The organism is Streptococcus mitis, assembly GCF_002860865.1.
GTDB classification, from domain to species: Bacteria; Bacillota; Bacilli; order Lactobacillales; family Streptococcaceae; genus Streptococcus; species Streptococcus mitis_AT.
Map to the genome: position 1 here is coordinate 1 of NZ_PKIE01000002.1, position 115,343 is coordinate 115,343.

The following is a 115,343-nucleotide window of genomic DNA, read 5'->3' on the forward strand; positions in this document are numbered from 1 at the left end:
CTCTGAATACTATTATTCAAGTGGGCTTTTATTTGTTTTATCATGGGAAATCCCTCCTTAACTATAAGTTTATCACATAAAAAAGAAACCCAAATACAGAATTGTATTTGAATTTCTTAACTTAATGACATTGGCCCTGAGGTTGGTTTTTTTCTCCCCTACCATCTCCCAATAACTATTTTGGCTTTATTTCCAGAAGATTTTATGGTAAAATGAAGAGTAATAATATTTATTAAAGAGGTAAAAACATGATTGAAGCAAGCAAATTGAAAGCTGGTATGACATTTGAAACTGCAGACGGAAAATTAATCCGCGTTTTGGAAGCTAGCCACCACAAACCAGGTAAAGGAAACACGATCATGCGTATGAAATTGCGTGATGTCCGTACTGGTTCTACATTTGATACAAGCTACCGTCCAGAAGAAAAATTCGAACAAGCTATTATCGAAACTGTTCCAGCTCAATACTTGTACAAAATGGATGAAACTGCCTACTTCATGAACACTGAAACTTATGACCAATACGAAATCCCAGTCGTAAACGTTGAAAATGAATTGCTTTACATCCTTGAAAACTCAGATGTAAAAATCCAATTCTACGGAACTGAAGTAATCGGTGTAACTGTACCAACTACTGTTGAATTGACAGTTGCTGAAACACAACCATCTATCAAGGGTGCTACTGTTACAGGTTCTGGTAAACCAGCAACTATGGAAACTGGACTTGTTGTCAACGTTCCTGACTTCATCGAAGCTGGACAAAAATTGATCATCAACACTGCAGAAGGAACTTACGTTTCTCGTGCCTAATCTCTAGAAAGAGGTCATTCTATGGGAACTGAAGAACAATTTGGCGAAATCGTTATCGCTCCACGTGTACTTGAAAAAATCATTGCCATCGCAACTGCTAAAGTTGATGGTGTCCATTCATTTTCAAATAAATCCGTATCTGATACCCTATCAAAACTCTCTCTTGGTCGTGGCGTCTACTTAAAAGAAAGCAACGAAGAACTAACTGCTGACATCTACCTCTATCTTGAGTACGGTGTGAAAGTACCAAAAGTTGCTCTTGCTATTCAAAAAGCGGTCAAAGATGCTGTCCATGATATGGCTGATGTGGAACTTGCTGCTGTCAATATCCATGTTACAGGAATTGTTCCAGACAAAACACCTAAACCAGAGTTGAAAGATCTATTTAACGAGGACTTCCTCAATGACTAGTCCATTATTAGAATCTAGACGCGAACTTCGTAAATGTGCTTTTCAAGCTCTTATGAGCCTTGAATTCGGCACAGATATGGAGACAGCTTGTCACTTTGCCTACACACATGACCGTGAAGATGCAGATGTGCAAATCCCTGCCTTTCTTCTGAACTTGGTTTCTGGTGTTCAAGCTCAAAAAGACGAGTTGGATAAACAAATCAACCAGCACCTCAAGTCAGGCTGGACAGTTGAACGCTTGACCTTGGTCGAAAAAAACTTACTACGCTTGGGTATCTTTGAAATTACATCATTTGATACACCTCAGCTGGTAGCAGTCAATGAAGCTATTGAACTTGCCAAGAATTTTTCAGATCAAAAATCAGCCCGCTTTATCAACGGACTGCTTAGTCAATTTGTAACTGAAGAAAATGAATAATCAAAAAGGTGTTTGGTCTTCCAAGCACTTTTTGACTTTCCTCTCTGCACAGATTAAGAAGCACATAAAAACTAGAACTGACTGCCAGTTCTAGTTTTTATGTATTCTGAGGTATTAGTATTTTCTAAATCGTTGGTAACGTTCTTCCAACAACTCTTCTAGCAGTTTTTGTGAAAGTAAAGCTAGTTCAGTTTGGAGTTCTTTTTTAACACTCTTAATCAGTTCTTTACTAGAAAGTCCTGCTTCAGAAATCACCTTGTCCACCACGTTCATTTCTAGCAATTCATGTGAAGTGATTTTCATCAACTCTGCTGCTTCCATGGCACGAGTTCCGTCCTTCCATAGAATGGAAGCAAAGCCTTCTGGGCTGAGAATGGCATAGATAGAATTTTCCAGCATCCAAACACGGTCTGCGACTGCTAGAGCCAGAGCCCCACCTGAACCACCTTCACCTATAATGATGGCGATAATCGGAACTTTCAGGTCACTCATTTCCATGAGATTGCGAGCGATAGCTTCTCCCTGTCCACGTTCTTCCGCGCCGACACCAGGATAGGCACCTGCAGTATTGATAAAGGTCACAACTGGACGACCAAACTTTTCAGCCTGTTTCATCAAACGTAGGGCCTTGCGGTAGCCTTCTGGATGTGGTTGACCAAAATTCCGCTTGAGGTTATCTTGTAAACTCTTGCCTTTTTGGATACCAACCACTGTTACAGCTTGGTCTCCAAGCCATCCGATACCACCAACAACTGCACCATCATCTCGAAAAGAACGGTCACCATGTAATTGGATAAAGTCATCAAAAATGCCTGTCGCAAAGTCTAAGGTTGTCAAGCGACTCTGCTCACGCGCTTCTCTGACTATTTTTGCAATATTCATCTAGGACTCCCTCCGTGCAATCTGACTAGGCTAGCAATCGTATCTGGCAAATCTCTTCTTTTAACGATAGCATCCACAAAGCCATGTTCCAATAGGAATTCTGCCTTTTGGAAATCCTCTGGCAAGCTTTCACGAACCGTGTTTTCAATCACACGACGCCCAGCAAAACCAACCAAACTTTGTGGTTCGGCCAGAATGATATCGCCTTCCATAGCGAAAGAAGCTGTCACACCACCTGTCGTTGGATCTGTCAAAATGGTCAGGTAAAAGAGGCCTGCATTTGAATGGCGTTTAACCGCTGCAGAAATCTTGGCCATCTGCATGAGACTCATGATTCCTTCCTGCATACGGGCTCCACCAGAGGCTGTGAATAGGACAACTGGCAATTTTTCGACAGTCGCATACTCAAACAAACGAGTGATTTTTTCACCTACAACCGTACCCATAGAAGCCATGATAAAGTTAGAATCCATTATCCCAAGAGCCACAGTCTGACCTTTAATAAGAGCAGTTCCTGTCACAACGGCTTCATCCAAACCTGTTTTTTCACGCATAGTTGCTAGTTTCTTTTGATAACCAGGGAAATGTAAGGGATCCTTGCTTTCAATCCCTGTAAACAATTCCTTGAAGGTTCCCATATCAATCGTCAAAGCCAAGCGTTCTTGGGCAGAAATACGAAAGGTATAGCTACAATGTGGACAGATACGCTCACTTCCCAGATCCTTCTGATAAATGGTATGCTTACAGCCTGGACACTGGGAGAATAATTCATCTGGAACCTCTGGCTTGGCTTGAGGTTTTTCCCTAACCGAACGATTGGGATTGATTCGAATATACTTATCTTTTTTACTAAATAGAGCCATTAATTCCCCTTTTCGGTTTAAACTCTTGAAGTCATTTTATTCTTTTTCTTGATATTTGGGTAAGAAGGTTTCCATCAAGAAGGAAGTATCGTAATCTCCAGCAATGACATTGCGATCTGAAATGAGGTCAAGCTGGAAATCTGCATTGGTCTGCACCCCTTCAATCTCTAATTCATAGAGGGCACGTTGCATTTTCATCAAGGCATCAAAACGATTTTCACCATGAACGATGATTTTGGCAATCATACTATCATAATAAGGCGGAATAGTATAGCCTGGATAAACTGCTGAATCCACTCGCAAGCCAACTCCACCACTTGGAAGATAGAGATTGGTAATCTTACCTGGACTTGGAGCAAAGTTAAAGGCTGGATTTTCTGCATTGATGCGACACTCGATGGCATGACCGCGTAGAATAATATCTTCTTGCTTAACAGACAGGGGCTGACCTGCCGCAATGCGAATCTGTTCCTTAACGATATCCACACCTGAAACAAACTCTGTTACTGGATGTTCTACTTGTACACGAGTATTCATTTCCATGAAGTAGAAGTTACTACTTGCTTCATCAAGCAGAAACTCAATTGTCCCTGCATTCTCATAGCCAACAGACTCTGCAGCTCGAACAGCAGCAGAACCAATTTCATTGCGTAGCGTTTTGCCAATTGCAATCGAAGGACTTTCTTCCAAAACCTTTTGGTTATTCCGTTGAAGAGAACAATCCCGTTCCCCCAAGTGAATCACATGTCCATGTTCATCTCCTAGGATTTGAACTTCGATGTGACGAGCTGGATAGATAACCCGTTCAATGTACATGGCACCATTGCCATAATTGGCCTTGGCTTCACTTGAAGCAGTTTCAAAGGCTGAAACGAGGTCTTCTGGTTTTTCAACCTTACGAATCCCTTTACCACCTCCACCTGCTGAAGCCTTGAGCATAACAGGGTAGCCAATTTTTTCAGCAACAATCAAAGCTTCCTCAGAGTTATGCACTTCTCCATCCGAACCTGGAATGACTGGAACACCTGCTTTGATCATCTGAGCACGTGCATTGATTTTATCCCCCATCATATCCATGACATGACCAGATGGACCTATAAACTTGATTCCCACCTCTTCACACATGGTCGCAAATTTGGAATTTTCACTGAGAAATCCAAAACCTGGGTGAATGGCCTCTGCCTCAGTCAAGACTGCAGCTGATAGAACCGCATTAATATTGAGATAAGACTCTGTTGCCTTGCCAGGACCGATACAAACTGCTTCATCTGCCAAAAGCGTATGAAGAGCTTCCTTATCAGCAGTTGAATAAACCGCCACCGTCGCAATGCCCAATTCACGCGCCGCACGGATAATACGAACCGCAATTTCACCACGATTGGCAATTAAAATTTTTCGAAACATGGAGAACCTCCTTAGTTCCCTATTGCAAAGGTAAGAGTACCACTAGCTGCAAGCTTGCCATCCACTTCAGCCTTTGCTTCAACCACGGCAATGCTACCGCGACGTTTTACAAATGTTGCCGTCATAACTAATTGATCACCTGGTACAACTTGCTTCTTGAATTTAACCTTGTCCATACCAGCGTAAAAGACCAGTTTTCCTTTATTTTCAGGTTTTGACAACTCCAAGACACCAGCTGTTTGCGCCAATGCTTCCATGATCAGAACACCTGGCATGACAGGGTATTGAGGAAAATGACCGTTGAAGAAGGGCTCGTTAATGGTCACATTTTTGATAGCAACAATAATGTCCTCGCTCACTTCCAACACACGGTCTACTAGGAGCATAGGATAACGGTGAGGAAGGGCCTCTTTGATTCCTTGAATATCGATCATTTGATACGTACCAATCCTTTACCAAACTCAACCATTTCTTCGTTAGAAACGAGAATTTCCGTTACCACACCATCCTTAGGAGCTGGGATTTCATTCATGACTTTCATGGCTTCAATAATTACCAATGTTTGACCTTTTTTAACACTATCACCAACTGTTACAAAGGCAGGTTTATCTGGACCAGCAGCCAAGTAAGCCACTCCAACAAGTGGACTCTCTACAACATCTCCCTCAGCAGCCACGCTTGCTTCAGCTGGAGCTGGAACTTCTTCCACTACAGTTTCTGCTGGAGCGACTTGAGGTGCAACTTCAGGCACAAGTCTAGCTTCATTCTTGCTAAACTGCAATTCATCCGTTCCATTTTTATAAGAAAATTCTCTCAAACTTGACTGGTCAAATTGGGCCATCAAATCTTTAATATCGTTTAAATTCATACTTATTTATTCTCCCAACGTTTGAAAGCAAGAACTGCATTATGGCCACCAAAACCAAAAGTATTTGAAATAGCGTATGGAATTTCTTGCTCCAAGCCTTGTCCATAAACGACATTGGCTTCAATATAATCTGATACTTCACTTGTTCCGGCTGTCATTGGCACAAAGTTATGACTCATAGCCTCGATTGTTACGATAGCTTCTACTGCACCTGCAGCACCCAGTAAATGTCCTGTGAATGATTTGGTTGATGATACAGGTACTTCCTTACCAAGAACAGCCACGATCGCACCACTTTCTCCTTTTTCATTAGCAGGAGTTGACGTTCCGTGAGCATTGACATAGGCTACTTGCTCTGGAGAAATCTCAGCTTCTTCCAAGGCTAATTTGATGGCCTTGATAGCTCCCTGACCTTCTGGATGAGGAGAAGTCATGTGGTAGGCATCACAGGTGTGTCCATAACCAACCACTTCAGCAAGGATAGTAGCCCCACGTTTTTCAGCGTGTTCAAGGCTTTCAAGAACTAACATCCCTGAACCTTCTCCCATAACAAAACCGTTACGGTCCTTATCAAATGGAATGGAAGCACGAGTAGGATCCTCTGTAGTAGAGAGAGCAGTTAGGGCTTGGAAACCAGCAATAGCAAAAGGTGTGATAGAGGCTTCTGAACCACCTACCAACATAACGTCTTGGAAACCAAATTTAATTGAGCGGAAGGCATCCCCAATCGCGTCATTTGATGAAGCGCAGGCAGTATTGATGGATTTACAAACACCGTTTGCTCCAAAACGCATAGCAACATTTCCTGAAGCCATATTTGGTAAGGCTTTTGGAAGGGTCAATGGTTTCACACGTTTTGGTCCTTTGTCACGGAGTCGAAGCACTTGATCTTCAATTTCCTTGATTCCACCAATACCAGAGGCAACGATAACACCAAAACGATCCTTGTCAAGAGCCTCTACATCCAGATTGGCATGGTTGACAGCCTCTTGGGCTGCATACAAGGCATACAAAGAATAGTTATCAAAACGGTTGGTATCTTTCTTAACAAAGTATTTATCAAAAGGAAAATCTTGGATTTCTGCCGCATTATGCACATCAAAGTTGCTGTGATCAAATTTTGTAATTGGTCCAATTCCGATTTTTCCACTTGTCAAACTATTCCAAAATTCTTCTGGTGTATTTCCGATTGGAGATGTCACTCCATAACCTGTTACTACTACACGATTTAGTTTCATCTTTTTTACCTCTAGCTTCTGCTACATACTGAGGCCGCCATCAATGGCAACCACTTGACCAGTTAGATAATCTTGGCCTGCTAAAAATACTGTTAAATCTGCAACCTGCTCTGCCTGCCCAAATTCTTTCATAGGAATTTGCGCCAGCATGGCATCTTTTACCTTGTCTGATAGAACAGCTGTCATATCGGACTCAATCATTCCAGGAGCAATAGCATTAACCCTGATATTGCGATTAGCCACTTCACGCGCCACAGACTTGGTAAAACCAATCAAACCAGCCTTAGAAGCTGCATAGTTAGCTTGACCGATATTTCCCATCAAACCAACAACACTAGACATATTAATGATAGCACCTTCTCTGGCTTTCATCATCGGTTTCAAGACTGATTGTGTCATGTTAAAGGCACCGGTCAAGTTAACCTTGAGAACTTTTTCAAAATCTGCTTCTGTCATCTTGTGCATAAGGGTATCTTGGGTAATCCCTGCATTGTTGACCAAAACATCTACTGAACCCAACTCTGCAATAGCTTGATCAACCATACGCTTAGCGTCTGCAAAATCCGACACATCCCCTGAAATGGGAACTACCTTGACACCATAGTTTGCAAACTCGGCTAGCAAGTCCTCTGAGATTGCCCCACGGCTGTTTAAAACAATATTGGCTCCTACCTGAGCAAACTTGTGGGCGATGGCAAGACCAATTCCACGACTCGAACCTGTAATAAAGATATTTTTATTTTTTAGTTGCATTCTTTTCTCCTGTTTCCTCTTGTATTTATGGGAGAATGGATTACTAGTTTCCTAGAAGAGCTTCCAGGCTAGCCTGATCTTCAACAGTAGCTAGTTTAGCCGTCTTATCAATCTTTTTAACAAAGCCTGACAAGACTTTCCCCGGCCCAATCTCGATAAAGTTGGTTACGCCTGCTTCTTGCATAACTGCAATACTTTCGTAGAAACGAACTGGTTCCTTGACCTGACGCGTCAAAAGTCGAGCAATGTCTTCTTTTTGCATAACTGCAGCTTCTGTATTACCGACTAGGGGACAAGTGAAATCTGAGAAACTTACCTGAGCTAGAGTTTCAGCTAGTTTTTGGCTAGCAGGCTCAAGGAGAGCGGTATGAAAAGGTCCTGAAACCTTGAGAGGAATCAAGCGTTTGGCACCTGCTTCCTGCAAGAGTTCAACAGCTCGATCAACTGCAACCACTTCTCCACCAATCACGATTTGTGCAGGTGTATTATAGTTGGCTGGGGTAACCACTCCAAGTTCAGAAGCTTTTTGACAGGCTTCTTCAGTAACCTCTACTGGCGTATTGAGAACTGCTACCATCTTGCCAGAGCCAGCAGGAGCCGCTTCTTCCATATAGACGCCACGCTTAGCTACCAAAACAACCGCTTCTTCAAAATCCAAGGCGCCGCTAGCCACCAAGGCAGAGTATTCTCCAAGGGACAAACCAGCAACCATATCAGGCTGATAGCCCTTTTCTTGCAATAATCGGTAAATAGCAACTGAAGTTGCTAAAATAGCTGGTTGCGTATAGCGAGTCTGGTTAAGTTTTGCTTCTTCCGTATCAATGAGATAACGCAAATCATAACCAAGTACCTGACTCGCTTGATCAATCGTTTCTTTGACAATAGGGTAGTGATCGTAGAGATCCCGTCCCATACCTAGATACTGGGCACCTTGACCAGCAAATAAAAAGGCCGTTTTAGTCATTTCTTACAACTCCTGCCCAACGAGAGGCTTCTTCTTGAATTTTCTTAGCTGCTCCGTAATACAAATCTTTTAGGATTTCTTCAACGGTTTCTTCTTTGGAAACAAGCCCTGCAATTTGACCTGCCATAACAGATCCACCATCCACATCTCCGTGAACAACCGCTTTGGCTAGAGCGCCCGCTCCCATTTGTTCAAAGATTTCCAAATCAGGATTTTCTTGTTTAAAGGCATCTTTCTCAGCTTTTTCAAAATCACGAGTCAACTGATTTTTAATCGCACGAACAGCATGGCCAAAGTGTTGTGCTGAAATCGTAGTATCAATATCTCTAGCTTTTAAAATTTTCGCCTTATAATTTGGATGGGCATTAGACTCTTTTGCAACGACAAAGCGAGTTCCAACCTGAACAGCCTCTGCCCCTAGCATAAATCCAGCCGCAGCACCTTCACCATCCGCAATCCCTCCTGCAGCAATAACAGGAATAGATACAGCTGCCACCACTTGACGCACCAAGGTCATTGTTGTTAATTTACCGATATGTCCCCCAGCTTCCATTCCTTCTGCAATGACAGCATCCGCACCGATTTTTTCCATGCGTTTAGCTAGGGCAACACTTGGTACAACAGGAATAACTGTAATACCAGCTTCGTGAAAGCGTTCCATGTATTTACCTGGATTTCCTGCCCCTGTTGTCACTACCTTAACACCTTCCTCTATAACGAGATCTACAATATCTTCCACAAAAGGAGACAAGAGCATGATGTTGACACCAAAGGGTTTATCCGTTAACGATTTGATCTTGTCAATATTTGCCTTGACAACTTCTTTCGGGGCATTTCCCCCACCGATAATGCCTAGTCCTCCAGCCTTGGAAACAGCCCCTGCCAAATCACCATCAGCAACCCAAGCCATTCCTCCTTGAAAAATAGGATAATCAATGTTCAATAATTCTGTAATACGCGTTTTCATAGTGCCTCCATCGTTTCTTGCTTACGTAATAGTTCGATACTGTCATAATTTGAAAATCAAACTATTACCTAAACAAGAGGGAGCGGGTTTCCCTACTCCTTCTATCTTATATTCTGCTTATTTTGTTTGCTCTTCAACGTAGGCAACCAAGTCACCAACTGTTTTCAAGTCATCTTCTGCTTCGATTTGGATATCAAAAGCATCTTCGATTTCTGAGATTACTTGGAACAAGTCCAATGAATCTGCGTCCAAATCATCAAAAGTTGATTCAAGTGTTACTTCTGATGCGTCTTTTCCAAGTTCTTCAACGATAATTTCTTGTACTTTTTCAAATACTGCCATGATAGGACTCCTTTAAAATAAATAGTTTTTTTATAACAATGTGTTCACCACATGATTACCTAAATTGTAAGAATGAGCGTGCCCCAGGTCAATCCTCCACCGAAGCCTGATAGCAAAACAGTCTGGCTACCATCTAAAGGGATGAGACCTTGTTCTACACACTCTGAAAGTAAAATCGGGATACTTGCTGCACTGGTATTGCCATATTCCATCATATTGGCTGGAAGCTTGTCTCGATCGACACCAATTTTTCTAGCCATTTTATCCAAGATACGGTCATTAGCCTGATGAAGTAGCAGATAATCCAAGTCTGTCGCCTCTATAGGAGATTCATCAATAGTCTGCTTGATAGACTTGGCTACGTCCCGAATAGCAAAATCAAAGACTGCGCGTCCATCCATCTTCAAAAATGAATTTACACTTTCTTGATCTGAAAACGGAGAATGCAGGCCTGAATGTCCATAAGTTAGACACTCGCTGCGACTTCCATCGCTATTGAGACTCTCCGCTAGGAAATGTTGCTTATCGCTAGCTTCTAACAAGACGCCACCAGCACCATCTCCAAACAAAACAGCTGTTGATCGGTCCGACCAATCGACTGCTTTAGAGAGGGTTTCACTACCAATCACCAAGCCTTTTTGAAAGCGACCAGAAGCGATAAACTTTTCAGCAGTTGAAAGAGCAAATACAAATCCACTGCAGGCAGCTGTTAGGTCAAAAGCAAATGCCTTATTAGCACCAATATTAGCTTGGACACGAGCAGCCGTAGAGGGCATCATCGAATCTGGAGTAATGGTAGCTAGGATGATAAAATCCAACTCCTCTCCTGCAATTCCAGATTTTGCCATCAGTTTCTTAGCAACCTCTGTAGCCAAATCACTAGTAGATTCTGTTCTTGAAATATGCCTTTGTCGTATTCCCGTCCGACTTGAAATCCACTCATCATTGGTATCCATAATCTGAGCTAAATCATGATTTGTAACCACTTGCTCTGGCACATAATGAGCAACCTGGCTTATTTTTGCAAAAGCCATTATTTCAAATCCTCCAAAAATTGATAAAGATTGGTCAACCCTTTGCTCATAACATCAATTTCTTGCTTACTCATACCATCAATGATTTTTTCAACCATGGCCTTGTGGAAGCGTTTATGTAGCCTATGAACCAAGCGACCCTTCTTTGTCAAATGCAGATGCACCACACGTCGATCCTGCTCTGAGCGAATACGTTCAATGTAACCCTTTCGTTCAAGATTATTCAGACTCGTCGTAACCGTCCCAAGAGTCACCATCAACTCTTTTGACACTTGACTTGGCGTCACATCTGGGAATTTTCCAATTACATCGATTGTATGTACTTCTTTGATGGAGATATCCTTGAAACGACTACCCCTCAAGCTAACTTCCTCGATGACGAGGACATTGTTAAATATAGATGTTAAATATTCATTAATTCGTTGGTAGTCCAATCTCTTTTCCCTCCTTTTCAAAAAACTTTCACAATCAAAACATTTGACAAAAAAATTATATCAAACTTCAAAGAACAGTGCAAGTATTTTCTTATTTTCCAGTAAATTTAGGTCGCCTTCTCTCCGAATGAGCCCGAACTCCCTCTTTGAAATCCTCTGTTTGAGCCAAAGATTCCTGTAGGTTCAATTCTAAAGCAGCATAATCCTGCCAGTCTTTAAATTGACTCTCCCACACCAACTTCTTAATGGCAGCATAGGAATTGCTTGAACCACGTCTTAATTTTTTAAGAAGCTGTTCTCTCGTCTTTTCAAGTTTATCAGCTTCAGAGACCCGATAAACAAGACCCCACTCCAGAGCTTTTTCTGCGGACAAAGCCTCACCTGTCATGGCTAATTGAGCAGCACGCGTCACACCAATACTTCGACTCAAGAGATGAATTCCTCCTGCATCCGGAGCCAAGCCAACTCCAACAAAGGCTTGGATAAATTTAGCCTTATCCGTTGCCAGACAGAAATCTGCAGCAACAGCCATATTTGCTGCGGCACCTGCAACAGCCCCATCAACCTCCATCAAGACAGGTTTGCCTATTTGCTTGATTTTATAGGAAATAGTATTGACCAATTCTGCGATTTTCGTCAATGATGGAATATCATCCTCATCCACTGCTCGCTTCATCTCTACCAAATCTCCCCCAACTGAGAAAACTTTTCCATTGGCATTAATCAAGATAAAATGCACAGCTAGATTCTCTTCCGCCAGAGTCAGCGCTTCTAAAATCTCCTCACACATGGGGATGTGAAAGCCATTCGCAACCTCAGGACGGTTTAAGGTAAGGATTGCCAAATCCTCTTCAAGCTGATAAATAATGTGTTCCATCTGAACTCCTTTTTATTTTATAAGCAGTTTATACTCTTCGAAAATCTCTTCAAACCACGTCAGCTTCGCCTTGCCGTAGGTATGGTTACTGACTTCGTCAGTTCTATCCACAACCTCAAAGCAGTGCTTTGAGCAGTCTACGGCTAGCTTCCTAGTTTGCTCTTTGATTTTCATTGAGTATTAAATTATTTTATTTTCAAAGTATATCTTTTTTAAAACTCGAAAACAAGAAAAAATCGGCTGAAAGTGTCTCGGCCGATTAAGAAGACTCGCTTTATCCTAGAAAGCATCTTATTTTCTTCATTGAAAAAAGGCTTTCTTTCTGCTATAATCGTATAAAATACTTACTTTAGGAGTTCTTATGAAAGTTGTTAAATTTGGAGGTAGCTCTCTTGCCTCTGCTAGTCAATTAGAAAAAGTTTTAAACATCGTTAAAAGCGATAAAGAGCGCCGTTTTGTCGTCGTTTCTGCACCCGGCAAACGCAATGCTGAAGATACTAAGGTAACTGATGCCTTGATTAAATACTATCGCGACTATGTGGCTGGTAATGACATCAGTGCTAGTCAAAGCTGGATCATTGATCGTTATGCCGCTATGGTCAGTGAACTAGGGTTAAAACCTGCTGTTTTAGAAAAAATCTCTAAAAGTATTCGGGCCTTGGCAACTCTTCCTATAGAGGACAATGAATTTCTCTATGATACCTTCCTAGCTGCTGGAGAAAATAACAATGCCAAATTGATTGCAGCCTACTTTAACCAAAACGGCATCGATGCACGCTATGTTCACCCAAGAGAAGCTGGGATTGTTGTCACAAGTGAACCAGGAAATGCACGTATCATTCCATCTAGTTATGACAAGATTGAAGGCTTGGCTGATAGCACCGAAGTTCTTGTCATCCCTGGTTTCTTTGGTGTGACTAAGGAAAATCAAATCTGTACTTTTTCACGTGGTGGTTCAGATATCACAGGTTCTATCATTGCAGCAGGTGTTAAGGCTGATCTCTATGAGAACTTTACAGACGTAGATGGTATCTTTGCTGCCCATCCTGGTATTATCCACCAACCTCACTCCATTCCTGAATTAACCTACCGTGAAATGCGTGAGTTGGCTTACGCTGGATTTTCAGTCCTTCATGACGAGGCCCTTCTTCCTGCTTACCGCGGAAAAATTCCTCTTGTCATCAAGAATACCAACAACCCTGACCACCCAGGAACACGCATTGTTTTAGAACACAGTAGTGATAAATTCCCAGTAGTCGGGATTGCGGGTGACTCAGGATTCGTCAGCATCAACATGTCAAAATACCTCATGAACCGTGAAGTAGGGTTTGGTCGCAAGGTTCTTCAAATCCTTGAGGACCTCAATATCGGTTGGGAACACATGCCTACAGGTATAGACGATCTTTCAATCATCCTCCGCTCCCGTGAATTGACTCCTATCAAAGAAGAAGAAATTCTACGTCAACTCGTTCAAAAGGCTGAAGTGGACCATGCTGAAATCGAACATGACCTTTCCATCATTATGATTGTCGGAGAAAAGATGAAGAGCCATATCGGGGTAACTGCTACTGCAACACGTGCTTTGTCTGAGAATAAAATCAACATCCAGATGATGTCCCAAGGTTCAAGTGAAGTTTCCATCATGTTTGTTGTCAATAAAGAGCAAGAAAAAGCAGCTATCAAGGCTCTCTATCATGCCTTTTTCGGTGAAAGTAAGGAAGATTAATCATGGCCCAATCACTCAATCAAGCCATTGACCTCCAAACCACTGGAACATCTTACCTCTCTATCTCTGGAAAAGTTGGAAAATTTCTAGTTGGGGATCAAGCCTTAGAGTTTTATCCTGATGTCAATGTCGAACAATATATCCAAATCCCCTGGTCCAGCATTCAGCAAATCGGAGCCAACGTAAGTGGACGTAAAATCAGCCGTCACTTTGAAGTCTTTACCGATCAAGGTAAATTCCTCTTTGCCTCAAAAGACTCTGGGGCTATCCTCAAAATCGCTCGGGAAAAATTAGGAAACGACAAGGTCGTGAAACTTCCGACTCTACTCCAGACCATTGGAAAAAAACTTAAAAATCTATTTGCAAAAAAGTAGAAACTTTAGTATAATCATAGCAACGGATAAGTAGGTTATCTCCTTCTTTCAGAAAGTCTGCGGGTGCTGCGAGCAGATAGGAGGGATAGGTGAAATTCTACCGTTGTTCACAATTACATATACAATCAAGTGCACACCTGTGAAGTTGGATGGAACCGTGGCCCTGCCACTCCAACGCTTTGTCAGGTGTGCTTTTTTCATAAAGGAGTTCTTATGTTAGATATTAAACGTATTCGCACAGATTTTGAGGCTGTCGCTGAAAAATTAGCTACACGTGGTGTAGATGCTGCTATCTTAAATGAGATGAAAGAAATCGATGCTAAACGTCGTGACATCTTGGTCAAGGTTGAAACTCTAAAAGCAGAACGTAACACAGTTTCTGCTGAGATTGCCCAAGCTAAGCGCAACAAGGAAAATGCCGATGACAAGATTGCTGCGATGCAAACCCTATCTGCTGAAGTCAAAGCCTTGGATGCTGAATTGGCGGACATCGATGCTAAATTGACAGAATTTACCACTACTCTTCCAAACATCCCTGCTGACAGTGTTCCTATCGGAGCTGATGAAGATGACAATGTGGAAGTTCGCCGTTGGGGTACTCCACGCGAGTTTGACTTCGAGCCAAAAGCTCACTGGGATCTTGGTGAAGACTTGGGTATCCTTGACTGGGAACGCGGTGGTAAGGTAACAGGAGCTCGCTTCCTCTTCTATAAAGGACTCGGTGCTCGTTTGGAACGTGCTATCTACAACTTTATGTTGGATGAGCACGGTAAAGAAGGCTATACGGAAGTTATCACACCATACATTGTTAACCATGACTCTATGTTTGGTACTGGTCAATATCCAAAATTTAAGGAAGATACTTTTGAATTGAAAGACACTAATTATGTCCTCATTCCTACAGCTGAAGTGCCTCTTACAAACTACTACCGTGATGAAATTCTTGACGGTAAAGACCTGCCAATCTACTTTACCGCTATGAGTCCATCATTCCGTTCTGAGGCTGGTTCTGCCGGTCGTGATACACGTGGCTTGATTCGTCTGCACCAATTCCACAAGGTTGAAATGGTCAAATTTGCCAAACCAGAAGAATCTTACGAAGAATTGGAAAAGATGACAGCCAATGCTGAAAATATTCTTCAAAAACTCAACCTTCCATACCGTGTCGTTGCCCTCTCTACAGGAGATATGGGCTTCTCAGCTGCTAAGACTTACGACTTGGAAGTGTGGATTCCGGCGCAAAATACTTACCGTGAAATCTCAAGCTGTTCAAATACAGAAGATTTCCAAGCCCGTCGTGCCCAAATCCGTTACCGTGATGAAGCCGATGGCAAGGTGAAACTCCTTCACACTTTGAACGGTTCTGGACTTGCAGTTGGACGTACAGTTGCTGCTATTCTTGAAAACTACCAAAATGCAGATGGTTCTGTAACTATTCCAGAAGCACTTCGTCCATACATGGGTGGTGCTGAAGTTATCAAACCATAAAAAATAAGGTTTAGCTATTTCTAGCTAGACCTTTTTTCGTAACCAAATCAGATAAGCACCCAATACAAAGAATAAAATAGTTAGGCAAATAACGGTTTCAGCAAACACCAGATAATCCAGAAATGGAAGTTTCAAAATTCCCTGAACCATCTTGAGCGATGTGGCCGTGATAATGGTGGGGAAGGTGAGGGCTGAGAAGGCTGGTTGAAATCCTCGCTTTAAAATATGGGGCAGGCGAGTCAAAACAAAGAAAAAGAAGGACTGAGATGCCAAAATCATGACGATCAAGAGCCAAGTCGGTAGACCTGCTCCTCCAACTCGAACTAGGGAAGCCAAGAGTAGGGAAAAGGGAGCACAGTAGATTCCTTCTTGTCCAAGCAAGGCCACTGGGAGTGGATCTTTCTTTAAATCCCTATAAATAAGCGGATAGAGATAGAAGGTTAAGACAAAACCAAAACTCAAGGTCGCATAGGCAATTTCAATGATTCCAATAAGAGGATAGGTCAAGGCCGCTACTGCTATTCCCACATAGAGCACCGTCCAGCTTGGAGTCGCATTGACCCTCCGACCTGGACAGGCAAATTTGATGGTAAAAGTAGCAATCAAAGCCAAATCCAAGAGAAATGAAAACCACCAGAGCCCTTGTGCTACCAAGGAAAGATTGGGAAACAGGCGTAGGACATAAGTCGATAAAATCATCCCAGCCATGGGAAAGGTCGCCATTCCTGACAAAAGAGGAGGCTTGGTCAATTCTTGCTTAGTTTCCTTCCAATTAAAGAGATGTAGAAGCAGAAAGTATATCCACAAAACTAAGCCAGTAAGACTCAACAGATGGGATAGAACCGGCAACGTATCTAAAATAAGATTTCCAGCTCCTGCTAAACCTAGCAAACAACCAGAAAATACCAAGGGGAGTTTTTTCATCCTAACCTCCAATAATCATGTTAGTTTCAGTATAGCATAAAAGCGCTTAAATGAGGACTTAAAAAAACGAAGTCCGTTGATTTCAGACTTCATTTTACTCAGATATGAATTAAGCATAAGGTTGCAATTCTGGATTAATTGGTGTATTGGCTAGGTTGTTAGCATAGTTACAGAGGCTTGCTAAGCTAACACCAAGAACCACATCCAAGGCATTTTGTTGGGTGTAACCAGCTTCTAGAAACTCAGCCAAGGCTTCATCTCCTACACGACCCTTGGTATTGATAACCGCCAAGGTAAACTTAGCTAGGGTGTCCAATTTAGGATCTGTTTCGATTGGAGTACGATTGCGAAGGGCTTGCAGAAGATCATCATTCATCTGGATTTGTTTGATTGAAAAGGCTGTGTGACCTGCGACGCAGAAGGCACAACCATTGGTCACGGCTGCAGTGATTTGCACCACTTCACGCTCAACGGGTGTCAGGCTGTTGCGACGATTGATAGCTCCGACAGTACGATAAGCCTCTAAAGCAGTCGGTGCATTAGCCAAGAGACCGATTAGATTGGGAATATAGCCATTATTATCTTTTTCTACTGTTTCAAGAACTTCTTTCACTTCTGCTGGCGCTGATTCTACTGTATGAATTGTAAATGTTGTCATCATAAAACCTCTTTTCATGTTGTTGAAATCTAGTCTATCACAGATTCTATACCGTGTATAATATATATTTTAAATTATACCGATAGAAATTTTTTATGAAAGAAAAAATCACACGCGATGTGTGATTTCATTATTTATTAAAATACTTTTTAGTCTCAGCAATAACGACCGGCGACAAGACTAAGAGGGCAATCAAGTTTGGCAGAGCCATCAAGGCATTGACAATATCTGCTATAATCCAAACCATATCCAACTCGATAAATCCTCCCAACAAGACCATGAGCACAAAAACCACACGGTAGAGCCAGATAAAACGAACCCCAAAGAGAAACTCGAAACAGCGTTCTCCATAGTAGTTCCAACCTAGAATCGTTGTAAAGGCAAAGAGCACAAGGAAGATGGTCAAGAGGGCAGGCCCAAAGTGTGAAAAGACCGTTGAAAAGGCTGACTGAGTCAAAGCCACTCCATTCAAGTCACCACTCCAAACACCAGTCACCAAGATGGTCAAACCAGTCAGAGTACAGATAATGAGTGTATCAATAAAGGTTCCTGTCATAGAAATCAAACCTTGCTCTACTGGTTCGTTTGTCTTAGCTGCAGCTGCTGCAATGGGAGCCGAACCCAGACCAGATTCGTTCGAGAACACACCTCGCGCCACACCATTTTGAATAGCCATCCGAATGCTAGCACCGGCAAATCCACCTACCGCAGCAACAGGACTAAAGGCTGAGGTCAAGATTAAAGCGATTGTGGCAGGAATTTTCCCGATATTAAAGAAAATAACTGTAAGAGTTCCCAAAATATAAATAATAGCCATAAAAGGAACAACAGTAGTTGAAACCTTTGAAATGGACTTGAGCCCGCCAAAGACTGCAATTGCTACAAATACAGACAACACAAGAGCTGTGATGGCTGGCGAAATAGTCGTCGTATTTTGGATAGATTCTGTAATCGAGTTGACTTGAGTGAAGGTTCCGATTCCCAACAAAGCTACTAAGACACCTGCGATGGCAAAAAAGATGGCAAGTGGTCGCCACTTTTCTCCCATCCCTAGGAGGATATAGTGCATGGGACCTCCTGCAACAGCACCGTTATCGTCTTTAGTCCTGTATTTAATAGCTAATAAACCTTCCGCATACTTGGTTGCCATTCCAAAGAAAGCCGCCATCCACATCCAAAAGAGAGCTCCTGGTCCACCGACCTTGATAGCTGTCGCCACCCCGATAATATTTCCCGTACCAACTGTCGCTGCCAGGGCTGTACACAAGGCCGCAAAACTGGAGACATCCCCATGCCCCTTATCCTTGATAAAAATAAGCTGAAAGGCCTTAGAGAGACGCAAAACCTGCAAGAGTCCTAGACGAGCAGTTAGGTAAATCCCTGTCCCGACCAATAAAATCAAGAGGGGTGGTCCCCAAGCAAAAGCATCAATTGATTTAAGCAATTCTAACATTTCCTTCTCCTATCTTTTCAACCCCAAAAGAAAGAGCACATGCAAGATACATGTACTCTGGAATGCTTAGATAAATGCTAAAAAGCGGTCTATCCTAGCTCTGTCCTTTTACCTGAGAGTTTGAGCAGTTGCCTGCCTTGCCCCTTCGGTGCCTTTACGGTCTCTCCAGAGTTCCGTCCATTTACAGTCATGAAAAATCAAACGATTCCCCACTTCTATTAAACTTCATTCGGTGTTGGTATTTAATTGATTCTTATTTTACAAAAAATGTTGTCTTTTGTCAATGTGTTTATTAGTAAAAATTAGTTCAACAGTTTTTACTTTATAAAGTCCAGAATACTGCTATCCTTTAAATGTCACAATGGTCGCACCACTGCCTCCAGCATTTTGTGGGGCATAGCCGAAACTCTTGACATGTTTGTTTCTTTGTAGGTATTTGGTGACACCTTCACGGATAACACCTGTTCCGATACCATGGATGATATCAACTTGAGCCATATTGTTAAGTAGGGCTTGGTCGATAAAGGCATCTAGCTCATTCATAGCCTCTTCATAGCGTTTGCCTCGAAGGTCCAGTCTGGCTTGAGGTCCTCGCTCAGAAGTTCGTTTCACGACATTGACTTGTTTCTTCTTAACTGGCTTTTCTTGCTGGGCTTGAACAAGGTCAAATTCTTTCTCTTCCAAGGTCATCTTAATCAAGCCAACTTGGGCTTCCCAACGGCCGTCCTTGAGTTGACTGGTCAAGGTACCACGCTGGCCATAACTGAGCACCACGATATCATCTCCCACCTTTGGAGCTCGTTTTTTCTTGGCCTTTTGAAGAACCTTGTTTTTAGATAGGTCTACTTTTTCAGGAGCCAATTTTTTCAACTTGGCCTTGGCTTCAATGATTTCGTGGGGTTTAAGTTGGGATTTGCTGTGGAGATTTTTGAGAATCTGGTCACTTTCACTTAGGGCCATGTCTACAATCTCACTAGCTTGTTCACGCGCCTTATTAAGCTCAGTTTCCTTTTCACGATTGAGCTCGTTGTAAAGTTTTTTAAGAGCACGGTTCATCTTGAGATTTTCTTGCTCCACCTCACGGATATTGTCCAAGCGTTTACGACTTTCAAGCGTCTGCTCTTCCAGTTGCTCAATGATACGATTGACATCATTGTCCTGATCGACCTGCTGACTGGCATCTCCTACGATAACTTCAGATAGGCCTAGACGTTTGGCAATTTCAAAGGCATTGCTTCGGCCAGGAACACCCTGCATAAAGCGATAGGTCGGGCGAAGAGTCGCAGTATCAAACTCCATGCTGGCATTTTGCACAAAAGCTGTCTCAATACCGTAGGCCTTGAGTTCTGGATAGTGGGTGGTCGCCATGGTTTTGACTTGACGCAGGCGAAGGTCTTCCAGAATAGCCATGGCAAGAGCAGCTCCTTCTTGAGGGTCTGTACCAGCCCCCAACTCATCCAAGAGTAAAAGTGAATGTTGGTTGACCTTGCCAAGAATATCCACAATATTGGTCATGTGGCTAGAGAAGGTAGACAAGCTCTGCTCAATAGACTGCTCATCGCCAATATCGGCAAAGATTTCTTCAAAAATACCAACACGACTTCCCTTGTCTGCCAAAATCGGCAAACCAGACTGGGCCATCACCTGCGTCAAGCCCAGGGTTTTGAGCATGATGGTTTTTCCACCTGTATTAGGACCTGTAATGACAATGGCTGTTAAATCTTGGCCAAAATGAACATCATTTGCGACAGCATTTTTGACCAAAGGATGGCAGACATGGAGCAGTTGAATTTCCTGATTTTCTGACAGCTGAGGCACGACTGCTTGTCTTTCTTGAATAAAGCGGACCTTGGCACGAATCAAGTCCAGATGGCCGATAATCCAAGCATCATTGGCAATCTCAGACGCATGAGGGCGGACACGCTCAGAAATTTCTTGGAGAATGCGAAGCATTTCATAGCGCTCATCTGCTCGCAGACTAGCGATTTCTTCGCTCAGTTTGACCACCTCACGGGGTTCGATATAGACGGTATTTCCACTGGCAGAAATATCATGAACAACACCTGCAATCTTATTGCGGTAGGTGTTTTTGACTGGTAAAACCTGACGGCCATTTCTGCTGGCAACAATCCCTTCTGTCAACATCTGCGCTTTTTGCTTGAGCAAGTCTTGCAAGACATCGCGTACCTGACTCTCGCTATCATGGATTTTTCTACGGATGCGCGCCAATTCTTCACTGGCAAAATTTTCAATGAAACCTGCATCATTAAAGGCTTGGAGATTTCCTTGTAATTGCGGAAAATCGTGTAATTTCTCAAACCAGAGGGCTAATTCTTCCAAGCTGACATTTTCCAGATTGGCGTAAAAACTTTGCAGTTCTCGGCTGGCAAGAAGCACGCGCTTCAAGAGTAGAAACTCCTCGATATTGAGGTCCGCCCCCATCTCCAATCTCTTGCAGACTCCTGCGATTTCCTTGGTTGCGAGAATGGTAAAATGCGGTTGCTCGACGAAAAGAGCCTGCATTTCCTTCATCTCAGCAAAAGCCTGTTTGATTTTATCTGCTTTGGCAGTCGGAACCAGTTGTCTCAATTGCTCCAAGCCCTGCTCAGTCAACAAATGGGGTTCAAACAAGGCCTTGACCTTATTGAACTCTAATGTTTCTAATATTTTCTTATTCATCGTTATTTCCTTGTCTTTGAATGTCTAGGTGTGATGGCTTTTTACATTCTGATAGATTCGAGTCAATCTGTAAACAAAGGGCTAGGAAAACTCCTGCCCTTTTTATCCGATTAAATTTGTCACCCAAATTTGTTTGAGCCAACTGGTTGTTACCGGTATGCTCTGGATGATGTGTTTTGCGACGATACTCTTTTCAAGAGGATTTTGTATAGCTGCCATGGGGATGGTCGCCAAGATGGTCAAAGCCATTTGCAAGACAAATAAGGTCACCATCATGGACAAGATTCCTGCTGAAACTTGGAACAACTTACCACCAAGCTTTTTACTAGGAATCAAGTGTAAGAGGAGACCAAGCAAACGACCGATGCTATAGACAATCCCAAATACAAGCAAGTAGCCGATCCCTGCGTAAAAGACCTTATCCAACTGAAAGAGTTGATCCGATGGAAAAAAGAAAGTTCTCTGACCTTCCTGCGGATTTGCATAAGGGAGTAATAAATGGAATTGTTCTCCAAGCCCCTTGTAAAACTGGCCAGCCACAAAAGCCGATGCCAGGGCTGAAATCAGGTAATAGACCTGTAAGAGCAGGCCTCTTCGATAGCCGATATAAAATCCCCAAGCCAAGATCAATAGAAGAAGGAGTGAAATCATAAGGAATCCTCAATCTTGCTCTGTTCTTGCTTACAAGTCACAAGCTTGTGACGGAGTTCTTCTAGCTCTTGCTCCTTATCGTCAAATTCAATCTCACGGCTGAGCTGAGTTGATAAACAGTTGACTGCCAACAAAAGAGCGATTGTTTCATCATCTGCACTAGGCATTTGTTCTTTAATTGCTTGGTATTTTTCTGTCGCAACCTTAGCGATTTCCTCCATAAAGAGATTATCATGTTCGCTTGTCAAGGTTAATGATTTTTTCCCGAATGTAAATTTGAATCGATTTAGATTTGCCATAAAATTCACCTCACGATATTATACCAAAATTCGCTAATTTTGTCAGTTTTTACAAATTTGCCTGCTTTTGTGGTACAATAGAAACTATGGCAAGTATAACACTCACACCAAGTGAAAAGGAGATTCAGGCTTTTCTTGAACACTATCAAACCAGTCTGGCTCCCAGCAAGAATCCCTATATCCGCTACTTTTTGCGACTACCTCAAGCAACGGTTTCTATCTATACTTCTGGAAAGGTCTTGCTTCAGGGTGAAGGAGCTGAGAAATACGCCAGTTTCTTGGGCTATGAGGTTGTAGAAGAATCCAGCGGACAAAATTTCCCTTTGATTGGAACAGATGAGGTTGGAAATGGTTCCTACTTTGGTGGGCTTGCAGTTGTGGCTTCCTTTGTCACACCTGACCAGCATGATTTCTTACGAAAACTCGGTGTGGGAGATTCTAAGACTCTGACCGACCAAAAGATCCGTCAGATTGCCCCTATCCTCAAAGAAAAAATCCAGCACCAGGCACTGCTTCTCTCACCAAGCAAGTACAACGAGGTCATCGGAGAGCGCTACAATGCTGTTTCGGTTAAGGTAGCCCTCCATAATCAGGCTATCTACCTCCTCCTTCAAAAAGGTGTTCAACCTGAGAAAATTGTGATTGATGCCTTTACCAGTGCTAAAAATTATGACAAGTACTTGGCACAAGAGGCCAATCGTTTCAGCAATCCTATCAGCTTAGAAGAAAAGGCTGAGGGCAAATACTTGGCTGTCGCAGTTTCTTCTGTCATTGCGCGTGATCTCTTTCTGGAAAATCTTGAAAATCTGGGACGAGAACTGGGCTATCAACTTCCAAGTGGAGCTGGAACGGCTTCTGACAAGGTGGCTAGCCAGATTTTACAAGCCTATGGTATGCAGGGACTCAATTTCTGCGCCAAATTGCACTTTAAAAATACTGAAAAAGCGAAAAAACGCTTAGAAAGGTAAGTTATGAATTCATTTAAAAATTTCCTAAAAGAGTGGGGATTGTTCCTCCTGATTCTATCATTACTAGCTTTAAGTCGTATCTTTTTTTGGAGTAATGTCCGCGTAGAAGGGCATTCCATGGATCCTACCCTAGCGGATGGCGAAATCCTCTTTGTTGTCAAACACCTCCCTATTGACCGTTTTGATATCGTGGTTGCCCATGAGGAAGATGGCAATAAGGACATCGTCAAGCGTGTCATCGGAATGCCTGGTGACACCATCCGTTACGAAAACGATAAACTTTACATCAATGATAAAGAGACGGATGAGCCTTACCTAGCTGACTACATCAAACGCTTCAAGGACGACAAACTCCAAAGCACCTACTCAGGCAAGGGATTTGAAGGAAATAAAGGAACTTTCTTTAGAAGTATCGCTGAAAAAGCTCAAGCCTTCACAGTTGATGTCAACTACAATACCAATTTTAGCTTTACTGTTCCAGAAGGAGAATACCTTCTCCTCGGAGATGACCGCTTGGTTTCGAGCGACAGCCGCCACGTAGGTACCTTCAAAGCAAAAGATATCACAGGGGAAGCTAAATTCCGCTTCTGGCCAATCACCCGTATCGGAACATTTTAAGAGACCTAAGAGGCCGAGAATCAAGAATCTCAGCCTCTTCTTCTATCGTGAGAAGTGATCGTTTATTGACTATAGTAAAAATCTCACCTATTCATGCAAAGGAATTTTATGGAAGTTTATTTTTCAGGAACCATTGAACGGATTATTTTTGAAAATCCCAGCAATTTTTATCGCATCCTCCTCCTAGAAATCGAAGATACGGACGCAGAGGATTTTGATGATTTTGAAATCATTGTCACCGGTACCATGGCTGATGTAATTGAGGGAGAAGACTATACTTTTTGGGGGCAAATTGTCCAGCACTCCAAGTATGGGGAGCAACTGCAAATCAGCCGGTATGAACGCTCAAAACCAACTAGCAAGGGCTTGGTCAAGTACTTTTCAAGTAGCCATTTCAAGGGAATTGGTCTCAAAACAGCTCAGAAAATCGTGGATACCTATGGTGACAATACCATTGACGAAATTTTACAACACCCGGAAAAGCTAGAAGGTATCGCAGGACTCTCTGCCAAAAATCGCGAGGCATTCGTCTCCACACTTCGTCTCAACTACGGAACGGAGATGGTTTTGGCCAAACTAGCCAACTACGGCATTCCCAATAAACTAGCCTTTCAAATTCAAGACTTTTACAAGGAAGAAACCCTTGATGTGGTTGAAAATTATCCCTACCAGCTGGTTGAGGATATCAAGGGCTTGGGCTTTACCATTGCTGACCAATTAGCGGAGGAACTAGGCATCGAAAGTCAGGCTCCTGAACGCTTTCGTGCCGGTCTAGTTCACAGTCTTTTTCAGGCCTGTATGGAAACAGGGGATACCTATGTTGAAGCACGGGATTTGCTAGAACAAACCCTTACTCTCCTTGAATCTTCTCGCCCCGTGGAACTGGACCCCAGCCAAGTAGCCCAAGAACTCTCCTACTTGATTGAAGAAGACAAGGTTCAGCAGATTGATACCAAGATTTTTGACAACAGCCTCTTTTTCGCTGAGGAAGGCATCCGCAGTCACTTGGTTCGTATCCTTGAAAAAGGAAAACAGAAGAGCCAGGATTTAGAAACCATTCAAAAACATATCACTACTGTCGAGGAAGAGCTGGGAATTGAGTATGATAGTATTCAAAAACAAGCTATCTGTGATGCTATCCAGAACAAGGTCTTTATTCTGACAGGTGGACCTGGTACTGGTAAGACAACGGTTATCAATGGTATCATCGCTGTTTACGCCCTTTTAGAAGGACTTGACCTCAAGAAAAAAAGCAATCTGCCGATTCTTCTTGCTGCTCCAACTGGACGAGCAGCTCGCCGCATGAATGAATTGACAGGTTTGCCTAGCGCGACCATACACCGTCATTTAGGAATGACAGGTGACGATGATACCAGCCATCTTGAAGATTATCTGGATGCCGACTTTATCATCGTAGATGAATTTTCCATGGTGGATACTTGGCTGGCCAATCAACTCTTCTCCAATATCTCTTCTAACAGTAAAATTCTCATCGTGGGGGATAGCGATCAGCTACCGTCTGTCAGTCCTGGACAGGTTCTAGCGGATCTGCTTCATATTCCCTTGATTCCTCAGACTCGCTTGGAAAAAATTTACAGGCAAAGCGAAGAATCAACCATCGTCACCCTAGCTAGTCAAATTCGACAGGGCATCTTGCCAGCTGATTTCACCCAGAAAAGAGCAGACCGTTCCTACTTTGAAATTGCTAGTGGCCATATTCCTGCTACTATTGAAAAAATCTTAGGTGCTGCCCTCAGAAGTGGTATTCCTGCCCGTGATATCCAAGTTCTGGCTCCCATGTACCGAGGGACGGCAGGGATTGATGCCATCAACCAGCTCATGCAAGACCTCCTGAATCCACCACAAAAAGACCAACTCAGTTTTGAAGCTCCCCAGTGCCACTATCGTAAGGGAGATAAGGTCATTCACTTGGTCAACGATGCTGAAATCAATGTCTTTAATGGAGATTTAGGAGCTATCACAGACCTGATTCCTGGTAAATATACCGAATCGAAACAAGACGAGATTATCATTGATTTTGATGGCAATGAGGTCTCTTACCCACGTAACGAATGGTACAAGATTCGCTTAGCCTATGCCATGAGTATCCATAAATCACAGGGAAGTGAGTTCCCTGTTGTCATCCTACCTATCACTAGTGCTAGTAGGCGTATGCTGGAGCGCAATCTCATCTATACAGCCATTACACGCGCCAAAAGCAAGCTTATCTTACTAGGTGAATTGCAGGCCTTTGATTATGCTACCCAACACATTGGAACTGCCCGAAAAACCTATCTGATTGAACGCTTCAGTGATTTATTGGAGAATGTTGAAGAAAAGCAACCAGCTGTCTCTGAAACAGTCACATCAAGTAACTCTGAACAATCCTACATCCTAACCGAAGAAAACTGGACCAGTATTCCAGCTATGATTGGGATTACAGACGCAGACCTCAGAGAGATTTTTGGAAAATAGTGCATAAGAAAACCCACCTAGGCAGGTGGGTTTTTTGTCTATTAAGATTATTTAACTGTTGCTGTGCTTGTAATCAATTCAACAGCTTTTTTGATTGTGATATCGTGTTTCAACATATCAGCTGAAAGCAAGCTTTGTACTTGAGCAACTTCCATGTTGTAGTCTGTTGCCAATTGCTCAACTTCTTTTTGGATTTCTTCTTCTGAAGCATCAAATCCTTCAGCTTTGGCAACTGCTTCGATAACAAGGTTAGTCTTAGTACGTGACTCAGCTTCTGCTTGGTATTGATTGTGAAGGTCTTCTTGAGTAGTTCCAGTGATTTGGAAGTACATGTCAGGGTTGATACCTTGACGTTGCAAGTTTCCAAGGAATTCGTTTACTGAGCGGTGAACTTCTTCGTGAATCATTTCTTCTGGAAGTTCTACGATTTCAGCGTTTTCTACAGCTTTATCAATTGCTGCACCTTCTACTGCATCTTTGTAAGCTTCTTCTTTAGCAGCAGCCAATTCCTTGCGATATTTTTCTTTCAATTCAGCAAGTGTTTCAACTTCTTCATCGATGTCTTTTGCAAGCTCATCGTCAAGAGCTGGAACTTCTTTAGCTTTTACTTCGTGGATAGTTGTCACGAATTTAGCTTCTTTTCCTGCAAGGTCTTCTGCTTGGTAGTCTTCTGGGAATGTTACAACTACATCAACAGTTTCACCAGCTGAGTGACCTACTAATTGGTCTTCGAAACCAGGGATGAATTGACCTGAACCAAGTCCAAGTGAGAAGTTTTCACCTTTTCCGCCATCAAATTCAACACCATCAATAGAACCAACGAAGTCGATGACAACAGTGTCGCCGTTTTCAGCAGCAGCTTCCTTGATAACCAATTCAGCCAAGTTATTGCGTTCGCGTTCGATACGCTCTTCAACGTCAGCGTCAGTTACTTCTTTTTCTAGATCAACTGATACTTCAAGGTTTTTGTAGTCACCCAATTTTACTTCAGGTTTTGTAACGACCTCAGCAGTGATAACCCAGTCTTGACCTTTTTCCATTGAAGTTACGTCAATTTTTGGTTGAGCAACCACTTCAAGACCAGCTTCTTTTACAGCTGCTTCATAAGCATTTGGCAAAAGAGCGTTCATAACGTCTTGGTAAAGTGACTCTTCACCAAATTTTTTGTCGAAGATAGGGCGTGGAAGGTGACCTTTACGGAAACCTGGAACATTAAGAGATTTCTTCACTGAGTTGAAGACACGGTCCAATTCTGGTTTGATTTGGTCTTGAGAGATAGTGAAAGTCAAGACACCACGGTTTGTTTCTTTGTTTTCAAATGATACAGACATTCTGTCATTTCTCCTTAAAATTTTTTAAATACAGTCTATTATAACATAAATGGGCGACTTTTTTCAAGTAATGAACGCGCTTTTCAATGATGGGAGAGGTACTTGCTCGCTTCTTTGATACTAAGTTCAGTCATTCTTTCCTTGTTTTTCTCAATGAAGCATGCTACCCAAGCTGGATTCGTTTTAGAGTAGTCTCTCAGAGCCCAGCCAATGGCTTTATTGATAAAGAATTCTGTTTGATTCAAATTATGAAGCAGAATCTTTTCCAGTAATTGAACATTGGTCTTCTCTTTTCTTAACAACTGGTGGTCAATAGCGACGCGTCTCAACCAGATATTGTCTGACAGGCTCCATTGGAGGATTATTTTTTCCAGTTCCTGCTTCTCATACACCAAACTCCCTACTACTCGATCTAGGATATCTACCGTATCCCACCAAGATTTTGTGACGACTAACCGCTCAAGCTTAGGTAAATCGTTCTCCGTTAGATAAGACTGCATTGCTTTCAAATAATTAGCAGCTACATATTGGTATTCTCTAGGCTCCTTTCTCCAGCAAGTATCTACAAAATCCCAATCGATAATCTTTGTTTTTTTCGCTTCTGGAAAGTATTTTTTATAGAGTTTATTTCTTTCTGGCGCCGCAACGCCTAGAAAGGAAAATTGATGGCGCATATAGACCTCCATAGGCCCTGCTTTTTAGGATCTTTTGCTGCTTCTAGCTCCTCAAGTAAATCTGTTAGACTCATCTAAAAATCCTCATGCCCCACCAAGTGGTGCTGAAAAGCATAGACCGCAGCTTGTGTACGATCGCTAACCTCAAGTTTGGCAAGAATGTTAGACACGTGCGTCTTGACCGTCTTGAGAGAGATAAAAAGTTCGTCTGCGATGCGCTGATTTTCGTAGCCCTTGGCGATGAGTTGAAGAACATCTCGCTCACGCGCAGTCAGGTCCTCATGTAGTTCTATGTGATTGCGGTGGTATTCGACTTTCTTGCTGACCTCTTGCTCAATGGCCAACTCCCCAGCAGCCACCTTACGGACAGCATGGAGCAGTTCGTCGGCACTAGAAGTCTTGAGCATATAGCCTTTAGCACCAGCATTCAAAACCGGCATTATTTTTTCATTGTCCAAGTAAGAGCTCACAATCAAAATCTTGGCTTCATGCCATTCTTTAAGGATAGCTAAGGTCGCGTCAATCCCATTCATCTCAGGCATGACAATATCCATGACAATGACATCTGGACGCAGTTCCAAGGCCAACTCAATGCCTTGAGACCCGTTGGACGCCTCACCCACAACTTCTACATCGTCTTGGAGGTCAAAGTAGCTTTTCAAGCCCAATCGGACCATTTCGTGGTCATCTACTAGTAAAATTTTCATCTTTACTCCTTTATCATTCCTTATCTAACAAGGGAATACGGATATCAACTGCCAGCCCTTGCTTTGGAGCTGTCAAGAGTTGAACCGTTCCTGCCATATCTTCAACCCGCTCCTTGATATTACGAAGTCCATAACTCAAGTCGTCTAAGCTCCCCAACTGGAAACCAAGCCCATTGTCCACCACTTTCAGCTGCAATTCAACATCTGTCTGATAGAGATAGACATCCAAGCAAGAGGCCTGGGCATGGCGGAGGGTATTGCTGATCAACTCTTGCAGGATACGGAAGATATGCTCCTCAATTTTCTTAGGTAATTTCGTTATATTTTGCTTAAGACTAACTCTGAGATCACTCTTGTCCTCAAGCTCTTTTAAGAGGATTTGAATTCCCTCAACCAGACTCTTTTGCTCCAGTTCAACTGGTCGCAAGTGCAGGAGCAAGACCCGCAAGTCCTTCTGGGCTGTTTCAAGGATGGCTGTGACGCTCTGCAACTGGGTCTGCATCTTTTTTCTATCCAATTTCAAAGACTGCTGGCTGACACCTGACAAAATCATGTGGGCCGCAAACAACTCCTGACTGACTGTATCGTGCAAATCCCGAGCAATCCGCTTCCGTTCTTTCTCGATGATTTCCTCTTCCTGAGCAAGACTCCGATTTTCTGCTTTTTGAAGAGCTTCTGTCAAAAGATTAAGCTTACCTGACAAGGACTTGAAACTGGCATCCAAATCTGGATCTGCAAGCTGAATCACTTCTTTCCCTGCCAACAAACGCTTGAGATTAGCCTGCATTTTTCTTAGAGAAAGCTCTTCAACACCTCGCCAAAACAGGGCTAAGAGAAAGGTCATGGACATACTGAATACCAACAACAAAAAAATAAATTTTTCTGTTTTTTCGACATCGTGCAGAAAGATAGACCAGTCAAAGTCAAGGATTTCCAGCAAGCTGTGGGAGAAAAATAAGACAAATAATAAGGAGGTGAGAGCAATCATTACATAAGCTTGTTTTTTCATCCTCTGACTACCTCAACATCTCCAATCATAGTGGTCAAGAAAATCTTGACACTCTTGTTACTCTTGAGATAGTCTCTTGTTTCTTGATGATAGTGTTCATTGCGGAGGGCTCGCTTGGGCTGGTTGAAAAAATTCAAATCCCCATAGAGACAATTAACACTGAGACTGACTTCTACATCTACAGGCACAATGATTTTGGTCGTGCCTACCATCTTTCTAAGGATAATAACATTGTCATGATTGGTTAGAATGACCCTCTCCAGATGAATAGTGTCCTTCCCCATGAGACGAAAGAGATTGATATCATCAAATTGGCAAGTCTGGTAACTTGAAAAATGATGGAGATTTCCAAACCAACGATTTTTCTCCTTCTTAACCGTCACCACCTCTTCAAAAACCAAATTGGTTTGCTCTTTTTCCTGATTCATCATCGGGTAAAGAAGAAAGAGACTGTATATAACCGCAACAAAAATAGCTAAAATCACAAAAGGATTGAGCATGACGATGAAAAAGAAGAGAATGGTTGCCACCACCAAAAGGAGGTTATTGCCCTCTTTACCAGTGTAATAGCGAATCAAAAGTAAAAAGAGGAATAAAATCAGCAGAAAACGCGAAAAATGCTCTGATACCATCAACATCAGAGCTCCCGTCAACAGACAGGCTTCGATAAATAAAAAGATTTTAAATTTTCTCATAGGTTCATCCTCTCTCTTCTATTTTATCACACTTCAAAAAAGTCACCTCGGTCTGAAGATGGAAAAAAGGCGGTGGTTACGCCTTTTTCATCTGATCTTTTGCTTCTTTTAATTTCCCATAAAGAATATACTCTACGTTTTGCAGGTCTGATATAGTTGCACAGTTAAGGGCACACATAATCAAACGCAGATCGTCTTTCCAGCCTTGGACAATACCAATCACTTCTTCGACTGTGTAGTTTTCAATCAATTCCAGAATTGTTCGAGACAGTCCTACAGCCTTAGCACCAAAGACCAAGCACTTAATCATATCCAGCGGATTGCGAACACCTCCACTAACCAAGAGTTGAACCTTGTCTTTCCATTCTTGGGCATTGAGAAGGGCTTGCATAGTAGACTGGCCCCATTGATTGAGATAATCACGCTGACCACTGCGACGGTTTTCAATATAGGCAAAGCTGGTGCCACCACGGCCTGACAGATCAAAGGCTCGAACGCCCAATTCATAGGCTCTCTCGATGGTCTTGGCATCCATTCCAAAGCCGACTTCCTTGAGGACAATCGGAACGGGGATTTGCTTGCTATAGTCTGCCAGATGCGATTGCCAGCTTCTGAACTTTCTTTCTCCCTCTGGCATGAGTAATTCCTGCATGACATTGACATGCACTTGCAGGAGAAGGGGATCCATCTCTTCTACAGTCCGAAGTCCCAACTCAACAGACTTGTCCAATCCAATATTGGTTCCAAGAAGGAGATTTGGATGGCTAGACTTGACAGAAAAAGAGGCATCTGATGGATCTTTTAGAGCCGCACTATAAGAGCCCGTCACAAACAAAATCTCACAGGCTTCTGCTACCTGAGCTAGTTTTTGATTGATTTCTCTACCCTTATCACTCCCACCCGTCATGGCATTGATATAGAAAGGAAAGTCCCACTTTCGACCAGCAAACTCTGTCGACAGATCGATTTCATCCAGGTCGTAAAGAGGCAAGGAAGAATGAACCAACTCCACCTCATCAAAGCTATTATAGGAACTTTTCTGCTCAAGAGCATAGCGGATGTGCTCATCCTTACGATTTGTCGTCATGTCCTATCCTTTCTTGGTATAAGAGCTCAATCCCCAGATCGGCCCAACGGTTTTTTAGGGTTTCAGTTGATTGCTCATCAAAACTCAAGGCAATACCACAATCACCACCACCAGCGCCGCTACTCTTGGCAACAACCTGCAAATCTTGACTGGCTTCTTTCAGTTGTCTAAGCGAAGGTGTGTAAATATCTGCGCTCAAGCCTTCTAAGAGCTTACTGGCTACTTCTACTTGCTCGATAATTTTTTCTGATTCCCCCTGCTCCAAGGCTTCTACCAAAGAAGCCACCGTTTCTTTTGAGGAACTTAAAAAATTCTGATTGATATTTTGCTTGATTTGCTTGACCATATCACTAGACACAGCCACTTCCTTGGTCCATCCCACTAGGAAATCACATTCTAAAGTTGGTTTCACTTGTGAAATTGAAAAGCCCCAATCACGCTCCAGAACAGTCGCCAAGTTTTCTTCTTTTAGCCAAGCAGCCACCTTCTGGCGATCAAATGACTGGTAGAGAACCAATTCCTCTGCCACAATACAGGCAAGGTCTCCCATAGAACCATTGTCTCCGCGCTTGAGCAAGACCGCGCTAGCCAGCTTGAACAAGAGCTCCTGATCCACTGAAAGATTATACAGAGCCAGTAAAGCCTTGACAACCAAGACAACGACGCTGCCACTAGAACCTAAACCAAACTTTTTCCCTTCTCGTTCCATTTTTCCACGAATTTCTAGAGAAAAAGGTTTTAAAGTTTGACCTCGATAAATCAGGAAATCTTCCACTAAAGCAATCGTTTCTTGAATCAAGCTGTAGTCAGGATTTGATGTCAAGTCCACTGCGAAATCAAACATATCCGAATAGATACGATAACTATCTGAAAAAGCAATCTCCCCCTTCATATAGATGGGGATGGCCTTTATCAAAGATAACTGTCCTGGCTCTAAAATAGCATATTCACCTGCCCAATAGAGTTTTCCGCAAGTTTTAACAGCAATCATCTTGGCTCAAATCCTTTGTTTTTGACACAATCAAGCGATAACGTTGACCGAAGATTTCTGATAAATGCTCCAAGTCTTTCTCTTGACAGAGAACTTTGACATTGGGACCAGCATCCATAGTAAAGTAGCAGGCTTCTCCTTGCTCACGAAGTTGACGAACAAAATCCATGGCTTCATAAGATGCATCGGTCAGATAAGAAAAGGCTGGTGACGCAGTTTTTGTCGTAACGTGCATAGCAAGGGCATTTTTCTCCGTTAACTCCCCAACCTTGGCAAAGTCATTTTCCTTGAGATAAACCAGCATATCCTGATAATCCTTCTCAGACTGACGGACCCAGTCATCAAAGGTCGTCGAGGTTTCCACACAGAGTTTCATCCCGTCACGACTAGAGATTGGTTTTTTCTTGTCCTCCAAGACCAACATAATCATGGCTAGTTTCAAGTCTGTCTCTACAGGGTAAATTTCCCCACTATCCTTATCCCAAGCACCTAGTGGTCCATAAAAACTCCTAGAGGAAGAGCCTGATGCAAACTTAGCCTCCTGTGCCAACTGGCTCCGAGTCAATCCAAGCTGAAAATAAGCATTACAAGCCTTGACCAAGGCAGACAAACCACTAGAACTTGAGGACAGACCCGCTGCCGTAGGCATATTGTTTTGAGTATCGATACGGACAAATCCTTCTCCAACTGGACGGTAGCGGTCAATAATCTTACTCATCTTGGCATGCTCCGCCTCATTTTGTAGCTGACCATTGATATAAAAGGCATCAGCAGTCGCATCCGTCGGTAGAGATGACAAGGTCGTCTCTGTGTACATGTTTTCCAAAGTCAGAGAAATACTGCTAGTAGCAGGTACCATCTCTTTTTCTTTTTTCTTTCCCCAATATTTGATAATAGCAATATTTGCGTAGGAACGTACTGTTACAGGCTCTCTATCCATGTCTGAACAGCTCCTTTCTCTTCTAATCTTTCTGCTAGTTCTTGTGCGTGTGTAAAATTGTCTGCCAAGGCTATGATACAACCTCCTAGCCCACCACCGCTCATCTTGGCACCTAAAGCACCATAGTTCAGAGCCGTTTCAACCAAAGAGTCTGCCTCAGGGCTACTGACACCAATTTCTTTTAAATGTAAATGTGCTTGACTGAGGATTTGTCCCAATCCTTCAGCATCTTTTTGTGAAATCGCATCTTCTGCCTGCTGGGTCAATTCTCCCAAGGCATGCAAAAACGGTAGGGCATCCTTGCCCTTACTTTGAACCACTTGGATGGCTTCACGGGTATGACCATAAACACCCGTATCCGCAATCACCAAATAGGCGGATAAGTTCATCTCAAGCTCTGTAAATCCTACGTTCTTGATAAAGCGAATAGGCTGGTCACTGAGACAGGTCTTAGCATCCAAACCACTAGGATTCATATGAGCAATCATCTCAGCCCGATTGACCAAGATTTCCAATACATCACGAGGTAGATCAGCCTCATAGTAGTCAAATACCGCACGAATAGCCGCTATGCTGATAGCAGCTGACGAACCCATCCCCCGCTTCTCAGGGATAGCCGAGTCAATCTCACAGCGAATGCAGGCTTCTTTGATATCCAAATACTCCAGCGAAGCATAAACTGCCATGGACAAGGTATCCTCTTCATAGAGACGCCAAGGACTCGCTGCAGGAACTACCTTACAAGTCACCTCCACCTCCAAAAGAGGCAGAGAAATGGCAGGATAACCGTAAACGACCGCATGCTCCCCTATTAAAATAATCTTACTATGTGCCTGACCAACACCAACTTTTTTTGTCATATTTTCCTTTTACTAGACGGAAAGACCGTCTCATTTTTCATACAAGTATTGATTCTTTCCTATCTATTTTATTATATTTTCACAAAAAAAGCGATTGTTTCCATTCACAATCGCTTCTTTCATTATTGAACCCATTCGCCATTATAGTTGACGTAGTAGCCATCTACAGTGGTATTCACTGCCAAAGCACCTGAGCTATAAGCATAGTACCATTTGCCATTAACCTGGAACCAACCAGTGATCATAGCTCCTGATGAACGGAGATAGTACCACTTGTTACCGAGGTATTGCCAGCCAGTTTTCATATCACCATTTACTTGGTCTAGATAATACCAAGTTGAGCCTTCCTGATACCAGCCAGTTGCCATGGCTCCTGATGAACGGAGGTAGTACCACTTATTACCAAGGTATTTCCAACCTGTTTGCATTGCAGCACTTGTTGGATCTAGATAGTACCAAGTTGAGTTATCATTTGTCCAACCACGCACTAGCTCCCCAACCGTTAAACTGTCGATACGAGCATCGAAGCTACCATCCTTCTGTAAATAATACCAATGCCCTTCGTCAGAAATCCAGCCGGTTTTTAAGGTGTGATAATCACGTTTATCTTCAAAATAATAGGTTCGTTTCTCTGCTGGGCTATCATATTGTTCCCCATGATGTTTGTTGGTATTTGTAGCAGTTTTTGCCTCTAAAACTTGCTTGCCAACAAATTCTTGAAGAACCCCATCTTGACCAAAGTAATACCATTGTGGCATTGGCATAGATTCTAATCTTAAACCATTTGGGTACGGACCAATTGTACTACCTTTAGATGGAAACGGGATATATTGCCAGCCGACAACCATCTCTCCTGATACATGATCAAAATAATAGTACTTGCCATCAATCACTCGCCAAGCCTTTTCTTTGAGTTCCCCCTTCTTGTAGTAGGTTCTACCATTTTCTTTGACAAATTGCCAACCTTCTGAATCAGCATCATCCGCTAATACTGCACTTGTCGCTAGCAAACCAAAGAAAAAGACTGCTAATGCGATTTGCATCAATTTTTTTACTATTTTCATTAGATGTATCCTCCATAACTGATTTTAGCAAATACAAAATCGCATGTCAATATACAAAAACTCCTCAAAAAAAGCAATTACATAACTGCAACTGCTTTCTATTCTTGCATGGTGTAACCGACACCACGCACGGTTTTAATGTAGCTTTTTTGACCTTTTACATCAAGCTTGCTACGTAGATAACGGATGTAGACATCCACGATATTTGTTTCGGTCGCACTTTCATACTTCCAGACACTTTCCAACAACTGCTCACGAGTCAGAACTTTCTTGCTTCCCATAAGAGTAGCCAAGAGGTCATACTCACGACGGGTCAGAGCAATCATCTCTTCGCCACGATAAACAGTATGATGTTCTACATCCATACGCAGATTGCGGTAAGACGTTGGAACCTTCATCTGACTGCAGTGTTGATCGATAAAGTCCCGACCTCGGAAAATCGCTGAAATACGAGCTACCAGATTCTCAATAATAACTGGCTTATAGATATAAGAAACGGCAAAGTGTTGGATTGTTTCAATCTGATCTTGCAATTCTTCACGATGGTCCAAGACCATAATGACTGAGGCTGGCTTAGTCCGACTCAGCTTGTCTGCAAAATCCTGGGCTGTCATATCCCCCAGACGAGCATTCAATAAAATCAAGTCATAGTCTGTCTGAAGAGCCATGGAGAGGGCTTTTTGCCCCTCCTCAACCTGATCAACTCGGTATTGCTCTTTTTGGAGTTCCAAACTTAAAAAATGAGCTAGATTTCGTTCTTTCTCAAGTAATAAAATCCGTTTCCCCATGGCAGACCTACTTATTTTTCGTCATACCAAGAGTAGTGGAATGTTCCTTCTTTGTCTTTACGTTGGTAAGTGTGGGCACCAAAGTAGTCACGTTGCGCTTGGATCAAGTTAGCTGGAAGGTCAGCTGAACGGTAGCTATCAAAGTAAGTAATAGCTGCTGAGAAGGTTGGTACTGGCACACCAGCTTGAACAGCAAGAGCTACGATATCACGCACTGCTTGTTGATACTTAGCAGTAACATCCAAGAAGTACTCATCCAAAAGAAGGTTAGCAAGGTCTGCATCACGGTTATAAGCATCAGTAATCTTTTGCAAGAAACGAGAACGGATGATACAGCCATCACGCCAGATAGATGCGATGTCTGCAAATGGCAAGTTCCAGTTGTTTTCTTTAGAAGCTACACGCAATTGAGCAAAACCTTGTGCGTATGAAATGATTTTTGAGAAGTAAAGGGCTTGACGAATCTTTTCAATCAACTCAGCCTTGTCTCCTTCAAATTTGAAGGCAGCTGGTTTTGGAAGAACCTTGCTAGCATGTACACGTTCTTCTTTGTAAGTAGAGATGTAACGTGCAAATACTGATTCTGTGATGAGTGACAATGGCACACCAAGGTCAAGTGATGATTGGCTAGTCCATTTACCAGTTCCCTTGTTACCTGCAGCATCAAGGATGTAGTCTACGATTGGTCCATCTTGACCTTCGTCGTCTTTACGGCTCAAGATATCAGCTGTGATTTCAATCAAGTAGCTGTCTAATTCACCCTTGTTCCACTCAGTAAAGATTTCAGCCATATCTTCTGCTGAAAGACCTAGCAAGTGTTGCATCAAGTCATAGCTTTCTGCGATCAATTGCATATCACCATACTCGATACCGTTGTGAACCATTTTCACATAGTGACCAGCTCCATCAGGACCGATGTAAGTCACACATGGTTTGCCATCTTCTGGTGCTTTAGCTGAGATTTCTTCAAGAACATCCGCAACCAATTCGTAGGCCTCTTTTTGTCCACCAGGCATGATAGACGGACCTTCAAGGGCACCTTTTTCACCACCAGAAACCCCAGTACCGATAAAGTTGATACCTGAGTTTGCCAATTCTTCATTACGACGGATTGTATCTTTGTAGAAAGTGTTTCCACCGTCAATCAAGATATCACCCTTGTCAAGGTGTGGAAGAAGGGCTTGAATTGTAGCATCTGTACCAGGTCCAGCTTGAACCATGAGCATAATACGACGAGGTTTTTCGATTGAGTTTACAAAACTTTCAACGTCATAGCTTGGTACAAAGTTCTTTTCAGGATGGCAAGCAATTACATCTTCAGTTTTTTCTTTACTACGGTTGTAGATAGCAACTGTGTAACCACGAGATTCAATATTAAGGGCAAGGTTACGACCCATTACGGCCATACCTACGACACCAAAGTTAGCTTTTGTCATTTGACACTCCTCTTATTTAATTTGTTTTATTTTATCATTTTTACTTTTGAAAAGAAAGAATTTTGTAACGGCTACTTAGAAGTCCAAAGCATCCGCATGTCCAGAACCATTTCCAACAAAGTATCCTGTCTTACAGTTAAGGGTAAAGAGATAGGTTCCATCTGGCTTGTAGAGATTGTAATAACCATTGCCATTAACGATATTAACACGTTCAAGGATATATTGGTTGCCAGTGATATAGCCACGCGAACGTGAAGTCTCTAAAATTTGTTCTAAGACACCATCCGCAAAATCCCAGGCAGAGTTATTACTATCATCAATAGCAGATTGATTGTAGGCAACACGACTAGCACTTCTTTGAACAGCAACTCCTGCACTTGATACACCCATATTGACTTCACTGCGACTACTTCTAGTCTCATTTGAACTACTTGGTTTTGTCTCACTAGTCGCATTTGAACTTGCTTGACTTGAACTGCTAGTTTGACTTGAACTTGAGCTAGAAGTACTTGTTTGCTGACTCTTACCAAGACTGATAGCCTTATCTAGCACTTTATCAATCTCTGTATTTCCAGTTTTAATATCTGTAAATTTAGCATCTGATTTAGCTTTAGCGTTAGTATCCAAGACACCATCCACAATAGCTGGCTTCTCAAATTGAGCATTGACATCTTGAATGGCCTTGATTTGAGTTGCTAGGCTATCATACTTAGATTTTGCAAGCGCATATTCGCGACTACCTTCCAGCTTATCAAGCAAGGTCTTGAGTTGACTCAGTTTATCAAACTGGCTATTTTTCAAAGCCGTTTTATTGCTATCTGTATAAAAGGCATCGTATTGGCTATTGAAATCTTCTAAAATCGGCTGAATATTCTGCTCACTGGACGTTGATTGAGAAGTTTGGATTTCCTGTGTTGAGCGATTCACTTGACGGTAAACATAATAAGCAGTTCCAAGGATAAGAACCACTAGCGCTGCTAGGATCCCGTAAATCAACCATTTCTTCTTACTTTCTCCATCTTCACTATCCGTAACTCGAGAAAGTATTGGAACCTCTTCCCCTTCAAACAATTGTACTTCTTCAGTCTCAAATTCTTCAACAGGGGAAACTTCTGAATCGCGTATGAATTCTAAATCATCGAACTGATTCAAGTCATCTTCTGGTACTGAGGACTCAACTTCTGTCTCCTCACGAATCTCTTGAAGCAAATCATCAAGAGTCGAGGTAACAGATTCTTCTTTTTCGACTAACTCCTCTTTTTTGTATTGACGAGTCGCAAACTTATCTGCTTCGATTTCATCTTTATGTTGTTTAACATACTTGTCCAAAATGGAATCCTCAGGCAAGACCCCTGCTTCCACTTCTTCATTTTTACGAATAGCTTGACCAACTGTTAGCTCTTTTGCTTCATCAAAATCAAATCGCGGTTCTTGGACTTCTTTTTTATGACGATTCCGTCTTTTCTTACTCATGGGTATTCCTTTCTATTTTAACTCTTGGCGTTTAACACGCTGACCAAAATATTGATACAGATCCACTTTCAAGGTTCCGTTGTATAACTTACGCTTCTTGTCTGCTTGGCTACCATACTTGCTTTCAAAGTCTTCATCACTAGTTAGGATAAACTTACTCCAAGTTTTTAGCGGTGCAAATACTTGCCCCATCTCAGCATAAAGCTTGGTAACTCCTGCATCATCTGATAAACGTTCTCCATAAGGCGGATTGGAGATAATCACGCCATTGATTTTATCAGAACGTAAATCCTGCACGCGCATCTGCTTAAAGGTAACATCTCCTGCAACACCAGCTGCCTGAGCATTGGCCTTAGCAATTTCCACCATACGTGCATCAATATCACAGCCCATAATATCCAGTTCAAGCTCACGGTCTACTTTTTGGGCCGCTGCTGTACGCACTTCCTGAATCAAGCGATCGCTGACCCAGTTCCACCCCTCAAATGCAAAGGAGCGACGAAGTCCTGGTGCCATCTTTCGAGCAATCATGACTGCCTCAATACAGAAAGTCCCCGAACCACAGGTCGGATCAATCAAAGGCTTGTCTGGATACCAGTTAGAAAGTTGTAAAATAGCTGCCGCCATGTTTTCCTTGATAGGGGCTCCCCCTTTTTCGGTACGATAACCACGTTTAAAGAGGCTAGACCCGGTCGTATCAATCATGACAGTTGCCACATCTTTGAGAATAGAGACCTCAATCTTAAACTCTGGGCCATTCTCCATCAGAGGAACACCTTCTGGGCGAGCATAGTGCTTCTGCAATTTCTTGACAACAGCTTTCTTAGAAATAGCCTGTACACTTGGCTCATTGTGAAGTTTAGATTTAACACATTTGGCCTTGGAAATCGGGAACCGAGCTCCGAGTGGTAAATAATTTTCCCAATCTAAAGCAAAAACTCCCTGAAACAGCTCTTCAAAAGTCTTAGCTGGGAACGTTCCTACGATGATCTTGATACGGTCTGCTGCCCGAAGCCAGAGGTTGGTTTCGATAATGGCTCTCACGTCTCCTTGAAAACGAACACGTCCATTTTCAACCTGACAATCGTAGCCCAACTCTCTCACTTCTCGTCCCACAACAGCTTCAAGACCAGCTGCAGCAGTAGCGATTAAATTAAATTCTTTTTTCATTTTCAGTCTTATAAGACCTTTCTGTATGTCCACTTTAAAAAATGAGGTTGAGAAAGTTTTCTCAGCCCCAACCTATATGCAATTTTCTATAAGCCATGTTTTGTTCCAGAAGTGACTAGGACCACTTCCTTCGATAATCATCTGTCTACCACTAACAACTTACAGCTGATAGCAGTCAGAGTACTACGTTCGTTTCCGTGTACTCCATGCCCCGACCGAAATTTGGGTTGCTAGCTTGAGGGGTTTACCGCGTTCCACTCTCTCTGTTTCCAGAAAGACTCCGTCACTGTGGCACTTTCAAGCCTACTCTGGCCTATCCAAGGACTTAGCCATTTCGACTGCCGTAACGATCTCTCGTCCCTAGGCTTATGGATTCGCCTAGCACAAACACTACAGGCATCACAGCCTGTGCTAGCATGGACTTTCCTCATGAAAAGAAATTCTCCTCACGCGATTATCCAAAAATTGCACATCTCAAATAACTACTTAGAAATCTGAGTTATCTAAAATTTGTTTACCAAAAACTTCTTTTTCCAATCTATTCAGGCGTTTCAAAATATCAAAATTCGTCATAGAACTTGTAGTTGCCGCTTCCATAGGCTCTGCTTGAACTGGTGAAGGTTTCGGTTTACGAGCCAGTTCTTCCTTCAATTCCGCAATTTCCTGACGAAGTGACTTGACCAAGGCAGCATAGGTTTCATAATCCTTAATGACATCGTCTAAAAATTCGTCAACTTCTACCTTACTATACCCTCGGACTTCACGCCCAAACTCTTGTTCAAAAATATCTTTTGCTGAAAAAATAATACTTGCCATGTCTCTCTCCATTCTCGCTTGCTAGTATTATTATATAAAAAAAGCCAAACAAAAATCAAGGTCAAAGCTTCAATTTTCGGAAAAATTTTCAGCAAGTTCATTTAGCTGATCAAATGTTAATCTCTTTATAAAGTAGTCCTCTTGATTTTTCATCTTTTGGTAAAAATAAGATAATTTCGTTTCATTTTCTTCATCATAAAAAAGATAAGAACTATTCGTATTTTCCAGTAAAAACTGCTGATAATCTCTCAACTGCCCCTTGTGTCCATAACGAGGATAGGCATATTTGACAAAGTCTACCTGCTTAAAGCGACTCAGTTTCATCTGATTGCCTTCATTCCAATTTTCCCCATGAGTTTCAAAAGCAAAAATGGTAGCCAACTGGAAACCGTACTCTGTCTTCATCTCCTGAGCAACCTCTAAAACCCAATATTCAAAGCCCAAAGTCCCGGTAAATACAAGCCAAGTCACCCCATCTTCTGCCATAGCTTCTAAATCCCTACGTATCGCTTTTTTAATCAATTTAAGACGAGGATCCTTGTCAGAAAACAAACCCAAATCAAAAGCAGAATAGCCTAAAACCAAAGCTGTAGTCATTTTTAACCCTTCCTGTGCAAATTTATGATATAATAGAGTGATGTTATTGTACCAATAAGGAGAATTATGGTCAACTATCCTCATAAAATTTCATCACAAAAAAGACAAACATCTCTTTCTCAACCCAAAAATTTCGCAAATCGAGGAATGTCTTTTGAAAAGATGATCAATGCTACCAACGACTACTATTTGTCTCAGGGCTTAGCTGTTATACATAAGAAACCAACCCCTATTCAAATCGTACGAGTGGACTATCCACAACGGAGTCGTGCCAAGATTGTTGAAGCCTATTTTCGACAAGCTTCAACGACAGACTATTCTGGCGTTTATAAAGGATATTACATCGACTTTGAAGCCAAGGAAACAAAACAAAAACGTGCGATTCCGATGAAAAATTTCCATCCACATCAGATTCAGCATATGGAACAAGTCCTTGCCCAACAAGGAATCTGCTTTGTCCTTCTTCACTTTTCTTCCCAGCAAGAAACCTACTTATTGCCGGCATTCGATTTGATTCGCTTCTATCATCAAGATAAGGGACAAAAATCAATGCCACTTGGATACATACGAGAATACGGTTACCAGATAAAACTAGGGGTATTCCCACAAATTCCCTATCTCGATGTTATCAAAGAACATTTACTAGGTGGTAAACAAGATGAATAAATACATTCTTATGCGAATATTAAAGTATATTGGAATCTTTTTCCTAACTCTCTTTATCGCATTATTTCTATTGGGCGGGGGTGTTTTCCTCTATTTTGTGAGTAAAGCTCCAGCCCTATCAGATAGTAAATTAGTTGCAACAACTTCTAGCAAGATTTATGACAATAATAACGAACTCATTGCCGATCTGGGCTCTGAACGCCGAGTAAACGCTCAGGCCAGCGAAATTCCTACTGATTTAGTCAAAGCCATCGTGTCTATCGAGGACCATCGCTTCTTTGACCACAGAGGGATCGATACGATTCGGATTATGGGGGCATTCTTACGTAACTTACAAAGTAATTCTTTACAGGGGGGATCAACCCTAACCCAGCAGTTGATTAAGTTGACCTATTTCTCAACATCAACTTCGGATCAAAACATCTCCCGAAAAGCACAAGAGGCTTGGCTAGCTATCCAATTGGAACAAAAAGCTACCAAACAGGAAATTCTTACCTACTACATCAATAAGGTCTATATGTCAAATGGTAATTATGGAATGCAGACAGCAGCCCAAAATTACTATGGAAAAGATCTAAAGGATTTATCTTTACCTCAATTAGCTTTGCTAGCAGGTATGCCTCAGGCACCTAACCAATACGATCCTTACTCTCATCCGGAAGCAGCACTAGACCGTCGTAATTTAGTTCTTTCAGAAATGAGAGGGCAAGATTACATTAGTGCTGAGCAATATGAAAAAGCCGTCAACACACCTATCACTGATGGTTTACAAAGTCTTAAGTCGGCTGCTACTTATCCAGCATATATGGATAACTATCTAAAAGAGGTTATTGAACAAGTAGAGCACGAAACTGGATATAATCTTCTTACTACTGGGATGGAAGTCTACACAAATGTAGACAAGGGAATTCAACAACGACTTTGGGATATTTACAATACAGATGAGTATGTCTCTTATCCAGATGATGACCTTCAAGTAGCCTCAACTATCGTAGATACTTCCAATGGTAAAGTCATCGCTCAACTTGGAGCACGTCACCAAGCAAGTAACGTTTCATTTGGTACCAACCAAGCTGTGGAAACCAACCGTGACTGGGGATCAACCATGAAACCAATCACTGATTATGCCCCAGCCTTAGAATACGGTGTATACGATTCAACTGCAACTACTGTCCACGATATTCCTTATAACTATCCTGGTACAAGTACCCCTGTTTACAACTGGGATCGAGCATATTTTGGTAATATTACTCTGCAATATGCCCTTCAACAATCTCGTAACGTACCTGCCGTTGAGACACTAAACAAGGTTGGTTTAGACAGAGCTAAAAACTTCCTAAATGGTTTAGGAATTGACTATCCTGTAATACACTATTCAAATGCTATTTCAAGTAATACAACTGAATCTAGTAAACAATACGGGGCAAGCAGTGAAAAAATGGCTGCAGCCTACGCTGCATTCGCAAATGGCGGTATTTACCACAAACCAATGTACATCAATAAAATCGTCTTTAGTGATGGTAGTGAAAAAGAATTTTCTGACGCTGGTACAAGAGCTATGAAAGAGTCTACTGCCTACATGATGACAGAAATGATGAAAACAGTCTTGACATCTGGAACAGGTTACAACGCCTATCTGCCTGGAATTCCTCAAGCAGGTAAAACAGGTACTTCTAACTATACAGATGAAGAAATCGAAAATCATATCAAGTCGAATCAACTTGTAGCACCAGATGAACTGTTTGTCGGTTATACTCGTAAGTATTCAATGGCCGTTTGGACAGGTTATAGCAACCGTCTCACTCCTATTGTAGGTGATGGTCTCACAGTTGCTGCTAGAGTTTATCGTAGCATGATGAGCTACCTTACTCAAAATAACCATCCTGGAGATTGGACAATGCCTGAGGGACTATATAGAAACGGGCAGTTCGTATTCCTAAACGGAGCAAGAAATACATGGAGTACTCCTGATACACAACAAACACAATCAGAAGTAGAGAATCCCTCTACCACAAATGAAAATACAAGTACACAAGTAACACCTACTCCTGGTCAACAATCAAATAATCCTGCTCCAACGAATCCAAATCAGGGACAGTCTGGCCAACAAATCCAACAACAACCACAGGCCCCTCAATTTCAACAACCACAACAGTAAACACAAAAAATCCTGAGAGTTAGAAATTCTCAGGATTTTTTTTACTACAAGATAGCTAATACTCAATAAAAATCAAAGAGCGAACTAGGAAAGTTAGCCACAAGCAACTCTAAGCACGGATTTGAAGTCATCAGATAGAACTGACGTGGTTTGAAGAGATTTTCGAAGAATATAAAAGGAGTCGGCTACAAACCAACTCCTTTACCTTTATTTTACATGTTTTGCAAGGTCTTCTTGCGCTTTTTTATTGGATTCTTCTTTTTCTTTCATCCATTTATCTTGGGCTTTTTGGTATTCATCTACAGTGACTGCCTTATCTTGAAGTTCCAAGTATTTGTATAGGAGTGGATCACTTGTCCCCTTGTTACCAGAGAAGGCAAACGGCATCGTAAATGGTACCATCTTAGACAAAATTGGGCGACCAGTAAGTGTTGTTGTTGGGATAATCAAGGCACTATCTGTCAACCAAGCTTGGGCTGTAGCATATTTATCATATCGTTTTACTACATCTGTTGTCTCATTTCCAGCTTCAGTTACTAATTTCTCATAGTCGTTTAGACCTACAGTTTTAGCTGCAGCATTATCTGTACCAGAATCGAAGCCAAGGTAGGTTTTAGTGTTTTCACCAACTGATGGTTTGATAATATCGAGATAAGTTGATGGATCCGCAAAGTCTGGAGACCAACCAACATTATCTGAAATATCCCAATCTTCCCCAGCTGCTGTTTCAGCAAAGTAGGTAATATTCAAGACTTCATCTTTTTGTAGTTGTTGAATATCAATTACGACATTATCTGTACCCAAGGTTTCTTCAACCGATTGTTTGAAAGATTGAACACGTTGAACTTTTGTAGTTGCTGTCTGGTCAACTGGCATATCCAAATGAATTGGGAAGGTCACGCCTTCTGCCTGTAAAGCTGACTTAGCCTTGGCAAATTCGGCCTTGGCTTTTTCTGGATTGTAGAGACCATCTTGTGCATCAGCCAGATTAACATCCTTCCATTCTTCCCCATAGGTTACTAATTTTTCTTTGACCATATCGCCAAAGTTTTTCCCATCTGCTTGAACAAATGTTGGTGGCACAAAGAGATTACGCAAGATTTTGCTTGCACCACTGGCACCGTTCACTTGTGAAGCATATGCTGTACGATCAAAACCAAAGGCAATAGCCTGACGGAAATCCTTGTTTAAGAGAGCCTTTTTAGTAGATGTCTTTTGTTCGTCGCTAGTCTTAGAAGTATATTTATAGGACTGACGATCAATATTTGTTCCTACTAGATACGTAGTCGAGTCTTGTTGAGTATAGACAATATTGTCTTTCATACTCTTCTCAAGCTCTGCGAAACTTGCACTTGTTGGATAGAGACGAGCTGCTGTAAAGCTTCCATCCTTAAAGTTTTCTGCTGGTTTGCTGGTATCTTGACCATCCCAGAATGACAATTTAATCTTGTCAACATGAACATTGTCCTTATCCCAGTAGTTAGGATTTTTCGCAAATTCAACGGAAGATTTAGCCACAAGAGATTTTAACAAATAAGGACCATTATACAAGATACTGCTTGGATCCGTAGCTTTGGCAAAATCATCCCCTTTTGAGTTCAAAAACTCTTCATTGACTGGCGCAAGTACACCCATAGTTGTTTTAGAATTCCAAAAAGTTTCAGGTTTGTTCAAGGTGTATTGGACTGTTTGATCGTCAAGGGCTTTAATCCCGACTTGAGCAAAGTCTGTGGTCTCACCTTTTGCATAGGCATCTAGACCTTTGATTGAATCTTGTACCAAGTAAAGGGCTTGTGATTTCTTATCTGTTGCATATTTAAGACCTGTCACAAAGTCCTGTGCCTTAACAGGAGCATACTCTTCACCTTCTGCAGTATACCACTTGGCATCCTGACGAATCTTATAAGTATAAGTCAAGCCATCCTTAGAAACTGACCAGTCTTCTGCCATAGAGGGAATAAGATTCCCATAGCGGTCATTTTCAAGTAATCCATCAATGACATTACTAGTAATGTTTGAAGTAGCTGCCTTACTGGTTGTTAAATAGTTAAGATTATCTGGATCTGTCTCGTAGGTAAATGCAAAGGTCTGCTCACCTTTAGTAGCTGAACCACCAGAACAAGCCGCTAAGACACCAGCTGCTAATAAAGTGACTCCCGCAAGAGCCAATACTTTTCTTGTTTTCATAGTCTTCTCCTTTGTTTTTCTATCCATTATAGACCCTTTTTAAAGTCCTGTCAATATAATTTTCTGAATTTTAGAAAATTATTTTTTAAACAAAAACTTTGCAAAAATATGAATATTATCAAAAATCCCTCAACTACATCACATAGTCAAGGAATTTTTAATACTTTTATAAATGAGAACTGGTGATCAATTTTACTTATTTAATCTAACTCATTTCTTACACACTGTAAAGCTGCTCCAATTACTTGGTGCATATCGTAATAACGATAGTGTCCTAAACGACCACCAAAGATAACATTCCCTTGCTCATCGGCCAATTTTTTATACGATTTATACAAATGATTATTACGATCATTATTAACTGGATAATAAGGCTCATCACCTTTTTCCCATGTTTTGGAATGTTCTTTAGTAATGATAGTCTTTGCTTGACTCCCAAACTCAAAATGTTTGTGTTCAATAATGCGAGTATATGGGGTATCAGCATCCGTATAGTTCACAACTGCATTTCCTTGGTAATTTTCCATATCCAGGGTCTCATTTTCAAAACGAAGACTACGATACTCTAGTTCACCCAACTTATAATCGAAGAATTCATCAATCATACCGGTAAAGACAATCTTAGGGAAGTCCTTCATATATTGCTCTTTATTCGCAAAGAAATCAACATTTGTTTCTACATCAATGTTTTCATGATCCAACATTTTTTCAACTATCTGAGTATAACCACCAATTGGAATTCCTTGATAGGTATCGTTAAAATAGTTGTTATCATAGGTCAGGCGTACTGGCAAACGGCGAATGATAAAGGCTGGAAGTTCCGTAGTTGGCTTGCCCCACTGTTTCTCTGTATAGTCCTTGATTAATTTTTCGTAGATGTCTGTACCTACAAGAGATATCGCCTGTTCTTCCAAATTTTCAGGAGTTTTACCATTTAAAACCGCACGTTGCTCATCAATCTTAGCTTGTGCTTCTGCTGGCGTTACAACTCCCCAAAGTTTATTGAAAGTATTCATATTGAAAGGAAGGTTATAAATCTCTCCCTTATAATTTGCAACTGGGGAGTTTGTGTAACGGTTAAACTCTGCAAACTGATTTACATAATCCCAGATTTCCTTATCCGAAGTATGGAATATATGAGCACCATATTGATGAACTTGAATTCCTTCCTCTTCACGAGTATAGATATTACCCGCGATATGATTTCGTTTTTCAATGACTTTTACTTTTTTTCCTTTTAAGGCTGATTCATGGGCAAAAACTGCACCAAAAAGACCAGCACCAACAACAAGATAATCGTACATATACTCCTCGCCATTAAAATTCTTTTACTGATTATTTTTTAGGCCATTAGATAATATTTTATTTCAAAAATATCCTTATTTTCTATTTAGTTGTATTATTCCTTCATTAAAGAATTTTATATAATCAAAAAGATCAATATCTCTTTTTCCTACTAGTTTATTTCTATATCCTAGTAGATTTTTCACTTGTATTTTACCATTAATTGTTTCATTAGTTTTTGGAATATGTATGGCAGATTTTATTTCTGGCATCTCCTTACTTACGAACACAACTTTATTTTTATAGGATAAATTATCAAATTCCAATATATCTTCATATGTACATCCATCCCGCTCTATCATGAAAATAAATAGATTGTCGAAGTTTACCCTTCTCTTTCTTTCATTCCATTTATCTTTCAATTCTGAAAAATTTCTATAATGTGATCCATGTATCTCTATATCATTACATAAAGCGATAGGATAACTACCTGCCCATTGTTTCTCCACTAGTGGTTGTTCAAAATAGAAAGGTAAATTCTTACAAAACTTAACAAATGAGCTGGGTTCTATAAACAAGTTTACTGTTGGAGACATAAACTTAAGTCCTAATTTATGACTTATTACACCTCCAAGACAGTTAGAGCTTATGATCGTAAAGTCAGAATTTTTTAAATCTAATCTTTTCTTCTTAATCATATTAAATTCTAATGCTTTTAAAAAATATTTTATCATACTATTCTTAACTCCATATAAATCTTATAAAACAAATAATATAATTTAATATTAACAAACAGTCAAAACTAATTTCATGTTATTCTTACCTCTACAGTAAATTAATATTTTTCTCATTCATATAATTTCTAAGTACTAATAAACCTTCATCATTATAATGCAATCCCTCACTTGTATATTCATATTTCAAATGATAATCTTCAGAAAATTCTTTGTTTATATCGATTAACCTTATTTTGTTCTCTCTTGTAAAGTCTTCTAACCATTCATTTAACTCTCTAACTATTTCGTTATCTACACTATGCATACCCGATTATTGTTAGAGTTAGTTCTATATTTCTTTTATCTGTTTCTAATAATAATTTTTTGTCATTCTCTTTTATTAGACTAGAAAAATCATTCTATTGCTTATCTTACTTCTTGTTTGTAAAATTCTTTCAAGGCATCTTGCCAAGTTGGAATGACAAATCCAGTAGCTTTAGCTTTAGAAAGGCTCATTGTTGAGTTTAACGGACGTTTAGCTTTTGCTGGAAATTGACTTGAATCTACTGGCTTGATTTCCACATCTGTATCTTTCAAAATTTCAACTGCAAAATCATACCAAGTTGTGTCTTCTGTAGCATCATTTGACAAATGATAATAACCAAATTCCTTGCGGTTTTCAGCCAGGTAGGTCATGAACTCAGCCAAGGTACGAGTCCAAGTCGGACGACCGTGCTGGTCATTTACAACTGTTAAAGTCTTATGATTTTTCGCAAGATTTTGCATGGTAAAAACGAAATTTTTGCCATAATTTCCAAATACCCAGGCAGTACGGATAATATAGAAATTAGACACATGCTTCTCAACTAACTCTTCTCCCATACGCTTAGTGCGTCCATATTCTGTCTGTGGATCTGGTCGGTCATCAACTTCCCACTCTTGTCCAACTGGTTTTCTACCATCAAAGACATAGTCGGTAGAAATATAAACTAGAGTTGCACCATGCTTTTCAGATGCTTTTGCGACATTCTCTGTCCCCGTCACATTGATGGCGAAGTCCAATTCTTTCCCTTCATCCTCTGCTGCATCAACAGCGGTGTAGGCTGCACAATGGTAGACTAAAGTCGGTTTCACCTCTTCAAAAACTTTCTCAACCATCTCTGCATTGGTAATGTCCATCTCATCCACATCTACTGCTACGTATTCTTCATTACGCTCATCCAATAAATAACGAAGTTCAGTTCCTAACTGACCTTTTGATCCTGTAATTAAAATCATCTCTATACCTTTCTAATTTGTAACTCTTCTCAATATAGCAATAAAAAGTAGCTATTTCCAGCTTTTTATAATTTAATAATCTACTGATTCTTAGCATAATTGGCTTCAACAGCTTCTTTCCCTACTTTCCACCATTCTTGCTTATCTGTATACCACTTGATTATTTCCTTTAGCCCAGCTTCAAAGTTGGTAAATTCAGGTTTCCACACCAACTCATCACGGAGCTTGCTTGCGTCAATCGCATAGCGGAGTTCATGGTCTCCACGGTCAGTAACCTGATCATAGGCAGGTTCTACTATTCCCTTTATAATAAGTTATAAAATTTACTAAATTTATTATAATTCTTCTTTTAATAAATTTAACGTCAAAATTCTCAAATTATCTGAATTATTAGGATACTGTCTAATTGTTGTAAAGCCTTTATCTAATAAAAGAATAGGCCTAATAGAATAATCTTTATATTTACTTTTCACAAAATCTACTTTTTTCTGAAGTTGTTCTCTATACTTTCCATGGAGGTGAGTTATTCTATTTCTATATGACAAAAAATCTGATGGAAGCTGTAATACTTTACACTCAATAACATAGATAATTCGTTTAGCTTCACTTATTGCTAAACAATCAATTTCTCCTGTATTTTGATTTCGAAAATCATCATTCGCAATTTCTTTAGTCACTAATCCTGTTTCTGTATATATTTGCCAAGCTCCGCTGTTAGTAACACTACCAGATTGATACCCAGAATTACACAATAATTTAATAACTTCTATTTCAAATGGTTTTGAATATATAATCTGAAATAACTCCTCATCTTTTTCAGGTATTGTTCCTGTTGTATTCATTTTAAAAATAAATGATTCAATATAATTATTAAGAGAATCAAACATATTATAACATGATATAAAACAATATTTCTCATTAAATAATGGGATTAAAGGTCTTGAGACAATTTTATTTGGATTTCCTAAATAGTCAATATCTATAAAATCTCTAGTTAACATTAAATTATTTTTAAAGTTTGAATCATAAGTGTACTGAGAAGTAATTCTCTCAAATTCACTCATACTTAAGTAAAATATCCCACCATTATTTTGTTGCTGGACAAAGGAATTAGTAAACAAATTCAATCTTATTTTGAACCCCTTCCAAAAATTTGTATATCTAGTATCATCAACTCCTTTGAAATGTTCAAAAAAAGTTCCTTTAAAATAATCAATATTATTTGGTTCTGCTCCATCGAATATTTTATTTATAGAATCGATGTATTTTCCAGGATCATCAAAAAATAAATTATTATTTATTCCTGTAGACCTTTGTCCATCACCATATGTAACTTCTGGAAAGATATAGTTATTCTGTAAAAATTTTCTAGAAGTTTCGTCCAATTCTACCTCCATTTCAGATAAATAAAGAACTATTTGCAAATCATTTTTCTCACCTGAAAATAACCACTGATAGTGAACAAGTTTTGAATACTTAATCATCTTTTTTAATAAAACAAAAAAAGATCTCTCTAGTACACAAGTATTGCTTAAAAGAGTTTTGTCTCCCTCCGACCATATAATAGCAATCAGATTTTTTAATGCGATACCCTTATCTTTCAAATGTTTCCAATTATCATCAAAATAAATTTTATCTAGAGCTTTGAGAAGTATAGGTATAATGAAATTTATATTGACTCCTTTAGAAAGAAAAATAATATCTTTTTTGAGTTTGTCCATCTCTTCTAAAATATCATCTTTGCTTTTTAAAATGACATACTCAGATGAGGCATCGTTTTTTAGCTCTAACTCCTGTAGAAGATAACTCACATTACTGTACAAATTATCCATACCAATCTTTATCGCTTTTTCTATTGATTTCATCTTTGCTTTTGCCGAATTTCGAATACGTTTTTTCTTCAACTTCATATACTTTTTCCCTTTCAATCGATTAACAACTCTTCCCAATATAGCAATAAAAAGCAGTTATTTCCTGCTTTTTATAATGTAATAATCTCCTGAGTCTTAGCATAATTGGCTTCAACAGCTTCTTTCTCTGCTTGCCACCATTCTTGGTTATCCATGTACCATTTGATAGTTTCTTTGAGTCCTGCTTCAAAGTTGGTAAATTCAGGTTTCCACCCCAACTCATCACGGAGCTTGCTTGCATCAATCGCATAGCGAAGATCATGCCCTGCACGGTCAGTTACATGATCATAAGCGTCAACAGGTTGTCCCATTTCCTTAAGGATGAGTTCCAAAACTTCCTTGTTGTTCTTCTCGCCATCAGCCCCAATCAAGTAGGTTTCACCAATTTTCCCTTTTGTCAAGATTGTCCAAACACCTGAAGAATGATCATTAGTATGAATCCAGTCACGAACGTTCTTACCTTCACCGTAAAGTTTTGGCTTGATTCCACTTAGAATGTTGGTAATCTGACGTGGGATGAATTTTTCAATGTGTTGATAAGGACCGTAGTTATTTGAACAGTTGGAAATCGTTGCCTTGACACCAAATGATCGTACCCAGGCTTTGACAATCAAGTCTGAAGCAGCCTTGGTTGATGAGTACGGAGAACTTGGGTTGTATTTTGTTTCAGCAGTAAATTTCTCACCTGGTCCTTCACCATGACCTGGCAAATCCTCGCGTAGAGGGAGATCACCATAAACCTCGTCTGTAGATACATGGTGGAAACGAAGATCGTATTTACGTGCTGCTTCTAACAGAGTATAGGTTCCGATGAAATTTGTATGGATAAATGGTGATGGATCATTGAGTGAATTATCATTGTGGCTTTCCGCCGCATAATGAACGATAGCATCTGCTTGAGCAACCAACTTGTCTACCAACTCTGCATCCGCAATGTCACCAACAACTAACTCAACACGATCACCCAAAATTTCCTCAATATTAGAACGGTTCCCAGCATAAGTCAACTTGTCTAATACTGTTACGTGAACATCTGGAAAGTTCTCGTAAACATAGTGGACAAAGTTAGAACCGATAAAACCAGCTCCACCTGTCACGATAATATTTTTGTATTCAGTCATATTCTTTCCTTTTTACAAATCTTCTTTTTTCAAAGGTTTTACATCCTTAAGTAGTGGATGATTTTTATCTGCTTCTGAAACCTCTGCTTCTGCAAGATTTTCCCATTCAATGCCAAGGCTTGGATCAGCATAGTTCACAAAGGCATACTTGGGTTTGAGTTCAAGAGCCCAGTAGTCATTGACCAGATAACTATAAGAAACTGTATCTGATAGGACTTGAAAACCATTGGCCACGCCTCTAGGAACAAAAATTCCCTTGCTAGCATCAATAACTGTCTGATAGGTATTTCCGAAGGTTTCTCCTTCACGTAGATCAACCCAAGAACCCAGAACTTTCCCTCCATCTGCTACAGAGATGTACTTATCCCATGGTTCTGCATGCAAGCCACGGAGAACATTTTTGCGTGAGAAGGATACATTGTTTTGCAATTTTCCTTCTGCAAAGAAAGACTCTGGAAATCCAAGTGGCAGCATTTTTTCCTTTTGGAAATTTTCTTTAAACCAGCCACGGTTGTCTCCATGCACAGGGATATCAAACTCCAGCATACCTGGGATTGCATCAACCTTGTGTGCTGCAAGTGTCTTGCCGAAAAATTTATCTGTCATCTATGCTTCTCCTATCAAACGGAGCAGATACTGCCCGTATTCATTTTTCTTAAGTGGTTGGGCTAAGGCCAACACATCTTCGCGACTGATATAGCCCATGCGGTAAGCAATTTCTTCCAAGTTTGCTACCTGAACATTTTGCATACGTTGAACTGTTTCGATATACTGTGAAGCCTCTAGTAAACTTTCATGAGTTCCAGTATCTAGCCAAGCAAAGCCACGTCCCATAACCTCAACGGATAAATCTCCACGATCTAGGTAAGCCTTATTTACATCTGTAATTTCCAGTTCACCACGAGGACTTGGTTTAATACTCTTAGCAATTTCAACTACATCATTATCATAAAAATAGAGTCCTGTAACTGCATAGTTTGAACGAGGGTTTTCTGGCTTTTCTTCTATAGAAATAGCGTTCATATCCTTGTCAAACTCAACTACACCAAAGCGCTCTGGATCCTTCACATGGTAGCCAAAAACAGTTGCTCCCGACTCCTTACTTGCTGCCTTTTGTAGCATCTTAGAAAGACCAGGCCCATGGTAGATATTGTCACCTAAGATTAGCGCAACGCTATCATCACCAATAAACTCTTCCCCAATGATAAATGCTTGTGCCAAACCATCTGGACTTGGTTGCTCTGCATAAGAAAGTTTGATCCCAAACTCAGATCCGTCTTGAAGAAGCTCTTTGAATCGATGTAAATCCTGTGGAGTTGAGATAATCAAAATATCCCTAATCCCAGCCAACATCAATGTTGAAAGTGGGTAGTAAATCATTGGTTTATCATAAACCGGCATAAGTTGTTTTGATGCAGCTCGGGTCAAAGGATATAAACGTGTCCCCGAGCCACCTGCTAGAATAATACCTTTCATAAAAGGGGTACCTTTCTTTGTTGTTTTAGAGTCAATTACTATTAATTGTGTACTGCTCTAAAAGAAAAACAATCATCACATTTTTTCATATTATTATCTAAAAAATACAGAAAAACTCTTCTTTATCTATAAAAATTCACTTATTTCATATTACATTTAGCATGAAATGAAATAAGCGAATTCTACTTTGTTTACATACAATTAAAAATCAATTCCTAAGGATGTTTCAAATAACTGTGTAAGAGGCATAATTTCACCATTTCTTAGTTTTTCAATGCTAAATTACATAGTAATCAGAGATCCATTAAAAATCTCTAATTTCCTCATCGTAAAAAAATGACAATAAGATACTTATTGATTTCAATTCATTAACAGAATACGAACTAGACAAGTGGGTTCGTCTCCTTAACAAACACTTCCAAGCGTTTACTTTCCTCATTCAGTCATCGTAATCTACAACTTACATCATCAGATAAGTCATACTCACCATTTATAATAGGTAGAATATGTTGTTTTTCTTCTTCAGTCTTCTCTTCAATAAGCAAATTTTTAAAAATTACTGCCATTGTTCTCACCTCACTTCGATGGTTAAAGTGTCGTTACTTTATTCTATCAAACATAAGGCGCAAAAACAAGCCATAATCCGATAGGATAGCGATCCCCTCTACTATAAGAAATTCAATACAAAAGCTATAATTTTTATATCAGCGTTGTTTAATAATATTTCATTCTGACAGATCTTCTTTTATCTTTGTCGTTGATATTTCTTTTGTTCTAGGCAAATAAACTACTTCAACACCTTCTTCTTCAAGATAATCAAATTTACCTTTCCAATCATCACCCATTACAAAAGTATCAATATGGTACTCTTTAACATCTAACTTTTTCTGTTCCCAACTAGTTTCAGGAATCACTAAATCGACATATCGAATAGCTTCTACTAAATTTTTTCTATGTTCATAATTAAAGTAACATACTTTATTCTTTTCTTTTAAATTAAACTCATCACTTGAAACAACTACAATCAAATAATCACCTAGTTGTTTAGCTCGTTTTAAAAGATTTATATGACCATAATGCAATAAATCAAATGTTCCGTATGTTATAACTCTTTTCATTCCAGGAACTCCTTTTTTATCATTCAAAAAATTCTAATTATTTTAATCGACGACCCTATTGTTTTTTATTTTTTCTTCAATCCAATCAGCACACATTACAGAGGATTTGCCTCTATCAAAACGAACATCTTCTAATTCATAAAGACGAACTTTTTCATCATATTTACTTCTTTCAAAATCTCTAATAATTTCTATCAACTCATTGTTATGATACGCTCTTGGAAATGGTAATTTATAAAAATTATTATCCAGGGGTCTATCGTTCACATACCTTTGATAATCTGGTAAATACAGAAACACTGGACGATTTAATAACATAAAATCAATCGAAGATGACGAATAATCCGTAATCATTACATCTGCACTCATCATCAAATCCTGAGGATTTGAGTAGGTTGACACATTTATACAGTTTGTATCCTGTAAATTTATAAAACTAAAATCAACAGTTGGGTGAAAACGAACTAATATTTTTACATTTTTTCTAAATTTGTTTTGAAAAGCATGTATTAGTTTCGAGTAATCTAAATTATAAGCATCCAACGATCCATCATCTCTGAACGTCGGCATATACAAAACCACCAGTTCGTCTAAATCAATATCAAACAATCTTCTAAATTTTATGTTTGTAGTTTTGATTTTTTCACTTTTAAAAAAATCATCATTTCGAGGTAATCCAAATTCAAGAAACTCCACATCCTCTGTCAGCCAAAAATTATTTTGCATACCCAAAGTTTGCAAGTACCGACTTGATACGATACCGTCTGTAATCTTTCCATCATACTTCGCCATTCTGAGATAAGTTTTTTTTAGGCTCTCTGCAACACTTTTTTCAATTAACTTTACCCCATCTGAGCCATGCCAAGTTTGAAGATAAATCTGTCCTTTACGCTTCCAAGGTCGATCAGAACAACGAATATTATCTACCCAAACTCTAGCTGTTAACCATTCGTAGAAAGAACGATAACTTCCATATTTTTCTACACGAACACCTTTTGGGACAGAAATTTCTCTATCTTTTGATATCCATACAAGATCTAGATTATTTTCTCGAGAGACAAGTTCTTCAAGTATATACTTGGGATTATCTCCCAAACCTCTACCACCAAAATTATCAAACACTATTTTATTAGACTGAATAGGCAATAAATTCAATGGTAATGTAAAGACTTTTTTTAATAAATTTTTTATATAAAATTTCATATTATATTTTGTTTTTCTTTTATGCAACAACGACTGATTATATCGACTATATAGTTGAAAATAATACTCATAATAACACATGCTAAAAATATCAAGAAAGTTCCAATTTTATAAGCAATTCCATCTCTAACGTATGTTTTAAATAATAAAATCACAAATTGATGACTAATATAAATAAACGTCGCATTTTTTTTAGCAATATTGACAGCAAAATCTAGCGTCCAGAGTTGAGGATATTTAATCGAAAAGACCATAAGCATACAAGATATTATCACCGAACTTACATAAAGTTCAAAATTTGCTCCTAAAAAGGTATATTCAATCAGAGTTAGAAATCCTGAAATCATGAAAAATAAAGGTACAGCAAATCGAGCTAATACTTTGTAAAACACTCCAATTTGGCCCAAAAAACCAAAATGTATAGCAATCACACTAAATGTTGCCCAAACTTTTAGAATATATAACGTTTCATTCTCTCTCTTTTTAATCCTCGCATCTGTCTTCATAAATACACCTATATTCTGATTTTTTAATAAAATTAGTAGTTACTACTTACACATTAAAAATTTTTAAAATCTAAATTTTCCAATTCTGTATCCGAATTAGTTAAAGAAAAGAGCAGTAGGTTTAGAATCCATAAAAAATTATGATAAATCGAAATATTGTCCGTAAACCATATCAGCATCTGAAACATTGTCAAGACAAAATATATGAATGATTCTTTATGACCAATTTTTACAAATATGCGTTTAGCATTTCTATAAAGGAGAGTATAAAAATAAATAGATAATCCTACAAATCCTATCTCAATGTAAGATTTCAAAATATCATTATGAATCCCCATTGATCCTGTAAGACCATTGATATTTAAAGTCATCCAATTATTATCCATCCATTTTGATGCAAAACCTACCCCTCTCCCCATAAATATAGGTGTAAAGCTATAGGTTGATTCAATTCCCTTCCATAAATCTGTTCTAGCCATCGAATTGATATTATGTTCTTGGATAAATGTATATATAAAACCAGATTTAATACTATAAACATAAAGGAATATTCCTGTTATAAATACTAAGGAAAAGGCATTTAATAAACTTAAAATTTTTCGTTCTTTCCCTAGTTTGCTCACTTTTTTATAATACCAATAAATTACTAAAAATACTGGTATGATAATTAACACACTCAAAAATACGATTCGTTTAAGACTTAAAAAGAGAATAATAAGAGCTATTAAGATCTTACGAAATACTGCAGAAAAACTATTTTCTTTTATAAAATATTGATACAGATAGTACAGAATAAAGAGAGCTGTAATTGGTGCTACCTCATGCATTTCTAGCACCGAACCATTGAAACTAACATCTGTTAACATCAAAATAAATTGACTAAGTCCTCCTTGACTATAGGCAACAATGATACTAGTTAAGTAACTAAGTGATATTGCTGTAAAAGTGTAATCTACTACTTTTTGTCCAAAAAATTGAAAAACAACCATAGCTTGAAAGATAGCTAATAAGCCAAAAATAGTCATACTTGACAATCTACTAAAATACCCACTAAATTGAACTGGATTCATTAGATGTAATAAAACTGAGTAAAAGAAGAGAACAATTGTTGGCATAGCTAATATCTTAGCAAGATATAATAATTTTTTATTAACAAAAATAACCTTTCCGAGACTTACTAATAATAAAATGAATAATACAATAATCAAAATACCAATATAATATTTTGTCATGTATGTTACAGGATACAGATGTTGTCTATCTGTAGCTAATTCTAAATACACTAACAATATATACAATATCGCGATTGGGTTAAATTTAAATTTCACTATTACTTCCTTTTAAATAAATGAGTACGTTCTAAAAAATTTGTTCGTAAACCAATAATTACCCTGTTTTTTGAAGAAAAGATGTACAAAATCAATAAACTAATATAAATAAAAGCTCCGACTATAATTTCAATAATAAGTGTAAGTAGCGATGTAGGTAAAATACTTGAAATAAGAATTAAGACCATATACATTACTGAACCAATAAGAAATAATATCCCAGCATTTATCAGATATTCTCTGATATGTAAATAATTTCTAGCGATCCACGTTTGATAGCAACATAGAACTAACTCTGCAACAATTGTTCCTATAACAGCTCCCATTGCTCCTATCTTCGGAATCAAAATAATATTAATCAAAATATTAACAACGGCTCCATAAAGCAAAGATACCGTATATTCCTTGTCAAAACTTCGTGGAATTAAAAACTGAGTTCGGATGACATTTCCAAAAGCCGAAAATACTAAAGCCGGTGTCATTCCTGCAATAATTTGGCTACTTGTCCTAAATTCTTCACCCCAATAAACAGGAGCAAAGGTTGCAGAAACTCCTGCTAAACCGAAAGCACAGCCCATTGTAATCACTAAAACGATCCACATCGTTTTATCAACATATTCTAAACTTTTTTGTTCATCACCTATACTCAGTAAATGTACTGTTCGAGGCAACATTACAGCTCCAAAGGCTTGAATCAGAGCTTTTGGAATACTAATGATCTTATCTGAATTCTCATAAAAAGCAGTTTCCTTCAAACTACTATACATTCCAAGCATTATTTTATCTAGAAACGAAAAAATACTAACCGCTAAGACGGGGAAAAATAAAATAATAATAGGTTTCATGTGTTTCTTTATTTTTCCAAGACTAGGGCGCACAAAGTTTACTTGTTTTAACAAAAATGGCCATGTAATCAACTGACCAAGCAGGGTACTCCCTGCCATTATAAAGGTATATAAATAGATATCATTAGGGCTTTTTACAAATGTAAAGATAGATATTAAAGTCAATAATTTAACAAATGAATTCCTAGCAACTGTAATACGAAACTCTTCAAGACCATAAAAAAACCAACTAACATCTGTTGCATACGATAAAACATGTAATACTTGGATATAGGCTACAATCTGAAAACTATTCACAAATACTGTTGCATAAATCAAATATGAGACGGTCATAACTAGTGAACACGTTAACTGAACCGCGTAAATATTCGAAAATTCCTGATTCAAATGTTCTCTACTTGTTCGTACCTGTGCTATTGTCCGATTCCCATAATTAGAAATCCCCAACATGGACAGAATCATAAAGTAAAAAGCAATAGAATAGGTAAAAGAATAAACTCCAATTTGCTCTGCACCTAACACACGCGCTAAGTAAGGTGAGGTAATAAACGGTACTATTACAGCTAAGATCTGATATAAGACATTGTAAACAATGTTTTTCTTTAAACTAGGCAAGATTCTCCCCTCTACTGATTCAGTAAGTAACTGTACAAGCTCTCAGATTTATCATTGTAATTTTTTTTATAATTTAATTTATGAAAATCAGAAATTTGACATAATTGCTGGTAACGTTCCTTTGAAAAATCATTATTTAATTCATCAACCATTATATGTGGTGCTGCGTTCGTATAGGTGGGTACAGACTGCCAAACATCCGAATAATGTTCAGCTACAATCGTGAACAGCAAATGAAAAACAAAATAATGTATTGCAATATTCTCTCTACACCAATATTCTACTAGCAACTTCTTCACAGATAGTATTAAAGGGTGATTTGCTGTTGAAGCAATCATCCAGCTTGATGATGAAATATTTTCTTCGATTGAAGATAGACTCTTATACATAAAAAATGGATTTTTTTCAATTAATTCCTTAATTGTACTACCAGTGCAATAAACTGTGGCATCTAACCAAATACCTCCATATTTAGATAAAATCTCAACACGCAAAACATCTGAAAAATTTGCGTTATTTATGATACCTTTATTCCACTTATACAAAATTTCTTCAGGAATTGTTACATACTGTTGAATAGTCTGAGCCGTTAATACTGTAATTTTATAATCTGGAAATTCTCTTTTAACAGACTTATAACATGATTTCACCAAATCTGGAGCATTCTCCATACCTTGAAACCAGCAAATCCAGATTTGCTTGGGAACTTTTTCTGATAAGTATGATTTATCAAAAGGGTTTGAAATTAAAGAACCGTATTTCTTTTTTAGTATTCTGTAGGCCCTATCTTCAAGTTGCACTTCTCGAATAGCCTTACTCCGAATCCACCACAAGGGCCAACGGTTACGTAAGGCGTGAATAACAACAGGAAAAAACGTTCCATTTTTTAAAGATAGTTTTAATTTTTCTATATTCATCGCCATAAAATCTATACACTCCGATTCCGATATTTTAATAAGGTTAAAGCTAAAAGCAACATCGACATATTATACTTAGCTAATACACAGATCAAACGTTTAGGAAAAGGTAAACGATGGATTGGATAGTGATACAAAACTGCTTTTGAGATAGGATCCTTACAAATCTGTCTAATTCTTTGCAAGCGTTTATGAATTCTAGAACTTTTATATAAGGATTCCTGAAAAATACATAAACGAATATTAGCAATTAAAATTCTCTCGATTCTTTCTTCCAAAATTTCTTGATTAGGTAATCCCTTAACTCTTTTTAATTGCTCGTTATACAAGATTTTATCCAACTCAAATCGATCTTCTTTATATTTCATACTTAAAGAACCAAAGTTTTCACGATAGTAGTATAAAATATCTGGGATAACAAGGGCGGATGTTGCTAATTTTAAACAATCAATTTGAAAAATAGCATCTTCTGAAATGAATTCTCTTTCCGAATGAAATAATAGCCCTTTATCCTTAAACAAAGAACGTTTATATACCCCTTTCCACACTGAAACACCTATCTTTCCATCTCCAATAAATTCTGGTGGTGAAGATATTACATCTGGTAAAAGTTCTGTGAAAATTGAATCATTTTTATAAAAAATGGAATCTAGGCTCTGATCAAGTGGTCCTATAATATTTCCTTTATTATCCACTCGATAAAAATTTTCACTATAAATCACGTCTGCATTAAAACGTTGTAAGTATGTATCATAAATTTCAAGCATCTCATATGAGACATAATCATCCGAATCAACAAAGACAATATAATCTCCTGTACAATTTTCAATACCTGTGTTACGTGCAAAACCAAGACCTTCATTGGTTTTATGTATTACTTTTATCCGATGATCTTTTTTCCCCCATTCTTCACAAAGACTTCCAGATGTGTCAGTAGAACCATCGTTTACCAAGATAAGTTCAAAATCTTTAAAAGACTGATTTACAAGAGTATTTAAACATTGAGATAAATAATTCTCTACATTATAAACTGGAACAACTACACTAAATGTAGGCATAAATTCTCTTCCTTTCAGAAATAGTTAAACACTATCTATAGGCCAGTATTCTAGCTGGTACTCCACCTATGATAACATTATCTGGAAACTGCTTAGTGACAACAGCATTCGCTCCAACAACACAACCTGAACCAATGCTGGACCCATCCAAAAAAACAGCTCCAGCACCAATCCAACAATTATGTCCTACTGATATTCCCTTTCGAGATACACCTTGTTCAACAATAAGTTTATTTAAATCACTATAATTATGATTTTCAGCATGAAAACGAACATTCTGACCTGCGATAACATTATCACCAATTGTGATACCTCCAGCAGAACCAAATAAACTATATTCTGAAAAAGATGAGTTCTTACCAACTTTCAAGCCAATCCCCATATTTTTTATAGATCCTGTTCCAATAATTTGAGAATAATCTCCAATCTTCACATTATCTGCAAAATGGATTCCTTCTTTCGACAGTGCATCTATAGACACCTTTTTACCAATTCGAACATTTTTCCCAACAAATAATTTACGCTTTGCTAAGATAGAAACTCCTTGTCCAATGAATAAACGCTTCCCCTTTTGACCAAATCCGATTCCACGTACAAATCCACGAAAGAGTCCAAAACCATAGTTCATACCTCTTTGTAGTATATACGCCATGGGTACATCAGGGTGAATGTCTACTGCTTTTCCAGTAATCTTTTTTATTAAGCTCTCAACTATCATTTATCACTCTTTCATAATACTGAATCACTTCTTTCGAGTGTTCATCTATAGTTTTTAATTTTGTATTTTCTATATCATTTTCTATAACTTTAACTACTAAGTCATTCTGATTTTTAAAAACATGTGTTTCTGGAAGTAAGTCTTTTGATCCAACATTTTCACTCACAAAAACATTTACCCCATAGGATAATGCTTCTACTGTTATCAATCCAAATGTCTCCTTCCACTTACTTGGAACAATAAGAATATCAATATTTTCATAGACACTATCAATCGTTTCCTTGGTAAAATATCCTTTTTGTTCAATGAATGAAGGACATTCTTCATTTGGAAAGTGACCATAAGTTGCAACTTCGTATAACTCTAGGTCTAAAGTTTTAGCAAACTCAATAAAATCAAAATATCCTTTATATTCTTCATCTGGACCAATATAAGCAACTCTAATTTTATTATTTGTAGTTGTTAATCTCTGATGAGGTTTAATTGAACTATTCGTTATAGATAATACTGTACTCTGAGTTGGTTTAATTTCATTTTGCTCATATACATTCTTTGTTAGACTACTATTAAACAAATAACCATCTATTAAGTGAAACATCTCATTATAATAGTGTCGAAGTTCACTATAATTCTTTTCCTCAAATATTTCTCGAATAACTAGATTATTTTTTGATTTTGGATTTTTTCCCAATAGTTTCAAAAACTTACGAATAGTTGGATAAAATGGAACTTGAAAGAATCGCAACTTTTCTACACTTAAGGCATTAGAAGACATGATATTCCAAGCCAAGTTTGTATTATTATCACTATAATCCACCCCATTAAAATAGAAATGAGGTACGGGCGCTAATCCATAATAATCATGGCTCGTAAAAACAACTCTAATGTTCATGTTTTTAGCAATTTCGATGAATTCTTTATGCAATCCCATAAACGAATGAATATGGATAATGTCGGGTTGTACTTCTTCTAAAAAAGTACTATAAACATTTTTGTCACAAGGGGTCATGAAAGCAATTGGACTGGATATTCCCCCAAATAGAGCCAAAGGTAAGCTATTAAGCAGTTCGTAACACTCAAACTGTCTTGATGATACCTTCTTTATTCCTACTTTTTTCGAAAGTAACCGAATATTACCCGGATATAGGGCAGTCACTTGATGACCTTGAGCAATTTGCTCTAGTATTAAATCCTCAGCATATTTAACCAAGCCACCTGTTCGCTGGGGTTGAAATCCTAAAGTATAATGTAATATTTTCATTTTTTAAATAAATTCTCGTAGTCTGTAACAATCCTTTCCCAAGTGAAAGCATCCGCAATTCTCTGATTTGATTGTCTATCTAACTCATCAATCATTTTTTCATCAAATTGTTCAACTTCCTCAATCACTTGTGATAGTTCGTCTTTTTTCCAATAGATCGCACTTTGCTCCCCAACTTCGCGATTAAAACCAACATCGAGTAGTAAATTTAACTTTGTTGATGCTAATGCTTCCAGTAGCGAAGGGTTTGTCCCCCCCACTTCATGCCCATGGAAGTAAGCAAAGGCATTCTCACGAATATACTTCAGAAGTTCTTGGTCGTAGACTGTCCCTACAAATTTTACTCGTGGATCTTTATCAAAACCAGTTTTTGCCAACAACTGATTATAAAATTTATTCTGCTCTACATTTGTAATTAAAACAAAGTCCTTCTTAGAGTTAGAAGCCAAAAAGCCACGAATCATAGATTCATAGTTATTCTCTGGAACAAATCGTCCTACAACTAGATAATACTCGTTCTCAGAAACATTCTTCTCTTTGAACCAAGAACGTACTTTTTCGTCACTACTCTTTAATATGGAGCGTGTTGTATCAGTCCCATAAGCGATATAGGTTGTCTTAGGTTGATACTGTTTATAATCTTCTTGGATATATTTTTCAATATTCTTACTATCACACACTAAAAGATCTGCATGTTTGACCATAAGACCTTCGGAAATTTTCCAATAACGACGAACTGGAGCGCTCCACTTAGCTCGTAACCACTCGTGACCATCTGGATTAACTAGAAGAGTCCCACCTATCGCTTGGATTTTTTTCTTAATTCCATGGATGAACGGACCGATTCGACAAGCTAATATATAGAAGATTGGAGCTTCATCCTTATTTTCTTTAGCAATTTCAATCGCTTTATTAATTGCTGCTATATCATATGCTATGGCTCGCGCTGGACCAATATTGGGAACATCGACGTTATAACAGATAGCACCATTATGTTCAAAAACATCTTCAGTAATCCCTGATTTTGCAGAGTTTTCACGCATACAAGCCACATAATATTGGATAGCCTTATCTTGTTGAAAGGCTGTTAATTTTTCAACAAAAGTTTCAAATCCTCCATACTTAGCAGGAATTCCTTTTGAACCAATGATATAAACTGACTTTTTCATTTCTCTCCTAATATGATGGACGTGCAGAAATCACTTCGCTCCATCTCTCATAAATACAACTTTAACAGTTTTCAACAAAATTTCAATATCTTTCCAGATTGTCCAATTATCAATATAAGCCACATCTAATTTTACAACATCGTCAAAATCGGTTATTTTACTACGACCACTAACCTGCCATAAGCCTGTAATACCAGGTTTAAAGCTGAGTCGACGTTTCTGTTCTGGAGTATACTGATCATACTCGTCTACTGTCGGTGGACGCGTCCCCACCAAACTCATATCTCCTATAAAGACATTCCAAAATTGTGGCAATTCATCCAAACTGGTTTTACGAATAAAGTGACCAATTTTTGTAACACGAGGATCATTGTCCATCTTAAACATACCACCTTGCATCGTGTTTTGATCCATCAACTGTTCTTTGATAGCTTCAGCATCGATCCGCATCGAACGGAATTTATAAAAGGTAAAATGTCGACCATTTTTCCCTATACGAGTTTGAGCAAAAATAGCTGGTCCGCCATCTTTACGAATCAATGGAACTAAAACTAGACTAGCTATACCAAAAAGAATAAGGCCGATAGTGGCACCACAAATATCGAGAATTCTCTTTGAAATCACATGACTAGTTTTATAAAAATTTGTAGAGAAAGTGACTACATTCAATCCTGCCATCTCATGAATTTGTTTATTTCGACCCAAATTCTTATCAAATGCATTAAGATTGACAGTTATATCTATCCCCATTGTCTCAAACTTAGAGATAATTTCTCCAATATCGTAGCTCTCTCCCGGAAGATTGATAAACACCTCATCCACAACTTCATGCGTTGCAAATTCAATAATTTTTTCCTTTTCAATCACAGGTATTTGATCATGTTGAAAATCAGATTTATCCAAAACACTTACTGCTACCAAGTTCCATGAAAGTTCATCAGAATCTAGCAATTTATCAAGAACTTTTTCTATATTTTTTGTTACTGTTAACAGTAACATTTTCTTGCTATTTTTTAGATTGAAAAATACATGCTTCCAATATTTCTTTACTAAGAAATTTAACAAGTATAAGGATATTCCTTCTAAAGTTAAGAAGTATACCATTCCTCTTCTAGAGATACTAAACCGTTCCTCTATAAAAAAGTTTAATACACTTATAGCTATTGCAAAGAAAAAAATATATCTTATAGTACTATTAAACTCAACTAGGTACCCTCTTTTAAAAAAATTGTTACCATAGGAACTAAAATGGAATACAAAAAAGTGGAGAAGGTATAGTATAACCATCGAAGAACGTTCAATTTCTGTCTCTCTAACAAAGCTAAGAAAATAAACCAATAAAATGACAATAATACTCTGTAATACTGCCAGAAAAATCTTTAATCCTTTTTCATCCATAAAATCTTCCCTAGGTTATTTTTTACCATAATTACCATAACCACCGTAAGAACCATATTTTTCACGTTGAACATCAAATTTATTGAGAACGACACCTAAAAATGGTTTTCCTGTTTGCTCTAATTGTTGTTTCGCTTTTTGGACATCATGCTTATTCGCCTCACCCATTGCAGTTACCAAGATGGACGCATCACACTTTTGAGTGATAATTGCCGCATCAATAACAATTCCAATAGGTGCTGTATCAACAATGATATAATCAAAATATTTACGCAATGTTTCAATCATGTCATTAAAATTTTTACTTTGTAACAAGGCTGTAGGGTTTGGTGATACAGATCCCGATTGAACTACAAATAAATTTTCAATATTTGTATCGCATAACCCGTGAGATAAATCCGTTGTCCCAGATAAAAATTCTGTTAGCCCTGTAATTTTTTCACGAGATTTAAAAACTCCTGACATAACTGAATTTCGAATATCGCCATCGATCAAAAGAGTTTTATAGCCTGCACGCGCAAAAGACCATGCTATATTTATGGAAGTAGTTGATTTTCCTTCCCCAGGGTTAACAGAAGTAACGGAAATTACTTTTAGTTTATCTCCGCTCAACTGTATATTTGTACACAAGGCATTGTAATATTCTTCTGTCTTCTTAATGAACTCCAGTTTTTTTTGTGCTATTTCTAATGTCGGCATCTCTCTCTCCTATTTCAACTTATCCAAGTTTGGTACAACTCCCAAAAGCGTCATCTGCAATGCATCTTCGATATCTTCTGGACGTTTCACACGAGTGTCCAAAAGTTCAAGAAGAAGAACTATAACACTGGTTCCAATCCCCCCTGCCAAAAAACCAATTAGTGTATTGCGTTTAATATTTGGCGAAGATGGTGATATAGCCGGTCTTGCCTCCTCCAGTGTTGTCACATCAGAAACACGAGTAATACTGATAATTTTTTGAGCAGCTACTTCTCTCAAAGAGTTAGCGATACGGCTTGCCTCTTCAGGAACTCGATCATTAACTGAAATAGAGACAATACGAGTATCAACTGGTACTGTCACTTTAATTTTATTAGCCAAACCTTTTGGCGTCAAATCTAGTTTCAAATCAGAAACAACTTTCTCCAAAACATCCTGCGATAGGATAATTTCACGATAGTCTTTAACCAAGTACGATCCTGCCTGCAAGTCTTGATTTGTTAAACCAGACTTCTCTCCTTGATTACGGTTAACTACATAAATCCGAGTCGTACTAGTAAACTCAGGTTTGATAACAAAAGTACTGTAGGCAAAAGCAACTGAAGAAGTTATAATTGTCACTAATAAAATGACTAACTTTCTTTTCCATAAAGTTCTGAATAGTTGAAATACATCGATTTCCAAAGTGTTTTGATCTTTCATATTTTCTCCTAAATTAATTGATCCATTATAATTTTTCTGGGATTTTCTACAAAAAGTTCTTTCGCTTTTTTCGCTCCATATTTCTTAGCAATGATATCGTATGCCTGTTCCATATATGGAGGTCTACTGTCTAAATTATGCATGTCACTTGCAACTACATGAACTAAATCACGTTCCAAAAAATACCGAGCTCTCTTTTTCATGAATTTATATTTTTCACCAAAGAACTTAGGTTTTAAAACATGATAACTATTTATCTGAGTATAGCACCCCATATCAATCAGTTCACGAACTCGTTTTTCATTATTCTCTAAAGCATCATAACGTTCAATATGAGCAATTACTGGTGTTATTCCCAACATCAAAATATTGCTCAAGCCCGTATGAATCTCACGATAGGGAGTATGCATGCTAAACTCAATCAAAGCATAACGGCTATCATTAAGAGTAGGAATTTCTTTTCTTTCTAGCTTTTCTAGAACATCCAGAGTATAGTATATCTCTGCGCCATAAGCAATGACTAAATCATCTGCTACTTCTTTTGCAATTTCACGAACCTTAAGAAAATTTGTTGCAATTTTTTCTTCTGGAGTCTCAAACATCCCTTTTCGACGATGCGAAGTAGACACAATCATTCGAACTCCTTGATTATAAGCTTCTCTTAAAAGCGCCTTGCTATCCTCTATCGACTTTGGCCCATCATCTACATCAAAAACGATATGCGAATGGATGTCTATCATTTTATCTACCCTCCATCACATCCTGTATAGCTACTTTAACTGTAGCTAAACTACTCTCATCTATTTCCATCATATAGAGACTACTGTCTGGCATTGCATAAGAAGGAAGATCCATCCGACCTGTCCCTTTTAAATCTTGAGAATTTACTTTATAGTTTCCTCCGCTTTCCAATTGAGTATTCACTAGATCCATCATAGTCTCAATCGGCATATTTGTCTGAAGGGAATCCTGCAATCCTTGAAGAATACTATTATAGTTTTTCAATGCCTCTGTAGAAGTTAACTTCTGAATGATTGCTACAATAACCTTTTGTTGGTTGCGACCACGATCACGGTCTCCATCGGCTAGTGAGTAGCGTTCACGCACAAAACCTAGAGCTTGCTCAGAGTCTAGATGGACATTTCCCACTGGAAAATGGAACTTCCCATGTAGAGCTGTAAATTCTTGATCGTTATAAACATCTACTCCTCCCAATAGGTCAATCAATTTCAAAAATGAGGTGAAATTCAAACGAACATAATAATTAATATCTATACCATAAAGGTTCTCTAGGGTATGAATAGATGAATCAACCCCGTATATACCAGCATGAGTCAATTTATCCTTTTGATTGTTTCCACCATCAGCAATAGGAACATATGAATCTCGTGGAGTTGTTGTAAGAAGGATTCTCTTCGTATCCCTATTGACCGTCATCAGGATATTGACATCTGAGCGTGAAACTGAACTAATGGCACCGTAAGTATCAATACCACTGACATAGATATTAAAGAAGCGATCTTTAGATACCTTAGGGGTCTCAACATCCTTGGTCATTTTTTTAGTGTAAATTTTCTTAATTTTAGAAGCATAGTCTGGATACTCTGCCTCAATAATATTCTCAAATACACTATTTAAGACAATGGCTTTGGCCTCTCCAGAAATCAAACTTTTATAAGTTGACAAGTAAGAAGTACTTTTATCAACCGTCAAATCCTTATTTTGACTCGTCTTAATATCAGAGATTAGCTTTTGAATATTCTCATTATCCGTACCTGTTGGTCCCATAACACTAGATAATTGGGCAACATTATTGATATCGCTATCCTTTAAAACGACGACGCTGAGAGAATACTCTGAATAATTTGAAGTTGCATTAATATGACTTGTAAAACCTACAAATTGTTGCAGAGCAAATACAGAAACTGAACTCACTAAAACAGCTAGTGTCAAAAAGAAAATCGTGAACTTTTCTGCTTTTTTATAGATTATTAATAGTGTGGCAATCACAGCAACTATCAAGGCAAATACTGCGACCACTATATTAACGTGCCTGAAAGCAAGTATATTGTACTTAAAGATTAAGAACAACAAAAAACCGACTAACAATAAATAGATAGTCAACAAAACTATATTAACACTTCGCTTCACTTTCTGTGAACGTGATTTTTTAAAACGTCTACTCATGATTAACACCTATACATTTAATGTTACTATTATATCACTTTTGTACGATAAATTCTACATTTACCGAGTTTATAAAGATATAGATTATTTGGACCTCATAAGCACTGATACTATTCGAAAACCTCTTCAAACCACATCAGCGTCCATCTGCAACCTCAAAACAGTATTTTGAGCTGACTTCGTCAGTTCTATCTACCACCTCAAAGCTGTACTTTGAGCTAACTTCTCAGTTACTCTTTGATTTTTATTGAGTATTCGTTTCAATCTATTTTAGCACAAAACAAATCATTTCTCAGTTTTCAATAGCCGAGTGATTTAAAAAGACAAGCACCAAAACTGATGTTTGTCTTTATGATTCTCTGTAAAAAGCTATTCATCATTATTTAACATGATTTTCTGCTTCTTTTTGAGCTTTTTCGATTGCTTTTTTGCTTTCTTGCTCCCATTTAGTCTTAGCTTCTTCATACTGTTTGGTTGTAACAGTATCTTTTTGCAGTTTCATGTACTTGTAGTTATTGCCGTCACCCTTGATACCGACCAGTGAATACCCTCTTGTAAATGGCGTTACTTTGGTTACAGATGCTGTACCACCACTTGACATGGCTGACATAATCAGAGAATTGTCAATCATCCAAGCCTGTGCTTCAGCATATTTTTCATAGCGTTTGGCTACATCTTTATTTTCGCTATCTGCATCTTTAAGCATCTTAGTATAGGTATCAAGACCCAAGCTAGCAATCTTAGCTTTATCTTCCTGGGCATCTAGACCAAATATTTTGAGGTAGAATCCATCCTCTGCATTAAAAGGATTGAGATAGGTTGACGGATCTTGGTAATCACCTACCCAACCATCAAAGTTCAAATCGTAGTCTCGATCAGCTGGCGTTGGTGCCAAGAAGGCTACGTTATTAAAATCATCTGTTGAAAGTTGTTGAACATCAATAACAATGTTATCAGCACCTAAAACTGACTCCAGGGTCTGCTTAACAGAGTTCATACCTGTCACAGCATTTTTACTTGTCTGATCAACTGCCACATCCAAGTGAATAGGGAAAGTCACACCTTGACTCGCCAATTCTTTTTTAGCTTCTGCAAATTTTGCTTGGGCTTTTTCTTTGTTAAAATAGGCATCCTGAGCATCTGCCAAGTTAATACCTGACCATTCTGTACCATAGTTAACCAATTTAGAAGCCACTACTTCTCCAAAGGTCTTGTCTCCGACTTGGACAAATGTAGGAGGTACTAGGGTGTTACGAAGAGTCTTGCTAGCTGCTTCTTCCCCATTAGACTGAGCAGAATAGGCTGTACGGTCCAAGGCAAAGTTCACTGCTTGACGGAAGTTCTTGTTCAAGACAGCTGTCTCAGTTGACTTCTTCTGCTCATCTGTCGTTTTAGCAGTGTGATTGTAAGCCTTACGATTAACATTGAAATTGAAATACCAAGAAGTCTTGTCCTGCAAACTATAAACGATATTATCCTTATATTTTTCCTTAGTCTTAGCAAAGTTAGAACTATTTGGATAAACCCCAGCAATTGAGTAGGCTCCACTTTCAAAGTTACGAATGGTCAATTCTTGGTCTGAGCCATCAAAATAAGCCAATTTTACGTGTTCAATCGATACTTTGTCATGATCATAGTAATGCGGATTTTTCACATACTCGATCGATGATTTTGATGTGAAGTCTTTTAACAAATAAGGTCCACTGTAGAGAATGCTATTTGGAGATAGAGTCCCAAAATCTTTCCCTTTTGAATTTAGAAACTCTTCATTTACTGGGAAAAGAATACTGTTCGTTGTTTTTGAGTTCCAGTACGGTTCTGGGCGTGCCAAAGTATACTCAACAGTCTGGTCGTCGATGGCCTTCACTCCAACCTTAGAAAAGTCAGAATCCGCTCCTGTAATATAATCATTCAAGCCCTTGATCGAGTTTTGAATCAAGTCAAGTGCCTGTGATTTATTATCCACTGCATACTTGATACCTGTCACAAAATCCTGTGCCTTGACTGGGGCGTACTCTTCACCATCAGCTGTGAACCATTTGGCATCTTTTCTCAATTTGTAGGTATAAGTTAGACCGTCGCTTGAAACAGACCAGTCTTCTGCCAAAGATGGAACTAGGTTTCCATGATTGTCATTTTCAAGCAAACCATCAACTAGGTTAGTAATAATAGCTGTATTGTCAGCGTAATAATCTAATAAGTAATTAAATGTAGTTGGATTTCCACTAAAGGTTGATGAGTAAGTTTTTGTATCTGAACCTGATTGACCGCAAGCGGCTAAAAGCAAAGCAGCCGCAAAAGTCAGGCCTGTACTAAGGACACGCTTTTTTGTATTCATCTTCTTTTCTCCTTTATGTTAGTTTTTATAACATAAGTTTATTTTACCAAAATAGCCAGGATTTGTAAAGTTAATTGAATTTCGAGAATGAAAGTTTATAAATCTTGGTTATAAAAAAACAAAGGATTTCTGTCTTTCATACAGTCCTCCCTTGTTTTTATACGATTTCAATTTTAAATTTTTCTGTAAAAAACATTTATAGTAATTCCACACAGAAAGCATCCCATGGAGCTAAGATTTGTTTTTCAAAAACTTCTTGAGCCACGGTGTTTTCAATTAAGACCGATTTGACGTTTCCTTCTACGGTCAAGTCTTGCTCTTCATTGGACAAGTTAGCCACAACTAGAAAACGATAGTCCCCATCTTTACGGATATAGGCAAATACCTTTTCAGCCGTATCAAGCAATTTAAAATCAGCTCGAATCAGCCAGCTATTCTCCTTACGGATTTGAACTAGCTTCTGATAGGTATAGAAAATAGAATCAGGATTTGCCAGCGCTTCTTGAACGTTGATTGCTTGATAGTTTGGATTCACTGCCAACCAAGGTTGAGCAGTTGAGAAACCAGCGTTTTTGCTCTCATCCCATTGCATAGGGGTACGGGCATTGTCACGACCAATGACACGGATACTGTCCATGATTTCTTCCATCGGAACGCCTTTTTCAAGAGCCTCACGCGCATAGTTAAGAGATTCAATATCTTCTACTTGATTCAGTGTTTCAAACGGATAATTTGTCATCCCAATTTCCTCACCTTGATAGATATAAGGAGTCCCTCTCATGAGATGAAGCAAGATTGCAAAGGCTTTGGCAGATTTTTCTCGGTATTCTTGGTCATTTCCCCAGATTGAGACGATACGAGGGAGGTCATGATTGTTCCAGAAGAGTGAATTCCAGCCGTCCTCAACGCCTAACTCTGTCTGCCATTTGTTGAAAATCTCTTTTAACTTAGGGATATTCAGCGCTTTTTGATAGTGCCACTTAGGTTGCCCTTCCTGATACTGAAGACAGATGTGTTCAAATTGGAAAACCATAGACAATTCTTGCCCCTTTGGATCAGAGTAAAGCTTGGCAATCTCTGGAGTTGCTCCCCAAGTCTCCCCTACTGTCAAGAGATTCTTATCGCCAAAAGTGGCTTGGTTCATCTCCTTGAGATAAGGATGGAGCATAGGTCCATTATTGACTACCTTCTCATCAGGAATTTTGCCAATCATGTCAATGACATCCATACGGAAACCGCCAATGCCTTTATCAATCCAGAAGTTCATCATCTCATAAATTTTCTGGCGAAGTTTTTCATTCTCCCAGTTGAGATCAGGCTGTTTCTTACTGAAAAAGTGGAGATAGTATTGACCCGACTTTTCATCATACTCCCAAGCAGACCCACTAAAGATAGAATCAAGATCATTAGGCTCATCCCGCCAGATATAGTAGTCACGCTCAGGGCTGTCAGGATTTTCACAGGCCTCGACAAACCAAGCATGTTCATCCGAGGTATGATTGACCACCAAGTCCATGATGATACAAATATCACGTTTCTTAGCTTCAGCGATTAGTTGGTCCATATCCTCCATGGTCCCGAAAATAGCTGCAATCGCTTGATAATCAGCAATATCATAGCCATTATCATCCATAGGACTGTCATAAACTGGAGAAAGCCAAATCGCTGTGATTCCTAACTTGGCTAGATAGTCTAACTTACTGGTAATTCCTGGCAAATCGCCAATTCCATCTCCGTTGCTATCCATAAAACTCTTTGGATAGACTTGATAGACTACGGCATTGTGCCACCATTTTTCTTGCATTTTCTTACCTCATTATTTTAATAATCTACAGTCTATGATAGCGCTTTTCTGAGTTTTGTGCAAGCGTTTGCCTAATCTTTTTACTTCCTTTTTTAACTCCATAGTTTCCTAACTGCCAATTTTTTATTATAATAGAAGTCAGAGGTAAAAAAATGAAAAAACAAGCTTTTAGTTCTGAACAATATTTGAATCTACAGCGCGACCACATTTTGGAGCGCATTAACCAATTTGACGGCAAGCTCTACTTGGAGTTTGGTGGCAAAATGCTAGAAGATTTCCACGCTGCTCGTGTGCTTCCTGGCTATGAGCCTGACAACAAAATCAAGCTCTTGCAAGAGTTGAAAGAGCAGGTTGAGGTTGTGATTGCCATTAACGCTAGCAACATCGAGCATTCTAAAGCACGTGGTGACTTGGGCATTTCTTATGACCAAGAAGTTCTTCGTTTGATTGATAAATTCAATGAATTAGGGATTTTTGTCGGCTCAGTGGTCATTACACAATACGCTGGCCAACCCGCTGCAGATGCTTTCCGCAACCAACTTGAGAAAAACGGAATTGATTCCTATCTTCATTATCCAATAAAAGGATATCCGACGGATATGGATCACATCATTTCTCCAGAAGGCATGGGAAAAAATGACTACATCAAAACCAGTCGCAACCTGATTGTCGTAACCGCTCCTGGACCTGGTTCTGGAAAATTGGCAACCTGTATGTCCAATATGTACCACGACCAAATCAATGGTATCAAGTCTGGTTACGCTAAATTTGAAACCTTCCCAGTTTGGAATCTTCCCCTTCATCATCCAGTTAACTTGGCTTATGAAGCTGCCACAGCTGACCTTGATGATGTCAACATGATTGATCCCTTCCATCTCCAAACCTATGGAGAAACCACTGTCAACTACAACCGTGATATCGAGATTTTCCCAGTGCTCAAGCGCATGTTAGAACGCATTCTAGGTGAATCTCCATACGCTTCACCGACAGATATGGGGGTCAACATGGTTGGTTTCGCTATTACAGATGATGAAGCTGCTGTCGAAGCTTCTAAACAAGAAATCATCCGTCGCTACTATCAGACTGTTCTTGATTTCAAAGCCGAAAAAGTTGGCGAAGCTGCTGTCAAGAAAATTGAGTTGCTTATGAACGACCTAGGTATCACACCTGCAGACCGCAAGGTTGCTGTCGTTGCGCGTCAAAAAGCAGAAGAAACTGGCGGACCAGCCCTAGCCCTTGAATTGCCTAGCGGGGAAATTGTCACAGGTAAGAACTCAGAACTCTTTGGCCCTACAGCAGCTGCTCTTATCAACGCTATCAAGAAATCAGCTGATATTGCTAAAGAAGTGAAACTAATCGAACCTGAAGTTGTTAAGCCAATCCAAGGTCTTAAAATCGATCATCTCGGTAGCCGCAATCCACGCCTTCATTCAAATGAAATCCTGATTGCACTTGCTATCACAGCTACGGAAAACCCTGATGCTGCTCGTGCTATGGAAGAACTTGGCAACCTCAAAGGAAGCGAAGCCCACTCAACCATCATCTTGACCGATGAAGACAAGAATGTCCTTCGCAAATTGGGTATCAATGTAACCTTTGACCCATACTACCAATACGACCGCTTGTATCGTAAATAAAGATTTCAACCTCTCCACTCTCGGAGAGGTTTTCTCTCTGTCTCAGGAGCAACCTTTATGATATAATGAAAGAAGAAAACTGAAAGGATTTACCATGTCAAAAGAAGTTATTGTCGAAAGTTTTGAACTTGACCACACCATTGTTAAAGCACCCTATGTTCGCTTGATTGGGGAAGAAACAGGGCCAAAGGGAGATGTCATCTCCAATTATGACATTCGTTTAGTGCAACCCAATGAAGACTCTATCCCTACTGCTGGCCTTCACACTATCGAGCACCTCTTGGCAAAACTCATTCGTACCCGAATTGACGGCATGATTGACTGTTCACCATTTGGTTGCCGTACAGGCTTCCATATGATTATGTGGGGGCGCCACACCAGTGCTGAAATCGCGGCTGTTATCAAGGATTCGCTCAAGGAAATCGCTGAAACTACTACTTGGGAAGACGTCCCTGGAACAACCATCGAATCTTGCGGAAACTACAAGGATCACAGCCTCTTCTCTGCTAAAGAATGGGCAAAACTCATCCTAGAACAAGGGATTTCAGATGATGCCTTTGAGCGTCATGTAATTTAAACAAAAAAGGAACCAGTTTTTCAGCTGGCTCCTTCTTTTTTATGCTCAAAATTCTGTCTTAGGCTTTTTCACGAATGACCAAAACACCATCTTCCATGTCAGCTTCTAGGTGTTTAGCATCAAGGTTATCCAAGTGGAAGTCTGTGACTTTGTCACGAATTTGTTGTTCAACCACACGACGGAGTGGACGAACACCCATGACTTCATCGTAGCCTTCCTCAGTCATGTATTCTTTAGCAGCTTCGCTCACTGCCAAGTCAATGTCTTTCTTAGAAAGCGTCTTGTTAACTTCAACCAACATAAGGTCTACAATCTTAGAAAGATCTTCTTTGCTCAAGTGTGAGAATTCGATGACAGCATTGAAACGGTTAAGGAATTCTGGACGGAAGTAAGGTTTCAAACGATCCATCAATTCTGGTTTATCAGCATCTTCTGTCAAGTTAGCTTCGTAACCAAAGCCTGCGTTTGAAGTTGCGATAATCACCGTATTCTTGAAGTTGACAGTGTTACCTTGACCATCTGTCAAACGACCATCATCCAAAACTTGAAGGAGAAGGGTGATGACTTGAGGGTCAGCCTTTTCAATTTCGTCGAGAAGGACGATTGAGTATGGATTGCGACGGACGCGTTCTGTCAAGGTATTGTTGTTGTCATCGTAACCAACATAACCTGCAGTTGTACCAATCAATTTAGATACGGCTGTGCGGTCGCTGTATTCTGACATGTCCAAACGGATGATAGCATCTTTCGTTCCGAACATATCTAGAGCCAATTGTTTAGCCAACTCAGTCTTACCAACACCAGTAGGACCTACAAAGAGGAAGCTACCGATTGGACGGTTACCTTCATCAAAACCAGCACGGTTACGACGGATAGCTTTTGCTACTGCTTCAACGGCCTTATCTTGACCAATAACTTTCGTCTGCAAACGATGACCCATATCTTTCAAACGTTCGATGTCCGTAGCCCCCATTTGAGATACTGGAATACCGGTCATTCGTTCTACAGATTCAGCCACATCGTTGACACTTGCAGTCACTTTCATATCTTCTGTATGGTTTTCGATTTTCTTTTCCAATTCTGCAATGCGTGTTTTATAGTTTAGAGCTGCTTCAAAATCTTCTGCCTCAACTGCTTTTTCTTGCTTGTCTTTTTCTGCCTCAATTTCACGTTCAACAGCATGAACATCTGTTACTGGATGCTGAGCCGCCAAGTGAGCTGCCGTTACATCTACAAGGTCGATAGCCTTATCTGGCAAGCTACGTTGAGGAATATACTGAACAGAATAATCCACCGCTGCTTTCAAAACTTCGTCTGGCAAGATGACATTGTGGTGTTGTTGATAGAGGTCACGAATTCCTTGAAGGATTTTATATGTATCCTCTGCTGAAGGAGCATTGACCTTGACTTCGTTGAAACGACGAGCAAGGGCTGCATTTTTCAAGATAGTATTACGGTATTCATCTTGAGTAGTTGCGCCAATCACTGTCAATTCTCCACGTGAAAGAGCTGGTTTCAAGATATCAGCAAGACCTTTAGACCCTTGACCATCACCTGTGCTACCAGCACCAAGAATTTGGTGAATTTCATCAAAGAAGAGGATAATATTCCCTGCTTCTTTCACTTCATTGACTAAGTTTTGAACGTTTTCTTCAAAGCTACCACGGTATTGGGTCCCAGCCTCAAGGCCTGAGATATCAATGGAAATAATTTCCTTATTCTTAATAGCAGCTGGAACATCACCATTCACAATGGCTTGTGCTAGACCTTCGACAACTGCTGTCTTACCAACACCTGCGTCTCCGACTAAAACAGGATTGTTCTTGGTACGGCGTGAAAGAATTTCAGATGCTTCTTGAATTTCCTTGTTTCGTCCGATAACAGGATCCAGCTTGCCCTCACGCGCTTCTGCTGTCAAGTTACGACCTAGTTTAGCAAGGACACCATCTTGTTTCATACCTTTACCTTGAACGTACTGAGCTTGTTCACTTCCTTCGCTTGGAAGTTGACCAGTTTGACGGTAAATAGCGAATTCTTCAGGCGTTACTTCACGGCCGTTAATCAAGTAACGACGGTTTTCTGAACTATATCCACGCATACCACCCATCAATTGGTTAAATAAATCATCCATGTTGTTAAAGTTATTAAAGTTGTTATTCATATTCTTTACCTCTTTTTGTTTACTTAGTTATGATTACTGATATTGACTATCTTTGACCTTTGTTTTAAAAATTTAGACTAGCTAAATCGCTACTCTACGTACTATTTCTGGTTTTTCTTTTTCAAGCAGGAGTAGACTATCTTTACTTCTGAAGATTTCTAGATTAAACATAGACCCCACCTCTTTCTTTTTTACTTTAAATAAGTGTTCTAGTAAGGCTTTCATTTACCTTACGTTCATAATATACCACATTAGTCAAAAAAGGTCAAGAGTTTTGACTTTGATTGACCAATGTTTTTTATACTCTTCGAAAATCTCTTCAAACCACGTCAGTTCTATCTGTAACCTCAAAACAGTGTTTTGAGCACTTCCTAGTTTGCTCGTTGATTTTCATTGAGTATAAGCGTTCTAGTAAGGCTTTCATTTACCTTACGTTCATAATATACTACATTAGTCAGAAAAGGTCAAGAAATTTGACTTTGATTGACCAATATTTTTTAAAAAGCAAAAACACCCTGAAACGTCAGGGTGCCATTCTTACATCAAATATAAAATTGCTAGGGTCAGGAGACTTGCTAGAAGCCCCACTCCCCAAAAGAAGAAGTCAACCTTCCACTCGCTCCAAGGATTTCCTTTACCAGAAAATCCTCCAAGTTCAAAATGGTGATGCACAGGCGTCATACGGAAAATACGTTTGCCACCTGTCAGTTTGAAATAACTTACTTGCATCATAACCGAAGTTGTTTCAAAAACATAAACAATTCCGATAATCAAGAGAGTCCATTCTTGGTGGAGAGCCATTGAGATAGCTGCAAGCATTCCACCAAGTGCTAAACTTCCTACATCACCCATAAAGACCTTAGCAGGCTTATGGTTAAAGACAAAGAAACCGAGCAAGCCACCAATCATGGCTAGAATCACTAGAAGGATATCCATCTGACCTTGCACATAGGCAATAACTCCATAGGCAGACAAACTAATCACAACGGAAATACTAGCTAAACCGTCAATACCGTCTGTCAAGTTGACTGCGTTTGAAAAACCGACTAGCCAGAAAAGAGCGAAGACAATATAGAAAATCCCTAGATGCACTTGGTAACCAAAGACAGAAAGCATATCTCCACCGCGCTCATAGAAAAGGTAGAAAACGACCCCACCTAGAAGCTGAAGAGCCAATTTTTGCTTGGGATTTAGCCCCTCATTGATTTTACGGAAGACCTTGAGAAAGTCATCTAAAAATCCGACAAGTCCATAAAGGACCAAGATGAATAAAATCATTCCTACATTATTGCTGAATTGGCTACTAAATAGGGCAAAAAAGAAGGCAACCAAAACAGAAGCAATTAAGAAAACCAAGCCTCCCATTGTAGGAGTCCCAGCTTTTGCCTGATGCTGTTTGACATCCTCATGCATCTGCTGGCCTGTAATTTGCGCCTTTCTATAAAATTGGATAAAGGCTGGAATTCCTACCAAAGTTAGTAAAAATGTCACAATTCCAGCACTGATGGAAATAAACATATTAGTCTCCTAAAGTTAATGTAATTTTTTTAATGTCCTTGATAGCTGTATTAGCACGAACATCTTGCTTCTGCACAGTAGAGCCCGAACCTTCAAATACAAGTTCTATATTTAACCACTTAGAAAAAGCTTCTGCGGTTGCTTTTGTCCAACCATACATATCTGGAACTTCCTCTGCTTTATCAGATAAGAGGAGAACTTGCTGGTTAGGTGCAAGATCTGTTCCTTCTTCTACAGATGATTCTTTAATCTTTGTTCCTGTTCCTACAACTATTGGTTGCACAATATTTCGACGTAAGGCTTCCGCCAAATCACCAGGTGAAATATCCTTGATGCTAGGCATTGCATACGAAGATTCTGTCGTCACTTGATCTAAATTCTTAGCTGGAGATTGAAGGTTCAGAGATTCTTTCATCGCTGAAGCCCGCTCCAATATTGGATTGGAAAACTCTCCCAACTGGGCAGCTGAATAATGCTCAGGCTGTTGAACCGTTACATACAAGATAAAATCAGGATTTTCAGCAGGATTCATAGTCACAACTGAGAAAATATAATTGGTAGAACCAACCAAGTATCCTCCATTTTTCTCATCAGCGATTTGAGCCGTACCGGATTTAACTGCTACATTTTGTCCAGGAACTGTTATAATTGGCTTTCCTGTGTAGTGATTATACATAGTTCCATATAGAGGGTCCGTCCCAACTAATATCATGTTAGTACGAGTCAAGCTTGCTGCATCTTCAGATACAGGTTTTCCTACAATCTCTTTTTGAGACTTTCGTACAGACTGATTGTTAGTATCATAAATAGCACTTATAAATTTTGGCTCCAACATAACCCCATCGTTGGCAATGGCTGTAAAAGCACGTAGCATCTGGGTCTGCGTTACAGAAATCCCCTGACCAAATGCACTCATGGCAATATCGACAATATTATCTGCAGGCAATTGACCTGAATACTCATCAGTCAGACCAAAACGCGTCGGCACCCCAAACTTAAAGCGATTGAGATAATCCAACCAAGTAGCATCTCCCATTTTTTGTTCAAGTAGACTCATTCCAACATTACTGGAGTGAGCGAAACCTTGTAAGAAAGTCATCATCCCACCAGTAGTCAAACCATCATTAACATCCCAATCTCGAATCGTCGCATCCGCTATTTTTAATTCACTGCTATTGAAAACTTCTCCTCCTGGGAAAGTGTTATTATCAATAGCAGCAGCGAGCGTCATAACCTTCATGGTTGACCCCGGCTCATAGTTACTTTGATAGAGGATATCACGCCAAACAAAGTCCTTAGTCAGCCCTTCCTTAGTATCAGCATCGAAGGTTGGTCTCTGCGTCGTTGCAAGAATTTCCCCTGTTTTAGCACTGACCAAGGTTGCTGTCATATACTTGCCTTTTACTTTCTCTTGAAAGGCATTCATCTGTGTTTCCATGAAAGATTGGAGCGGGCTAGACAATGTTGTATAAACATCCTTGCCATCTACTGTTTGTTGGGAAACTTGTTCTGTTCCGGGGACAATATTACCCAGACGATCTTTTTCATAGGTAATAATACCGTCTTTCCCTGCAAGAATACTGTTCAAGGAACTCTCCATCCCAGAAGTTCCCAGCAAACTCTTGCTTCCATCTTCATTTTCATGGAGTTGAGCTAAACCAATAAAACTAGAAGCGAATTGTCCATTTGGATAGCTTCTATTAGGGCTAGTTGTGAAGTCAATTCCTTCCACACTAGCGTCTTTTAGATCCTTTTTAATAGCCATCATATTGGCATAGGTAATCCCATTTCCCTTTGCACCAAAAGAAACTTGAGTCAGATTCGGTTGAGACAATTGTTCTTTAACATAAGACTCGTCCATATCCAAATACTTATGGAAGACCTCTGCTACCTTATTAAACTGGGCATCTTCTACATAAAGAATTTTACCCGTTGCTGATTTGTATTTTTTATCAATAACAGCATAGACATTATAGGAGGTTGCGTCCTCAGCAATCGGGACTCCATTTCGATCATAAATAGTCCCACGTTTGGCAGGGACTGTACGAGTTATTTGGTGAACTTTCTTAGCCTCTTTTACTAGATCTGTTCCAAATTTACTACCACTTCCGATAATAACAGCAAAATTGACCAAAAAGACAGCGAAAAGTACGACAGCTAACAAGCTGATGTACTTCCCCACTATTTTACGGTTTTCTGCTGGAGATTTACGGTTTCTAATCGCAAATCGGGTTATTCTTTTTGTCCACTTCATATCTTACTCCGCTGATCGAATATTCTCGTTATTCAATTTTAAGTCCTTAGAATTTGCGATTTCTTTCAAGCGTTCTGCCCTCAACAATTCATTTACCTCTTGTTTGGCATCATCCAATTCTGTCTTCTTCTCCTCTATCTGGGCATTGATTTTTGTCAGATCATTTTGTACTTGTAGGAGTCGAGTCTGCATAAAGATAATACTCAATGCCAAAACGAGAGCTGTAAACGCAATGGAGAGATAAAAAGCCTTCTCCACACGGGAGAATTTTTTTATACGACTCTGCAAGAATTGACTGGTTGTTTCTTTCTTATCTACCATTTTTTCCTCTTACTTGTGAATTTTTCTTGCCACGCGCAACTTGGCTGAGTGCGAGCGGTTATTGGCTTCTAATTCTTCTGCACTTGGCAAGATTGGCTTACGGGATACCAATTCCATCTTGGGCTTGAGATCATCCGGGATGAAAGGCAAGCCTTTGGGAACTTCAACTGTTGAAGCTTCCTTGAACAATTGCTTGGTCAAGCGGTCTTCTAGCGAATGGAAGGTAATCACTGAGATTCTAGCATCTATAGCCAACATCTCCATAGCCTGCTGGATAGATTCATCTGCTGCTCCCAGTTCATCATTGACTTCAATTCGAATAGCCTGGAAAATCTGCTTGGCAGGATGCCCCTTCTTCTTGAGTTCCTTGGCAGGTTTGGCCGACTTGATAATGTCTGCCAATTCAGTCGTTGTCTCGATTGGCTTTATTTCACGCGCTTGTTCAATCTTACGCGCAATCTGTTTAGAGAATTTATCCTCGCCATACTTAAAGAAAATACGAACCAAGTCATGATAGTCATAGTGGTTCACCACTTCATAAGCTGTCAGACTAGCATCCTGATTCATGCGCATGTCCAGTGGCGCATCCTTTTTATAAGAAAAACCACGCTCACGCTGGTCCAGCTGAGGACTAGACACTCCCAAGTCATAACAAATTCCATCAATTTCCTGAACACCAGCTTCGCGCAAACGGGCCTGTAAATGACGGAAATTGTCCTTGATAAAGGTTACCATCCCTTTTTCGATATAGGGTGCCAAACGTTTTTGCGCGTTGTCAATGGCATTCTGGTCCTGGTCAAAGGCATAGAGATGGCCTTTTTCACTTAATTTACTTAATAAATATTCGCTGTGGCCTGCTCCACCTAAAGTCGCATCAACGTAGATACCGTCAGGCTTTACGTCGAGCATATCAATCGTTTCGTGGAGTAAGACCGTTACATGATGAAATTCTTTTGTCATATCTTATCTATTTTACCACAAATCCGACCAGCTTGCACTAGTCAGACAAATAGGCCACAAACAAGTAAGAATTTCTTTAAGAAATATGTCAAATATGCTTGACATCTACTTCACAGAAGAATATAATATAGTCAAATATATGCGACACAAACCAGAAAGGAGAATAGATGAATCGTGTGAAAGAATTTCGCAAGGAACTAGGCATTTCCCAGCTCGAGCTCGCCAAGGATATCGGTGTCTCGAGACAAACCATCAATATGATTGAAAACGACAAGTACAATCCAACCCTGGAACTCTGTCTCAATCTCGCTCGTAGCCTCCAAACTGACCTCAACAGTCTCTTTTGGGAGGATAATTTTTAAAAAAGGAGCCAACTCATGAAAAAAGAAGCCTTCACTGAAAAACTTATCAAACGCATTTATGGCATTTCAGGACCACTTGATGAACACAAACGACGCGAGGCTGATCGTATCGGCAATCAAGTTTTTATCATCCTCTTTTATCTGATGACATTTGGAAATCTCATCCCCTTTGTCCTCGCTTATAAATACCCGCAAATTGTCGCTATCGGCTATCCTATTGTGGTATTCGGCATTTCGATGATTTCTGCTTTCTATGTGCTCTCCCAAACCAAAAAAACAGGGATTACAGCTATTGATCCAGATATGCTGAGTGAGAAAGAAAGCAAGCAACTACATTACCCAGGTCTGAAAGCAGGTTTGTTCTTTGGTCTATGGATATTTTTTATAACTCCTCTTCTCGATATACTCATAGGTGAAGGTCAGGACTATTTTCAGTCTCTTCTCACTATAAGAAATGGTGTATCAAGCATTCTCGGTTCTATCTTCTTCGGGGCAAGCATACAGTTCCTCATCTCCCGTCGCATTGCAAAAGCCAAGAAAAATCAGGATGAGTATTAGGAGGTGCCCTATGAAAAAAGAAAAGAAACAGTTACGTTATCCTGGTCTGAAAGCAGGTTCGATTTATGGAATAGTGATATTTTTTATAATTCCACTCATTGATACCCTAACAAGTGAAAATCCAAATTTTATCACTTCTCTTCTAAATACAAAACATATTTTTAAAACTATACTGGGAGCTTTCTTTTTCGGAGTGATGATGCATATTGTCGACTCACTTCGTATTGCAAGAGCTAAAAAAGACCAGGATTAGGAGGTACCTATGAAATCATTACTAACTTTACTGACCTATCATCTTTTGTTCAGTTCTCTGCTCATCTTCATCATCGTTTCAGGGAACTTGCCAATCTACGATATAGTCCTCCTTCCAGTCTTTGTTCCAGCCCTCAACAAAGGACTAACTTATCTAAAGATTGACTCCCAAAAAACGAGCATACTCAACTTAGCACTGTGCTTTATGATTCTATCTTTACCACAATTGATGGTCATCTCAAGCAATTGGAAATATTATTTACTGCTCACTATCGCTAGCCTTTCTTCTATCACTTATCTTTATTATCTCTATCAATTCGTAAAAGAAAGTCAGTAAAACTGCTCATTTAGGAGGTTACTAGTATGAAAAAAGATGACTTAACCACTCGCCTACTCCGAAATCTCTTTCATATCCAAGGCCCTTTTGATGAATGCCGACAAGAAATTATCTACAAGGCTTGTGCCCGTTCCATGGTCCAAATCGTTTATTCTTCCTTCTTTCTCTTCTTGTTTTATCTATTATTTGGACGCTTCATAGAGGTCGTTCGCTATGCCATGCCCTATGTTTACTCTGGACTCATTTTTTTCATTACCTTAAAAACTCAAAGAGCCGTCAAAGAACTCCACTTGGAAAAAGATGACAAGTCAGAAATCATCCTCAAAACCTACAGCAAAGCCCAAATCAAATTCCGAAGCTGGATTGTGTTTATCGGCCTTCAGATTGGCCTCTTTACCCTACTCATCTTTCATAAAGTCTTCGTTCAGCAGATGTCCTTTTCAGATTTTGGGAAGTTGCTCATGCAATTCGATAAAAGTGTTCCTTTCCTGATGTATGGCCTCATTATCGGTAGTATTTTCGGAACCCTGACCTACGGATTTCTATCACTACAAGAGGAGAAAACTCCTAAAAATACCAAACAGAAGGAGAAAAGCAATCAATGACTTCACTATACGATTTTTCAGTCTTGAACCAAGACCATCAAGAAACTCCACTAGAGACCTATCGTGGTAAGGTTCTCTTGATTGTCAACACTGCTACTGGATGTGGTTTAACGCCCCAGTACCAAGGACTTCAAGAACTCTATGATCGCTATCAAGAACAAGGTTTTGAAATTTTAGACTTCCCTTGCAATCAGTTTATGGGACAAGCACCAGGCAGCGCAGAGGAAATCAACGCCTTCTGTAGCCTACACTATCAAACCACTTTCCCACGTTTTGCCAAGATCAAGGTCAACGGTAAGGAGTCAGATCCCCTCTATGTTTGGTTGAAAGACCAGAAATCTGGCCCACTAGGAAAACGAATCGAATGGAATTTCGCTAAATTTCTCATCGATCGTGATGGGCAAGTCTTTGAACGCTTCTCTTCAAAAACGGACCCAAAACAAATTGAAGAGGCGATACAAAAACTACTATAATTCACAATCTCACTATGATTAGGTTTCCTTTAGCCTAATGAATAGTGAGATTTTTTGATGGGCTTTGACTTAAATAGAAAAACACTCCATGATATGAAACATGAAGTGTTGTAAAAATGATACATTCATAGCAGACAATTCACTACTAGACACTATTTTCAACCCCAGCATATACATATGTCCTATTTCTAGGACACGCTTTTTCCGTTACCACCCTGAAATAAAAGCTATGCTCTCGCCCATCCTTGGCATTTTCCTTGTTTAAGACAAAGTAGTTTTTCTGATTCATCGCCATGGTTCGTAGGATGTCATCAATCAAGAAAGTCAAGGGTACGTTCATGGCAGAGTATTTTTGAAAATCCTATTCAAAACGAATATAGTCATCTGAAAAATAATCCATCTGCAGTTTGTTTTCATACAGCTCTTTTCTAGTCATAAACTCCCTCCTCCCACAGCCGAATTTCTAGGATATCTGCAACCTCTATCAACCTATATCCCACGTTTGTCCTAATAGATAGAGTCTGAGGCGATAACTCTCTCACCACACCGATGATAGTGGTTTTCTGCTTCTTTTCCTTTAGCACAAAACTTCCCCTAAGTTGGCCAACATAAAGCTGAGAAAGCAAGTGCAACTTATCATCTGGAGTCAAATCCGTCGAAAAATCAACACGGCTTTTTTCTTCACTGAGCGAACTGGTGTGTTCTGAAAGGTAAAATCCCATCCACTTCTTCATACCTGGATCTTGATAATCTCGCGCGGATTGAAAAGGTAAATAAGAACGATCAATCATTGTAATCCATCTAATCCTCCAGCAGAATGTCCTCCAATCAGCTTGCTTCTAGCAAGACTCCTAGAGGCTTCTTCCAGTGCATTGGCTCTTAAAAGGGAAGTGAAACCAAATTGTTCCCGAATGGAGTCAATGGCCGTCTGGAGCCTTTCTTCTTTTTCTAACTTGTCAACATCATCAAAAAGGGAAATCAAACCAAAGGACTCATCCACAAAGCCTGAATAGTTAACTCCGACACTTCTAACCGCTCCAGAAGTGTATTTGTTATGAAATAGCTTCAAAACATAATCCGTTAAGACAGCTGTATTATTGGTAGGTTCGACCTTCATTTGTGTGTGAATAGACGACCTAGCCTCCTGTTTAGAGAAACCGACATAGATAGAAACAAGGGTTGTTTTCTTGCCAGACCTTCTCAATCTAATAGCCACCTGCTCCGCCATTTCTCGGAGAATAATTTCAATATCCCGTAGCTTCACGTAGTCTCTCGGCAAGATTTGAGAATTCCCCAAGCCCTTGGATTTGGCTTTATAGGGCTTATGAACATTGCTCTCATCAATCCCGTTAGCATGAAACCACAAACGCAAGCCAGACTGACCCAGAGCTTTTTTTAGCTGGTCGGGATTGCTGGTTGCCAATTCCTTGATGGAAAAAATCCCCAGAGCATGCAAGCGTTTCTCCATCCGCCTGCCAATCCCCCAAAAATCCGTCATCTTGGGAATGGACCAGACCTTCTCTTCCACATCCTGGTAAGACCAGTTGGCCCTCATGGTCCGAGTGTGCTTGGCTTCATTATCCAGAGCCAACTTGGCCATTAAAGGATTGGCATTTGACATGCCCACTGTAGAGTAGATCCCTGTCTGCCTCCAAATATCCCTCTGAATACGAGCAGAAAGCATATCCAGCTTGTCTTTGCGAGAGAGACTCTTGTCTGAAATGAAATAATTAAGTGAACTAGTCAGGTCAATAAAGCCCTCATCGATAGAGTAGGGATAAATATCATCTGGACTGCCATAATTCTGAAAGATTCGCTGGATTTCCATATTGACTGCGATGTACTCATCCATCCTAGGTGGCACAATCAAGGTCACTTGAGCCCAATCTTCGATGTAGCGAACATAGTCTGAGTCGGTAGGTAGCCCTTGCTTTCGAGCATTGTAATAGGAAAATTTTCGCGTTTTGATATCAAAAGGCAAATCATAGGCCCGACCAACATTTGACTTGCCAAAAATCTTCTTAAACAGGGGAGAGGAGGCTAGGATAAGACCAGTTGAGTTATCCGCGCGACTCATGACACAAAGCGAGGTTTTCAGCGGATGTAAGCCCCTTTTCACACACTCAACACTAGCATAAAAGGATTTCATATCGACAAAGGCAATGTCACTTTGGGGCTCTCTGGAATAATCAAAGTAGCCCATTGACTAGCCCTCCATCGGTACAAAATTCCCAACGATAATGCCAACAATCCGAGGATCTTCCTCATAGGAGATGAAAATATCCTTGTATTTAGGATTGATAGAGACCAGACGCAATCCATTCTCCTCTCGATAGACCCGTTTGATATAGGTCTGGTTGTTGCAAACCACTGCATAAACCGCCCCGTCATAGTCAAATCCTGTCTCTCGAATCAGAGCTACTGAACCATTTTGGTATTTAGGTTCCATGGAGTCCCCAGACACCCATGACGCAAAATCATGAGCCAATTCCTCATTAAAGTAAACCGTATCAAAATTCTGATCATCGTAGACCGAAGCCCCAATACCTGCTGACATGCGTTCATAAACACGGTACTCGTAGAGGCGCTCTGGCATAGCTATCACTTTCTGGGCTTGCTCCTCTTGAGATAGGTTGCGAGCATAGAGAACAACCTTCTCCTGCCCTTGCTTGGAGAGGCTATGGTAGAGACGGACAATCTCGATCTGAGTAAAATATCCTTTTGGCACTTTTAAAATATTCTCTAACTGAGTAACTTTCTCCTTGGACGGTTCCTTGACTCCACGTTCCCAAGCTGAGTAAGCTTGGAAACTAATCCCAAGTTGCTCTGCAATTTCCTTCTGTGTCAGTTTTAACTCTTTCCTCCGAGCCTTTAATTTTTCTGGCTGATACATACTTCACCTCCTATTATGATGCTTTAATGGACACTATCTCCCTTAGAAAGACTAATCGATGCTTGAATCCATAATTTCAAAACTCAACCATTATGGTTTAGTTTTATTATATAAAAAAAGTAGACAAATGTCCACTAGGAAAAGCAGAAACATCGTGAGTTTTATACTCAATGAAAATCAAAGAGCAAACTAGGAAACTAGCCGCAGGTTGCTCAAAACACTGTTTTGAGGTTGTAGATAAGACTGACGAAGTTAGTCACATATATACGGCAAGGCGACGTTGACGCGGTTTGAAGAGATTTTCGAAGAGTATTAATCAAACTAAAAGGATCTAGCCCTATACAATACAGAACTAAATCCTTTGAATAAATAATTGATCTAACTTTTAAAATTCCTACAGAAATTCCAGTTTTTCTCTATTTGATACCAGACATTAGTTTTTCAATACGTGGAACGTAGAAGAGTAAGATAATACCGAATACAATCGTAATTCCTCCAACAATTCCATAGTAAGCCACTTCAGTTTCACTTGTATAAAATTTTACAATTTGAGCATTGATAGCTTGGGCAGCTGCATTACTCAAGAACCAGATAGACATCATTTGTGCTTGGAAGGATTTTGGTGCTAGCTTAGTAGTGACTGATAGACCAATAGGCGAAATCAACATCTCCCCCACAATCACAATAGCCCAACTCATAATCAACCAGAAAGGACTGACCTTAACATCTGTCCCAAAGAGCATCCCTGGTAACATCATCCACAAGAAGGATAAACCTGCTGCTAATAAACCGTAAGCAAATTTCTTAGAAGAGGACGGTTGCTTTTTACCCATTTTCCCCCACAACCATGCAAAAATCGGCACATAAATCATAATGAAAAGTGGATTGATACTTTGGAAAAAGCTAGATGGGAAATGAATTTGATTTCCAAATACATTAAAGTAAAGTCGAGTTTGATCATCCGCAAATAGAGCGAGAACAACAGATCCCTGCTCCTCAATAGACCAGAAGAGTACTCCAGCGATAAATAAAGGAATGTAGGCAAACACTCGGGATCTCTCAGTAGCAGTTATTTTATGACTAGATAAAATTTTGAAGAAATAGTAGATTGGAATGATTACCGCAATCACTGTAAAGATATTAACAATCATATCCACGTTAAACTGGTGAGTAAAGACTAAACCTATAACCACGAGAATAACCATGACAAGTGTAATCAGCAAACGTTTAATCAAGGTCTGCTGGTCCTTCTGCGAAAGTGGATCAGTAGGGTAAAGACTTGATTCAGGCAGGTATTTCTTCCCATCTAAAACATACTTCACCAAACCAAAGAACATCCCAATGGCAGCTAATGAGAAACCTAGATGGAAATTGACTTCCTGACCTAGATAACCTACTAGATAAGGGGCAACGAAGGCACCTAAGTTAATACCAAATACAAAGATACTAAAACCTGCATCCCGTCTATCATCCTCTTTCTCATAAATTCCCCCAACCATATCTGAGATATTGGGTTTTAAAAATCCAGTTCCAAAGATAATCAAGGCAATAGAAAGATAGAGAGCCACTTGTCCAAAAGGTGTTGCTAAAGCAATATGCCCTAGCATAATCAGAATCCCACCGTAAAAGACAGTCTTACGGCTTCCTAAAATACGGTCACTGACAAAACCACCGACAACCGAGGATAAAAATACCAGCGAGCCATAAATCGCCATAACCGATGCAGCTGTGGTCTTATCCATTCCCAATCCACCATCTTGCACACTATAGTACATATAGTAAAGTAGGATAGCTCGCATCCCATAGTAAGAAAAGCGTTCCCACATCTCTGTAAAGAAGAGGGTGGACAAGCCCATAGGATGTCCAAAAAATGTTTTCTGTTTTTCCATATATATTCTCCTTGAACGATATAATAATTCATTTTACAGAATTTTCAAATAAATGTCAAACAAATCCTGTTTGTTTTAGAAAATTTTCTGAAAAAATCACACGTCTCATACTTAATTCCACCATAAAAATCCGTTTCAGACTAACTTCCACTTCGGTCAGGCAAGCGAAAGTTACTTTAAAAAATCACCTTTAAAAATTTGCTCTTGTTTAGTTTAAAAATGTTTCAAACCTTGAAACATACTTATCCTTTCCTCTTCAGTAAACAAAAAACATCCCTATGCCAAACTTGTAATTACTAAAATACAAGTCAATAAGCATAGAGATGTAAAACTGTTACACATTAAATAATAGAAATTGTGTACGAAATGTCTCAATTAGTTTTCGCTAGTAAATATCTTTTCCAACAAACGCCCTCTCAATTCCTTATCCTGATGATGCAAGATATTCATTAACTCATGAGAATTTTTGGCATTGATGAATTGATTTAATAATCTATCTTTTAATTCATATGGAAGAGAAACCGTCTTTAGTAGTCTAAAAACTTCGTCATTTAGGGATGTTGTTTTATTATCTTTATATTCAAATCCAGCTGTAGCATTCTTATTTGGCAATTCAATGATAGACACATTCGTTCCTTTAAAATGAATTCTATGAATTCTATTGCTTGGAACGATACTAGAATCTCCTTGTAATGTTAACTCTACCATCCCCATTTCCCAGTCGATTGACAATCTTGTTTTATATCTTTGACCATTTTGATCTTCAATCATTTCAAAAGAATGTTGTTTGCCTGGGAATACATACCAATCTACAACTTCAGGTAAATCAACACCCATATCTATCTCAGAACCAACCAAGGGAATGATTGCACCACTTTTTGCAAACACAGGCATCGTCGAAATGTCTCTATAAACACTTAACTTCACACCACCTGTATATTTTTTCTCTGAAAAGAAGTCATACCATTCACCTTCAGGGAACCATACATCTACTTTTGCAGATTGGAACGCCAAATCCATCTTTTCTACAATGGGAGCCACCATCAGTTCTGTTCCAAAAAAGTATTGGTTTGGAACATTATAGCTCTCATCATTCTCTGGGTAGAAATAATACATTGGGCTGATTAATGGGGCACCTTCCTCATGTGTCTTTACATTCATGGTATATAGATATGGAATCATCTGATGTCTCAAACGAAGGTATTTCTTCATAATCTTAGATGTTGTTTCTGAAAAAAACCAAGGTTCTTTACTATTAAAGGGGCTTCTAGAACTATGTAAGCGAGTAATCGGACTAAAAACGCCAAACTGTAGCCATCTGGTTTGTAGCTCTTCGTCATAATCCCCCAGCATGTGCCCACCGATATCATGGCTCCACCAACTATAACCGATATTTGATGCTGTCGCCGTAAAATAAGGTTGAAATCTTAAGGAATTCCAACTAATAATGGTATCTCCTGAAAAACCAACAGGGTAGCGATGACTACCGGGACCTGCATATCTTGATAAAATCAAACCACCTTCTGCATTTTTACAACTATCCTGATAGTGATAATGGTTTAAAAGCCACAGTGGATCCAACATGCCTTGTGTCCCTTGTTGCCAGTCAATCCACCAAAAATCTACTCCCTGCTTTTCTAGCTTATAATGAACATCTTTAAAGTAGGCTTCTCTAAAAGATGGATTAAAAAAATCAAAAATAGCAGGTTCTTCTAGTTCTACATTTAATCCCAATCGTTGGGCGACTCGAGGATAAGCTTCTTCATAAGCCCGTATACCATCAGCAGGATGGACATTTAAAGAGAGTTTTAACTTTCTATCATGAAGTTGTTGCAATAACTGTTCTGGATTAGGTATTAAGTTTTTATTCCAACTATATCCTGTCCAGCCACTTCCAAAACGAGCTGGAATGTCAGTTATATGCCAATCCATATCTAACACACCGATAGATAATGGAATTTTCTCTGTTTTAAACCTATCTATTAAATCCAAGTATTCATCCGATGTATAAGGCCAATACCTACTCCACCAATTACCTAAAGCGTATCTTGGCAACAAGGGTGTTGAACCAGTCAAATGGTAAAAGTCTCTGATTGCTCCTCTATAATCATGCCCATAGGCAAAGAAATACAGGTCAATTTGATTTTCTCTCTCAGTATAACCAGACTGTTCATCCCAAATAAATCCTTGAGAATCATCCAGTAAGGCAATACCATTTCGACTAATAATTCCATCTTCTAATGGGATGGCTCCATCTGCCTTATCCAGAGTCCGAGCTGTTCCTTTTAACGTTTCAATAGATTCACCAAAATACCAGCGACTACCATATACGGCAAAATTTCCTTTTAATTCTATAAATAAATTTTCGGCGTTAAATTCTCCTTTATTAAAGTGCAGATGAAAATAGTCCGTCATAATATCTAGTACGTTTGATGTCTCGATATAATCTAACGAAACTTGGCCAAAATCTCTATTATAGATAAGTTGTGTCGTTCTATCCTCAAAACTTCCAGTTTGAGAGTATTCTAACCTTACTAGCTTGTCTGTTAATACAGAAATTCGATAAAACTCTCCCTTAAAAATTTTCAATTTGTTGTCCTCCTTTTAGTAAATTTCTTTACCTTATCAAACATTTTATTTGTTATCGTTACATTCATCAATCCGCAAAAAGCAAATCCCCCAAATGTAAATACGTAAATAGCTGTTAAAACTCGTTCTGGACTACTAAAACTCATATACAGTACAGAAATATTAAATAAAACCAACATGATAGCTTGTATTGGATTTAAAATACAAATTAATACGCTATTTACAATACTATTTTTTAGATTATCTTTAAATAGACCAATATAGGGAAAAATAACACTCATCAAAAGTATTATAACAAATAAAAAGGGCAACACTAACAATAAACTATACTCTGAAAATAAACTTGAATAGCCCCAAAGACAATAGTTCACATATAAAAGTAATTCTATTAGGAGGATAAACAACCAAATAAAAGTTGACTGTTTAAAATTTCGTCTAAAGATCCGAAAATAATGATAAGTAATATCGGTATCTTTACCTTTTAAAATACGATACCACATTGTCGTAAGAGAAGTTAGTGATGCCCCAATTGTAACTATTGGAATACAACTAACAATAAATAGAGTATTTAAAATAATTAAATCTGTCAAAAAAGTTAAAATTCTAACCACTTTTCCATCTAATGAAAATAATTTTTGCATAATAGATATCTCCATAAAATCAATCGTCTTAACTCTATATTTTAGAATGTCAGTTGCACAAAAATATTACCTAAATTATTTAAAAAACATTTCCAAATTTCTTTAAAAATTAGAATAAAGGAAGCGAGATAATCTGATGTTATCAGTCTCGCTTCCTGTAATTAGCTAGTCCCTTGTTTATACAACCAAGAGTTCATATAAAGTATTACTCTTTTACTTCTTTTTGGTAACGATTATATGCTTCCTGTTGAATCTTCATAAATTCGTCCAAGCCCATATTCTTAAGAGTTTCTTTGTATGAGTCCCATTCTTTTTCTATGCCACCTTCAACTACCCATTTAGATGCTTGTTGTTTGACATAGGATTCAATACTAACATAGATTGATGATAATTTGTTAAGCTCTTCTTGTGAATAAATCACATTAGGGTAAGCTGGCAACGCAAATTGTTTCAAATCTTGGTCCATCTTCAATTTCAATCCATCACCTTGTGTTTGATCGATTTCTACACGACTATTGATATCATCACTTACGTATTTAGGACCAAAATCCCGAAGTGAATTAATCCATGCCCATTCATCAGCTGATTTACCATCTTTAGGAGGTAACACTTTAAACTTATCACCATTCTTTTCAGTAGCTATTCCAAATGATCCATAGAAATTCTGAATACTTGCTTCATCTGTATATAATTTATCCAACCATTTCAATAATTTAGCAGGATTTTTGCTCTTATTTGTAATCAAAATTTCATTTCGACCATAGTTGTAATGATCTGGATCAGAAAAGACATATTGTTTACCATCCATACCTTTTAAAGCAGGTAGAGCAATATATTCACTTGAATGTAAGCCAAACGTTGCATCTGCTGTCCAACCACTAGAAACACCTACTCTAGCTACTCCCTTATCCATACGTTTCGCTACACTCATAGAGGTATCTTCTGTAAAGATTTCCGGATCAATCAAACCTTTTTTATAAGATTCGTGCATTGCTGCAATCCCTTGTTTGTAACTTTCTTCTGTACGAAGGTAGACTGGTTTTCCATCTTTTACAGACATTTCATACGTATTATCTGCACCTAATCGATTATTGAACGGAAGAATATATGAGAATGTTGGATCAAAGTTTCCTGCTCCGAATGGAATTTCATCAGAAGCATCTCCATTTCCGTTTGCATCTTTATCCTTAAATTCTTGTAGTACTTTTACTAAATCATCATAAGTTTCTGGAACCTTTAAACCTAAATTATCCAGCCACTTTTTATTAATAAATAGCTGATTAGCTACCGTAGGGCGCATCGGTAATTTTTTAGGCAGGCTGTAGATATGACCATCTGGTGAAGTAATCATAGCTTTAATCTTAGGTTCTTTTTCCATAGCCTTAGTTAAATTGGGCATATTTTCTTTGATTAAATCTTCCAACGGGATAAATAGAGATTGGTTCTGAGCAATTTCTGAATCTGTAAATGCATTTGAACCCAAAAATGCATCTGGTAAATCTCCGCTAGCAACCAAAACAGATTTCTTATCTGCCCAATCTGCGGCTACAAGTGTATCCCATTTAACTTCAATACCTGCTTCTTTGGCAGAATCTGTTAGAAAACCTTTATGATAATCTTCTCCCCAGTCAGACCAACGAACAGTTGTGATTTTATAAGAATCTTCTCCAGACTTATCGTCCTTATTCGCATTATTAGAATTTGCACAGGCTGTTAAGCCAGCAAGTGTAACTGTTCCTAAGAACAAATATGTAAATGATTTATGTTTCATGTTTTTCTCCTATTCTTTCAAGGCACCAATCATTACGCCTTGATTAAAATATTTTTGAACAAAGGGATATAGCAACATAATCGGAGCGGTTGAAATAACAATTGCTGCATATTTCATCATATCGGCTTTGATACGAAGATCTGATGCCACTTCTCCTGTTGCTTGCGATTGTAACATTTGATTACTAATTAGTAAACGTCGTAAAATTAATTGCAATGGCTGTAAATTTTCATTCGTTAAATAAATTAAAGCATTAAACCACGAATTCCAAATACCAACTGCAGTCCAAAGTCCAATAACTGCTATAATAGCTTTTGATAACGGAACAACTATTTTAATAAAATAACGAATTGTACCACAGCCATCAATTTGCGCAGCCTCCCACATCCCGTCTGGAATACTATTATTAAAGAAAGTTCTAGCAACAATAATATTGTATGATGAAACCGCAAAAGGTATTACCATTACCCAAAATGTATCAATTAGGCCAACATTCTTTACTGTTAAGTAGGTAGGAATCAAGCCACCTGATACGAACATAGGGATTATGTATAGAATACTCATCCATTTTCTACCAACTAATTCTTTTCTAGATAAAGCATAACCAGCTGGAATATTGACTACTAAAGCAACTAAGGTACCAACAACAGTATATAAAATGGTATTTAGATAGCTACGTAAGAATAAAGGTTGTTGAATAAGACGTAAATATCCATCTAATTTCCATTCTCTAGGAATAAACCATACCTTTCCATTTGCAACATCTGAAGGATTACTAAAAGATGCAATCACTACAAACCATAACGGATAAACAATTAACAGGATAAGGAAAATTGCTAAACCATAGGTAACTATATCAAATAATAATTCAGAGTTTGTTTTTCTTGATTTATGAAACCATCTCACTTTAAGCACTCCTTCCTTTAAAAAAGACCCGTTCTAGTATATCTTTTTGAGAACCAGTTAACAGATAACAAAATTATTAGATTGACTACGGTGTTAAATAACCCTATAGCTGTCGAATAACTATACTGAAAGTTCACCATACCAACTTTATAAACATAGGTCGAAATTATCTCACTTCCTGCTAAATTAAGAGGATTCTGTAGTAGTAACACTTTCTCAAAACCTACACTTAATAAACTACCTGCTCTTAATATTAATAGAATCATAGCAGTCGGCAAAAGCAATGGTAATTCTATATGCCGAATTTTTTGTAACCTAGAGGCACCATCCATAGTTGCAGCCTCATAATATGTAGGATCAATTGCAGAAAGCGCTGCTAGATAAATAATACTATCCCAACCAATATGTTGCCATACATCGCTCCAAACATAAACACCTGCAAAATGACTAGGTTTTGATAAAAGATCTGGAATAGTAATTCCAACAGACTTAAATACATTCGCTAACAAACCACTAGTAGGAGATAAAAATAAGATAATCATCCCACACATAACCATTGTAGAGATAAAATGGGGTAAGTAGGTTGTCACTTGAAATATTTTTCTAAATTTCCCAACTCTTAACTGATTACTGATTATAGCTAGTATAATAGGTAAGGGGAATCCTACTACAATACTATAAAGTGAAATTTTTAATGTATTGAACATAGTTGTCCCGAATTGGAATGATGAGAAAAATTGAGTAAAGTACTTAAATCCTACCCACTGACTAGCAAAGATACCATTGGCTGGTGAATAGTCTTTAAATGCAATAATTAGTCCCAACATGGGAATATAGGAAAATAAAATTAATAGCAATATTGAAGGAAAAAGTAATATATATAACGGAATACTATGCTTTAATTTTATTTTATGAAGTTGAGATGCTACTTTCATGTTTTTCCTCCCATCTGATTTTCTACGATTATTTTACACCATATAGAATTCCCTTAATAGAACTTTTTGGACTAGGTTTATCAATTTTTCAGTTTTTTAATTTTAAAAACTATTACTTTTCCGACATCTTGATAAAACATATCTGTTTTGTTACATGATATCGTATTTTCAAAGTGCTATAATTTTAGTAGGAGAATAGTATATGAAATTAAATCACGACTTATCAAAAAAACATTCCATTCATTTTTTCTTTAAACTCCTACTTGTACTACTATTGATAAATATTTTAATCAATATTGCTATGAGTAACATAACCAGAAATTTTATTAAAAACCAAAATATAGTACACCTACGTAGTTCAATTGAAATTTATGCTGACTCTGTTAATGAAAAATTACATTCTGTAGAACGCTTTATGTACTCAACAATAACGCATAATGAATCTTTAGAGAAATTAAATCATGTACAAACGTTTCTTGAGTATCAAGAAAATCTTAAAAAAGTTCAAACTAGCTTTACAGAGTTTGAATATCAAAATGAAACTCATATGACATTCTTATTAGAAACCGATAGTACTGATCATTTTATAAATGTCTCCAATCTTTATATTCCATATGAAGATTATCTACTGTTAAAATCAAATCTAAAATCATTGCGTAGTGATATAAGTGACCGTAAATGGAAAAATGTAACTACTAAAAACAGTGAATACTTAGTTAAATCTGTTCATTACGAAGGAAAAATCATTTATGCCGTCATATCTTCAGAAGATATCCTAAAACCTCTCAATAAACTTAATATTGGTAATAATGGCAAACTCTCCCTAAAAGAGCCTAACAATATACCGTCCGCTAATTACCTAATTCATGCCCAAAATGAAAAAACGCATTTACCTTTCGATATTTATGTTTTAGTCGATTATGCCGAAGTCTTTAGAAATATCACACTCTTAGAAGTATTTTTATCAGCCGTTCCTATCATTATCACAATTTTATCAATCATCATTATCCTGTATATTCGTCAGTGGATGATTAAACCTATAACAAGACTCACTGAACGACTCTCTCAACTCGGGGACTCCATCCCCCCTTCTGAATTTTTTATATCTGAAGGTATACTAGAAATTGATAAGGCAAATGATAAACTTAATAAAGTAATATTTGACATGCAAGAATTAAAAATAAGGGAATACCATTCACAACTAGAACTTAAGAAGATTGAACTTAATTATCTAAAGAACCAAATCCGTCCACATTTCTACTTAAATATGTTATCAATGATTCATAGTATGCTTCAAACAAAAAACTACAAGGAAATTGAAGAGTTAACTATCCTAACTTCAAATTATCTCCGTCATTTATTTATGGCTAATCAAGATTTTTCAGAACTTAAAGATGAAGTTCAGCATATTAAAGATTATTTAGAAATACAACGAATTCGATATGGAAATAGTATCTACTTTTCACTAGACTACAATTCTGAGCTACAAAATACTCTTGTTCCATCGTTACTTTTACAAACATTTATTGAAAATACAATCAAACATGGTTTTTCATTTCAGGATTTATTTACAATTTTGCTATCAATAAAAAAAGTAAAAACTGAGAACTCAGATTATATTCAGATTTGTATCGAGGATAATGGTCCAGGTTTCTCTGAAGAAATTTTATCAAAACTAAATCAGAAACAGTCTCTAATAACAGAAGATGGACATCATATTGGGATCACAAACACCATCGAACGTTTAAATCTTCTCTATCCTAATGACTATAGTATTGCATTTGAAAATAATGAAGAAGGTGGGGCTAAAATTCTTTTACTTATTCCATACAAGATTATAGATGGAGGTTATAATGAACATCTTATTAGTTGATGACGATCGTTTTATCATTGAAGCTTTACGAGAGAAAATAAATTGGGCTAAACTACACATTGACACTGTTTATGTTGCCTATAGCCTCACTCAAGCTCAAAATATTATTAGAGAGAATCCTATTGATCTCATGATAAGCGATATAGAAATGCCTCAAGGTAGTGGCCTCGAACTCTTATCGTGGATTAGAAATGAAAAATATGATATAAAAACAATTTTTTTAACCAATTACGCCGACTTCAACTATGCTCAAAAAGCAATTGAATTGCAAAGCTTCGAATACTATCTAAAACCCATTAACTTTGAAAAATTAGAATTTATTATTCAAAAAGCCATTAGTAAAATTGAGAATCATAACTTAAATGGAAAAAATGATTCGCTTTTACAAATAGAAGATAATTTCTGGTATGATTACCTTAGAAAACCTCAAATTTCTCGCATTGATGAGCTAGAAATAATAGCAAGCAAACAAGATTTTATTCTTCAAAAACACCAGTATTTTTTTCTTGCAGTTTTAACAATCAATCTTAATGAAGAAGATTATTCTGCAGAAACTCCATCATGGACTTCTCAACTAAAAAGAGAACTTCAAAGAATTTCACAACCTTCTTATAAGCTGATAAGTCTATTCAAAATGGAAAGCCAGGTTGATCAATATGTTTGTCTCTTTAGAGTAGACTCATCCAAACGTAGTGACAAATTGGCATATGAGATTCATTCTCAAATTTCTAATAACTTTAGTAAATACTCAAACATTATATATAAGAGTTGCCATAAAATATCCGATATTTTATTTCATACCAAAGAACTCTACACTTATAATGAACAATATGTTTCTTATTGGAATACTATTACATGTGTTCCACATAGTTTTCCAACTTCCTTTAAAACAGAAACTCTTTCAATTACTTTTTTAGATACCTTAAGTGAATACGAATTAAGAGAAAAAATTAATTCACTTGCTTATAATTCTCAAATTCCTACTTTCACACTACAACAAATTTTACTAGATTGGACTCAACAAATAGGAATATATCTAGATCAAAATGGAATCTCGGCACATAAATTATTCCAAAACAGCACTCATGATTTCTTATTCCAACGACGCTTTCATTCAATTGAATCTTTTCAGGATTACTTTGATTATTACTGGTCACATGCTAAGAAATTTGCAACAAACATTGAAAACCAAAAAAATAGTATTCAACGCATCGTCGAATACATAGATCATCACTACTATGAAGATATAAATCGTTCTATATTAGCAGATATGGTTTATCTCAGCGCAGATCATTTAGCTAGAATTTTTAAAAAAGAAACTGGAGAAACTCTTGTTAAATATATAACGGATAAGCGCATTAATGCTGCTAAATCTCTCCTATCTCAAACAAATATCTCGATATCACAAGTATCCTGTCAAGTAGGGTATGATAATTATTCTTACTTTACTAAAATTTTTAAACAAAGGACTGGACTTTCTCCTGGAGATTACCGTAAAACATATCAAAATAAAATGTAAGCAATCTAAATCATTGAAATGATAAGTAAAATTCAAGGTCTGTAGTAATTTTTGAAATTCTACAGTTTTTCCAAAGATAACTCCATAAACTTATTTGAAATTGCTGATAAGGTAACTTCTTAAAAAGTCAGTTTGAGAAAAACATACAGTAAATATTTCTAGGATAAAACGTATACTATCAAGCTTTTTATTCCTGATAGTATGCGCTTTTTATTTGAATACTTGCTACAAAACCTCACAAGATTTACTATCATGCCATACCAAAATGGACTATTTTTTGATTGCACAAAAATATTATTTTCAAACATTTAGAAATAATCGAACAAATTAAATATTATTTCTAAATATTTGAAAATAACGTCTATTTGTATTATACTATCTTTGAGGTATCTATTATGAACTATATTAAAAGACCACATTATTTAGACTTTTTAAGAAGGCATCGTGACCGCCAAATCATCAAAGTTGTGAGCGGAGTTAGACGAGCTGGTAAATCTGTTCTCTTTCAACTCTATAAAGAGGAGTTACTAGCAACTGGGGTAGACGAAAATCAGATTATATCCATCAATTTTGAAGATCTGAGTTATTATGAATTGCGAAATTTTCAAACATTATTCGCTTATATAAAAGAGCGGTTAGTTGAGGAGAAAACATACTATATCTTTTTAGATGAAATTCAACATGTTGAAAAATTTGAACTGGTAGCAGATAGTCTATTCATCTTACCAAATGTAGACCTCTATTTGACTGGATCAAACGCCTACTTTATGAGCAGCCAATTAGCTACAAATTTGACTGGTCGGTATGTTGAGATAGAGGTTCTTCCTTTGTCATTTGAAGAATACCTATCAGGCCAATCTCTCTCAGAGAATCTGAATACAACAGAAATTTTTAACAATTATCTCTTTAGTGCTTTCCCTTACTTATTGCAAACATCATCTTACGCTGAAAAAATTGATTATCTAAGAGGAATATATAACTCAATACTGTTAAATGATATTGTCACTAGATTGGGAAATCCAAATCCTACTATTATTGAGCGCATTGTTCGAACCCTTCTCAGTAGTACAGGTAGCTTAATATCAACAAATAAGATTCGCAATACCCTGGTCAGCCAAAACGTTTCAATCTCCCATAATACTTTGGAAAATTATTTGACGACTTTGACAGATAGTTTGCTTTTTTATTCCGTTCCACGTTTTGATGTAAAAGGTAGAGCATTATTGCAACGCTTAGAAAAATATTATCCCGTTGATTTAGGTTTACGACACCTCTTATTGCCAGACCACAAAGAAGATATTGGCCATATCTTGGAAAATATTGTCTATTTGGAATTGAGACGTAGATATTCACAAGTATATGTTGGTAATTTAGATAAATATGAGGTTGATTTTGTTGTTGTAACTGATCTTGGTCACTACGCTTATTATCAAGTCAGTGAAACAACACTTGCTCCAGAAACACTAGAAAGAGAACTTAGACCACTAGAAGCTATTAAAGATCAATTCCCAAAATATCTATTAACAATGGATACGATTCAGCCAACAGCCAATTATAATGGTATTGAGAAAAAAAATATCATAGATTGGTTACTAGAATAGTAGATAATCATAAATCATACAGTTAAGTAGATTTGTAACAGTCTGTTATCAATGATTCTACCCAAATCCTAACAAGATATAAGGAATTTAGAACACTGACACTTGAAGGATAAAATATAATTTATAACTTCTGAAAACAATATTATTACTCAAGATGATGAAACTCCATAGAATTAATAAAGCTAGGAATCAAACGGAACTATAATGAAACAGAGACTAAGCAATCAGGCTTTAAAATCCTAAAAAACGCATAATATCAGGTATTGAAGAAACTTGATATTATGCGTTTTATCATGGAAATATTTCCTTCATTTTCTACTGAAATAGGGTTTGTGCTAGCTTATTTTCTCTATAAAACAATATTGAAAAAGGGAAATATGCATCCTATAATGCATTAATTAATCTCAAATAACAAATCTCTCCTCTCACTATCTATTCTCCATCATTTTACTTCACTTCAATATTCCCTTAAAACAAATTGATATTTTCATTTTCTAAGATCACTTTAATACTGCTTAATTCTTTTTCAATTTTATGTTTATTATCTTCTTTAAAACCATAAAGCAAAGCCAATCTATTGTCATAACTACATAATAGCAATCTGACAACAAAATATCTATCTAAGCTGAAATTACTTCTAGTCCCATCTTCACCAAGCTTCATAAATTCTTCATACAAATTTTCATCAAATGGTTTAAATATTGACTCCCACATCCATTTAATAAATTCTTCAGAAATAAAATGAGACACCATTGAACCTTCACATAACTCACATAAAAATTCTGATTCTCTTAAATCTTCAATGTTTTCTTTCATATATTGTCTATGAATAGATTTTTTCCATATTTTAAATTCTTCAATCTTCATTACTTCTTTATTAGACCGTTCTGAATGGGCTAGACAGAAAATCAATACTAAAATAATATCCTCTAATTTCATAAACATCAAAAGATATTCTATAGCATTATCATCGATCAAATCTTGGCTATATCCTCCACTCAATAAAATATTTTTACTATGATTAACCCGTTCGTTCATGAGATATACTGGCATGTGCTCATCACTCATCATTTTTGAGAATAAATCAATAAAATCGTTATCCTTATACTTCCTATCAATAGTCTTTAAAAAAAGAATTGAAAAAATAGATGAAAAATATTTGCTATTTCCTCCTTCTTTATCAATCTCATTAAAAACATTCAAGAAATCCATTATATCTTTAGGATTTTTCAACTGATTTAAGAAGTTAATATCTTCTACTTTTTCTAGCATTACTAAATATATCCTATAAATACAATAATTTCTTTTTGTATTATCTCGATTTAATTTACTATATGGTCGTGACAATCGAACACTTTTTATATCTCTATTACAGATTTGCCAAAATATATCTTGATAATCTTTACTCCTATAAAAGTCATTTTCTATATCAAGCAATTTCCATAAATCTATTATTGCAAGATTTATAATTTCTGTAGGCATTACCTTTAAACGATTTAAGATACTCCACTTGTGTATATAATACCAGTAAATAATGTCTAGATTTCTTTTAAGTAAAATAGCATGAATAATATACCTTATTTTTTTATTTTCTTCAGTTTCACAATACTTCTTTATTCTTTTTATTAAAATGTCTATTTTTTCTGATTCACAATGAAATGCAAGATTATAGAACTTATGTAATTCTTCTTCATTTGAACTGACATCTGTACCTCTATTTATAATGTAATCAATCCCTCTTTCAATTTTAAATTGTAAGTCATCCTCTAATCCTACTATAGTTTTAAAACTAAAAATGTTATTGAATAGTTTTTTAAAAGACTGTTCAATTTCTGCTCCTATTTTTATTTTTTCATATAAATTAGTAGTTTTATATAAATAACTTTGTGAAAAGGTTTTACTTGATAATGCTACTGACTCTATCAAAAGCGCCGTACAATAAGTTGAAATAACTACAAACGCAGAAAGCCAAATCACTTTGATATATTCGATGTTTTCATTCATACTCTTAAATACTTTATTAAATATTTCGATATTGAATTCTAACTTTGAACAGATAACAATTATTGGAAAACCAGCTATTAGCCAAAATAGAAGGCTAACAGGAAGTTCATTAAATCTTTTTAACCAGAAATTATCATGGAATTTTAATTTTTTAATATTATAACCTAAATAGAAATTATCTTTATTATCTATATCAACTGTCTGTTTCTCTAGAAAATTTGATATAAATATCATTATTGATACTAGACCAGCTGACATCAAAAACATGTCTTTACCAGTTAATTGAATCGAGATATTTCCCATCATTAAGCCTGATAATAACACTATCATCCAAATCGAAATATTTTTTATCGGATGTATTACAATTCCAAGAATAAAGAAAAATAACTTGGAAATTTCTCTTAAACAAAATGATAGCACTACTAATAATTTATAAAATAAAATGCCCTTCATACTTTACTATCCCCCTAAAGAACTATTTATTTGCTACTGATATTAAATGAGTATTCATGAAAAACAAAAACTACTATCTATAAGTCTGAGAAACCAGTACCTTTATTATATCATAACAAACATATGTTATCTGCATTAAATCTACAAACTCATAAAAGTGTAACTATTATACTTAGGTTTCCGAAAAATAATGATTTTCCCGAAAGAAATAGATCAACCTAAAAAATTACTGTCTTACTTATGTAATGTTTCTTTTTTAATATAATATAGAAATAAAAAGTATGTAAATGAAAAGATTTATCACATTACTTTTAGTGTCTCTATCTACAATTTTATTAATTGCATGTTCTAACCAATCAAGCAATTCTTTAGATGGTGAATACCGTTGAATAAACGAGAGTAGAAATGAAGTTGCCTTTACCATTTCAGGTAACAAAGGAAATAGCACAAAGGAGAGGCCGACATCTTTACAATTGATAAAGATAGTGCAACAATCGAACTGACTGGCTCTAATATCATAAACCGAAAAGAGAATTATACCTTCAAGGATGACGTATTCACTGTAGATATTTCAGGAACAAAGCAGGAGTATTACAAAAAGGATTGTGAAGAAATACAGCGACAAGTAAAACCCTCAAACTATTTGATATTCTTTATACAATAAAAACGCTTTTGTACTAACCCCAAAAGTTAGATTTTTTCTGTCTAACTTTTTGGGGTCAGTACGAGGCTGGGACAAAAGTCTAACCTTAAATATAAAAAGCGAACAAAACGAGTTATCTGACATTCATAATTCTGTCTTGTTCGCTTTTTTTGTCTAATCTATCGATTTTAAAAATTTATAATAAAGAATTCCTAAAATCAAAATCTTTTTATCTCAGCCTCTTTTTTGTCTCGCACCTAGCGGAGTGAGACGGACTAATAGTCACATAATAAAAAATTTACTTAAAGTCAGATTTTAAATACTGTAGAATAGTTCTTTCTAAAACTTACTCCCAAATTTTTTTGTAGGTAAATAAAATTCAGCATAAGGTTTCTCTAACACATACAATGATATAAACTGACATGATAAAAAATGAACATAACTAATATTATTTTCTGAAATTTCACAAATTTTCCCGTGTGCTATACTATTTCTAATATCGACTAATTCATGAATTATTCTACTATTAATTTCAAAAAATTTTGTTTTAATCTTCGGATTCAGAAATTCATAATTTCCAGCTATTTTTATTTTTAGTTGATTCCATGCTAGTAATATCCTTGTATAATTTCGACCTTTAAGAAACCTATCTAAAGAGTTTATAAGATCTCCAGATAAATTATCTATAGAATCTATATCTAATTCTGTTGATAGTGAATCAGTTAATAAATTATTTAAAAATGATTGTGTTTGAACTTTACGTTGTTGGTGTTTAGTTTTATAGAATAATCTTTCTCTTTCTATCACTAGTTTAGCAATTATCTCAATTGGTTTGAAACACATCAAAAATTCATCTTCAATATATTCTCTGTATTCATGTTGCAAACCAATACTATACATTCTCATTAAATCTAATATAAGTTGACGTTTTTTTCTATTTTTCTTTCTATTTAAACTATTTTCAATTATTTGCAATTTTGTTAGCCATTGAGACATCTTATCTTGTTGTTTTATCTCTGGTAAAACTCCATTGTATTTTGATATACTTCTTATAACAAGAGGTATATTAGTAAAAAATGACAAAATAGTTAAGCACTCTTCAATGTTTTGCTTTTGATCTGAAATGACTTGCAAATACTTAATTTCCTTAGTATATATGAACTTTAAAGTACATCTCCAAAATTTGAAGCATGCTCCGTTAGGTAAATCAAAGGCCGTTCCCCATGTATCCCATATCTCATCGAACTCATTAAAATCTATTATTGCCGTATACATTAATATAGCTCCTTTATAAAATAAATATGTTATTTCAGTTTAAATATTCTATTAGACGATTACATTTACAGTTTTTTATTTTCTTCCAAAATCTTTTTTCGTTCTTCCATAAACTCAATCAACTCTTTCTTAAATACTTCCTTTTCTTTTCAGTCAATCCTTTTAAGTTCATACGGAAAAGTAATTCAATGTTGTCTAATTCATTTGATTTTTCTTATGAGTTTCCAACTAAATAGTCAACTGTAACATCCAATACTTGTGCAATCTTAACAAGATTTTCCTGTGTTGTTTCTTAATCCACGTTCCCATGAAGCATATACCTGTTGGGAAATATTTAGTTTTCCATCTATTTGAGCTTGTGTTAGTTTTACTTGTTTCCTTAGTGTTTTCAAGCGTTCTGAGAATTCCATATGTGATCTCAAAAAATTATTTTAAATTTTTGTAGAAAATTGTTGACATCCACAACCATAGGTTATTAAATACAATTAAAAACTTTTAGTTATATAAAGATGGATTTCAAGTAATTTTAGATTATCTTTATATCGATTATCAACAAAATCCGACATTTTTTAATTCAAAATTTAGAATTAATTTGATTGAAGGAAGGGAAATATCAAATAAACAACTTACCAGTTAATCTCCATCAATGTGCAAAATCTATTGAAAATTTATCGGTTATAATAATCTCAAACGGAATACTTTTCCCATAACAATTTCCATTCTTGACTAGATATGCTTCAATATAATGCCTCCCAGTGTAAAGGGTATTTTCTTTTCTAACTCTTTTACCTTCTACTAACTCAGAATTATAGAATCCCCCACGTAAAGAATTTGCTAATTCAGCTTCCCTGCCTGTATTTGTCACCTGCCACCAAATTTCATACCCTTGTATACTATTAGCCTGTACTTCAAATTTAAGACTACCACGTTTATTCAGTTTTGTTCCGCTTTCAATCTTTTTCCACCTAAATCCTTTATATAAATAACTTGCCTTTATTGATACATCTTCTATCAAAAACTCTTTCCATTTTGAATTTTGATGATGACTTATAGAATTGACGTTAACAATTGGGAATTGTTCGCCATTACTCTTAAATAAGCTATTCCTTATAAATTTTATTTTATCTAAATAAGATAAATTATAATTTCCTACATTAAAGTCTAATTTAAGTTGTTCCAACCATTTTTCAAATGCTTCAAAATAACTACTATCTTTGTCCCATTTATTAGATAGAATTTCTTCCTTATTTACAGGATTATATACACAAGGTTTCCCATTTCTAAATTCAATAGCATCCTTCAAGTGTTCAATAACATAGTTTATAATATCTAAAAAATCACTATAATTTGTACTGGCACACTGATATTGCTTTGCTACTAATGTAGTGATGATTATAGAGCTTGGTTTATATTCAATATCTTTTTCAAAACAAACCTCAGCACGTCTTTTCAATATTTGAACAATCCTTTGCAAGGGTGTTCTAACTCTATATTCAGGAACTTTTTCAATAGATGCATAAAATCTTTTAGCAACTTCTTTTTGATATGTAGAGAATTTTGAAATATCTCGAAACCACTTAGCGTACTCTTTGGGATTACTTGTTTCCCAATTAGAAGTAATTTTAAAATAGTTTTCATGAGTTTTATCTGTGATTGCTATAAACCCATCATTCTTTTCGTTTAAAGGGACTGACGGCAGTATGTCTATATGAAAATTGCTTTCATCAACATATTTTAATGTCCAACAGCGTTTGCTTTCCTCTGGACCACTGGACATTGACTGGGCCTTAGCGTAACTTTTAACAATTTCCCCAAGATTATTTTTCAATGAATGTTGAGATTGGTCGTTTCTTCTTAACTTTGTAAAGTTACAAACTATATCAATATCAAAAGCTCCATCTTCTGTTAATGGCTTGATTACTGTTCCCAACTTAAACGATCCTTGTAAGTATATATCTGGGCTGTTTTTAATAAGTTCTGAATTTTTGATATAATTAGCAATAGAATTGTACCTATTAGTAGCCATTTCATATTTCGAATACGAAACATCCAATTCTTCAATAATTGATTTAATCTCTTTTGAGATAGTAATATCTGCCAAAGCATCTTCCTCCTAAACGATATACTTCGAAGTTGCAGAAATCTTTTTAGAAAGTCCGTCTTTAGTAAAACAATTTTTTTCTATATCCTCAGCCTCAATTAGACAATAATCATCATTTTCTAATACCTTGTCTAATATTTCTGTAGGTATTTTTGCTTCAAAAATGTCAAATATTTTTAATTCATCCATTTGAAAATAAGTTGAAAACATGATTGGTTCGTTGACAGTTTTTAGATATTCAATTTGTGATTTTTTTATTAGGTTCTCTATAGAAATTCCGGCAGGTTCTAATTCTTCAATAAGCTCTCTAATTGCAGTTACTTCTCTATTTTTTCTCGTATCAAACCATTCAAGGAACTGTACAAGGTGCTTCCCTTTTGTTATTAATCTTAGATCTCCACCTTCATAAAATCGAGACTCGGATTCATCTTTCAACTCTAATTCTTCTTTTAGCCCTTTGAAGGAATCGTGATATTTATAAACACCTCCTATAGGTTGATATTGGTCTATTCTTCTCCCTTTTATCAGCAAATAGCGGCCATTAGTCTGTTTAATTTGAAATAGGTAAGCACAACTCAATCTTATATCTTTATTCCATCGAATAAGAGATTGAGACCATATTTTAATTCTACGTCTATTATTAAATATTGTTGATACAAGAAAAGTAATGACTGCAACAATTAGATTAACAATTAAGTCATGTAATATCTCCAAAACTACTCCTCCACTTCAAATTTAGGTAAGCTATTAATTAAGTCAACCGTTTGTACAGATACATTGATAATTCTCAACAGCAAATTGAAGATATACTTTTCATCATCACTATAATCATTTGGATCATCTGTAATTCCAGATTTTCTATCAGTTTTAACTTGATACTGATCTATTATCCATTCAATAGCTGATCGTCCATTCACAACATACTCATATGCCTTTTCAGGAATATTACTAATGGTGATGTCACTGTTAAATATGATTGCCGATAAATCATTCACCGATTTACCATTTTCATCACGTTTCTTATCGAATCTCATCTTGGTTACTTTGTAGCTCGGATTAACAAGAGGTGTTACGTCTACTTCATTATAAACAGGAATCTCTTCATAGTTAAGATGTAGGTCCATCAAGGCTTTACCAACTTCAACATATCTTTCTTTATTTTTTACAATCGGAATTCTTGCGAGGTCTTTCTTCAAATCGTTAGCATACTTTTCTTGATATTCTTTAGAGTTAAGCACCCCATAGACATAAGCAAAGGTGTCATCCAAGCTTAATCCCAGCTTATCAGCAAACGCTTGATTCATATTATCATTGTTACGGAAGAGTAAAGTTTCATCTACTTCATTATCGTATCTCATTAATCCTTTACCATTACCTAGAGTCTGCTTGTCAAGAATTATATTACTCACTAACACAGAGAATGGTTTTTGAGTACCTCCTCCTGTAATATAAATAGCTAAATTCGATTCTCCCCATTTTGAATAAAATTTCCCAGGATTTTCAACGATATTTCTATCATACATTAACCATTTTTTAGTGAAAGGTCTATACAATTCTTGGGTAATTCTACTTGGATTAAATTCTAGTAACTCTCCATTCGAATATAATCGTAGTAATTTTCTTGACCAATTAGTTTCCATAGGGTTAAAATTTGTAGGTTTGTTATTATTTCCCCCATTGATTTTTACTTCCTCGTTATATTTATCAATAAGTTTTTTTGAATTTTCCAAAATTTTTTCTTTGGAAAAACCAATTACCCAAGTATCTCTATCACTATTTACACCAATTGTACTCAGAATAAATGGAGAATCACTTTGACCAGATATTGATACGTATTTTAGATAATGAGGATCACGTCTATTTATCCAGTCATTATTCTCATCCGGTATAATTTCTTGCCAATCCAATTGTGAAATATCCTCAAAGTCGGTAATAAGAGCTAGTTTCTCTTTTTGAGTCAAATAATCACCAATATCATAATAATGAAGTTCATGGATATCGGAATTATCTTTAACAAGTAAGGAAACTGCAACTGTAGTTCTAGTACCACTACCAAAGACATTTCCACCTTCCTTTTTACGAACATCGCCTTGTCCTAGCGCATTTCCTCTCAAATTAAAAATGAATAGATGATTAAATTCATTATAGAGACTTGCTCTTAGGCCATCAGCACTTTGAGAGTCTATAAAACTTCCGTTGGTAACAAATGCAACTACACCATCTTGTTTTAATCGATTAGTTGCCCATCTTAATGCTTTTACATAGGTGTCATACATACCACCTACCATACTTGCTTTACTTCTTTTTACATAAGAAGATAGAATTGTCCGTTCCAGTTTGGGATAGTTTATATTTTGATTATCATCATTTCCATCTTTTTGTCCAAATGAATATGGTGGATTACCAATAATAGCTGTAATTGGTTTTTCTTGTTGACGTTTTAAGCGTTTGTCATTGGTACCAAAGAAGGAATCATCAAGCGTATCTTCTGTTTCTGTTGATTCAAAAGTATCCGTTAAGACCATCCCTTCAAATGGTGCATATGGTTCATCACCATTAATTTCATCAAATACAGCTTCAATATTAATGGCAGCAATGTAATAGCTTAGAAGAACAATTTCATTAGCATGCAGTTCTTTTGTGTATTTTCTCAGAATATCATCAAAGGTAATTTCACCACTATCCATCAATGATTTCAAGTAATGCAATGTTCTAGTGATAAATGTTCCAGTTCCAGTAAATGGATCCAAAATATGAACATTTTCACTCGCTAAAGTCTTACCAAAGTGCTTTCTCAAGACTACATCAACTGATTTTATAATAAAATCTACTACTTCTACAGGAGTAAAGACAATACCTAATCTTTCCGTGGTTGATTTGAAACCGGTAGAAAAGAACTTATCGTATAAAGTAATAATGATTTTCTGCTTAGCCTGAGCATTGTCAATTCCCTCTGCACGTAGACGAACCGAATCATAAAATGGTTGCAACTCTTTCTGCTCTTTTTCAAAACCAAATTGTGATAGTTCTTCTACAATTTGTTCCATGGCAGAACTGACTGGATTATTCTTAACAAAACTGTATTCTCCAAAAAGTGCATCAAAAATTGGTAAAGTAATTAAGTGTTGCGCCAACATCTCAATCGCTTGACTTTGGTCAATCGATTCATTGATATTGTGTTGTAAGCTATGAAGGAATTTATCAAAAGCAGATTTACTATCAGGATTTTGTTCTAAGATGAACTCAATTCCTTGAATGTGTCGTCTAGCAATATCAGCTACATCTTTTGACCAGTCTTCTAAGTAACGTCTGTCCCCCACTTTTTGAACAATCTTACCATAAATTGCACCTTCGACAGCTTCCCATTCAAGTTCAAGTTCTGTTTGATAAGCAACTATTGGCTCTTTCACATAACTATCATTGAAATTAGGATCGTCTGGTGCACCACCAACCCCAATAACTTGGATATTTTTGGGTTTTTGTTTGTTTAATTCTAGTTTATTAACTGTAGCTTCAAAACGTTCATCTACTGAACGCAGTGCGTTTAACACCTGCCAAATAACATCGTATGTTTTATTGTTATCGAGAATTGTTTCTGGTGTCTCACCTGCTGGAACTACAATTGGTAGAATAATGTAGCCATATTCTTTTCCTTCAAATTTACGGATGATTCGTCCGACAGCCTGAACAATATCTACCTGTGATTTTCGAGGAGACAGGAAGATAATAGCATCAAGATTAGGAACATCAATTCCTTCTGTTAGGAAGCGAACATTTGATAAAATACGAGCTGAATCTTCAGGAATATCATCACTAGCTAACCAATCTAATGCTTCATTTTTTTCAAGGGCGTTCATACTGCCATCTACGTGACGAACATTTACGGAGTAGCCTTCATCACTATTAAGGTATTCATTAACAACATTTTCAAACTGAGTTGATAGCCTTTTACTATCTTCGATAGTCCGAGAAAAGGCTATAGCTCTTTGCATTGGTTCGCCAGAAACTTTATCTGCAAAACTTTCTCGTTTAATCATTCCATTCCAAACACCAATGATACGCCCCACATCATCAATATTCAGACCATTCTCTGAATCAGCAAGAGCTTTTTGCATATCTTTCTGAACCACTGTTTCGTCAACAGCCAAAACCATTAATTTATAATCAGTTAGGATATCTTGACTAATAGCATCTCCAAAACCTAAACGATAGAATACACTACCATATAAATTTTCATCATCCATACTAGAAATAACGCTTGAATTTTCTTCTGCTTTTTTCTTAGACTCAATTCCATATAATTTTGGTGTTGCTGTTTGATAAAGACGTTTTATCCCCTTAACATTTAGATCACTATGTACCTTCGTAAACGATGATGCTTCATCTCCAAAAGCTTTTGCACCAGTGGTACGGTGTGCCTCATCTGCGATAATTAAATCAAACTCTGGAAAACCCTCTTTTTGTGCTTCACCAAGAACATCTATTGACTGATAAGTTCCAAAAACCACTAACAGTTCTTTTTTGGGTCTTGTCATTAATTCTAAGTAGTTTTCAACAACTTTTTTTGACGAGGTTGTTGCTGGATAACCAATATCACTAGCTTTAATTGTTAGATTGGACTCATCTTGCTTGACACTGCCACGACTAGCATTTCTATCACTAGTAACTGCCATAGAAGACATGGTCATTTCTGTATCATTGTTCCACCCTCTCAAGGTTTGCGTAAGTAGTTGAATACTAGGTACTAGATAAAGAATAGTGTATTGTTCCTTAGAGGCATCTCTTGCCATTGCTTCAGCAATTTTTAAACTCGTAAAAGTCTTACCAGTTCCAGGCGCCATTATAAGTTGTCCACGATCATTTTCTGTAAAATGATTCAATGCAGACTGAATTGCACTTTCTTGATAATATCTTAACTTCTTTTTAGCTTTTACAGCTACTACTTCTGGTGATTCAAAAGAAAATTTTGACCAATCAATCTGAGAATTTCTTAAATCTGAAAGCCCAATACGAATAACATCGCTACGATCTGCTAAAGCTTTTTCAGCATTCTTGCCCCATTTATCGGTTGAAGCAACAATAATACCTGATTCGTAATAATCTTTTCCAAGCTCCCCTAAAAAAGAATCAATATTAGATTTTTGAATACTATGATTATAGAATTTTGCCTGAATCGCTACTAATTCACCAGTAAATTTTTCAGCAACTAAGTCTACTCCAAGATCAACTTTAGGTATTCCAAATTCCTCTGGAACATCTGCTAGCATCCATACATTCTTAAATTCATTCTGGTATGTTGGTTCATTTTGAAAATAGGCACGAGCCAAATATTCAAAATATGTCCCTCGATCTCTCTGC

102 protein-coding genes, 1 other RNA gene, 5 pseudogenes and 1 riboswitch (1 of these 109 running past the window's edge) are annotated in these 115,343 nt (G+C 37.8%); of the genes and pseudogenes, 23 read left to right on the forward strand and 85 right to left on the reverse strand.

Features of this window, described 5'->3' with window-relative positions; all coding sequences use genetic code 11:
• The first annotated feature begins 248 nt into the window (after positions 1-248).
• Genes efp through nusB form a run of 3 tightly spaced genes read left to right on the forward strand, consistent with a single transcriptional unit; the run spans position 249 to position 1,638 of the window.
• The gene (gene efp, locus CYK18_RS04390; RefSeq protein ID WP_000568643.1) at positions 249-809 is read left to right on the forward strand and encodes an elongation factor P; all 561 of its coding nucleotides are present in this window, start codon (positions 249-251) and stop codon (positions 807-809) included.
• Between the two features lie 21 nt (positions 810-830).
• Positions 831-1,220, forward strand: coding sequence for an Asp23/Gls24 family envelope stress response protein (locus tag CYK18_RS04395; RefSeq protein ID WP_000536306.1), 390 nt, complete (start codon positions 831-833; stop codon positions 1,218-1,220).
• Positions 1,213-1,638 carry a transcription antitermination factor NusB gene (gene nusB, locus CYK18_RS04400; RefSeq protein WP_000203638.1) on the forward strand — a complete coding sequence of 142 codons (426 nt, stop codon included), beginning with the start codon at positions 1,213-1,215 and terminating at the stop codon, positions 1,636-1,638. The genes CYK18_RS04395 and nusB overlap by 8 nt, the downstream gene beginning before the upstream one ends.
• A 114-nt stretch (positions 1,639-1,752) precedes the next feature.
• Here nusB and CYK18_RS04405 read toward each other — a convergent pair whose 3' ends face one another.
• The 13 genes from CYK18_RS04405 to CYK18_RS04465 form a co-directional block, all read right to left on the reverse strand.
• The gene (locus tag CYK18_RS04405) at positions 1,753-2,520 is read right to left on the reverse strand and encodes an acetyl-CoA carboxylase carboxyl transferase subunit alpha (protein WP_023945571.1); all 768 of its coding nucleotides are present in this window, start codon (positions 2,518-2,520) and stop codon (positions 1,753-1,755) included.
• Entirely contained in the window at positions 2,517-3,383 is an 867-nt protein-coding gene (gene accD, locus CYK18_RS04410) for an acetyl-CoA carboxylase, carboxyltransferase subunit beta (RefSeq protein ID WP_020902990.1), read from the reverse strand. The genes CYK18_RS04405 and accD overlap by 4 nt, the downstream gene beginning before the upstream one ends.
• Before the next feature lie 36 nt (positions 3,384-3,419).
• Positions 3,420-4,787 (reverse strand): acetyl-CoA carboxylase biotin carboxylase subunit, encoded by a 1,368-nt coding sequence (gene accC / locus CYK18_RS04415; RefSeq protein ID WP_101785317.1) that lies wholly within the window; start codon positions 4,785-4,787, stop codon positions 3,420-3,422.
• Positions 4,788-4,798: 11 nt separating this feature from the next.
• Complete coding sequence (gene fabZ / locus CYK18_RS04420; RefSeq protein WP_101785319.1) at positions 4,799-5,221, reverse strand: 3-hydroxyacyl-ACP dehydratase FabZ; 423 nt, start codon at positions 5,219-5,221, stop codon at positions 4,799-4,801.
• Complete coding sequence (accB, locus tag CYK18_RS04425; protein ID WP_101785321.1) at positions 5,218-5,655, reverse strand: acetyl-CoA carboxylase biotin carboxyl carrier protein; 438 nt, start codon at positions 5,653-5,655, stop codon at positions 5,218-5,220. Before accB ends, fabZ begins: the two co-directional genes overlap by 4 nt.
• A 2-nt stretch (positions 5,656-5,657) precedes the next feature.
• Complete coding sequence (gene fabF / locus CYK18_RS04430) at positions 5,658-6,893, reverse strand: beta-ketoacyl-ACP synthase II (protein ID WP_101785323.1); 1,236 nt, start codon at positions 6,891-6,893, stop codon at positions 5,658-5,660.
• A gap of 21 nt (positions 6,894-6,914) precedes the next feature.
• Entirely contained in the window at positions 6,915-7,646 is a 732-nt protein-coding gene (fabG, locus tag CYK18_RS04435) for a 3-oxoacyl-[acyl-carrier-protein] reductase (protein ID WP_101785325.1), read from the reverse strand.
• A gap of 43 nt (positions 7,647-7,689) precedes the next feature.
• The gene (gene fabD / locus CYK18_RS04440; protein WP_101785327.1) at positions 7,690-8,610 is read right to left on the reverse strand and encodes an ACP S-malonyltransferase; all 921 of its coding nucleotides are present in this window, start codon (positions 8,608-8,610) and stop codon (positions 7,690-7,692) included.
• Positions 8,603-9,577: an enoyl-[acyl-carrier-protein] reductase FabK gene (fabK, locus tag CYK18_RS04445; RefSeq protein WP_023945583.1), complete on the reverse strand. Its 975-nt coding sequence runs from the start codon at positions 9,575-9,577 to the stop codon at positions 8,603-8,605. Before fabK ends, fabD begins: the two co-directional genes overlap by 8 nt.
• Before the next feature lie 117 nt (positions 9,578-9,694).
• Positions 9,695-9,919 carry an acyl carrier protein gene (locus tag CYK18_RS04450; RefSeq protein ID WP_000257838.1) on the reverse strand — a complete coding sequence of 75 codons (225 nt, stop codon included), beginning with the start codon at positions 9,917-9,919 and terminating at the stop codon, positions 9,695-9,697.
• A 59-nt stretch (positions 9,920-9,978) separates the two neighbouring features.
• Positions 9,979-10,953, reverse strand: coding sequence for a beta-ketoacyl-ACP synthase III (locus CYK18_RS04455; protein WP_101785329.1), 975 nt, complete (start codon positions 10,951-10,953; stop codon positions 9,979-9,981).
• The gene (gene fabT / locus CYK18_RS04460) at positions 10,953-11,387 is read right to left on the reverse strand and encodes a fatty acid biosynthesis transcriptional regulator FabT (RefSeq protein WP_049521263.1); all 435 of its coding nucleotides are present in this window, start codon (positions 11,385-11,387) and stop codon (positions 10,953-10,955) included. Before fabT ends, CYK18_RS04455 begins: the two co-directional genes overlap by 1 nt.
• Positions 11,388-11,478: 91 nt before the next feature.
• Complete coding sequence (locus CYK18_RS04465; protein WP_101785331.1) at positions 11,479-12,264, reverse strand: enoyl-CoA hydratase; 786 nt, start codon at positions 12,262-12,264, stop codon at positions 11,479-11,481.
• 361 nt (positions 12,265-12,625) lie between these two features.
• Here CYK18_RS04465 and CYK18_RS04475 point away from each other — a divergent pair, with 361 nt between their 5' ends.
• The 3 genes from CYK18_RS04475 (at position 12,626) to serS (ending at position 15,852) form a co-directional block, all read left to right on the forward strand.
• Positions 12,626-13,990 carry an aspartate kinase gene (locus tag CYK18_RS04475; protein WP_101785335.1) on the forward strand — a complete coding sequence of 455 codons (1,365 nt, stop codon included), beginning with the start codon at positions 12,626-12,628 and terminating at the stop codon, positions 13,988-13,990.
• Positions 13,991-13,992: 2 nt separating this feature from the next.
• Positions 13,993-14,364 carry a DUF956 family protein gene (locus tag CYK18_RS04480; protein ID WP_084849908.1) on the forward strand — a complete coding sequence of 124 codons (372 nt, stop codon included), beginning with the start codon at positions 13,993-13,995 and terminating at the stop codon, positions 14,362-14,364.
• Positions 14,365-14,577: 213 nt separating this feature from the next.
• Positions 14,578-15,852, forward strand: coding sequence for a serine--tRNA ligase (gene serS, locus CYK18_RS04485; RefSeq protein ID WP_101785337.1), 1,275 nt, complete (start codon positions 14,578-14,580; stop codon positions 15,850-15,852).
• Between the two features lie 24 nt (positions 15,853-15,876).
• On the opposite strand, the gene CYK18_RS04490 is transcribed toward serS, so the two are convergent.
• The 6 genes from CYK18_RS04490 to zapA all read right to left on the reverse strand — a co-directional run bounded on the left by CYK18_RS04490 (position 15,877) and on the right by zapA (position 22,516).
• Entirely contained in the window at positions 15,877-16,776 is a 900-nt protein-coding gene (locus CYK18_RS04490; RefSeq protein ID WP_101785339.1) for a TDT family transporter, read from the reverse strand.
• 109 nt (positions 16,777-16,885) lie between these two features.
• Entirely contained in the window at positions 16,886-17,434 is a 549-nt protein-coding gene (locus CYK18_RS04495) for a carboxymuconolactone decarboxylase family protein (RefSeq protein ID WP_000206768.1), read from the reverse strand.
• A gap of 130 nt (positions 17,435-17,564) precedes the next feature.
• Positions 17,565-18,887, reverse strand: coding sequence for an alanine/glycine:cation symporter family protein (locus CYK18_RS04500; RefSeq protein WP_101785341.1), 1,323 nt, complete (start codon positions 18,885-18,887; stop codon positions 17,565-17,567).
• Positions 18,888-18,977: 90 nt separating this feature from the next.
• A riboswitch (glycine riboswitch) is annotated at positions 18,978-19,066 on the reverse strand.
• 163 nt (positions 19,067-19,229) lie between these two features.
• On the reverse strand, positions 19,230-21,566 hold the full coding sequence (locus CYK18_RS04505; protein ID WP_101785343.1) for an endonuclease MutS2: 2,337 nt from the start codon (positions 21,564-21,566) through the stop codon (positions 19,230-19,232).
• A 102-nt stretch (positions 21,567-21,668) separates the two neighbouring features.
• Positions 21,669-22,217, reverse strand: a complete 549-nt coding sequence (locus CYK18_RS04510) for a CvpA family protein (protein ID WP_101785344.1) — start codon at positions 22,215-22,217, stop codon at positions 21,669-21,671.
• Positions 22,214-22,516 (reverse strand): cell division protein ZapA, encoded by a 303-nt coding sequence (gene zapA, locus CYK18_RS04515; protein WP_000002019.1) that lies wholly within the window; start codon positions 22,514-22,516, stop codon positions 22,214-22,216. Before zapA ends, CYK18_RS04510 begins: the two co-directional genes overlap by 4 nt.
• Before the next feature lie 86 nt (positions 22,517-22,602).
• Here zapA and rnhC point away from each other — a divergent pair, with 86 nt between their 5' ends.
• The 3 genes from rnhC to recD2 all read left to right on the forward strand — a co-directional run bounded on the left by rnhC (position 22,603) and on the right by recD2 (position 26,577).
• Positions 22,603-23,484, forward strand: a complete 882-nt coding sequence (gene rnhC / locus CYK18_RS04520; RefSeq protein ID WP_101785346.1) for a ribonuclease HIII — start codon at positions 22,603-22,605, stop codon at positions 23,482-23,484.
• A gap of 3 nt (positions 23,485-23,487) precedes the next feature.
• Positions 23,488-24,102, forward strand: coding sequence for a signal peptidase I (gene lepB / locus CYK18_RS04525; protein ID WP_004245100.1), 615 nt, complete (start codon positions 23,488-23,490; stop codon positions 24,100-24,102).
• Positions 24,103-24,210: 108 nt separating this feature from the next.
• Positions 24,211-26,577 carry an SF1B family DNA helicase RecD2 gene (gene recD2 / locus CYK18_RS04530; protein WP_101785349.1) on the forward strand — a complete coding sequence of 789 codons (2,367 nt, stop codon included), beginning with the start codon at positions 24,211-24,213 and terminating at the stop codon, positions 26,575-26,577.
• 47 nt (positions 26,578-26,624) lie between these two features.
• Here recD2 and tig read toward each other — a convergent pair whose 3' ends face one another.
• The 17 genes and pseudogenes from tig to CYK18_RS04615 all read right to left on the reverse strand — a co-directional run bounded on the left by tig (position 26,625) and on the right by CYK18_RS04615 (position 42,215).
• On the reverse strand, positions 26,625-27,908 hold the full coding sequence (gene tig / locus CYK18_RS04535) for a trigger factor (protein ID WP_060805224.1): 1,284 nt from the start codon (positions 27,906-27,908) through the stop codon (positions 26,625-26,627).
• An 83-nt stretch (positions 27,909-27,991) separates the two neighbouring features.
• A pseudogene (locus CYK18_RS04540) lies at positions 27,992-28,656 on the reverse strand (DNA alkylation repair protein).
• The gene (locus tag CYK18_RS04545) at positions 28,657-29,289 is read right to left on the reverse strand and encodes a response regulator (protein WP_101785353.1); all 633 of its coding nucleotides are present in this window, start codon (positions 29,287-29,289) and stop codon (positions 28,657-28,659) included. It lies immediately after the preceding pseudogene.
• A gap of 13 nt (positions 29,290-29,302) precedes the next feature.
• Positions 29,303-30,298 (reverse strand): envelope stress sensor histidine kinase LiaS, encoded by a 996-nt coding sequence (locus CYK18_RS04550; RefSeq protein ID WP_101785355.1) that lies wholly within the window; start codon positions 30,296-30,298, stop codon positions 29,303-29,305.
• Positions 30,295-30,993 carry a cell wall-active antibiotics response protein LiaF gene (gene liaF / locus CYK18_RS04555; RefSeq protein WP_101785357.1) on the reverse strand — a complete coding sequence of 233 codons (699 nt, stop codon included), beginning with the start codon at positions 30,991-30,993 and terminating at the stop codon, positions 30,295-30,297. The genes CYK18_RS04550 and liaF overlap by 4 nt, the downstream gene beginning before the upstream one ends.
• A gap of 76 nt (positions 30,994-31,069) precedes the next feature.
• On the reverse strand, positions 31,070-32,080 hold the full coding sequence (gene fni, locus CYK18_RS04560; protein ID WP_101785359.1) for a type 2 isopentenyl-diphosphate Delta-isomerase: 1,011 nt from the start codon (positions 32,078-32,080) through the stop codon (positions 31,070-31,072).
• Positions 32,064-33,071 carry a phosphomevalonate kinase gene (locus CYK18_RS04565; protein ID WP_101785361.1) on the reverse strand — a complete coding sequence of 336 codons (1,008 nt, stop codon included), beginning with the start codon at positions 33,069-33,071 and terminating at the stop codon, positions 32,064-32,066. The genes fni and CYK18_RS04565 overlap by 17 nt, the downstream gene beginning before the upstream one ends.
• Positions 33,058-34,011: a diphosphomevalonate decarboxylase gene (gene mvaD, locus CYK18_RS04570; protein WP_101785363.1), complete on the reverse strand. Its 954-nt coding sequence runs from the start codon at positions 34,009-34,011 to the stop codon at positions 33,058-33,060. Before mvaD ends, CYK18_RS04565 begins: the two co-directional genes overlap by 14 nt.
• Positions 33,993-34,871 (reverse strand): mevalonate kinase, encoded by an 879-nt coding sequence (mvk, locus tag CYK18_RS04575; RefSeq protein WP_101785365.1) that lies wholly within the window; start codon positions 34,869-34,871, stop codon positions 33,993-33,995. Before mvk ends, mvaD begins: the two co-directional genes overlap by 19 nt.
• Before the next feature lie 122 nt (positions 34,872-34,993).
• On the reverse strand, positions 34,994-35,935 hold the full coding sequence (locus tag CYK18_RS04580) for a PspC-like choline-binding domain-containing protein (protein WP_101785366.1): 942 nt from the start codon (positions 35,933-35,935) through the stop codon (positions 34,994-34,996).
• Between the two features lie 98 nt (positions 35,936-36,033).
• Positions 36,034-36,723, reverse strand: coding sequence for a response regulator transcription factor (locus CYK18_RS04585; RefSeq protein ID WP_101785368.1), 690 nt, complete (start codon positions 36,721-36,723; stop codon positions 36,034-36,036).
• Positions 36,724-36,734: 11 nt separating this feature from the next.
• A complete protein-coding gene (gene gndA, locus CYK18_RS04590; protein ID WP_000158778.1) occupies positions 36,735-38,159 on the reverse strand; it encodes an NADP-dependent phosphogluconate dehydrogenase in 1,425 nt (474 codons plus the stop codon).
• Between the two features lie 75 nt (positions 38,160-38,234).
• Complete coding sequence (gene mapZ, locus CYK18_RS04595) at positions 38,235-39,632, reverse strand: cell division site-positioning protein MapZ (RefSeq protein ID WP_101785371.1); 1,398 nt, start codon at positions 39,630-39,632, stop codon at positions 38,235-38,237.
• Positions 39,633-39,644: 12 nt separating this feature from the next.
• Positions 39,645-40,802 (reverse strand): THUMP domain-containing class I SAM-dependent RNA methyltransferase, encoded by a 1,158-nt coding sequence (locus tag CYK18_RS04600; protein WP_101785373.1) that lies wholly within the window; start codon positions 40,800-40,802, stop codon positions 39,645-39,647.
• 84 nt (positions 40,803-40,886) lie between these two features.
• An RNA gene (gene rnpB, locus CYK18_RS04605) (RNase P RNA component class B) lies at positions 40,887-41,268 on the reverse strand.
• Positions 41,269-41,288: 20 nt separating this feature from the next.
• Entirely contained in the window at positions 41,289-41,618 is a 330-nt protein-coding gene (gene gpsB / locus CYK18_RS04610) for a cell division regulator GpsB (protein WP_180948011.1), read from the reverse strand.
• A 69-nt stretch (positions 41,619-41,687) separates the two neighbouring features.
• The gene (locus CYK18_RS04615; protein ID WP_101785377.1) at positions 41,688-42,215 is read right to left on the reverse strand and encodes an SLOG family protein; all 528 of its coding nucleotides are present in this window, start codon (positions 42,213-42,215) and stop codon (positions 41,688-41,690) included.
• 66 nt (positions 42,216-42,281) lie between these two features.
• Between CYK18_RS04615 and recU the strand changes: the two genes are divergently transcribed.
• Positions 42,282-42,881, forward strand: a complete 600-nt coding sequence (gene recU / locus CYK18_RS04620) for a Holliday junction resolvase RecU (RefSeq protein WP_101785379.1) — start codon at positions 42,282-42,284, stop codon at positions 42,879-42,881.
• Positions 42,874-45,039 carry a penicillin-binding protein PBP1A gene (pbp1a, locus tag CYK18_RS04625; protein ID WP_101785381.1) on the forward strand — a complete coding sequence of 722 codons (2,166 nt, stop codon included), beginning with the start codon at positions 42,874-42,876 and terminating at the stop codon, positions 45,037-45,039. The genes recU and pbp1a overlap by 8 nt, the downstream gene beginning before the upstream one ends.
• Positions 45,040-45,246: 207 nt before the next feature.
• Here pbp1a and CYK18_RS04630 read toward each other — a convergent pair whose 3' ends face one another.
• From CYK18_RS04630 to CYK18_RS04760, 28 genes and pseudogenes are all read right to left on the reverse strand, one after another.
• Positions 45,247-47,226, reverse strand: a complete 1,980-nt coding sequence (locus CYK18_RS04630) for a peptide ABC transporter substrate-binding protein (protein ID WP_101785382.1) — start codon at positions 47,224-47,226, stop codon at positions 45,247-45,249.
• A 200-nt stretch (positions 47,227-47,426) separates the two neighbouring features.
• Positions 47,427-48,530 (reverse strand): UDP-galactopyranose mutase, encoded by a 1,104-nt coding sequence (gene glf / locus CYK18_RS04635; RefSeq protein WP_101785384.1) that lies wholly within the window; start codon positions 48,528-48,530, stop codon positions 47,427-47,429.
• Positions 48,531-48,605: 75 nt separating this feature from the next.
• Entirely contained in the window at positions 48,606-49,244 is a 639-nt protein-coding gene (locus tag CYK18_RS04640; RefSeq protein ID WP_033680690.1) for a DUF1919 domain-containing protein, read from the reverse strand.
• A gap of 91 nt (positions 49,245-49,335) precedes the next feature.
• Positions 49,336-49,551 carry an SGNH/GDSL hydrolase family protein gene (locus tag CYK18_RS04645; protein ID WP_033680691.1) on the reverse strand — a complete coding sequence of 72 codons (216 nt, stop codon included), beginning with the start codon at positions 49,549-49,551 and terminating at the stop codon, positions 49,336-49,338.
• 101 nt (positions 49,552-49,652) lie between these two features.
• A complete protein-coding gene (gene rfbD, locus CYK18_RS04650; protein WP_033680692.1) occupies positions 49,653-50,504 on the reverse strand; it encodes a dTDP-4-dehydrorhamnose reductase in 852 nt (283 codons plus the stop codon).
• A gap of 80 nt (positions 50,505-50,584) precedes the next feature.
• Positions 50,585-50,794 (reverse strand): annotated as a pseudogene (locus CYK18_RS04655) (dTDP-glucose 4,6-dehydratase); the annotation flags it as partial.
• A gap of 45 nt (positions 50,795-50,839) precedes the next feature.
• The gene (locus CYK18_RS04660; protein WP_101781619.1) at positions 50,840-52,414 is read right to left on the reverse strand and encodes a hypothetical protein; all 1,575 of its coding nucleotides are present in this window, start codon (positions 52,412-52,414) and stop codon (positions 50,840-50,842) included.
• 71 nt (positions 52,415-52,485) lie between these two features.
• On the reverse strand, positions 52,486-53,535 hold the full coding sequence (gene rfbB / locus CYK18_RS04665) for a dTDP-glucose 4,6-dehydratase (protein ID WP_033680695.1): 1,050 nt from the start codon (positions 53,533-53,535) through the stop codon (positions 52,486-52,488).
• 12 nt (positions 53,536-53,547) lie between these two features.
• A complete protein-coding gene (locus CYK18_RS04670; protein ID WP_033680696.1) occupies positions 53,548-54,141 on the reverse strand; it encodes a dTDP-4-dehydrorhamnose 3,5-epimerase family protein in 594 nt (197 codons plus the stop codon).
• On the reverse strand, positions 54,142-55,011 hold the full coding sequence (gene rfbA, locus CYK18_RS04675; protein WP_033680697.1) for a glucose-1-phosphate thymidylyltransferase RfbA: 870 nt from the start codon (positions 55,009-55,011) through the stop codon (positions 54,142-54,144).
• Between the two features lie 443 nt (positions 55,012-55,454).
• Positions 55,455-55,577, reverse strand: coding sequence for a hypothetical protein (locus tag CYK18_RS11065; protein WP_257960162.1), 123 nt, complete (start codon positions 55,575-55,577; stop codon positions 55,455-55,457).
• A gap of 159 nt (positions 55,578-55,736) precedes the next feature.
• A complete protein-coding gene (tagD, locus tag CYK18_RS04680; RefSeq protein ID WP_033680698.1) occupies positions 55,737-56,129 on the reverse strand; it encodes a glycerol-3-phosphate cytidylyltransferase in 393 nt (130 codons plus the stop codon).
• A 42-nt stretch (positions 56,130-56,171) separates the two neighbouring features.
• Positions 56,172-57,332, reverse strand: a complete 1,161-nt coding sequence (locus CYK18_RS04685; protein ID WP_033680699.1) for a CDP-glycerol glycerophosphotransferase family protein — start codon at positions 57,330-57,332, stop codon at positions 56,172-56,174.
• Positions 57,329-57,838: a hypothetical protein gene (locus tag CYK18_RS04690; RefSeq protein WP_033680700.1), complete on the reverse strand. Its 510-nt coding sequence runs from the start codon at positions 57,836-57,838 to the stop codon at positions 57,329-57,331. Before CYK18_RS04690 ends, CYK18_RS04685 begins: the two co-directional genes overlap by 4 nt.
• Before the next feature lie 53 nt (positions 57,839-57,891).
• A complete protein-coding gene (locus tag CYK18_RS04695) occupies positions 57,892-59,166 on the reverse strand; it encodes an O-antigen ligase family protein (RefSeq protein WP_101785386.1) in 1,275 nt (424 codons plus the stop codon).
• Positions 59,167-59,168: 2 nt separating this feature from the next.
• Positions 59,169-60,626 (reverse strand): oligosaccharide flippase family protein, encoded by a 1,458-nt coding sequence (locus CYK18_RS04700; protein WP_033680702.1) that lies wholly within the window; start codon positions 60,624-60,626, stop codon positions 59,169-59,171.
• A gap of 11 nt (positions 60,627-60,637) precedes the next feature.
• Positions 60,638-61,549 carry a capsular polysaccharide synthesis protein gene (locus CYK18_RS04705; protein WP_101785388.1) on the reverse strand — a complete coding sequence of 304 codons (912 nt, stop codon included), beginning with the start codon at positions 61,547-61,549 and terminating at the stop codon, positions 60,638-60,640.
• A gap of 5 nt (positions 61,550-61,554) precedes the next feature.
• On the reverse strand, positions 61,555-62,601 hold the full coding sequence (locus tag CYK18_RS04710; RefSeq protein ID WP_033680703.1) for a glycosyltransferase family 2 protein: 1,047 nt from the start codon (positions 62,599-62,601) through the stop codon (positions 61,555-61,557).
• A gap of 31 nt (positions 62,602-62,632) precedes the next feature.
• The gene (locus CYK18_RS04715) at positions 62,633-63,319 is read right to left on the reverse strand and encodes an acyltransferase (RefSeq protein ID WP_033680704.1); all 687 of its coding nucleotides are present in this window, start codon (positions 63,317-63,319) and stop codon (positions 62,633-62,635) included.
• The gene (locus tag CYK18_RS04720; protein ID WP_033680705.1) at positions 63,309-64,580 is read right to left on the reverse strand and encodes a glycosyltransferase family 4 protein; all 1,272 of its coding nucleotides are present in this window, start codon (positions 64,578-64,580) and stop codon (positions 63,309-63,311) included. The genes CYK18_RS04715 and CYK18_RS04720 overlap by 11 nt, the downstream gene beginning before the upstream one ends.
• Positions 64,577-65,749, reverse strand: a complete 1,173-nt coding sequence (cps2T, locus tag CYK18_RS04725; protein ID WP_033680706.1) for a beta 1-4 rhamnosyltransferase Cps2T — start codon at positions 65,747-65,749, stop codon at positions 64,577-64,579. Before cps2T ends, CYK18_RS04720 begins: the two co-directional genes overlap by 4 nt.
• A 30-nt stretch (positions 65,750-65,779) precedes the next feature.
• Positions 65,780-67,147: a sugar transferase gene (locus CYK18_RS04730; RefSeq protein ID WP_033680707.1), complete on the reverse strand. Its 1,368-nt coding sequence runs from the start codon at positions 67,145-67,147 to the stop codon at positions 65,780-65,782.
• 15 nt (positions 67,148-67,162) lie between these two features.
• Positions 67,163-67,846 carry a tyrosine-protein kinase gene (locus CYK18_RS04735; RefSeq protein WP_060805248.1) on the reverse strand — a complete coding sequence of 228 codons (684 nt, stop codon included), beginning with the start codon at positions 67,844-67,846 and terminating at the stop codon, positions 67,163-67,165.
• Positions 67,847-67,855: 9 nt separating this feature from the next.
• Entirely contained in the window at positions 67,856-68,548 is a 693-nt protein-coding gene (gene cpsC / locus CYK18_RS04740) for a capsular polysaccharide biosynthesis protein CpsC (RefSeq protein ID WP_101785390.1), read from the reverse strand.
• An 8-nt stretch (positions 68,549-68,556) separates the two neighbouring features.
• Complete coding sequence (gene cps4B, locus CYK18_RS04745; RefSeq protein ID WP_101785392.1) at positions 68,557-69,288, reverse strand: capsular polysaccharide biosynthesis protein Cps4B; 732 nt, start codon at positions 69,286-69,288, stop codon at positions 68,557-68,559.
• A 1-nt stretch (position 69,289) separates the two neighbouring features.
• Entirely contained in the window at positions 69,290-70,735 is a 1,446-nt protein-coding gene (gene cpsA, locus CYK18_RS04750; protein WP_101785394.1) for an LCP family glycopolymer transferase CpsA, read from the reverse strand.
• A gap of 379 nt (positions 70,736-71,114) precedes the next feature.
• The gene (locus tag CYK18_RS04755; protein WP_101785396.1) at positions 71,115-73,073 is read right to left on the reverse strand and encodes a peptide ABC transporter substrate-binding protein; all 1,959 of its coding nucleotides are present in this window, start codon (positions 73,071-73,073) and stop codon (positions 71,115-71,117) included.
• Between the two features lie 196 nt (positions 73,074-73,269).
• Positions 73,270-74,877 (reverse strand): glycoside hydrolase family 13 protein, encoded by a 1,608-nt coding sequence (locus CYK18_RS04760; RefSeq protein ID WP_101785399.1) that lies wholly within the window; start codon positions 74,875-74,877, stop codon positions 73,270-73,272.
• A 152-nt stretch (positions 74,878-75,029) separates the two neighbouring features.
• Between CYK18_RS04760 and CYK18_RS04765 the strand changes: the two genes are divergently transcribed.
• Positions 75,030-76,514: a DUF1846 domain-containing protein gene (locus CYK18_RS04765; protein WP_101785401.1), complete on the forward strand. Its 1,485-nt coding sequence runs from the start codon at positions 75,030-75,032 to the stop codon at positions 76,512-76,514.
• A 94-nt stretch (positions 76,515-76,608) separates the two neighbouring features.
• Positions 76,609-77,091 carry an S-ribosylhomocysteine lyase gene (locus CYK18_RS04770; RefSeq protein WP_000032562.1) on the forward strand — a complete coding sequence of 161 codons (483 nt, stop codon included), beginning with the start codon at positions 76,609-76,611 and terminating at the stop codon, positions 77,089-77,091.
• A gap of 58 nt (positions 77,092-77,149) precedes the next feature.
• Here CYK18_RS04770 and CYK18_RS04775 read toward each other — a convergent pair whose 3' ends face one another.
• The 5 genes from CYK18_RS04775 to rsmH all read right to left on the reverse strand — a co-directional run bounded on the left by CYK18_RS04775 (position 77,150) and on the right by rsmH (position 84,305).
• On the reverse strand, positions 77,150-79,252 hold the full coding sequence (locus CYK18_RS04775) for an ATP-dependent Clp protease ATP-binding subunit (RefSeq protein WP_101785402.1): 2,103 nt from the start codon (positions 79,250-79,252) through the stop codon (positions 77,150-77,152).
• Between the two features lie 537 nt (positions 79,253-79,789).
• On the reverse strand, positions 79,790-80,770 hold the full coding sequence (mraY, locus tag CYK18_RS04780) for a phospho-N-acetylmuramoyl-pentapeptide-transferase (protein ID WP_101785404.1): 981 nt from the start codon (positions 80,768-80,770) through the stop codon (positions 79,790-79,792).
• A gap of 1 nt (position 80,771) precedes the next feature.
• Positions 80,772-83,024, reverse strand: coding sequence for a penicillin-binding protein PBP2X (pbp2x, locus tag CYK18_RS04785; RefSeq protein ID WP_101785406.1), 2,253 nt, complete (start codon positions 83,022-83,024; stop codon positions 80,772-80,774).
• Positions 83,025-83,027: 3 nt separating this feature from the next.
• Positions 83,028-83,345, reverse strand: coding sequence for a cell division protein FtsL (gene ftsL, locus CYK18_RS04790; RefSeq protein ID WP_000227825.1), 318 nt, complete (start codon positions 83,343-83,345; stop codon positions 83,028-83,030).
• A gap of 9 nt (positions 83,346-83,354) precedes the next feature.
• Positions 83,355-84,305 (reverse strand): 16S rRNA (cytosine(1402)-N(4))-methyltransferase RsmH, encoded by a 951-nt coding sequence (gene rsmH / locus CYK18_RS04795; RefSeq protein ID WP_061758851.1) that lies wholly within the window; start codon positions 84,303-84,305, stop codon positions 83,355-83,357.
• 167 nt (positions 84,306-84,472) lie between these two features.
• Between rsmH and CYK18_RS04800 the strand changes: the two genes are divergently transcribed.
• Genes CYK18_RS04800 through CYK18_RS04825 form a run of 6 tightly spaced genes read left to right on the forward strand, consistent with a single transcriptional unit; the run spans position 84,473 to position 86,892 of the window.
• Complete coding sequence (locus CYK18_RS04800) at positions 84,473-84,667, forward strand: helix-turn-helix transcriptional regulator (protein WP_001082471.1); 195 nt, start codon at positions 84,473-84,475, stop codon at positions 84,665-84,667.
• Between the two features lie 15 nt (positions 84,668-84,682).
• Complete coding sequence (locus CYK18_RS04805) at positions 84,683-85,225, forward strand: DUF3278 domain-containing protein (protein WP_061758852.1); 543 nt, start codon at positions 84,683-84,685, stop codon at positions 85,223-85,225.
• 10 nt (positions 85,226-85,235) lie between these two features.
• Entirely contained in the window at positions 85,236-85,478 is a 243-nt protein-coding gene (locus tag CYK18_RS04810) for a hypothetical protein (RefSeq protein WP_101776551.1), read from the forward strand.
• 9 nt (positions 85,479-85,487) lie between these two features.
• Entirely contained in the window at positions 85,488-85,814 is a 327-nt protein-coding gene (locus CYK18_RS04815; protein ID WP_101785408.1) for a hypothetical protein, read from the forward strand.
• Between the two features lie 26 nt (positions 85,815-85,840).
• A complete protein-coding gene (locus CYK18_RS04820; protein ID WP_101785410.1) occupies positions 85,841-86,419 on the forward strand; it encodes a DUF3278 domain-containing protein in 579 nt (192 codons plus the stop codon).
• Positions 86,416-86,892 carry a glutathione peroxidase gene (locus CYK18_RS04825; RefSeq protein WP_101785412.1) on the forward strand — a complete coding sequence of 159 codons (477 nt, stop codon included), beginning with the start codon at positions 86,416-86,418 and terminating at the stop codon, positions 86,890-86,892. Before CYK18_RS04820 ends, CYK18_RS04825 begins: the two co-directional genes overlap by 4 nt.
• Positions 86,893-87,037: 145 nt before the next feature.
• On the opposite strand, the pseudogene CYK18_RS10930 reads toward CYK18_RS04825, so the two are convergent.
• The 10 genes and pseudogenes from CYK18_RS10930 to CYK18_RS04875 all read right to left on the reverse strand — a co-directional run bounded on the left by CYK18_RS10930 (position 87,038) and on the right by CYK18_RS04875 (position 98,516).
• Positions 87,038-87,328: pseudogene (locus CYK18_RS10930) on the reverse strand (DUF5960 family protein).
• Entirely contained in the window at positions 87,321-87,683 is a 363-nt protein-coding gene (locus CYK18_RS04835; RefSeq protein WP_101785414.1) for a hypothetical protein, read from the reverse strand. Before CYK18_RS04835 ends, CYK18_RS10930 begins: the two are co-directional and overlap by 8 nt.
• Positions 87,680-89,095: a Y-family DNA polymerase gene (locus tag CYK18_RS04840; protein ID WP_101785416.1), complete on the reverse strand. Its 1,416-nt coding sequence runs from the start codon at positions 89,093-89,095 to the stop codon at positions 87,680-87,682. The genes CYK18_RS04835 and CYK18_RS04840 overlap by 4 nt, the downstream gene beginning before the upstream one ends.
• Positions 89,096-89,098: 3 nt before the next feature.
• Positions 89,099-89,785: an XRE family transcriptional regulator gene (locus CYK18_RS04845; RefSeq protein ID WP_033678242.1), complete on the reverse strand. Its 687-nt coding sequence runs from the start codon at positions 89,783-89,785 to the stop codon at positions 89,099-89,101.
• A 416-nt stretch (positions 89,786-90,201) separates the two neighbouring features.
• Positions 90,202-91,674 carry a peptide MFS transporter gene (locus CYK18_RS04850; protein WP_023945298.1) on the reverse strand — a complete coding sequence of 491 codons (1,473 nt, stop codon included), beginning with the start codon at positions 91,672-91,674 and terminating at the stop codon, positions 90,202-90,204.
• Between the two features lie 375 nt (positions 91,675-92,049).
• Positions 92,050-94,263, reverse strand: a complete 2,214-nt coding sequence (locus CYK18_RS04855) for a glycoside hydrolase family 31 protein (RefSeq protein WP_101785418.1) — start codon at positions 94,261-94,263, stop codon at positions 92,050-92,052.
• Positions 94,260-94,904: a DUF624 domain-containing protein gene (locus CYK18_RS04860; RefSeq protein ID WP_101785420.1), complete on the reverse strand. Its 645-nt coding sequence runs from the start codon at positions 94,902-94,904 to the stop codon at positions 94,260-94,262. Before CYK18_RS04860 ends, CYK18_RS04855 begins: the two co-directional genes overlap by 4 nt.
• Before the next feature lie 205 nt (positions 94,905-95,109).
• The gene (locus CYK18_RS04865) at positions 95,110-96,675 is read right to left on the reverse strand and encodes an extracellular solute-binding protein (protein WP_101785422.1); all 1,566 of its coding nucleotides are present in this window, start codon (positions 96,673-96,675) and stop codon (positions 95,110-95,112) included.
• Between the two features lie 9 nt (positions 96,676-96,684).
• A complete protein-coding gene (locus CYK18_RS04870; protein WP_001267167.1) occupies positions 96,685-97,581 on the reverse strand; it encodes a carbohydrate ABC transporter permease in 897 nt (298 codons plus the stop codon).
• 17 nt (positions 97,582-97,598) lie between these two features.
• Positions 97,599-98,516, reverse strand: a complete 918-nt coding sequence (locus tag CYK18_RS04875) for an ABC transporter permease (protein WP_000861543.1) — start codon at positions 98,514-98,516, stop codon at positions 97,599-97,601.
• Between the two features lie 202 nt (positions 98,517-98,718).
• On the opposite strand from CYK18_RS04875, the gene CYK18_RS04880 reads away from it, so the two are divergent.
• The 3 genes from CYK18_RS04880 to CYK18_RS04890 all read left to right on the forward strand — a co-directional run bounded on the left by CYK18_RS04880 (position 98,719) and on the right by CYK18_RS04890 (position 103,509).
• Entirely contained in the window at positions 98,719-100,389 is a 1,671-nt protein-coding gene (locus CYK18_RS04880; RefSeq protein ID WP_000773065.1) for a sensor histidine kinase, read from the forward strand.
• A complete protein-coding gene (locus tag CYK18_RS04885) occupies positions 100,370-101,908 on the forward strand; it encodes a response regulator transcription factor (protein ID WP_101785423.1) in 1,539 nt (512 codons plus the stop codon). The genes CYK18_RS04880 and CYK18_RS04885 overlap by 20 nt, the downstream gene beginning before the upstream one ends.
• 395 nt (positions 101,909-102,303) lie before the next feature.
• Entirely contained in the window at positions 102,304-103,509 is a 1,206-nt protein-coding gene (locus tag CYK18_RS04890) for an ATP-binding protein (RefSeq protein WP_101785425.1), read from the forward strand.
• Between the two features lie 468 nt (positions 103,510-103,977).
• On the opposite strand, the gene CYK18_RS04895 is transcribed toward CYK18_RS04890, so the two are convergent.
• Positions 103,978-105,966: a hypothetical protein gene (locus tag CYK18_RS04895; RefSeq protein ID WP_101785427.1), complete on the reverse strand. Its 1,989-nt coding sequence runs from the start codon at positions 105,964-105,966 to the stop codon at positions 103,978-103,980.
• Between the two features lie 287 nt (positions 105,967-106,253).
• Between CYK18_RS04895 and CYK18_RS11240 the strand changes: the two are divergent.
• A pseudogene (locus CYK18_RS11240) lies at positions 106,254-106,630 on the forward strand (hypothetical protein).
• Positions 106,631-106,948: 318 nt separating this feature from the next.
• Here CYK18_RS11240 and CYK18_RS04910 read toward each other — a convergent pair.
• The 5 genes and pseudogenes from CYK18_RS04910 to CYK18_RS04930 all read right to left on the reverse strand — a co-directional run.
• The gene (locus CYK18_RS04910; protein WP_101785429.1) at positions 106,949-107,884 is read right to left on the reverse strand and encodes a hypothetical protein; all 936 of its coding nucleotides are present in this window, start codon (positions 107,882-107,884) and stop codon (positions 106,949-106,951) included.
• A 65-nt stretch (positions 107,885-107,949) separates the two neighbouring features.
• Positions 107,950-108,294, reverse strand: a pseudogene (locus CYK18_RS04915) (helix-turn-helix domain-containing protein).
• Between the two features lie 233 nt (positions 108,295-108,527).
• A complete protein-coding gene (locus CYK18_RS04920) occupies positions 108,528-109,985 on the reverse strand; it encodes a nucleotidyltransferase (RefSeq protein WP_101785431.1) in 1,458 nt (485 codons plus the stop codon).
• 12 nt (positions 109,986-109,997) lie between these two features.
• Positions 109,998-110,699, reverse strand: coding sequence for an SMODS-associated NUDIX domain-containing protein (locus tag CYK18_RS04925; RefSeq protein WP_101785433.1), 702 nt, complete (start codon positions 110,697-110,699; stop codon positions 109,998-110,000).
• 2 nt (positions 110,700-110,701) lie between these two features.
• Positions 110,702-115,343, reverse strand: partial view of a DEAD/DEAH box helicase gene (locus CYK18_RS04930; protein WP_101785435.1) — the 3' portion only. 47 nt of this gene lie beyond the right edge of the window; the window shows 4,642 of its 4,689 coding nt (coding positions 48-4,689); its start codon lies beyond the right edge, outside the window; it ends in the stop codon at positions 110,702-110,704.

Coding starts and splice junctions, on each gene's coding strand:
- efp (WP_000568643.1), top strand. CDS start 249: ATGATTGAAGCAAGCAAATTGAAAGCTGGTATGACATTTGAAACTGCA.
- CYK18_RS04395 (WP_000536306.1), top strand. CDS start 831: ATGGGAACTGAAGAACAATTTGGCGAAATCGTTATCGCTCCACGTGTA.
- nusB (WP_000203638.1), top strand. CDS start 1,213: ATGACTAGTCCATTATTAGAATCTAGACGCGAACTTCGTAAATGTGCT.
- CYK18_RS04405 (WP_023945571.1), bottom strand. CDS start 2,520: ATGAATATTGCAAAAATAGTCAGAGAAGCGCGTGAGCAGAGTCGCTTG.
- accD (WP_020902990.1), bottom strand. CDS start 3,383: ATGGCTCTATTTAGTAAAAAAGATAAGTATATTCGAATCAATCCCAAT.
- accC (WP_101785317.1), bottom strand. CDS start 4,787: ATGTTTCGAAAAATTTTAATTGCCAATCGTGGTGAAATTGCGGTTCGT.
- fabZ (WP_101785319.1), bottom strand. CDS start 5,221: ATGATCGATATTCAAGGAATCAAAGAGGCCCTTCCTCACCGTTATCCT.
- accB (WP_101785321.1), bottom strand. CDS start 5,655: ATGAATTTAAACGATATTAAAGATTTGATGGCCCAATTTGACCAGTCA.
- fabF (WP_101785323.1), bottom strand. CDS start 6,893: ATGAAACTAAATCGTGTAGTAGTAACAGGTTATGGAGTGACATCTCCA.
- fabG (WP_101785325.1), bottom strand. CDS start 7,646: ATGCAACTAAAAAATAAAAATATCTTTATTACAGGTTCGAGTCGTGGA.
- fabD (WP_101785327.1), bottom strand. CDS start 8,610: ATGACTAAAACGGCCTTTTTATTTGCTGGTCAAGGTGCCCAGTATCTA.
- fabK (WP_023945583.1), bottom strand. CDS start 9,577: ATGAAAACGCGTATTACAGAATTATTGAACATTGATTATCCTATTTTT.
- CYK18_RS04450 (WP_000257838.1), bottom strand. CDS start 9,919: ATGGCAGTATTTGAAAAAGTACAAGAAATTATCGTTGAAGAACTTGGA.
- CYK18_RS04455 (WP_101785329.1), bottom strand. CDS start 10,953: ATGGCTTTTGCAAAAATAAGCCAGGTTGCTCATTATGTGCCAGAGCAA.
- CYK18_RS04465 (WP_101785331.1), bottom strand. CDS start 12,264: ATGGAACACATTATTTATCAGCTTGAAGAGGATTTGGCAATCCTTACC.
- CYK18_RS04475 (WP_101785335.1), top strand. CDS start 12,626: ATGAAAGTTGTTAAATTTGGAGGTAGCTCTCTTGCCTCTGCTAGTCAA.
- CYK18_RS04480 (WP_084849908.1), top strand. CDS start 13,993: ATGGCCCAATCACTCAATCAAGCCATTGACCTCCAAACCACTGGAACA.
- serS (WP_101785337.1), top strand. CDS start 14,578: ATGTTAGATATTAAACGTATTCGCACAGATTTTGAGGCTGTCGCTGAA.
- CYK18_RS04490 (WP_101785339.1), bottom strand. CDS start 16,776: ATGAAAAAACTCCCCTTGGTATTTTCTGGTTGTTTGCTAGGTTTAGCA.
- CYK18_RS04495 (WP_000206768.1), bottom strand. CDS start 17,434: ATGACAACATTTACAATTCATACAGTAGAATCAGCGCCAGCAGAAGTG.
- CYK18_RS04500 (WP_101785341.1), bottom strand. CDS start 18,887: ATGTTAGAATTGCTTAAATCAATTGATGCTTTTGCTTGGGGACCACCC.
- CYK18_RS04505 (WP_101785343.1), bottom strand. CDS start 21,566: ATGAATAAGAAAATATTAGAAACATTAGAGTTCAATAAGGTCAAGGCC.
- CYK18_RS04510 (WP_101785344.1), bottom strand. CDS start 22,217: ATGATTTCACTCCTTCTTCTATTGATCTTGGCTTGGGGATTTTATATC.
- zapA (WP_000002019.1), bottom strand. CDS start 22,516: ATGGCAAATCTAAATCGATTCAAATTTACATTCGGGAAAAAATCATTA.
- rnhC (WP_101785346.1), top strand. CDS start 22,603: ATGGCAAGTATAACACTCACACCAAGTGAAAAGGAGATTCAGGCTTTT.
- lepB (WP_004245100.1), top strand. CDS start 23,488: ATGAATTCATTTAAAAATTTCCTAAAAGAGTGGGGATTGTTCCTCCTG.
- recD2 (WP_101785349.1), top strand. CDS start 24,211: ATGGAAGTTTATTTTTCAGGAACCATTGAACGGATTATTTTTGAAAAT.
- tig (WP_060805224.1), bottom strand. CDS start 27,908: ATGTCTGTATCATTTGAAAACAAAGAAACAAACCGTGGTGTCTTGACT.
- CYK18_RS04545 (WP_101785353.1), bottom strand. CDS start 29,289: ATGAAAATTTTACTAGTAGATGACCACGAAATGGTCCGATTGGGCTTG.
- CYK18_RS04550 (WP_101785355.1), bottom strand. CDS start 30,298: ATGAAAAAACAAGCTTATGTAATGATTGCTCTCACCTCCTTATTATTT.
- liaF (WP_101785357.1), bottom strand. CDS start 30,993: ATGAGAAAATTTAAAATCTTTTTATTTATCGAAGCCTGTCTGTTGACG.
- fni (WP_101785359.1), bottom strand. CDS start 32,080: ATGACGACAAATCGTAAGGATGAGCACATCCGCTATGCTCTTGAGCAG.
- CYK18_RS04565 (WP_101785361.1), bottom strand. CDS start 33,071: ATGATTGCTGTTAAAACTTGCGGAAAACTCTATTGGGCAGGTGAATAT.
- mvaD (WP_101785363.1), bottom strand. CDS start 34,011: ATGGATAGAGAGCCTGTAACAGTACGTTCCTACGCAAATATTGCTATT.
- mvk (WP_101785365.1), bottom strand. CDS start 34,871: ATGACAAAAAAAGTTGGTGTTGGTCAGGCACATAGTAAGATTATTTTA.
- CYK18_RS04580 (WP_101785366.1), bottom strand. CDS start 35,935: ATGAAAATAGTAAAAAAATTGATGCAAATCGCATTAGCAGTCTTTTTC.
- CYK18_RS04585 (WP_101785368.1), bottom strand. CDS start 36,723: ATGGGGAAACGGATTTTATTACTTGAGAAAGAACGAAATCTAGCTCAT.
- gndA (WP_000158778.1), bottom strand. CDS start 38,159: ATGACAAAAGCTAACTTTGGTGTCGTAGGTATGGCCGTAATGGGTCGT.
- mapZ (WP_101785371.1), bottom strand. CDS start 39,632: ATGAGTAAGAAAAGACGGAATCGTCATAAAAAAGAAGTCCAAGAACCG.
- CYK18_RS04600 (WP_101785373.1), bottom strand. CDS start 40,802: ATGAAAAAAGAATTTAATTTAATCGCTACTGCTGCAGCTGGTCTTGAA.
- gpsB (WP_180948011.1), bottom strand. CDS start 41,618: ATGGCAAGTATTATTTTTTCAGCAAAAGATATTTTTGAACAAGAGTTT.
- CYK18_RS04615 (WP_101785377.1), bottom strand. CDS start 42,215: ATGACTACAGCTTTGGTTTTAGGCTATTCTGCTTTTGATTTGGGTTTG.
- recU (WP_101785379.1), top strand. CDS start 42,282: ATGGTCAACTATCCTCATAAAATTTCATCACAAAAAAGACAAACATCT.
- pbp1a (WP_101785381.1), top strand. CDS start 42,874: ATGAATAAATACATTCTTATGCGAATATTAAAGTATATTGGAATCTTT.
- CYK18_RS04630 (WP_101785382.1), bottom strand. CDS start 47,226: ATGAAAACAAGAAAAGTATTGGCTCTTGCGGGAGTCACTTTATTAGCA.
- glf (WP_101785384.1), bottom strand. CDS start 48,530: ATGTACGATTATCTTGTTGTTGGTGCTGGTCTTTTTGGTGCAGTTTTT.
- CYK18_RS04640 (WP_033680690.1), bottom strand. CDS start 49,244: ATGATAAAATATTTTTTAAAAGCATTAGAATTTAATATGATTAAGAAG.
- CYK18_RS04645 (WP_033680691.1), bottom strand. CDS start 49,551: ATGCATAGTGTAGATAACGAAATAGTTAGAGAGTTAAATGAATGGTTA.
- rfbD (WP_033680692.1), bottom strand. CDS start 50,504: ATGATTTTAATTACAGGATCAAAAGGTCAGTTAGGAACTGAACTTCGT.
- CYK18_RS04660 (WP_101781619.1), bottom strand. CDS start 52,414: ATGAAGTTGAAGAAAAAACGTATTCGAAATTCGGCAAAAGCAAAGATG.
- rfbB (WP_033680695.1), bottom strand. CDS start 53,535: ATGACTGAATACAAAAATATTATCGTGACAGGTGGAGCTGGTTTTATC.
- CYK18_RS04670 (WP_033680696.1), bottom strand. CDS start 54,141: ATGACAGATAAATTTTTCGGCAAGACACTTGCAGCACACAAGGTTGAT.
- rfbA (WP_033680697.1), bottom strand. CDS start 55,011: ATGAAAGGTATTATTCTAGCAGGTGGCTCGGGGACACGTTTATATCCT.
- CYK18_RS11065 (WP_257960162.1), bottom strand. CDS start 55,577: ATGGCAGTAATTTTTAAAAATTTGCTTATTGAAGAGAAGACTGAAGAA.
- tagD (WP_033680698.1), bottom strand. CDS start 56,129: ATGAAAAGAGTTATAACATACGGAACATTTGATTTATTGCATTATGGT.
- CYK18_RS04685 (WP_033680699.1), bottom strand. CDS start 57,332: ATGAAATTTTATATAAAAAATTTATTAAAAAAAGTCTTTACATTACCA.
- CYK18_RS04690 (WP_033680700.1), bottom strand. CDS start 57,838: ATGAAGACAGATGCGAGGATTAAAAAGAGAGAGAATGAAACGTTATAT.
- CYK18_RS04705 (WP_101785388.1), bottom strand. CDS start 61,549: ATGGCGATGAATATAGAAAAATTAAAACTATCTTTAAAAAATGGAACG.
- CYK18_RS04710 (WP_033680703.1), bottom strand. CDS start 62,601: ATGCCTACATTTAGTGTAGTTGTTCCAGTTTATAATGTAGAGAATTAT.
- CYK18_RS04715 (WP_033680704.1), bottom strand. CDS start 63,319: ATGATAGTTGAGAGCTTAATAAAAAAGATTACTGGAAAAGCAGTAGAC.
- CYK18_RS04720 (WP_033680705.1), bottom strand. CDS start 64,580: ATGAAAATATTACATTATACTTTAGGATTTCAACCCCAGCGAACAGGT.
- cps2T (WP_033680706.1), bottom strand. CDS start 65,749: ATGAAAAAGTCAGTTTATATCATTGGTTCAAAAGGAATTCCTGCTAAG.
- CYK18_RS04730 (WP_033680707.1), bottom strand. CDS start 67,147: ATGGATGAAAAAGGATTAAAGATTTTTCTGGCAGTATTACAGAGTATT.
- CYK18_RS04735 (WP_060805248.1), bottom strand. CDS start 67,846: ATGCCGACATTAGAAATAGCACAAAAAAAACTGGAGTTCATTAAGAAG.
- cpsC (WP_101785390.1), bottom strand. CDS start 68,548: ATGAAAGATCAAAACACTTTGGAAATCGATGTATTTCAACTATTCAGA.
- cps4B (WP_101785392.1), bottom strand. CDS start 69,288: ATGATAGACATCCATTCGCATATCGTTTTTGATGTAGATGATGGGCCA.
- cpsA (WP_101785394.1), bottom strand. CDS start 70,735: ATGAGTAGACGTTTTAAAAAATCACGTTCACAGAAAGTGAAGCGAAGT.
- CYK18_RS04755 (WP_101785396.1), bottom strand. CDS start 73,073: ATGAATACAAAAAAGCGTGTCCTTAGTACAGGCCTGACTTTTGCGGCT.
- CYK18_RS04760 (WP_101785399.1), bottom strand. CDS start 74,877: ATGCAAGAAAAATGGTGGCACAATGCCGTAGTCTATCAAGTCTATCCA.
- CYK18_RS04765 (WP_101785401.1), top strand. CDS start 75,030: ATGAAAAAACAAGCTTTTAGTTCTGAACAATATTTGAATCTACAGCGC.
- CYK18_RS04770 (WP_000032562.1), top strand. CDS start 76,609: ATGTCAAAAGAAGTTATTGTCGAAAGTTTTGAACTTGACCACACCATT.
- CYK18_RS04775 (WP_101785402.1), bottom strand. CDS start 79,252: ATGAATAACAACTTTAATAACTTTAACAACATGGATGATTTATTTAAC.
- mraY (WP_101785404.1), bottom strand. CDS start 80,770: ATGTTTATTTCCATCAGTGCTGGAATTGTGACATTTTTACTAACTTTG.
- pbp2x (WP_101785406.1), bottom strand. CDS start 83,024: ATGAAGTGGACAAAAAGAATAACCCGATTTGCGATTAGAAACCGTAAA.
- ftsL (WP_000227825.1), bottom strand. CDS start 83,345: ATGGTAGATAAGAAAGAAACAACCAGTCAATTCTTGCAGAGTCGTATA.
- rsmH (WP_061758851.1), bottom strand. CDS start 84,305: ATGACAAAAGAATTTCATCATGTAACGGTCTTACTCCACGAAACGATT.
- CYK18_RS04800 (WP_001082471.1), top strand. CDS start 84,473: ATGAATCGTGTGAAAGAATTTCGCAAGGAACTAGGCATTTCCCAGCTC.
- CYK18_RS04805 (WP_061758852.1), top strand. CDS start 84,683: ATGAAAAAAGAAGCCTTCACTGAAAAACTTATCAAACGCATTTATGGC.
- CYK18_RS04810 (WP_101776551.1), top strand. CDS start 85,236: ATGAAAAAAGAAAAGAAACAGTTACGTTATCCTGGTCTGAAAGCAGGT.
- CYK18_RS04815 (WP_101785408.1), top strand. CDS start 85,488: ATGAAATCATTACTAACTTTACTGACCTATCATCTTTTGTTCAGTTCT.
- CYK18_RS04820 (WP_101785410.1), top strand. CDS start 85,841: ATGAAAAAAGATGACTTAACCACTCGCCTACTCCGAAATCTCTTTCAT.
- CYK18_RS04825 (WP_101785412.1), top strand. CDS start 86,416: ATGACTTCACTATACGATTTTTCAGTCTTGAACCAAGACCATCAAGAA.
- CYK18_RS04835 (WP_101785414.1), bottom strand. CDS start 87,683: ATGATTGATCGTTCTTATTTACCTTTTCAATCCGCGCGAGATTATCAA.
- CYK18_RS04840 (WP_101785416.1), bottom strand. CDS start 89,095: ATGGGCTACTTTGATTATTCCAGAGAGCCCCAAAGTGACATTGCCTTT.
- CYK18_RS04845 (WP_033678242.1), bottom strand. CDS start 89,785: ATGTATCAGCCAGAAAAATTAAAGGCTCGGAGGAAAGAGTTAAAACTG.
- CYK18_RS04850 (WP_023945298.1), bottom strand. CDS start 91,674: ATGGAAAAACAGAAAACATTTTTTGGACATCCTATGGGCTTGTCCACC.
- CYK18_RS04860 (WP_101785420.1), bottom strand. CDS start 94,904: ATGCAAAAATTATTTTCATTAGATGGAAAAGTGGTTAGAATTTTAACT.
- CYK18_RS04865 (WP_101785422.1), bottom strand. CDS start 96,675: ATGAAACATAAATCATTTACATATTTGTTCTTAGGAACAGTTACACTT.
- CYK18_RS04875 (WP_000861543.1), bottom strand. CDS start 98,516: ATGAAAGTAGCATCTCAACTTCATAAAATAAAATTAAAGCATAGTATT.
- CYK18_RS04880 (WP_000773065.1), top strand. CDS start 98,719: ATGAAATTAAATCACGACTTATCAAAAAAACATTCCATTCATTTTTTC.
- CYK18_RS04885 (WP_101785423.1), top strand. CDS start 100,370: ATGAACATCTTATTAGTTGATGACGATCGTTTTATCATTGAAGCTTTA.
- CYK18_RS04890 (WP_101785425.1), top strand. CDS start 102,304: ATGAACTATATTAAAAGACCACATTATTTAGACTTTTTAAGAAGGCAT.
- CYK18_RS04895 (WP_101785427.1), bottom strand. CDS start 105,966: ATGAAGGGCATTTTATTTTATAAATTATTAGTAGTGCTATCATTTTGT.
- CYK18_RS04910 (WP_101785429.1), bottom strand. CDS start 107,884: ATGTATACGGCAATAATAGATTTTAATGAGTTCGATGAGATATGGGAT.